Here is an 84,610-nt window from a genome sequence, read left to right on the forward strand (position 1 = left end):
ATCAAGCTTCTGCACAATGCGCAGATCATCAGTGGCGTCAATGGCGACGCCGATGCGCTTGCCTTCCGCGCCATCGCTGCAACGCCCGAGACGCCCGACGTTGCAAAGGCCTTTGCCGCGGTGACGCCCGATACAATCGCGAAATTCCTGTTCACCTCGGGATCGACAGGGACGCCGAAGGCCGTCATCAACACGCAGCGGATGCTGACCTCGAGCCAGCAGGCCAAAGCGCAGACCTGGACCTTTCTCGATCAGGGCGCCGATCTCGTCATCCTCGACTGGCTGCCCTGGAGCCATACGTTCGGCGCCAACCACAATTTCAATCTCGTGCTGCGCAATGGCGGCTCACTCTATATCGACGGTGGCAAGCCCGCGCCCGGCCTCTTTTCAATGTCGCTTGCCAATCTGAAAAGCGTGGTGCCGACCGTCTACTTCAACGTGCCGCGCGGCTTCGACATGCTCATCGCAGCGCTGCGCGGCGACGAAGAGCTGCGTCGGCGTTTCTTCGGCGAGGTGAAGTTTGCCTTCTATGCCGGTGCCGCGTTGCCGCAGAATCTCTGGGATGCGCTCGAACAGCTCTCCGTCGAGACGGTTGGTCGTGCGCTACCGATGGTCTCGGCCTGGGGCTCGACGGAAACCTCGCCGCTGGCGACCGATTGTCATTTCCTCGCGGAGCGTTCCGGCAATATCGGTGTTCCGATTCCCGGCACCGAGTTGAAGCTCGTGACCTCCGGCGACAAGCTGGAGGTGCGGGTGCGTGGTCCTAACGTCACGCCTGGCTACTGGAAGGCGCCTGAACTGACGAAGCAGGCGTTTGACGAAGAGGGCTTCTATCTCATCGGCGACGCCGTGAAGCTCGCCGACGCCGGACGGCCCGAACGCGGCTTGTTCTTTGACGGCCGTGTTGCCGAGGATTTCAAGCTCAACTCGGGCACCTGGGTCAGCGTTGGTACGTTGCGTGTCGCCGGCATCGCGGCCTTGGCGCCGCTGGCGCAGGACATTGTCGTCACCGGCCATGGCGGCGACGAGGTGCGATTCCTGGTGTTCCCGAACATCATTGCCTGTCGCGCTCAAGCCGGTTTGCCAGAGGCGGCTGATGTGGCCGATGTGCTGGCGCACGAGAAGGTCAGGACTGCCATTGCGCAGGGCTTGGCAAGGCTGAAGCGACAGGGCGCGAATTCCTCCGGCCATGCCACACGCGCGCTGCTGCTCGCCGAACCGCCGTCGGTCGATGGCGGCGAAATCACCGACAAGGGCTACATCAATCAGCGCGCGGTGTTGGCGCGGCGCGCGGACGCGGTCGCGAAGCTGAACGTCGACCTGTCGGCAGAGTGGATCGCCTGCGCCGGGTGAGCCGAAAGTCGGCGTGGTCGCGCGCTCCGGCTTAGCGTGGAGCCCAGCGGACGATGCCTCACGTTGCTCGACATGCCACGGCGCGTCCGGGACACGCGCCCCGGCACTTGCCAAAATAAGAAATGGAGGTAATGATTATAGCATATAACTAAATAGGGAGGTCCGCCATGAGGACTGGCTTGATGTCGACGGCTGCGCTGGCCGCGTTTCTGGGATCGACCGCATTGGTTCGCGCCGACGGCGAAGCCTGCTCCCCGGTCACTACCGCTTCGCTCGCCATCTCCAACGTCGAGATAACCGGGTCCAAAACGCAGGACGCGGCTAACGGTCTCCCTAAGCATTGTATTTTGACGGGGCTTGCCGACCGGCGCACCGGAGTCGACGGTAAGCCCTATGCCATCGGGTTCGAACTGCGATTGCCGGCGGAGTGGAACGGCCGTTTCCTGCATCAGGTCAATGGTGGCAATGACGGTGTGGTCGTACCCGCCCTTGGCAGCCTGCCCGACGGCTTGGCTTCCGGTGGCACTGTGCCGCTGGCGCGCGGCTTTGCCGTGCTATCGTCGGACAGCGGCCACTCCGGCTCGGACCCCGCCAACAAGTCGCTGGGCCTGACTGCGGGCGCGGCGTTCGGCCTCGATCCCCGGGCGCGGCGCGACTATGGCTATGCCGCCGACATGACGCTGTCGCCGGTCGCAAAGCAAATCATTGCTCTTCATTATGGACGCAAGCCGGACCGCTCCTATATGGCGGGCTGCTCGAACGGCGGGCGTCACGCCATGGTCGCGGCGTCGCGCATGCCGGAAAATTACGACGGCTTCCTCGTCGGCAATCCTGGCTTCGACCTCCCGCGCGCTGCGATCCAGCACGCCTGGGACGTACAGGCCTTCCTGAAAGTTGATTCCGATCTGCGCAAGTCCATCACCAAGGAGGACGCTCAACTCGTTTCCTCGCGCATTACAGCGGCCTGCGATGCGCTTGATGGAGCCAAGGATGGGCTGACGGCCAATCTCGCCGCCTGTCAGAAGGCGTTCGATCTCAAGAGCCTGGTCTGCACGCCGGGGCAGAACAGCGCTTGTTTGTCCGAAGCCAAGGTCGATGCCCTGAAGATGAGCCTCGCCGGACCGAAGAATTCGAAAGGCGAAGTGCTCTATTCCGACTGGCCCCTCGATGGTGGCATCGGCACGGGCAATTGGCGCACTTGGAAGGTTGAGAGCCCCGTCGCACCCTGGAACAACTATCCGATCATCGCCACCATGGGCGCAGCCTCGCTGAATTACATCTTCTCGACACCGCCAGTCGTGGTCGAAGGTAGCAACGAGAAGCTGGTTGAGGCCCTGAAGACCTTTGACTTCGACAAGGACGCGCCGAAGATTTTCGCCAAGGACGCGACCTTCACGGAGTCGGCCATGGACTTCATGACGCCGCCCGACATCGATGATCCACAGCTCGCATCGCTCCGGAAGTCGGGCGGCAAGATGCTGATCTATCACGGCCAGGCCGATCCGGTGTTCTCAGTGAACGATACCGTCCGCTGGTACGACCGGCTGAACAAGAACCTGCAGGGGCACGCCGACACCGTCACGCGCCTGTTCACGATTCCCGGCGAAACACATTGTGGTGGCGGCGTTACCCTCGACAAGTTCGATGCACTGACCGCGCTGATCGACTGGGTGGAGAAAGGCAAGGCGCCCGAGCACATCATTGCGTCCGCAAATCCTGCCAACAAGGAAGTCCCCGCGTCCTGGAGTCCAGGACGCACACGGCCGCTGTGCCCGTATCCGAGCTACGCCGCGTATTCCGGGCAGGGCGACAGCGAGGATGCCGCGAATTTCGTCTGCAAGATGCCGTAGTTCGTCGCGTCGGCAACCTCGTGCCCCGGCCGTAGCGTCGCTGTGCTCGCAATGAGAGGATAGCCGCGCCCAAATACGCCAACCCTTCTGCCACAATATCCCCCGCGATTATTTTGTTGCCTAAGCAACTAATTTGCGACTACGTTCCGTAGCAGGATGACGGTGGGGAATTGCCGCGTCTGATCGGAGGGAGCCGATGCTCGGCAGGGAGGATGCCGCGGGCGAACGCCGGCGCATATCTGATACCGGATTTCGTCCGGTGCCAGTGCCGTCAGGCCTCGGTGCCGCTGGTCACAGCGCCGAGATTTTCGTGCAGCCGGCGGAGCAGATCGATCAGCACCTCGCGCTCGTCCCTGCTCAGGCAGGACAGCAGCCGCCGCTCGCGTTCGAAGGCGGCGACGATGACCTTGTCATGGGTAGCGCGGCCCTTCGCTGTCAGCGAGATCGAATGGGTTCGGCCGTCATTGGGGTCGGTGCGGATCAGGACATGCCCGCGTTTCTCGAGGCCGGCGAGCGTCCGGCTCACTGGTCCCTTGTCGAAGCCGATGACGTGGCAGATGCGCGAGGCGGGAATGCCGGGCTCGATCGCCAGCAGCGACATGATCCGCCATTCCGTGACGTTGATGCCGAATTTGCGCTGGTAGAGCGTCGTCGCGCTGTTGGAGAGCTTGTTGGCGATGAAGGTGATGAAGGCCGGGACGTAACGATCGAGATCGAGCGTCGGCCCGGCCTCTGCGGCTGCAGGCTTTTGGCGGGATTTGGTCGAAGGCGGCATGGTGGGCATCTGTCTCGCGGCGTGCTCAATGAGCTAAGGGCAAGCGCCACCCTTTCACAAGATCAAAATGAGGGAGGACTCGCATGAGCACAGCAGGCTCTGCCACATCAGGCGTCCCGCATCTCGACGTCGATCCCTTCGATATGAACTTCTTCGCTGACCCCTATCCGACGCATGAGCTGCTGCGCGAGACGGGTCCGGTCGTCTATCTCGACAAGTGGAAGCTCTACGGCGTGGCGCGCTATGCCGAGGTCCATGCCGTGCTGAACGATCCCGCCACCTTCTGCTCCAGTCGCGGCGTCGGCCTGTCCGACTTCAAGAAGGAGGCGCCATGGCGGCCGCCGAGCCTGATCCTCGAGGCCGATCCGCCCGAGCACACCCGCACCCGCGCCGTACTGTCAAAGGTCCTGTCGCCAACTGTGATGAAGGGGCTGCGCGACCGCTTCGCGGCTGCAGCCGAGCAACGCGTAAATACGCTGCTAGAGATGCGCAGTTTTGACGCGATTGCCGACCTCGCCGAAGCCTATCCGCTCTCGATCTTTCCGGATGCACTGGGTCTCAAGCCCGAGGGACGCGAGCATCTCATCCCCTATGCGAGCCTGGTGTTCAACGCCTTCGGTCCGCCGAACCAGCTCCGCCAGAATGCGATCGCCCGCTCGGCGCCGCATCAGGCCTATGTCACCGAGCAATGCCAGCGCGACAATCTGGTGCCCGGCGGCATCGGCGCCTGCATTCACGCCCATGTCGACGAGGGTGCGATCACGGCGACGGAAGCGCCGCTGCTGGTGCGCTCGCTGCTGTCAGCCGGTCTCGACACCACGGTCAACGGCATCGGCGCTGCTGTCTATTGCCTCGCGCGCTTCCCGGATCAATGGCAGCGCCTGCGCGGCGACCTCACGCTCGCGCGCAACGCGTTCGAGGAGGCCGTGCGGTTCGAAAGCCCGGTGCAGACCTTCTTCCGTACCACGACGCGCGAGGTGGAGCTGTCAGGCGCGACCATCGGTGAAGGGGAGAAAGTGCTGATGTTCCTGGCCGCGGCCAATCGCGATCCCAGGCGCTGGGACAAGCCTGACAGCTACGACGTCACCCGCCGGACCTCCGGTCATGTGGGCTACGGCTCAGGCATCCACATGTGCGTCGGGCAGCTCGTGGCGCGCCTCGAAGGCGAGACGATGCTGACGGCGCTGGCCCGCCGTGTCGCCAGCATCGACATCACCGGCGAGCCGAAGCGCCGCTTCAACAACACGCTGCGTGGGCTCGACAGCCTGCCGGTGACGATCACGCCGGCCTGACGCTATCGGCGAGGAGGACAACGGAGGGAGGGCCAAAGAACCTGAAGTGGACGCGCCCGCGCTTGCCGCGAGCGTTGCTCCAATCACGCCTTCGCAGCCATCACTTTGGCTGCATCGGAAATCCCTCGTGCCATCGAGACGAACTCGCTCGGCATCATCACCAGCGTCATGGTGTTCTGCTCGGCGCCGACTTCGGTGATCATCTGCATGCGGCGAAGCTCGAGGCCGGCAGGATTCTGCATGATCACTTCGGCGGCCTGGCGCAGCTGCTCGGCGGCATCGAGCTCGGCCTCCGCCTTGATCAGGCGGGCGCGCTTCTCGCGCAAGGCTTCGGCCTCCTGCGCCAATGCGCGCTGCATGCTCGGCGGAATCTCCACGCTCTTCATCTGCACCAGCTCGACCTTCACTCCCCAAGGCTCGGTGGTGGCGTCGATGGCTTTTTGCATGACATTGGCGATGGTGTCCTGTGCCTTGAGGATCTCATCCAGCGTGTGCTGCCCGAGCACGGTGCGCAGTGTCGTGAGGGAGACCTGTACGACGGCGTTGGAAACGGCCTTCACTTCGATCACGGCGCGTTCAGGATCGACGATGCGATACCAGACCACGGCGTCGACCTTGATCGGCACGTTGTCGCGCGTGATGCCTTCCTGCTGTTCGACATTGGCGGTGATGGTGCGGAGGTCGAGCTTGTCCTGCCATTCGATCAGGGGCCAGAGCAGATAGAGGCCGGGGCCGGCGGTGCGGTTGAACCTGCCCAATCGAAACACGACGCTGCGTTCGTACTGATTGGCGACGCGGAGGCTCATCAGAAGAAGGATGAGCGCCACGAAGCCGGCGATCAGCAGAAACGAAATAGACGCAAGAAAATCGATGACGGACATGGCCGCCTCCAGCATGGATTCAATAAGCCGCGGATTAAATAGCGGTCATCATCAGGTTCAAGCTGGGCAGTCGATGATCTCAGGCAATATATTTTTGGTCGGAGGCCTTGACGTTTAGCCGACCACCTTGCTGCTGCCCTGCGTGATCAGCCGCGCCGCCCGTTGGTCTCGGGCATAAATCCACAGCCAGCTCAGCGCGACGCTGAGGCGATGGCGGAGGCCGATCAGGAAATAGATGTGGGCGATGCCCCAGATCCACCATGCGATGGTGCCGCGCAGCTTGACCTTGCCGAAATCGATCACCGCGAGCCGCTTGCCGATCTGTGCGAGGCTGCCGGCGTGCTTGTAGCGGAACGGGCCGGTCGGCGCGCCTTGCAGCCGTGCCTTGATCGTCGCTGCGACATGCTTGCCCTGCTGCTTCGCCGCCGGTGCGATGCCTGGCACGGGCTTGCCGTGCCAGGCGTTGATGTTGACGGTGTCGCCGATCGCGAAGATTTCGGGATGGCCCGGAATGGTGAGATCGTCCGCGACTTGCACGCGCCCGGCGCGATCGCTTGGTGCGCCCAGCCATTCGGCGGCGGGGGAGGCGCGCACGCCGGCGGCCCAGATTCGTGTCCTGGCCTCGAGCAGCTTGCCGCCGAACACCACACCCTCGCGGTTGATCTCGGTCACGGCCTGCCCGAGCACGACCTCGACGCCGATCTTTTCCAGCGAGGCCTGCGCATAAGCCGAGAGCTCGTCGGGAAAGCCCGCGAGCACGCGCGGGCCGGCCTCGATCAGCACGACGCGCGCCTTGTGGGTGTCGATGTTGCGGAAATCTGCCGGCAGCGTGTGATGCGCCATCTCGGCGATGGTGCCGGCGAGCTCGACGCCGGTCGGGCCGGCGCCGACGATCACGAAGGTCAATCGCGCTGCGCGCTTTGCCGGATCCGTCTCCCGCTCGGCACGTTCGAACGCCACCAGGATGTGACGGCGCAAGGTGGTCGCATCCTCCAGCGTTTTCAGGCCGGGTGCCCATTGCTCCCATTCGTCATGGCCGAAATAAGCGTGACGCGCGCCGGTGGCGAGCACCAGCGTGTCGTAAGGCACCTCACTGCCGTCGTCGATCAGCACACATCGCCTGTCGGCATCGACGCCGCTCACCGTCGCGAACAGTGTCGTCACCTCGCGCCGGTCGCGCATCAGATGACGGATCGGCCAGGCGATCTCGCTGGTCGCGAGCGATGCGGTCGCGACCTGGTAAAGCAGCGGTTGAAACAGATGATGGTTGCGCCGATCGATCAGCGTGATCTTCACCGGCGCCCCGGCAAGCCGGTAGGTCGTCTCCAGCCCGCCGAAGCCGGCGCCCACGATGACGACGCGATGGGGATTTGCGGCCATGATGCACCCTCGAATCTCGCTGCTTCACGCCCCTATTTAAGTGCGGATTGGGCGCCGTGGTCCAATAGCCGTCATCAATGATGGAATAGGCGTGGCGTATCGATATTCCCCGCGAGAAAGCGCCGCGGGCCCCGGACCGGCCTTAGGCCGGCCTCGGACAAAGTAAGTAGAATTATAGTTCTTGCCTTCGCCATTTGAGGCGAAATATGGTGCAGGGCCGGCGCCGACCCATTGGCGGCGCGACAGTTTTTGCGTTCAATAGAAGCAGACCCGAAGGCGGCGATCACCCCGTGTCCGGGCCAATAATAGGGAGGGGAGTGGTTATGAGGACGGCATTCTGGCTGGCGGGCGCAGCGGCGCTGGTGCTGGCAAATCCGGCATTCGCCGGCGACACCATCAAGATCGGTTTCGTCTCGACCTTCAGCGGCCCGACTGCCGTGATCGGCAACGACATGCGCAACTCGTTCGAGCTTGCGCTGGACCATATGGGCCGCAAGATGGGCGGCAAGCCGGTCGAGGTGATCTACGAGGACGATGGCCAGAAGCCTGATGTCGGCAAGCAGAAGACCGAAAAACTGGTGCAGTCCGACAAGGTCGATTTCCTGGCCGGCTACATCTGGTCGAACGTGCTGCTCGCCTCGCTCAAGACCGCGGTGGACTCGCAGACCTTCCTGATCTCGGCCAATGCCGGTCCGTCGCAGCTCGCCGGCGAGCTGTGCAGCCCTTACGTGTTCTCGACCTCCTGGCAGAACGACCAGACGCCGGCCGCCATGGGCCTCTACATGAACGCGAACGGCGTCAAGAGCGTGTTCCTGATCGGCCCGAACTACGCTGCCGGCAAGGATATGCTCGCAGGCCTGAAGAGCACGTTCAAGGGCGAGGTCAAGGGCGAGGAATACACGGTGTGGCCGAGCCAGCTCGACTTCTCGGCCGAGCTGGCGAAGGCTCGCGCCTCCGGCGCCGAATCGATTTTCGTGTTCTATCCCGGAGCGGCCGGCGCGCAGTTCCTCAATCAATATGTCCAGGCCGGCATGAAGACCACGATGCCGCTCTACACCGCTTTCACCGTCGACGAGACGACGTTGCCGTTGCAGAAGGAGAATGCGTTCGGGGTGCCCGGCGCGCAGGAGTGGGTGAACGATCTCCCGAATGAGCAGAACAAGAAGTTCGTGGCCGACTACCGCGCAAAATATCCGAACGCCCGGCCCAGCTATTACGGCGCGCAGGCCTATGATGCGGCGCAGCTGATCAACAGCGCGGTGGTCGCCGTCGGCGGCGACACGACCAAGAAGGACGCGATGAAGGCCGAGATGGAGAAGGCCAACTTCAAGTCACTGCGCGGCGCGTTCAAATACGGCAACAACCACATCCCGATCCAGAACTTCTATCTGCAGGACGTGGTGAAAGGCGCCGGCGGCGAGCTTTCGCTGAAGACCGTCGCCACCATTGTCACGGCTGATCAGGACCGCTTCCACGACAAGTGCCCGATGAAGTGAGGGCTTCTCCCTCTCCCCGCGCCTGTCCGGCCAAAGCTTTAGCGAAGGCAGATGCGGGGAGAGGGGCTCTCAGCTGTCTCCTCCGTCATTGCGAGCGCAGCGAAGCAATCCAGAACATCTCCGTGGAAAGACTCTGGATTGCTTCGCTGCGCTCGCAACGACGGTTAGGCTAGAGCCCTACGCCCTCGGCACGCTCGCGGGCCGCACCTCTCGGGCCTGCGCGGCGAGCCTGATGCCGGCATTGGCGGCGCCAAATCCCTGATAGCTGCGCCGCTCGACGATCTCGAAGAAGAAGCGCTCATCAAAGATGTGGGTATAGACCTGGAAGAATTCGCCATCGCCCTCGCGGTCGTAGAGGATGTGGTTAGCGCGGAGTTTTGCCATGACATCGGGCGCAAGGTCGTATTTGGCTTCGATGTCGTCGTAGTAATTGTCGGGGATATCGAGGAAGCCGGCGCCGCGGGCGCGCATCGCGGCGACGGTGGCAAAGATGTCCTCGCAGGCGAAGGCGACGTGCTGCACGCCTGAGCCAAAAAATTCCGAGATGAAGCGGGCGGGCAACGTGCGGTTGGCGGAGGAGCCGTTGACGACGAAGCGCAGGCTCTGGTCGCCATTGATCAGGGCCTGGCTCTGCACGAGGCCGCGGGGGTCGGCGATCTCCATCTGCGGCAGCCGCTTGAGGTCGAGGATGCCGGTGTAGAACAGCAGCCAGGACAGCATCTCGTCATAGGGCATCGACTGCGCGATGTGGTCGACCGCGCGCAGCGCATCCGCGCTCGCATCGCTCGTAACAGGCTCGAAATCCGTGTCCCAGTTCTTGCCGGCCTGGTCGAGGAAATAAAGCAGGCTGCCGCCGACGCCGTGGATCGCGGGAATCTCCAACTCGCCCGGTCCGACCGGCTGGTAGAAGGTGCGCGCCTTCAGAGTCTCGGCCCGCTGCATGGCAAGGCCGGCATTGTCGACGTCGAGCGCGATGGCGCAGACGCCGGGACCGTGTGTGACGTAGTGCGAATGCGCAAAGCCGTCGGTCTCGGAGTTGATCACGAGCTCGACCTCGCCTTGCGACCAGCGTTCCACCGCCTTGCTGCGATGCTTACCGGTCTTGCGGAAGCCGAGCTGTGAAAACAGATGCGCGAGCTCGCCGGCCTTGGTCTCGTTGACGGCGAATTCGATGAAGCCCGTGCCGCTGCTCCTAGGCTTTGGCGCCAGGGGCTCGCCGACCAGCTTCGGCCAGTCCGGAGCGAGTTGATCCTGCAACAGGATCAGTGAGCGCAGCCCGTCGACCGCGGTCTGCGCCGCCGAGCCGGCGCGGAACTGGTCGTTGAAAATCTCCAGCGACCATGGCCCGGAGTAACCGGTCGCTGCGATCGCCTGCATGAATTCGCCGACCGGCAGATCGCCCTGGCCGGGGAAGGAGCGGAAGTGCCGGCTCCACGACAGGATGTCGAGCTCGAGCTTTGGCGCGTCGGCGAGCTGCACCAGGAAGATCTTGTCGCCGGGGATCGAGGCCATGGCGCGAACAGGAAAGCCCGGCGCCAGCGCGTGAAAGCTGTCGAGAATCACACCGATCGCTTGATGATTGGCACGCCGCACGATCTCCCAGGCGTCGCGATAGTCGTTGACGTGCCGTCCCCAGGCCAGCGCCTCATAGCCGACGCGCAGGCCTCGCTTGGCAGCGCGGTCGCCGAGCTCGCGAAAATCGTCGGCGGCGCGGTCGATGCCGCCGAGTGAGGCGGGCGAAACATTGGAGCAGATCAGCAGCAGATCGGTGCCGAGCTCCTGCATCAGGTCGAACTTGCGCTCGGCGCGGGCAAAATTGCGCGCGCGCTGCGGCTCCGGCATGCCCTCGAAATCGCGGAACGGCTGGAACGCGCAAATCTCGAGATTGAGGTCCTTGCAGAGTTTTGCGATGTCGCGCGGGCCTGAGCCGAACGACAGCAGGTCGTTCTCGAAGATCTCTACCGCCTCGAAGCCGGCCGATGCGATGGCGCGCAGCTTTTCGTCCAGCGCGCCTGAGAGGGAAACGGTTGCGATCGAGCGCTTGTTCATGCTGCGTTATTCTCCATCACGCCCCCAAGGAACAATTGTCCGATGCGCGGATCGTTCAGGATGCGCTCCGCCTTGTCGACCATGCGGGTCTGGCCGAGCTCGAGCACGATGCCGATGTCGGAAATCTCCAGCGCCGAGCGCGCGTTCTGCTCGATCATCAGGATGGTGACGCCGCGGTCGCGCAAGCTCTTCAGGATGTCGAAGGTCTGCTGCACCATCAGCGGCGACAGTCCGATCGAGGGCTCGTCGATCAGCACGAGCTTGGGTTCGAGCAGCAGCGAGCGGGCGATCTCGAGCTGCTTCTGCTCGCCGCCTGATAAGGTCGAGGCCTGCTGGGTTGATTTACGCCGCAGCGCCGGAAACAGGTCGAGCGCAGCCTCGATCCGTGTCGGCAGGTCGATGCCCTTTCCGGCGGCGACGCCGCCGAGCTCGATATTGTGGCGCACCGACAGCTCGGGAAAGATGTTGCGGCCCTGCGGCACGTAGCAAATGCCGGCATTGAGCAGCGCGCGCTGGCTCAGATTGGTGACGTCGCGACCGGCAAAATTGATCTTGCCCTCGCGCAGTTTGAGCAGGCCGAAGATCGCCTTGAACACGGTGGATTTGCCGGCGCCGTTGGGGCCGATGATCGTCGTGATGGTCGCCGGCGGAACGGAAAAATTGGTGCCGTTCAGGATCGTCATCTTGCCGTAGCCGCCGACGAGATTGTGAACCGAGAGGATCGGATCGCTCATGGTCTAATGTCCCAAATAGGCTTCGATCACGGCGGGGTTCTTTCGCACCTCGTCGGGCCGGCCCAATGCCAGCACCTTGCCTTCCGCCATCACCACCACGCGCGAGCACAGCGACATCACGAATTCCATGTTGTGCTCGATCACGACGAAAGTGGCATTCTTCTCGCGGTTGATCGCGACCAGCCGTTCCTTCAGATCCGCCAGCATCGACGGGTTGACGCCGCCGGCAGGCTCGTCGAGCAACACCAGACGCGGGCCGCCCATGAAGGCCATGGCGGCATCGAGCAGCTTTTGCTGGCCGTAGGAGAGGCCGCCGGCAGGTTCAGCCGCGAGATGATCGAGCTTGAAGAAGCCGATCATCTGGTTGGCGGCGTCGGTCAGGCCGGCATCGGAACGGCCGACCAGGCGCGAGGCCATGTTGCCCTGATGTTCCTGCCCTGCGAGAATCAGGTTCTCGCGCACCGAAAGCTTTGGAAAGACCTGCAAGAGCTGGAAGGTGCGGCTGACGCCGAGCTTGTTGAGCTCGGAGGGGCGCAGGCCCGTGACGACCCTGCCGTCGAGCTTGACCTCGCCGCCTGACGGCGTGAGCTGGCCGAGGATGCAGTTGAACAGGGTCGACTTGCCGCAGCCATTGGGGCCGATCAGGCCGAGGATCTCGCCCTCGCGGACGTCGAAGGTGACGCCGTCGACCGCGGTGATGCCGCCAAAGCTCTTCTTGATATTGGTGACCTCGAGCACCGCACTCATTGCGCCGTCTCCAGGCGAGATTTGGCGACGGCGCGCAGCGCGGAGGCCGCCTTGGTGCGCCGTGCGGCCATGTAGCGGTCGAGGATTCCCAGGATGCCTGTCGGCGACCAGATCAGGAGCCCCATCACCGCGATCGCGTAGAGCATCAGATAATAGCCTTCGGTGAAGCGCAGCCATTCCGGCAGTAGCACCGCGATCATCGCCCCAAGGAACGGGCCGAAATAGAAGCCGGCACCGCCGACGATCACCATCATCAGGAGATCGAGCGAGAGCGACAGGTTGAAGGGAACGGGATCGATATATTGGGTCAGGGGCGCATAGAGCGCGCCGGCGACGCCGCCGAGCGCCGAGCCGATCGCAAAGGCCATCAACGTGTAGCGGCGGGTGTCGATGCCGAGCGATTGCGCGCGCAAAGGGTTCTCGCGCAGTGCCATGAAGGCGCGGCCCCAGGGCGAGCGGATCAGCCACCAGACTGCGAGCGAGACGATCGCGAGCGAGGCGAGGCAGACATAGTAGAACGGCAGCGGCTTGTTGGTGGCGATACCGAAGATGTGCGGCCGCGGAATGTTGGAGATGCCGTAGATACCACCGGTGAGCCAGCTCTCGTTGCGAAACACCAGGAAGGCGAGCGTCGAGAAGGCGAGGGTGACGAAGGCGAGGTAATGATGCTGCACGCGCAACGCGGGATAGCCGAGCACCCAGCCGACCGCGAACGCAAGCGCCATCGCCACCACGATCGCGGCCGCCAGCGGCCAGCCATGCGTCGTCATGATCGCGGCCGCATAGGCGCCGATGCCGACGAACGCGCCCTGCGCCAGCGACACCTGGCCGGCATAGCCGAGCGTGAGGTTGAGGCCCATCGCGGCGATGGTCATCACCGCCCACTGGCTCAGGATGAACAGGCCGTAGCGGTTGAAGTTCATGGGGATGACGATCAGCCCGGCAATGACGATGAGGCCGAGCGCGATCTTCAGGGGTTTGGCAAAACCACTCATACCGTGCGCTCCTCGGCGCGGCCCAGCAATCCTTGCGGCCGGAACAGGATGACGGCGATCAGGAAGATCATCGGCACGGCGGCGCGGTACTGCGTCGAGACGTAGGCGGCCGCGAGATTGTCGAGCACGCCGATCAACAGGCCGCCGGCGATCGCGCCGCGCACCTGGTTGAAGCCGCCGACAATCGCCGCGATGAAGGCGGCCTGGCCGAGCACTTCACCGGACGAGAATTTGGCGAGATAGATCGGCGTGATCAGCAGCGAGGCCAGCGCGACCAGGAAGGCGTTGATCAGGAAGGTCAGCAGGATCATGCGCTCGACCGGCACGCCGATGATGCGCGCGACGGTCGGGTTCTGTGCTGCGGCCTGCATCTGGTGGCCGAGCGAGGTGCGGTTGAGCAGTGTGGTCAGGCCGAAGACGGCAAGGATGGCGACGACGAGGACACCGATGCTTTGCAGCGAGACGGCGTGGCCGAGGACGGAGATGTCACCGGTCGGCACGATCGACGGAAACGGCGAGGCCTCGGCGCTGAAGAATTGCTTGACGGCTTCCTTGATGCCGATGGCGAGCGCCATGGTCGCGATCGCCAGTGGCAGCACGCCATGGCGCATCATCGGGTCGACCAGCAGCATCTTGAAGGCAAGGCCCAGCAGGATCATCGAGAGCAGGATGCCGAGGATGATCGCGAGCCAGAACGGCGCGCCGACATGCATAGCCGCCAGCATCAGGAACGCCGGCAGCATCACGAACTCGCCTTGCGCGAAATTGATGGTCTGCGAGGTCTGCCACAGCAGCGTGAAGCCAACCGCGACCAGCGCATAGATCGCGCCGGTGGCCAGTCCCGCGACCAGGAGATCGAATAGATTGGACATGGGTTCTCTTTGATCGTTAGAGCCCGAGTGAAGTCGACGCGAATTCAGGTCTATCACTCCCTCTCCCCGTCCTTACGGGGAGAGGGTGGGGTGAGGGGCTCTTTCCGCGAGCGCATCTCTCACCGTCTATGCAGAAGCACCCCTCACCCCGACCCTCTCCCCGCGAAGAGCGGGGCGAGGGAGAAGGGAGGAAGACACCTCACTTCAACTTCGGCAGCACCTGCTTCACCAACTGCTTGCCGTCGACCACCTCAACCAGGAAGCTCTGCCGATCGATGTCGCCGTTTTGGTCAAAGGTGACATCCATCAGGATGCCGGGCTCCTCGGAGGCTTTGATCGTCAGGCCGTGCAGCGTGTCGGCGAAGGCCTTGGGATCGACCTTGCCCATCTTTTCGGTGGTGGCCTTCACCATGTAGACGGCGAGGTAGCCCTTCAGGCCGTTATGATCGGGCACGTAGTTGTACTTCTTGTTGAAACGGTCACGGAAACCCTTGATCAGGTCGACCGGCGCATCCGTGGTGAGACCGACATGACCGCGCGCACCGTTGGCGGCATCGCCCGCGAGCTCGATCACCTTCTGGCCGATCAGCGTGGTCTCGCCCATCAGCGGCGCGGTGACGCCCTGGCGCTTGATCTCTTTCAGGATGCGCGCGCTCTCTTCCTCGTTGAGATAAATGAATACCGCGTCCGGATTAGCGGCCTTGATCTTGCCGACGTCGGCGGCGAAGTCGGCCTGGCCGGCTTCGGTCGACAGATCGGCGACGACCTTGGTGCCGCGCGCTTCGAGGTCCTTGATGATGACGTCGCGCCCGCCCTTGCCGAAGTCATTGTTGACCCAGACCACCGCGACTGTCTTCGCCTTCATGTCGTCGTGGATGTACTTTGCGACCTTCGGCATCGAGGATTGCTGGCCGAACGAGGTGCGGAACAGGAACTTGTTGCCCGCCTGCGTCAATTCGGCAGCTTCGCCGCCCATGATCTGGGCGATGCCGGCTTCGGCGGCGAGCGGGGCGGTGACCTTCACAGAGCCGGAATAGCCGGGGCCGAGCAGCACATAGGGCTCGGCGTCGAGCGCCTTCTGGACCTGCGCGCGCGCCACGCCCGGGTTCGATTGCGAGTCGGCGTGGGTGACCTCGAGCTTGCGGCCGAGCACGCCGCCCTTGGCGTTGATTTCCTCGATCGCAAGGTCGATGCCGTTCTTCCAGTTGGTGCCGACAGTCGCGCCGCCGCCCGAGAGTTCGGCAACGTCGGCGAGCTTGATCGTCTGCGCGAAGGCGCCCGTCGTCGTGATTGCGGTGAGCAGTGCGCCCACCAGTAGCGTTGACTTCATCGTCCTCTCCTCCCGTTTCATCTTTGCAAGCGGCCTTGTGTCCGGCCGCTTCGCCTCAAGCTGCCTGATAGGCGGCGCTGCGCGCCGCCATCACGGCGTCAAAAGCCTCTCCCATGACTTCTGTCGATGGGGCAAGGCCCGTGAACAATTCGAAGGCGTCGGCGGCCTGGTAGATCGCAAGCTCCCGCCCGGTCATGATCCGCGCGCCCTTCTCGCGCGCTGCGGCAAGCAGCGGCGTGATCAGCGGCGAATAGACGGCGTCGGCGACCCACAGGTTTTCGCGCAGCAGCGAGGCCGGGACCGGCGTGTCCCGGTTCGGCAGCATGCCGACCGGTGTGCCGTTGACGAGACCGGTTGCGCCATCAAGCGCGTCTTCGACGCTTCGGGCGACCCGTGCGCCACCGTGCTTGGCCAGCAGCGCGGCGAGCTTCTCGGCCCGCGCCGGCTCGCTGTCGAAGATGCGGAGGTCAGACACGTTCTGGCTCGCCAGCGCGAACGCGATCGCCTTGCCGACGCCGCCGGTGCCGATCACGGCCACCGCGTTTCCTGATGGCGCCAGCAGCGGCTTGACGGCGCGCGCAAAGCCCGTGGTGTCGGTGTTGTGGCCGATCAGCTTGTTATTCCTGACGACGACCGTGTTGACCGCCGCCATCGTGGCCGCCGTCGATGCCAGCTCGTCGAGCAGCGGAACCACGGCTTCCTTGTAGGGGAACGTGACGTTGACGCCGGCAAAGCCCAGCCGTCGCACGCCCTCCAGCATCATGCTCAGCGCGGTCGCATCGGCGCCGGCGACCTCGATGAGCTGGTAGTGGCCCCGCAGGCCCAGTGCCTCGGCGGCCCGCTCATGCATGGCGGGGGAGGCGGAATGAGCGATCGGCGCGCCGATCAGGCCGGTCAGAAGTTTTTTGGAGGCAGCAGGGCCGCGGCTAGACATGATTCTCTATCGTCTCTTGATGGTCCGTGGACGGTCCCTTAGGCGCGTTGATGTCAGGCCATTAGCGGGGAAATCCGCGCAATTCCAAGAGGGACGATAGTCGTTCCCCTGCCTAACACAATTACCCTTTTATCGGGCAAACCTAACATTATGTTATTTCTTCCGCACGCGCCCGGGCGGGGCTTTGCCGTTGCCGCGTGACGGCTCGACCGCGCGCATCTCGGCGCGCAGGGACTCGATGAAATATTCGACATGGAGCGACAGCGGCGCGCCGCGCTTCACCGCGATATAGGTGTCGAACCGCGTCGGCTCGGTGATCTTGATGAGCTCGATGCCGGGATAGCCGCCATGTGCCACCGTGAACTGGTCGATGATGGCGATGCCGAGTCCCGCCTTCACCAGCGCGCAGACCGTGGTGCCGAAGCGCGCGCGGATAGTGATGTTATAGTCGAGCCGATGGCGCGCGAAGATCTCGGCCATGATCCGTCCATAGGGATCGTTGGGATCGATGCCGATCAGTGGATAGCGGGTGATCTCGGCCGCCGAGACCTGCTTGCGGCCGGCGAGTTCGTGGCCGGGCGGCACGATGCAATAGAGCTCGCCCGAGGCGAGCGGCAGGAAGTCGAGCCCGGAATGCTCCAGCCGGTAGCTCATCGCCACGCACTCGCCGCGGCCGAGCAGCAGATAGTCGATGGCTTCTTCGATCTTGAGGATGTTGATGTCGATGCCGAGATCCGGATAGCGGCGGCGGACGCGCTCGATGGCGCGCGGCACCATCACCTGCGAGATGCTCGGCACCGAGCCGATCCGCAGTTCCGACAAGCCGCCGCGGCCGATCTTGGAGATGATCTCGGAGAGGTCGTCGACCTTCTTGTAGACGCCGTTGATCTGCTCGAAGATGTTCTCGGCTTCCGGGGTCGGGAAGTAGCGGCCGTTCTGGCGCTGGAAGAAGCGGATGCCGAGCGAACGCTCGGTGTATTTGACCAGCCGGCTGATCCCCGGCGCCGACACGTTCAACAGCTTGGCCGCGCCGCCAATGGTGCCCGTCACCATCACGGCACGGATCACTTCAACCTGGCGCAGCGTCATCATGATCATGGCATCCGAAAGACGATCGTGGCGGCGATCATCTCACGAGAGCGGTGATGTCAGCTAGCGGCAAGTGTCCGGCGTGTGGATGGAGGAGCGAAATCAGCGCGATCAGATCGAAGTGCTGCGTCGCGCGACGCGTTGAGCCCGCGTCGTTTGCTGCAACCGCGTTCTACTTCACCGTTCCGTCCGGCGACGGCGACACGCTGCCGGGGTGTTCCGTGCGTTCGCTTTGCAGCACGTCACGCGCGAACTCGATGATCTTCTGCTTGTTTGCCGTATCGCGCACGGCGAAAAACACGCGGTTCAATTCCAGGCCGAGCACGCTGTTGAGGGCGATGTTCTCGTCTTCCATCGTGGCTTTCCCGCTCTAGACGCCTCAGGTGTAACCAGAGGTCACCTCCTCCACAAGTAGATTAAATCTTCGGTGCCAACGCCACTCCGGGGAATTACGGGCGCGGGTGAATTGAGGCAGTCCCCCAAGACGTGTTATACGGAGGCGCGAGGGTCAAGGAACGCATCGATGTCCGCCGTTGACTATGGCCGCGAGGCGCTGGACTTCATCGAGGGGCTGGGAGCCTATGACAGGGTTCCGGATGCCATGGATGCGCTCGAGACGGCGTTTGGTCGCTTCGGCTTCGAGACCATTATCGTGACAGGATTGCCGAATCCCGATCAGCGGTTCTCGCAGATGGTGCTCGCCAAGCGCTGGCCCGCGGGCTGGTTCAGTCTCTACACGCAAAACAATTACGATCGCGTCGACCCTGTCGTGCGCCTGTGCCGGCAATCGCTCAACCCGTTCGAGTGGTCGGAAGCGCCGTATGATGCCGAACGCGAGCCGAACGCGGCAGAGGTGATGAACCGCGCCACCGATTTTCGGATGTCGCGCGGCTTTATCGTGCCCATCCACGGGCTCACCGGCTACGAGGCCGCAGTGTCGCTCGGCGGCGTTCATCTCGATCTGAATCCGCGCAGCAAGCCGGCTCTGCATCTGATGGCGATGTACGGTTTCGATCACATTCGCCGACTGCTCGATCCTGCGCCGAGTCGATCGGCGCGTCTGACCCCGCGTGAGCGCGAGGTGATCGCCTGGGCGTCACAGGGCAAGTCCGCGTGGGAGATCGGCGAGATCCTCAACATCACGCAGCGCACCGCAGAGGAACATCTTGCAACCGCTGCGCGCAAGCTCGGCGCTGTCAACCGTACGCATGCGGTTGCACTCGCAATTCGCCACAAGATCATCAATCCCTAAGCCACGTACTGGGAAATTTCCCAATATCGACTCCGCGCCTTTTCGCGGAGGTTACCTCCATTGAGGCTCGATGGGGGTTTTCATGATTCACGCAATTTCCGCGGTCAATCGCCACTTATACGAAGACGTCCTCGAGCAGCATTTCCGGCTGCGCCACGACATATTCGTCGAGGAACGGCACTGGGAGACACTTCGCAGGCCGGACGGTCGCGAGATCGATTCCTATGACAACGAGGACACCGTCTATCTGCTCGCGCTGGAGGGGCGCCGCGTCGTCGGCGGCCACCGGCTTTATCCGACCACCAAGCCCTCGATGATGAGCGAGGTGTTTCCGCATCTGGCGGCGGTGCGCGGTTGGCCCGAGGATCCGCTAGTCTGGGAGTGGTCGCGCTATTTCGTCGTTCGCGATCGCCGCGATGGCGCGCTCAATCTGCAACTGATGGCGGCGGTACAGGAGTTCTGTCTCAATCAGGGAATCGCGCGCGTCAGCGCGATCATGGAGACCTGGTGGCTGCCGCGTTTCCACGAAGCCGGCTTCGTCGTGACACCGCTCGGTCTGCCCGCGCTGGTGGAGAATGCCTGGACCATGGCGGCGACCATCGATATTCGCCAGGAGACAGTCGATGCCCTGCACGACCGCATCGGCGTGGCCTCGGTCGTCCATCAGGACGGACCACGTCTCGATTGCATCGCCCATGCCAACACTTGCGGCCGCACCGCCGCGCAACGAAAGAGCGCCTGAGATGTCGAACATGATGCGAGATAGCCAAATGATGGCGCAAACCAAGGACGAAAATCTCGGTTACATGTCCGACATGGCGCTCGAGCTCGCGCAGATGGCCGAAGATTCGGGGTTGGCGACACTTGCCTACCTGTTCCGGATGGCCGCGCTGGAGGCCTCGACGGCCAATAGCGAACTCAATGTGCCGGACGATTTCTCCCGCCAGGTCACGTCGCACTAGACCCCCCTTAGTCCGACCTCGTCTCAAACCCTCTCTCCGGAAACGGGGGAGGGTTATCGTTTGGGTGCGGCAGGCTGTCCTATCCTTGGATGCTGGGCCGATCAGCTCGCATGCATCGGCATGCAACAAAGTGCATGTCTGACGCGGAATCACTCTTGCCTCGGAACGATACTGCCATTACCCCTTTTTCCGCCTTGTAAAGGCAGGGGGAGCTCTTTCACTGATGGCGACTGTGTTCGAACATCGGCGCGCGTCCGTATGCGCCTGAAAGAGTTTTGATGCTGCTCGTCGTCGAACAGTTCTTGAACGGATTGCAGTTCGGCCTGCTGCTGTTTCTGCTCGCCGCCGGCCTGACGCTGGTGTTCGGGATCATGGATCTCGTCAACCTCGCGCACGGCTCGCTCTACATGATGGGTGCTTATTTCGCCGCGACCTTCGCGGCGTGGACCGGCAGCTTCCTGCTTGGCGCGCTGTTGGCGCTTGGCGCGACGCTGGTGCTTGGCATCGTGCTCGAGATGAGCGCGCTGCGGCATCTCTACGGGCGCGACCATCTCGACCATGTGCTCGCGACCTTCGGCCTCATCCTGTTCTTCAATGAAGCCGTGCGCCTGATCTGGGGCCCCGCGGGCCTCGCGCTGCCGCTGCCGGCCTGGCTCACCGTGCCGGTGCCGATCCTGCCCGGCATTCACTATCCCGCCTATCGACTCGCCATCATCGTCGTGGCGCTGCTGGTGGCGCTGCTGCTCTATCTCGGCGTGATGCGCACCCGCATCGGCATGCTGATCCGCGCCGGCGCCTCCAACCGCGAGATGATCGGTGCGCTCGGCATCAACATTAAGTTGCTCTACACGTTGGTGTTCGGCCTGGGCGCGACGCTCGCCGGCCTTGCCGGCTTGATGCAGGCGCCGATTCTCACCGTGCAGATCGGAATGGGTGAGAACATCCTGATCCTCGCCTTCGTCATCATCGTGATCGGCGGCATCGGCTCGATCCGCGGCGCCTTCCTCGCCGCAATCTTCGTCGGCATGATCGACACGCTCGGCCGCGCCTTCCTGCCGAATCTGCTGCGGCAGGTGCTGAGCGGGGCCGCTGCGTCCACCGCCGCGCCCGCGCTGTCGTCCATGTTGATCTACCTCTTGATGGCGATCGTGCTGGTGGTGCGGCCAGAGGGGCTGTTTCCGGCCAATCGCAGATGAAGAGCTTGCGTCGATGAAGGGTTTGAGCGTGAGCAAGGCCGTCACGGCTCTGATGCTGGCAGGCCTCGTGCTGCTGCCGCTCTATTCGTATCTGTCCAGCAACATCTTCATCCTGACGCTGTTCACGCGCATCGTCATCCTGGCGCTGGCCGCCGCGAGCCTCAACCTCATCATGGGGTTCGGCGGCATGATGAGCTTTGGCCACGCCGCCTATCTCGGTATCGGCGGCTATGCCGTCGGCATGCTGGCGCAGGAAGGCGTGGGCTCCGGCTGGATCCAGTTCCCGGTCGCGCTGGCGGCGTCCGCGATCTATGCCCTGGTCATCGGCGCGCTCTCGCTTCGCACCCGCGGCGTCTATTTCATCATGATCACGCTGGCCTTCGCGCAGATGGCCTATTACGTCGCCTCGGGCCTTGCGCGCTACGGCGGCGATGACGGCCTCACCGTCTACAAGCGCAGCGATTTCTCCGGCCTGATCAACCTGTCGAACCGCACGCAATTCTATTATCTCTGCCTCGCCTGCCTGTTCGGCGTGATCTTCCTGATCTGGCGCATCGTCAATTCGCGCTTCGGCCTCGTCGTGCAGGGCCTGCGCTCCAACGAGCAGCGCATGCAGGCGATCGGCTTCCCGGCAAAGCGCTATCAGCTGGTGTGCTTCGTCATCTCGGGCACCATGTGCGGCCTCGCCGGCGCGCTGCTCGCCAACAACACCGATTTCGTCAGCCCGGCCGTGATGTACTGGACCCGCTCCGGCGATCTCATGGTGATGGTGATCCTGGGCGGCATGGGCACGCTGTTCGGCCCCGTGATGGGCGCGGTGGTCTATCTGCTGCTGGAAGAATTCCTGTCGCAGATCACCGAATATTGGGCGCTGATCATGGGCCCGCTGCTGCTCTTGATCGTGCTGTTCGGCCGCGGCGGCATCATGGGCATGCTCGGGAGGATCGGCCGTGGCTGAACCGCTGCTCCGCGTCGAAAAGCTGGTGCGCCGTTTCGGCGGCATCATTGCGACGGACAACGTCTCGCTCGACGTTGCGAGCGGCGAACTGCACGCCATCATCGGCCCGAATGGCGCCGGCAAGACCACGCTGATCAGCCAGCTCACCGGGCATCTCGCGCCGCATTCCGGCAGCGTCTCGCTTGCGGGCCGCGACATCACTTACTTGCCGGCCTATCGTCGCTGCGCGCTGGGCCTTGCCCGTTCGTTCCAGATTACCTCGCTGCTGCTCGACTTCACCGCAGCCGACAATGTCGCGCTGGCGGCGCAGGCGCATGCCGGCACCTCGTTCCGCTTCTTCGCCAACGCCCGCAAGGAGAAGGGCCTGCGCGATGCCGCGCATGCCGCGCTCGACCGTGTTGGCCTCGCCCATCGCGCCGATATCGTGGTGTCCAAGCTCAGCCATGGCGAGCGGCGCCAGATCGAGCTTGCGGTTGCGCTCGCGAGCAAGCCGAAATTGCTGCTGCTCGACGAGCCCATGGCCGGTCTCGGCGTCACCGAGTCCCAGGATATGGTCAAGCTGCTCCAGGAGCTGCGCAAGGAGGTCTCGATCGTGCTGGTCGAGCACGACATGCCGGCAGTGTTCGCGCTCGCCGACCGCATCTCGGTGCTGGTCTATGGGCGCGTCATCGCCTCCGGCATCCCCGACGCGATCCGTGCCAACGAAGACGTCAAGCGCGCCTATCTCGGCGACCAGCATGTGGTGACGCATCATGGCTGACACGCTGCTCGACGTCGACGGCATCGAGACCTGCTACGGCCTCAGTCAGGTACTGTTCGGCCTGTCGCTGTCGATCAAGCCGGGCGAAATGGTCTCGCTGATGGGCCGCAACGGCATGGGCAAGACCACTACGATCCGCTCGATCATGGGCCTGACGCCGGCGCGAGCGGGCGCGATCCGCTTTGCGGGCACTGACGTGCGGACGCAGCCGTCCTATCGGATCGCGAAGCTTGGCGTCGGGCTGGTCCCCGAGGGACGCCAGATCTTCCCGAACCTTACCGTCCGCGAAAATCTGGTCGCGGCCGCTGCCGATCGCTTTGGCAGCGCCAATCCCTGGACGCTCGCCGCAATCTACGTGCTGTTCCCGCGCCTGGCCGAGCGTGCCACCAACATGGGCAACCAGCTCTCTGGCGGTGAGCAGCAGATGCTGGCCATCGGCCGTGCGCTGATGACCAACCCGAGGCTCCTGATCCTGGATGAAGCGACCGAGGGCCTCGCGCCGCTGATCCGTGACGAGATCTGGAATTGCCTGTCGATGCTGAAGAGCCGGGGCCAGTCGATTCTGGTCGTCGACAAGAACGTCGACCATCTCGCCCGCATCTGCGACCGCCACTACATCATCGAGCGCGGCAAGACGGTGTGGTCCGGCACGTCGGACCAACTGATGGCCGAGCCGGATTTGCAGCACAAATATTTGGGGATTTAGCCCCACTCTCTCCACGTCCTTGCGAGCGTAGCGAAGCAATCCAGAGCCCTTCTGCGGAAAGATTCTGGATTGCTTCGCTACGCTCGCAATGACGGAGGAGAGAGCTGCAGGCTCTCACCAATAGATCCCGTGCCGATGCAATTCGCGGATCACGCGCGCCTCGGTGGACGGCTCGCGGTGCTTCGGCTTGGCCGTTTCGGCGATCGGCCGCGACGTCATGGCGGCCGGCGCCGTCGCGGTTTGTGCCGGTGTGGCCGCTGGAGTTGACGCGGGCGTGGTGGTCGCCGTCTGCACATTCGCCGGCGGAGTCGCCGTCGCAGCCTGTGCGGCCTGCGGCGGAGCGGTCGTTGCCGGCTGCTCAGTCGTCTGGCTCGCATTGGTTGCCGCGAGGCTCAGGCTACGCGAGCCGCCGGCATAGGCCTGGCTCGCCAACAGCGACAATGTCGCGATCAGGATCAGCTTGCGCATCGAAACCCCCTTCATTTGGTCAATCCCTCTGACCTGATTGTCCGTCAGCGGGCAAGACGGTGCGTGCCGATCTCGATCAGCGTGGCCCGGCAGGACAGGCGATAGATCAGACTGAACAATTGACCCAACATGACCGAACTCCATTGTTGATCACGGGACGAGACGATAACCCCCGAACTTTTCGGGCGATTTTCGTCGTGCCGGGAAAAAGGCTTCGTCGGGGCCGGGAGTGATGTCGTCGGAACAGACGCGATGAAGTCGCCTCACAGGGGCGTGAGGCTGGCCTCCCGTCAGAACATCTCGAAATATTCGCGATGCTCCCAATCGGTTACTTCCGCCAGGAAGCGGTCGATCTCGGCGTTCTTGATGTGGGTGTAATAGTCGACGAATTCCGCGCCGAGCTTTTCGCGGAAGAACGGATCGTCCTTCAGTGCGGAGACTGCATCGCGCAACGACTTCGGCAAGAGCGGCGCCTTGGTCTCGTAGGGCGTGTCGGCCGACGGGCCGGGGTCGAGCCTGCGGTCCACACCGTCGAGGCCCGCCAGGACCTGCGCGGACATATAGAGATAGGGATTGGCGGCTGGCTCGCCGACGCGGTTTTCCAACCGCGTGGCGGCGTCATCAGGGCCGCCGAGCACGCGGATCATCACGCCTCTGTTGTCGCGGCCCCAGATCGCGCGGTCAGGCGCCAGCGAATAGGAGCGATATCGCTTGTAACCGTTGATCGTCGGCGTCGTGAACACGGTGGCGGCGCGGGCGTGATCGAGCAGGCCGGCGAGATAGCAGCGGCCGAACTCGCTGAGCGGCTCACCGGCTTCCCTGGGCATGAACAGGTTCTCGCCGCTCGCGCGCGAGACGATCGATTGATGCAGGTGCCAGCCGCTGGCGAACAGGTTCGGCAGCTTCGGCCGGCACATGAAGGTGGCGTGATAACCGTGGCGACGCGCGATCTGCTTCACGGCAGAACGAAACAGCACCATGTTGTCGGCGGGCTCGAGCCCCTTCTTCGGCGCGAAGGTGAACTCGCACTGGCTCGGCCCGAACTCGACCTCGACGGAGCGCAAGGGCAGCCCGAGTGCCACGATGTCGCGCCGCAGGATCTCCAGCACCGGCTCCATCTGATCGAAGCGCTGCTCGGTGAGGTATTGATAGCCGTGAGAGAGCAAGCTCACCGAGGGCGGCGTGCCGGGCTGGCCGGCATCCTCGGCGCGCATATGCGGATCGTCGAGCTTGAAGATGTGGAATTCCACCTCGAGGCCCGCGACGAAATCGTGCCCGCGGCCAGCGAGCTCGTCGAGCACCTTGCGATAGAGCCCGCGCGTCGCGAACGGGACCGGACGGCCGTCGCCAAAATGGAGATCACACAGCACCCAGCCGGTGGCCGGCGCCCATGGCAGCACGCGGAACGTGGTGGGATCGGCGACCATCAGCACGTCGGCCGCGCCCTCCATCTCCTTCATGCCGAAGCCGCCGCCTGAGGTGAACACCGGAAACACCGTGCGGTGCGAGGTGTCCTTGGCGAGCATCGTCGTGGTGATGGAGCAGCCGCTCTCCAGCGAGGCGATCGCCTCGGAAGCGATAATGGTCTTACCGCGCAAGATGCCGTGCTGGTCCGGGAAGGCGAGGCGGACGACTTCGAGGTTCCTCTCCTCCACGAGCCGGCGCATCCGCGCCGCCGCGTCCTTCTGCTCATCCGACCACAACGCATGACGCGCGACGAAAGTCACTTTGCTGCTCCCTGCTACTCCGTCATTCCGGGGCTCGCGAAGCGAGAAACCGGAATCTCGGGATTCCGGGTCTGGTCCTTCGGACCATCCCGGAATGACCGTGCTTTAAATCACTCCGCCGCCGTCAGCCGGTGCACGTTATCCGCAATATCCTTCGGCACCGGCGCGGTCCACGGCGCGCCGCGGCGGCGCTTGACGTCGACTTCCATCCAATAGGTCTCCCAGCCGCGGGTCGGCCCGATGCCGTCCATCGTGGCCGGCCCTTGAATGCTGCGCGCATTGGCCTCGTCCAGGAACAGCATCGGCTTCTCGCCGCCCGCGACTTTCTCGATCTCCTGCCGCAGCAGGCGGCGATATTGCACGATCGCCTTGTCGCTCGAACCGAGATGCTCCTTGGTGCGGTCCTGGATCGCGCCCATCGATTCCACCGCCCACTGGTCGTGGACGTTGATGTCGTTGCCCATGCCGGTATAGGTCGCGGTCTGCTGCTCGTGCGGATCGAAGCCGTAGTCGTTGCTGCGGTTCTTGCGCGAGATGTAGTCGGGCAGCTCGTAGAGCTCGAGCCGCTGGTCGCGCATCTTCTGCTTGTCGACCGGGTTCGCGTAGCTGGTGAAGATCGCGTACCAATAGCAGTTCTCGTCATCGACAGGCACATGCCACTGCGTGATCGTCATCTCCGTGCTCATGGGAATGACGAAAGCGTGCGGGAACAGCTGATTGGTGACGCGCACATGGGTGCGCTCCTCGTCGATCTCGCGCAGTGCGATCAGCCGCAGGCCGTATTCGGTGTGCTCGACATTGATGATCGGGCGATCGTATTCGCGCAGGATCTTCGTCATCGGCAGGTCGCTGCCGGCGGAGGCGCCACGGAACTGCTTGCCGTAGGCGGTAGATGTGTCCTCATCCTCGAAGAAGCGATGCAGATAGGAGGCGTGCGCGGGATCGATGCCGACCTCGAGCGCCTGCAGCCAGTTGCAGGCCATGTGGCCCTTGAACGCGAAGGTGTGCGTGCCGGGCGCGACGAAGCAGTCGAGCTCCGGAAATGCCGGCGGCTCGCCTTCGCCGAGGTAAGCCCACAGAATGCCGCTCTTCTCCACCACGGGATAAGAGCGCTGGCGGATGTTCTGGCAGAGCTTCGAATCCTTCGGCTCGGCCGGCGTCTCGATGCACTGGCCTGATGCGTCGAACAGCCAGCCATGGAAGGCGCAGCGCAGGCCGCCATGCTCGAGTCGTCCGAAGGCGAGATCGGCGCCGCGATGAGCGCAATGGCGGTCGATCAGGCCGTAGCGCCCGGTCTCGTCGCGAAACAGCACCAGGTTTTCGCCGAGCAGTTTGAGGGGGCGGATCGGCCGCTCGCCTTCGAGCTCATCGACCAGCGCCGCCGGTTGCCAGTAGCTCCGCATCAACTTGCCGCACGGATCCTTCGGCCCGGTGCGGGTGATCAGGTTGTTCTGCTCCTGGCTCATCATGGCGGGCGCATCCTTTTTGCGGGAGGGCGTTATGTTCGCCTATTGAACGAATGTGCGAATTATGACATGCCTTGGAAAGGCAGCAAGCACTATTTTGTAGGATTGACCCGTCGCCATGCCCAAGCTGAAGCGCAGCGAGACTGACGAACGCGCGACGGATTTCGTCGAGGCGCTCGATCGCGGCCTGCGCCTCTTGCAATGCTTCGGTACCAACGCCGGCCCGATGACGCTGAGCGATCTCGCTCGCGCCGCCGAGCTGCCGCGTGCCACTGCGCGGCGCATGCTGTTCACGCTCCAGCGCGGCGGCTACGTCAGCGGCGATGGAAAGCTGTTCTCGCTGACGCCGCATGTGCTGACGCTGGCGGCGTCCTATCTCCGCTCCAACCAATTGGTCACGGTGTTGCAACCGGTGCTGGATCGCGTCGCGACCACGGCGAACGAAATCTCCTCGCTCGCGGTGCTCGACGGTGACGACGTCGTGTTCATCGCTCGCAGCAGTCCGGCACGGATGTTCTCCGGCGGATTGGAGATCGGCTACCGGTTGCCGGCGTTCTGCACCTCGGTTGGCCGCGCGATGCTTGGCCAGCTTGGCGATACCGAACTGCTTGCGCGCCTGAAAACGATGAAGCGCGAGACGCTGACGCCGCAGACGGTGACCGACCCGAAGGCGCTGCTCGCGCGTATCGTCGCTGACCGCGCGCAAAACTATTCGCTGGTCGATCGCGAGGCCGAGCCGCATTTCCGCTCGATCTCGGTGCCCGTGCGCCGTTACGACGATGTGATCGTCGCCGCCATCAACATGGGCGCCCATGTCGACCGCGTCCCGGCGCAGGAATTGATCGACCGCTTCCTGCCGTTGCTGCGCGAGGGGGCGGAGTCGGTGCGGTCGCTGTTGTTATGACTACCGCGCCTCCGCCTCCCGCTCCATGTCGCGGCCCGACATATCCTCGCCCTGCATGTTGGCGTAATCGCGCGCCATCTCGCGCATCAGGAATTTGGCCGGCACGTCGTGATAGGTGCCGCGGTCGTTGACATATTGCATGTAGGCGCGGCCCTCGCCGTCGAACGGATGCAGCAGTGCGTCGGTGTGACCGTCGAAGTCGAGCGGGGCCACGCCGACCTTCGCGCAGAGGGTGTCGTTGAAGGTCGGCGTCGCCTTGCGCCAGGCGCCGTCGACATGCACTTCCGTAAAGCCGTGCCAGGTGAAGATGTCGGTGCCCATGCTCGCGCGCAGCTTTTCAGTCGTGAGATGGTTCTTCACGTCGGCAAAGCCGACGCGGGAAGGAATGCCGTGGACGCGGCAGGCGGCGGCATAGAGCGCGGCCTTGCCGACGCAATAGCCTTGCCCGGCGGCGAGCACGCTCGAGGCGCGAAACGTCTCGGCGATGCGCATGCTGACGTAGGGGTTATAACGGATACCGTCGCGTACCGCCTTGTAGAGCACGCTCGCCTTCTCGCGGGCGCTCGCATCTGAGCGCACGGCGCTTTCCGCGAACTGCTGCACGGCGGGATGATCGCTGTCGATGTACTCACCGGGATCGGTGTAGAGCCGGCGGATGGTGTCGGGGAGAATGTCGGTCATGGCGGGAGCTTAGCAGCCGGCTTTGATCCGGCTCATTCATTCGTTGCAGCCCGCCCATGCTCGCTGCTCGACGCCAATGCCGCTTGCGTCGAGCCGCTATCGCTTTTGCAGGCGGCGATGCTGCGCTAGGCTCTTGGAACCGGGAAGGGGGACGCGGCGTGCTGAAATGGTGTGCCCATTGCCAGCAGTTCATCGGCGGAGTGATCGACCTCGTCGAAGCCAGGATGCGGCTGGCCTGGTCGCAGCCGGCGCGGCCGGGCGGTGGCGGCTGCTATGTCCTGATGAACGCGCCGGGCAACAGCCACGTCCTCGGCATCCGCATTCTCGGCCTTTGGCTGCAAAACCTGGGATGGCGAACGCATTACGTTGACGAACTGACGGTTGTCGATGTGCTGTCCGAGCCTTCGCTCGCGGGCAAGCCTGCGACGCTGCTGGTTTCGATCGCGTTGCCCGAGCAGTGCGATGCCGTCGCGGGGCTCGTCGAACGCGTGCAGGCGCTGCCGCCGCCTCATCGGCCGAACATCGTACTTGGTGGCCACGCGGTGAAGACCGGCCGGGTGCTGCCGATTCCTGGCGTCACGCTCGCACCTGACATCAGCGCGCTGGGGCTCGATTGAATCTTATTGACGATTGCGCATCCAGTCGGCGAGGCCCGATATCGCCTTGTCGAGGTCCTGACGCGCAGCGGGGTCAGCGATCGTCTCCTCCATTGCGCCGCGCATGCAGAGCAGCCAGGTGTCGCGCTCGGCGTCCCCAATGGCAAAGCCGATATGCCGCTGTCGCAGCCGCGGATGGCCCTTCTCGGGCGTGTAGAGCTTTGGGCCGCCGGTCCATTCCGTCAGATAGCGCTTCAGCACGTCCCTGATCAGGCCGAGGTCGTCCGCATGCATCGCGCGGATGATTTTCGCCTCCGGCAGCGTGTCCATGCGGTCGTAGAAACGGTCGACAAGGGCATCGATCGTGGCGCTGCCGCCGATACGGTCGAACATGGAGATGGTGACGTCCGTGATGGTCATCGTGAGTCCGGATGCTGGCTGTTGGGATGGGATATAGTGACATCGTCGCGTACCCACAAACTCCACTGTCGTCCCGGCGAAGGCCGGGACCCACACGCCGCAGCAGTCGTTGTTGTGCGCGCTGGTCATTGCCTGTCGTCGCCACACTTCTGCTGCGGCGTATGGGTCCCGGATCGGCGCTTCGCTTGTCCGGGACGACGACGGAGGGGTGAATGCAGCGAGGTCTAAACGTTCTACAGCGCCACACTGCGCAGCCCGAAGCTGCGCGCTTCGTTCTGCAACACCGGCCGCACCGCATCGATCAGCCTTGCGGCCGCGGCATCGACGCTCAATCCCGCCGTATCCACCACCGCCGTCGCGCGCGCATACAGCGGCTCGCGGCTGAGCAGGATGTTGCGCAGCTCGGCCATGGCGGAGCGGTCGTCAGCCATCGGCCGCAGATCGCCCTGGCGGCGAACGCGGGCCATGTGCTCTTCGGGCTCGGCCTTCAGCCAGATCGTGTAGAACGACGTCAGGATCTGGTCGAAGGTCAAGGGCTCCGACACGATGCCGCCGCCGGTTGCCAGCACCATCAGCTCGTTGCGCGCGAGCAGCTGCTGCAGCGCGGCCTGCTCCATGCGGCGAAAACCCTCTTGGCCGTACAGCGCGATGATCTCGGCGACCGACAGGCCGTTCTGCTGCTCGACCTCCTTGTTGAGCTCTACGAAGCTCCAGCCGATCTTCTTCGCCAGCATCCGACCGAGCGTCGATTTGCCCGCGCCGCGCAGGCCAATCAGCGCGATGCCGCAGAATGACGCGCGTCGTGGCGCAGTTGCGCTGCCGCCGGCGAGCAGGTCTTTGGCTTGCGCGATCTGCGCCGGCGTCGCCTTGCGCAGGAGATCACGAAACATCTGCCAGTCCGGGGTCGGATCGGCTGAGGGCAACAGGTCTTCCAGATGCGCGCCCATCGCATCTGAGACGCGGCGCAACAGCACGATCGAGACATTGCCCTTGCCGCTTTCGAGTTGCGCGATGTAGCGCTCCGAAATTCCTGATACCTTGGCGAGCACTTTGCGCGACATGCCGCGCAGCGCGCGCATGGTGCGCACGCGCTGGCCGAGTTGTTCGAGAAAGTGGGATTCGGCGTCGGGACTGTCGGTCATGAGGGCTCTTTACAGGAGGTCCTGCGGCGCGCTTTAATGAAACATAGTGCCTGCTGGCATTGACAGCAAGCCGTCACAATGTCTTTCTATGAATTATAATTCTAAATTCGGGGGAGACGACCGTGAGCGAGGGATCCTATAACGCGGTGACCTGGCTGCTCGACCGTAACGTCGGGGCGGGCAGGGGAGGCAAGCTTGCCTTCGACGACACTGTCTCGCGGCTCACCTATGGCGAGCTCCAGCAACAGACGCGTCGCGCCGCAAACATGCTGCGCCGGCTCGGCGTCCGCCGCGAAGAGCGCGTGGCGATGATCATGCTCGATACGGTCGATTTCCCGATCGTGTTCCTGGGCGCGATCCGCGCAGGCATCGTGCCGGTGCCGCTCAACACGCTGCTGACCGCGGATCAATATGCCTACATCCTCGCCGATTGCCGCGCGCGCGTGCTGTTCGTCTCCGAAGCGCTCTACCCTGTCATCAAGGACGTCGTCGGCCGCATGCCCGACCTTGAGCATGTCGTCGTCTCCGGCGCCAAGCAGAACGGTCACAAGCAGCTCGCGGAAGAGATCGCAGGCGAGAGCGATCAGTTCACCACCGCTGCGACGCATCCGGACGAGCCCGCATTCTGGCTCTATTCGTCCGGCTCAACCGGCATGCCCAAGGGCGTGCGTCATATCCATTCGAATTTGCAGGCGACCGCGGACACCTATGCGAGCCAAGTGCTTGGCATCCACGAGAGCGACGTGTGCCTGTCCGCGGCAAAACTGTTCTTCGCCTATGGCCTCGGCAATGCGATGACCTTCCCGATGTCGGTCGGCGCCAGCGTCATCCTCAACAGCGAGCGTCCGACGCCGGCGCGCATGTTCGACCTGATGAACCGCTACAATCCCTCGATCTTCTACGGTGTGCCGACGCTGTTCGCGGCGATGCTCAACGACGAGGCGATGAAGAACGAGCGCTGCGGCAAGTCCTTGCGCATCTGCACCTCGGCCGGCGAGGCGCTGCCGGAATCGGTCGGCAATAGCTGGAAGTCGCGCTTCGGCGTCGACATCCTCGACGGCGTCGGCTCGACCGAGCTGTTGCACATCTTCCTGTCGAACGCGCCCGGCGACATCAAATACGGTTCTTCCGGCAAGCCCGTGCCGGGATATGCGGTGCGGCTCGTCAACGAGGCCGGCCAGGACGTCGCCGACGGCGAGGTCGGCGAACTCCTGGTCGATGCGCCCTCCGCCGGCGAAGGCTATTGGAATCAGCGTCACAAGAGTCGGCGCACGTTTGAAGGCCCTTGGACCCGCACCGGCGACAAATATGTCCGCGACAGCGAGGGACGCTACACTTTCTGCGGCCGCGCCGATGACATGTTCAAGGTGTCGGGCATCTGGGTCTCGCCGTTCGAGGTCGAGAGCGCGCTGATCACGCATCCCGCGGTGCTGGAAGCGGCCGTCGTTCCCGAAGCCGATCCGGAAGGCTTGTTGAAGCCAAGAGCCTTCGTCGTGCTGCGTCCGGGCGCCAGGACGACGGGCCTGCAGGAGATGCTGAAGGAGCACGTCAAGCAGAAGATCGGCCCGTGGAAATATCCACGCTGGATCGACGTGGTGGACTCGCTGCCGAAGACGGCGACGGGGAAGATTCAGCGGTTCAAATTGCGCGAGGGCGCGAACTAGCCAGGGCTGTCATGGCCGGGCAAAAGCGCGAAGAGCGCCTTGTGCAAAAGTGTCCCGGCCATCTACGTGCCACCGCGATTGAGGAAAGACGTGGATGCCCGGGTCATGCCTGTCATGCCCGGGCATGACGATCGAGAGAGAAGAGCAAGAGCATGACCAGCCTCGCCCCCGCCGGCTTCCTCAGCATCGGCAATGCCAGCCTCGAGTATAAATGGCTGGCGCCACGATCCGCCGACGCGCCAACCATCGTCATGCTGCACGAAGGCCTCGGCTCCGTCGGCCTCTGGAACGATTTCCCGGAAAAACTTCATCAGGCAACCGGCGCCGGCATCTTCGCCTATTCGCGCGCGGGCTATGGCCAGTCGTCTCAGGTCGCGCTGCCGCGGCCGCTCGACTACATGCAGCGTGAGGCGCTGGACGTGCTGCCGAAGGTGCTGGATGCGATCCCCTTCAAGCGCGGCCTCCTGCTCGGCCATTCCGACGGCGGCTCGATCGCGGCGATCTATGCCGGTTCACATCAGGATCATCGCCTGCAAGGGATCGCGCTGATCGCGCCGCATTTCGTCGTCGAGGACGTCTCGGTGAAATCCATCGCGGCGATCAAAACCACCTATGAGACCACCGATCTCAAGGTGAAGCTCGCGCGCTGGCACAAGGATGTCGACAACGCCTTCTACGGCTGGAATGGCGCCTGGCTCGACCCGAAATTCCGTGACTGGGACATCTCGGAATATCTGGCCTATATCCGCGTTCCTGTTCTGATCGTGCAAGGACGCGACGATCAATATGGGACACTGCGGCAGGTCGAAATCGCGCAGGAAGAGTGCTATTGTCCGGTAGATTTAAAAATTATTTCAGACGCGGGCCATTCCCCGCATCGTGAAGCGCCAGGGGTGACGCTTGACGCGATTGAGCAATTTGCAAGAGCGACCCTGCGCGACGATCAGGGACTTCGGGGGCACGCTGCATGACCGTGCGGGGGCACATCTGTGAATGTGCCTTCACATGCGAGCGGCCCTCTGCCGTGGCCGCGATGGGCCTATGTGCCGGGCGAGCCCGGCGCCAATGATGCGGATTACGAGACGCTTGATTTGGCCAAGGCGCAGGTACCCCCGGCCTTCCGCGGCTACGTCCCGGCGCGCCATCCGGCGCTGCGCTATGGGCTCGCGCTGAACGATCGCGGTTATTTCTGGGAATCCCAGGAAGTGTTGGAAGCCCTCTGGGCCGCGGCCCCGCAAGGCGGCCGCGAGCGCGTCCTGCTTCGGGCCTGCATCCATGTCGCCAACGCCAATTTACGGCTGCGCATGCAAAAGGCGCATTCGGCCGCACGCTTGTTCGGCGATGCGCTCACCGAGCTGCGGGCGCTCAGCGCACGCAAGGTCGCCGCTGCTGGCGACGGATTTGTCGAGAGCTTTCCGGTGCCGGCGCTGACGGCCTTGCTCCAGGCCAAGCTCGGCCGGAGCCAGCTCACCAAGGCCGACTGGATCGCGCTCGGCGCTATCGTGCGGTCCCAGGCGCCTTCATGAAGCAAAGTGCATATGTTTGCCGATGAGGGCTAGACGCGGCCATAAATATGCACTATTGTGCATCTAACATCAGAACCAAGACGAGCTCAAGGGTGGCCCATGGCCGGCGAAGATCGGCGCCTCGCAGGCGGCGCGACATTCATCGATTTCCAGACCGAACCGTCCCGCTACAAGCATTGGAAGCTTGCGGTCGACGGTGACGTGGCGACGCTGACCATGGACGTCGACGAGAACGGTGGCCTGTTCGAGGGCTATCTGCTCAAGCTCAATTCCTACGATCTCGGCGTCGACATCGAGCTCGCGGACGCCGTGCAGCGGCTGCGCTTCGAGCATCCCGAGGTGAAGGTCGTGGTGATGCGTTCGGCCAAGAACCGCGTGTTCTGCGCCGGCGCCAATATCCGCATGCTCGCGGGCTCGACCCATGCCCACAAGGTGAACTTCTGCAAATTCACCAACGAGACCCGCAACGGCATGGAAGACTCGTCCGAGAATTCCGGGCAGCGCTTCATCACCGTGGTGAACGGCTCGGCTGCCGGCGGCGGCTATGAGCTGGCGCTCGCGACCGACCACATCATCCTCGCCGACGACGGCGCCTCTGCCGTCGCGCTGCCTGAAGTGCCGTTGCTTGCGGTGCTGCCGGGCACCGGTGGGCTCACCCGCGTCGTCGACAAGCGCAAGGTGCGCCGCGACCACGCCGATTTCTTCTGCACCATCGAGGAGGGCGTGAAGGGCAAACGCGCCGTGCAGTGGCGCCTGGTCGACGAGATTGTGCCGAACTCGAAGCTCGAAGCCAAGATCGTCGAGCGTGCCAAGGAGTTTGCAGGCAAATCGAAGCGCGCGGGCATCGGCAAGGGCATTGCGCTCACGCCGCTCAAGCGTGTCATTCACGAGACCAGCATCCGCTACGGCTTTGTCACCGTCGATATCGATCGCGCCGCGCGCATCGCCACCATCTCGATCAAGGCGCCGGAAACGGCACCGCCCGCTGACATCGACGGTATGATGGCGCAGGGCGCTTCGTTCTGGCCGCTGCAAGTGGCGCGCGAACTCGACGATGCCATCCTGCATCTGCGCATCAATGAACTCGAGACTGCGATGCTCGTGTTCAAGAGCCATGGTGACCGCGCCCATGTGCTCGCATCCGACGCCTTCCTCGAGGCCAACAAGGCGCATTGGCTGGTCAACGAGATCAGGCATTATTGGAAGCGCGTGCTCAAGCGCATCGATGTCACCTCGCGTACGCTGGTGACGCTGGTCGAGCCCGGCTCGTGCTTTGCCGGCACGCTCGCCGAGCTCGTCTTCGCCGCCGACCGCTCCTACATGCTGATCGGCACGCGCCAGGGCGACAATCAGCCGCCGCCTTCGATCGAGCTGTCGGCGATGAATTTCGGTCCCTATCCGATGAGCCACGGCCTGACACGGCTGGAATCGCGCTTCCAGGCCGATCCAGCGGATGTGGAGCGCGCCGAAGCCACGCTCGGCACGAGCCTCGACGCCGAGCAGGCCGAAGAGCTCGGCCTCGTCACCTTCGCGCTCGACGACATCGATTGGGACGACGAGGTTCGCGTGTTCATGGAGGAGCGCGCCAGCTTCTCGCCCGACAGCCTCACCGGCATGGAAGCGAGCCTGCGCTTCGCCGGCCCCGAAACCATGGAATCAAAGATCTTCGCGCGCCTCACCGCTTGGCAGAACTGGATCTTCCAGCGCCCGAACGCGGTCGGCGAGGAGGGCGCACTGCGCCGCTATGGCAGCGGCCAGAAGCCGAAATTCGATATGACCCGAGTTTAGGGAGAAGCGGCCATGAACATGAACATCATGAACGTCGACTACTCGACCAAGATTCCGAACAACGTCAATCTCGCCGAAGACCGCCAGGTGCTGAAGGCGCTGGAGGGTTGGCATCCCGGCTACATGGATTGGTGGAGCGACATGGGCCCCGAGGGCTTCCAGGAATCGCTGGTGTATTTGCGCACCGCCTATTCCGTCGATCCGCGCGGCTGGGCCAAGTTCGACTATGTCCGCATGCCCGAATATCGCTGGGGCATTCTGCTTGCGCCGCAGGAAGAGAACCGCGTCGTTCCGTTCGGCGAGCATTTTGGCGAGCCGGCATGGCAGGAAGTCCCGGGCGAATACCGCGCCATGCTGCGCCGCCTGATCGTGATCCAGGGCGACACCGAGCCTGCTTCCGTCGAGCAGCAGCGCCATCTCGGCAAGACCGCGCCCTCGCTCTACGACATGCGCAACCTGTTCCAGGTCAATGTCGAGGAAGGCCGTCATCTCTGGGCGATGGTCTATCTGCTGCAGAAATATTTCGGCCGCGACGGCCGCGAGGAAGCCGACGATTTGCTCCGTCGCCGCTCCGGCGATGCCGATGCGCCGCGCATGCTGGGCGCGTTCAACGAGGCGACGCCGGACTGGCTGTCCTTCTTCATGTTCACCTATTTCACCGACCGCGACGGCAAGATGCAGCTGCACTCGCTGGCGCAGTCGGGCTTCGATCCGCTGTCGCGCACCTGCCGCTTCATGCTCACGGAAGAAGCGCACCACATGTTCGTCGGCGAGACCGGCATCACCCGCGTCGTGCAGCGGACCTGCGATGCGATGCGCGAGGCCGGCATCACCGATCCCACCGACATCGCCAGGGTCCGGGCGCTCGGCGTGATCGACCTGCCGACCATCCAGAAGAAGCTGAACCTGCACTACACGCTGTCGCTGGATCTGTTCGGCTCGGAAGTCTCGACCAACGCGGCCAACGCCTTCAACACCGGCATCAAGGGCCGCTATCACGAGACCCAGATCGACGACGATCACCAGCTCAAGAACTCGACCTATCCGGTGCTCAAGCTGATCAACGGCGAGATCAAGCTGGTCGACGAGCCGGCGCTGACCGCGCTCAACATGCGTCTGCGGGACGATTACAGCCAGGATTGCGTCAAGGGCATGCTGCGCTGGAACAAGGTGATCTCGACAGCCGGCTACGATTTCAAGCTGACGCTGCCCAACGTCGCCTTCCACCGCCACATCGGCGAGTTCAAGGACGTGCACGCGACGCCCGACGGCATTTTGATCGACGATGCCACCTGGGCCAAGCGCAGGGACGATTGGCTGCCCTCGAAGAGCGACGGCGACTTCATCACCTCCTTGATGCAGCCCGTCACCGAGCAAGGCAAATACGCCTCCTGGATCTCGCCGCCGAAGGTCGGCATCGACAACAAGCCGGGCGATTTCGAGTACGTGAAGATCGAGTCGTAAGGTTCTTCTTCACCTCTCCCCGCTTGCGGGGAGAGGTCGGATTGCATCGCAGATGCAATCCGGGTGAGGGGGTACCGGTGCGGCGACAATGTCAAGCGTTGAGAGAAGCCCCTCACCCCAACCCTCTCCCCGCAAGAGCGGGGCGAGGGAGCGCACCGTTCGCGTCCCTTACCCCGCGATTTCCAGCCCGGCGTTCGCATACACCACGCCGCCGTCGACCGCGATGGTGTTGCCGACCACGTAGTCGCCCGCGCGCGAGGCGAGATAGATCGCAATGCCCGCCATGTCCTCGTCGGTGCCGATGCGCCGCGACGGAATGCGTTTTGCAACCTCGTCGGAATGGTCGCGCGCGGCGCGGTTCATGTCGGACTTGAACGCACCCGGCGCGATCGCGGTGACGTTGATGTTGTCCTTGATCAGCTTGGTCGCCATCCGCCGCGTCAGATGGATCACGGCAGCCTTGCTGGCGGCGTAGGAATAGGTTTCGCCCGGATTGACGAAGATGCCGTCGACCGAGGCGATGTTGATCACCTTCGCCGGGCGCTGGTGCGAAGCCGCCGCGCGCAACGGCTTTGCCAGCGCCTTGGTCAGGAAGAACAGCGACTTGACGTTGAGGTCCATCACCTTGTCCCAGCCGCTCTCGGGGAATTCGTCGAACTCCGCGCCCCAGGCCGCGCCCGCATTGTTGACGAGGATGTCGAGCTTCGGCTCCAGCTTGATGATCTCGTCGGCGAGCTTGTTGCAGCCTTCGACGGTCGAGATGTCGATCGGGAGCGCGATGCATTCGCCTTCATATTGCGCCGAGAGCTCCTTCGCGGTGGCTTCGCAGGGGCCCGCCTTGCGCGCGGTGATGTAGACCTTCGCCGCACCCGCGTCGAGGAAGCCGGCCGCGATCATCCTGCCGATGCCGCGGGAGCCGCCGGTCACGAGTGCGATGCGGCCTTTGAGCGAGAACAGATCGTTGAACATGGTGCCTCCCTTGAGTTGGCGACGTTTTGAGCGCCGTGGGGAGGGGAGTCAACTCGATGTCGTCCCGGCCGGGGACGACAATCAAGCCGCGGCAAACCGGCGAAAGCCGTTCCACATCGCGGTCGCGGCGCCCGAGGTCAGCACCGGCAGGATGCGCGCATCCTGGTAATTTCCGTTGAGCGAAACGCGCGGCAGCGCCGTCATGTGACCGGCGTTCTCGGCGAACAGCATGCCGGGCCGCGTCGTCACCGCGGTCTTGAAGCCGGCGGATGCGGCAAGCGCGAATTCGCGCGTCCCTGCGGCCTCGCGGTCGCCATAGGGATAGGCAAGGTGCAGCACCTCCCGCTCCAGCGCCTGCTCGATGCGCACGCGGCTCACCGCCATCTCCTCTGCGGCGATCTCCTCGCTTTGCTTGGCGAGATTGCAATGGCTGATAGTGTGCGCGCCGATCGTCACCAGCGGGTCGGCCGCGAGCCGTTTCACCTCATCCCAGGACAGGCACAGGCTGCGGCAGAGCGCCTCCATGTCGACGCCATGGGCGACGCAGAGCGCCTCGATCTCACGCTTCAGATCGTGCTCGCCCGGCAGCGCGCGCAGCCAGTCGTGCAGGCGATCGAACGTCGCCTGCTTAGCGGCCGGCGTGCTCGCATCGAGCCGCAGCGCGGAATGGCCGATTGTGACCTCGACTTGCTCGGCCTTGGCGATGACCGCTTCCAGCGCGGTCCACCACAACCGTCCGATGCCTTCGGCGAAATCGCTGGCGACATAGACGGTGGCGGGCGCGTCAAATTCGCGCAGCACCGGCAGGGCATGGTCACGGTTGTCGCGATAGCCGTCGTCGAGCGTGAAGGCGGCGAAGCGGCGCTCGAACCGGCCTTGAACCAGCCGCTCGTGCAGCTCGTCCATGCTGACGATGTCGATCTCGCTTGAGCGCAGATGGCACAGCGTCGCGCGCAGGAAGTCGGGGGTCACCTCGAGATGCCGGTTCGGCTGGAACGCGTCCTCACGGGCCGGGCGCACATGGTGCAGCATGAAAATGGCGCCGACGCCCGACAGCAGCGGACGCAGCAGGTGATGCGCGCCGCTGAGATAGAGTGCTCCCAGCCCGGCGCGAATGACGTTGTTACGGAGTTGTTTCATGACCGGCTGGCCGACCCCTGGGCATTCCACCCCCAATGTAGGGACTGACCCTTGAAGAAAAAGTTATTCCAATTGTTCACTGGTGGCCCCGGAAAGGGCCCCATTTCCGGTTTGACAGCCTGCCAAGGGTTTGTTTTGTCTCCGGTTCCAGAGTTCGGGTCGTCGAATGCAGATGCTTTTCAGGTGGGCCAGCAAATGGTGGCCGGGGCTGATTCCCCTGGCCATCATGTGGGGATTTGCGGCCTGGAATAACACCTTGCCTGTCGAGACCGACCTGTCGGCCCGCAGTTCGGCCGCGCTCAAGGATACCGTCCTGGACAAGACCCGAATCGCGGTGGACGGCCGGGACGTCAGCCTGGCCGCGGACGCCTTCTCCGAGGAGGGGCGCCGCGACGCCGTGACCACGGTCGAGATGGTTCCAGGCGTGCGGCTGGTCGATGACCAGACCCGCCTTGTTCCTGAAGCCAAGCCCTTCGTCTGGAACGCCGAGCGGGACGTGGTGCGGGTGACCCTGTCGGGCTCCGCGCCGTTGCCGTCGATGAAGGCGCGCCTGACCGAAGCCGCGCGCAAGGAGGTCAATGGCGGCGAGGTGGCCGACCAGATGGGTCTCGCCCGCGGCGCGCCGCCGCGCTTCGAGGCGGCGGCGATGCTGCTGCTCGACCAGATCGGCAAGCTGAAAGACGGCAAGATCACGATCTCGGACAGCAAGGTCAGTCTGTCAGGCATGGCGCGCGACCTCGGCGGCCGCGAGGCGATCGCCGCCGCGCTGAAGAATTTGCCTGAAGGCTTCTCGATCGCAGCGAACGAGATCAAGGCGCCGCCTTACATTTTCCAGGCTTACAAGGACCCGGTTGCGGCGACGGTGACGTTGACGGGCTACGTGCCCGACAACGCCGTGCACGCCACGATCGCAGCCATCGCATCGCGGAAATTCTTCACCGAGAAGGTGGTCGACAATCTCAAGTCCAGTATCGGCGCGCCCAGTTCGTTCAACACCGCGGTCGTCGCGGCGCTCGGCGCGCTGTCGCGATTGTCGACCGGCACGCTCGTGGTCTCGGATCGCGAGGTGAAGCTGTCGGGTGATGCGCTGTACGAAGGCGCGGCCAACGACATTCGTGCCGGTCTCGGCAAGGACTTTCCAAAGACCTGGCAGTACAAGCCCGAAATCACCGTCAAGCCCGCGGCAGGGCCGGTGGATGGCACGGTCTGCCGGCAATTGTTCTCGGAGCTGCTGGCCAAGGGCAAGATTCGATTCGAGTCCAAGCGCGCCGACATTGATCCTGACTCCGCAGGCGTGCTCGATCACCTGATCGAGACCGCATTGCGCTGTCCCACCACCAATATCGAAGTGGCCGGCCACACCGATGCCGATGGCGAGGACTCGTTCAACCAGGCGCTCTCCGAGAAGCGCGCGCAGGCGGTGATCGACTATTTGGTCAAGGCGGGTCTGCCCGCGGACCGTTTCACTGCGGTCGGCTATGGCAGCACGCAGCCTGTCGCCGGCAACGACACCGACGAAGGCAAGGCGCAGAACCGCCGCATCGAATTTCTGGTGAGGTGACGATGCCCTATCTCGTCTCGTTCCATATGGGCTGGCTGATCGGCTCAGTGCTGCTGGGCTTCTGCATGGGCTGGATCTCGGTGGTCCAGCGCGGCAACGGCACCTCGAAGGTGACCGCGGGCTGGCTCGCGCTGCTCGTCGCGGGCCTGGTCGCGGCCTCGTTTGCGCATGTGGTGCCGGGCCGTTTCGGCTACTGGCTCGACCTCGGCCTCGTCATGTTCGCCTGCTATCTCGTTGGCTGCACCATTGGCGCCTGGCTGCGCTATTGGGTGGTCTCGCGCAGCCAGCCCGCTGCCTGAAGATGAGCCCCTTCCGGCGCTCATCTCAAACTCCACGAACCGAGTGATCAGCAAACAGATTGCGCGAAAGCGCAAGGCGGCGCTTGACAACAATACGTACGTACGTATTGTTTGCTCATGCCCAAGCCATCCCTCAAAGACGCCATCCTAGACGCCGGCCTCAAGGTCATGTTCCGGACCGGCTATCACGGCACCAGCGTGCGTGACGTCACCGCTGCGGCGGGTGCGCCTCAGGGGTCCTTCACCAACCATTTCCGCTCCAAGGAGGCGTTCGCCTCCGAGGTGCTCGATCGCTACTTCGACGTCACCCGCGGCCTGGTCGCTGAAGCGCTCGAGGACACCTCGCTGACGCCGCGCGCGCGGCTGCGGCGCTACCTCGACATCATCACCGGAAGGCTCGAGGCCGACGGCTATGGTCGCGGCTGCCTGATCGGCGATCTCAGCCTCGAGGCATCGGGCCGCAGCGAGCTATTGCGCGCACGTCTTGCCGCGATCTTCGCCGAATGGCGTCTCCCGTTCACCGCCTGCATCCGGGATGCCCAGACCAGTGGCGAGATCGCCTCCGATTTCGAGCCCGATGAGCTTGCCGACTTCCTGCTCGCGTCCTGGCAGGGCGCGATCCTGCGCATGAAGGTCGACCGCAATCCCAAAGCGCTCGAACGCTTCAAGACCATCGCATTCAAAACCGTGTTCAGGGAGCCGACATGACCAAGCCGATCGAGATCCGCAAAACGTCCGTCCTCGGAAGCCACATGGCCTATCGCGAGACCGGCGCGGAAGGCGCGCCCGTGGCGCTGTTCCTCCATGGCAATCCGACCTCCTCGCACATCTGGCGCAACATTCTGCCGCTGGTCGCGCCGGTCGCGCATTGCATTGCGCCCGACAACATCGGCTTCGGTCAGTCCGACAAGCCCGACATCGCCTACCGCTTCTTCGATCTTGTCCGTTATCTCGATGCCTTTATCGAACAGCGCGGCATCACATCGGCCTATCTCGTCGCGCAGGACTGGGGCACGGCGCTCGCATTTCATCTCGCGGCGCGCCGGCCGGATCTCGTGCGCGGCCTCGCCTTCATGGAATTCATCCGTCCAATGCCGACCTGGCGGGATTTCCACCACACCGAGGTCGCCGAAGAGCAGGATCATGCCGAAGCGGCGCGCGCGGCTTTCCGCAAGTTCAGGACGCCGGGCGAAGGCGAAGCGATGATCCTCGAGGCCAACGCGTTCGTCGAGCGCGTGCTGCCTGGCGGCATCGTGCGCACGCTGAGCGAGGCGGGAATGGCGCCCTATCGCGCGCCATTCCCGACGCCAGAGAGCCGCCGGCCGGTTCTTGCACTTCCGCGCGAACTGCCGATCGCCGGCGAGCCCGCGGACGTCTATGCCGCGCTCGAATCTGCACACGCGGCCCTGGCCGCGTCTTCCTATCCAAAGCTGCTGTTCGCGGCCGAGCCCGGGGCGCTGGTCGCGCCGGAATTTGCCGAGCGGTTCGCAGCCTCCCTGAAGCACTGTGCGCTCGTTCGTCTCGGCGCCGGATTGCACTTCCTTCAGGAAGATCACCCTGAGGCGATTGGCCGGTCCGTCGCCGGCTGGATCGCCGGCATCGAAGCGATGCGCCCGCAGCTTGCAGCCTAAGGCGAGCGCGAGCTCCGAATGACCTGCTTCTCGCGGCTGCCGGTGGGCGGCCGCGATTGCATTTGTGATGCCGCAGTGCACCCCGATGATCGGAGGCGAGGCGCCGGCCACGCAATTGTGCGCCCCGCGGTCGGCCGGTGCGGCGGTGTCCCCTCTTTCAACAGGCAGAGGCGACCCATAGATTGATTTCGACTTAAGGCGTGACGGAACATTGTCCGGTCGAAATCATCAAAACTTCACGGCGGCTGCGCAGGATTGCCATGGAGATTCGCGTCAGTCTTGCCGCCGAAAGCGCCAAACCGTGCATCCTGAGCTCGCAAGCCTGCCTAAAATATTGAAGGCACGTGATTTTGTTCACATTGGCGAATTCCACTCCGCTCCAAAACGCGCTAGTGGAGGGACGGGGGGCATGCGCGAGACCGGAGCCGACGGCGAGGGTTCGTTGAGTGCCAATGCGTCGTTCGCCTGTTCGCCGGCCACCCTGGCCGCTGAAGCGTTGTTCGAGGTCTAGATGCTGGAAGCCATACGCAGGGCGATGACGTTGCTGCGCCAGAAGCAAATCCTGCACAAGCTGGGAGTTGTGATCAGCGTCGCGGTCATCGGCATCGCTTGCTATGTGCTCTACCACATGCTGCGCGGCATCGACACGAACGAGGTGATCGAGGCGATCAAGAGCACCGAGCCGCGCCAGATTGCGATGGCCGCACTGTTCGTCGCCGCAGGCTATTTCACCCTGACCTTCTACGATCTGTTCGCCGTGCGCGCGATCGGCCGTTCCCACGTGCCCTATCGCATCAATGCGCTCGCGGCCTTCACCAGCTATTCGATCGGCCACAATGTCGGCGCCAGCGTCTTCACCGGCGGCGCCGTGCGCTATCGCATCTATTCGGCCCATGGCCTCAATGCGATCGACGTCGCGAAGATCTGTTTCCTCGCCGGCCTGACCTTCTGGCTCGGCAATGCTGCCGTGCTCGGTCTCGGCATCTCCTATCATCCGGAGGCGGCCGCCGCGATCGACCAGCTGCCGCCCTGGTTGAACCGCACCGTCGCGATGATGATCATCGTGGCGCTGGTCGCTTACGTGGTCTGGGTCTGGACCCAGCCGCGGGTGGTCGGGCGCGGCCCCTGGACCGTGGTGCTGCCGGGCGGCCCGCTGACGCTGCTGCAGATCGCCATCGGCATCATCGATCTCGGTTTTTGCGCGCTTGCGATGTACGTGCTGGTGCCCGACGAGCCCAATCTCGGCTTTGTCGTGGTTGCGGTCATCTTCGTCTCGGCGACGCTGCTCGGCTTCGCCAGCCATTCGCCCGGCGGCTTGGGGGTGTTCGACGCCGCCATGCTGGTCGGGCTGTGGCAGATGGACCGTGAAGAGCTGCTCGGCGGCATGCTGCTGTTCCGGGTGCTGTATTATCTGTCGCCTTTCGTCATCTCTGTAATCTTGCTGACGTTTCGGGAGGTTATCATTGGCGCCCGATCGAAACGTCTGCAGCAGGCGGCGCTCAAGCTCGACCCAGGTCCACCGCCTGAAGCCGCTTATGTGAGAAAGCGCAGCGACAGCAGTGGCGTCTGACCGGCGCAAAGCGAACAAAGGAGAAGCCCGGCCCGATGGCGATCGACGCTCCCTCGTCTCCCACGGTGCAGCCCTGGTCCGACCGGCTACGGCACTCGACCATCATCCTGATCGCCGCGGCCCTGGCGCTGTCGGTCGTGGTTTCGCTTGGCGAGTTGTCGGTGGTGCGGGCGGCGACGGTGTTCCTGTGCATCGCCGCTGCGGCGCTGATCCCATGGCGGCTGCATGATACCGCCGCCTCGCGCGAGGACGTCAGGCGTGTCAATCCGGTTGAAAGCGCTGCGGTGGCTGCAGTCGTTGCCGGCATGCCGGATCCGGCGGTGCTGCTCGACCGCGCCGGCCGGGTCATTCATCTGAACGCCGCCGCCGCCCAGCTCGCGCCGGCGCTGCGCAAGAACGAGCTCGCCCAGTTCGCGCTGCGCTCGCCCGAGATCATCACGGCACTGCGCGAGTCCATTGCCACCACCGAGCCGCGGCGTGCGACCTATCTCGACCATGTTCCTGTTGATCGCTGGATGGAACTGATCATCACCCCGGTGCCGGTGCCGACCAATTTCGGCGGTGCCGACAAATGCATGCTGATGACCTTCCACGACCAGACGCCGCTGCGCCGCGTCGAGGAGATGCGCGCCGACTTCGTTGCCAATGCCAGTCACGAATTGCGTACGCCGCTGGCGGCGCTGTCGGGCTTCATCGACACGCTCCAGGGCCAGGCCAAGGACGATCCCAAGGCGCGCGAGCGCTTCCTCGGCATCATGCACAACCAGGCCACCCGCATGGCCCGCCTGATCGACGACCTCCTGTCGCTGTCGCGGGTCGAGCTGTCGGCGCATGTGCGGCCTGATACCTTGGTCGACCTCCTGCCGATCATCTTCCAGGTCGCCGACGGGCTCGAGCCGCTGGCGCGGGAGCGCCAGGTCGAGGTCGAGACCCATTTGCCTGATGGCCCGGTCATGATCGCCGGCGATCGCGAGGAACTGCTCCGCCTGTTCGAAAACCTGATCGAGAACGCTCTCAAATATGGCGCATCCGGCGGACGTGTCGTCGTGTCGCTGACGCTCCCGGCGCCTGCCGATGCAACTCAGGAAATCCGGGTCATGGTGCGGGATTTCGGCCCTGGCATCGCGCCGGAGCACCTGCCGCGCCTGACCGAGCGGTTCTACCGGGTGGACGTCGGCGACAGTCGCTCGCAGGGCGGGACGGGGCTCGGATTATCGCTGGTGAAACATATTCTTAACCGTCACCGAGGCCGTCTTTTGATCGAAAGCGTGCCCAAACAGGGTGCGACTTTCACCGCCTGTTTCCCCCAGGCTAAGACTTTAGTTTAAGCTATAAAACAAAGCGATTTCAACCGCTTAACACTGTCATCCGACTGTCACGAAACCTTCGTAAAAGCTCAGCCGACCGCTCCTAAAGGGGGCGGCGCGGGGAGCGCGATCGGGCGCGGATGGCGCTTCGCTCCCCTGTATGGAGACCAGCATGAATTTCCTCAAGACGATCGTCGCTGCCGGCTTGGTCGCCGCATCGACGACGACGGCATTTGCCGCCGACATTACCGGTGCCGGCTCGACCTTCATCTTCCCCGTCCTCTCCAAGTGGGCCGACGCCTACAAGAAAGAATCGGGCAACGGCGTGAATTACCAGTCGATCGGTTCCGGTGCCGGCATCAAGCAGATCCAGGCCAAGACCGTGACCTTCGGCGCGACCGACGCTCCGTTGAAGGCTGATCAACTTCAGAAGGACGGCTTTGCCCAGTGGCCGATGGTCATGGGCGGTATCGTCCCGGTCGTGAACGTTGAAGGCGTGAAGGCCGGCGAGCTCGTACTCGACGGCGCCACCCTTGCCGACATCTTCATCGGCAAGATCACCAAGTGGGACGACGCTGCGATCAAGAAGCTGAACCCGAGTGCCAAGCTGCCGTCGGATGCGATCTCGGTCGTTCACCGCGCGGACGGTTCGGGCACCACCTTCAACTTCACCAACTATCTCTCCAAGACCAGCGCCGACTGGAAGAGCAAGGTCGGTGAAGGCACTGCTGTCGAGTGGCCGGTCGGCGTCGGCGCCAAGGGCAATGAAGGCGTTGCCGGCAATATCGCCCAGACCAAGAATTCGATCGGTTATGTCGAATACGCCTATGCCAAGCAGAACAAGCTGACCTACACCAAGATGGTCAACAAGGCCGGCAAGACCGTCGACGCGACCAACGAGGCGTTCCAGGCGGCCGCTTCCAACGCCGACTGGACCAGCGCTCCGGGCTACTACCTGATCCTCACCGACCAGCCCGGCGACAAGTCCTGGCCGATCGTCGCGACGACCTTCGTGTTGATGCACAAGGAAGCCGTCGACAAGGCCGCCTCGCAGGAAGCGCTGAAGTTCTTCAAGTTCGCCTTTGACAAGGGTGCGAAGTCCGCTGAAGAGCTCGACTACATCCCGATGCCCGACAACGTCGTGAAGCTGATCGAGAAGACCTGGTCGGCCGACATCAAGAGCTAAGCTCCTTGCTCTCCGGACGCGATGCGGCCCCTGACGGCCGCATCGTGGACCATATGACTTTTCCGCCCCGGATCAGCCTTGCGCTGCGTCCGGGGCGCGAGATCAAACAAAAGCGTATATCATTGGTACAGGGGATCGGCGTGGCAGATATGGCTGTCGAGAGCAATGTGATTGATGCCGCCGGTCCGTATGATCGCGCCAAGGCTTTGAGCGCGTTCAAGCTCGGCGACGTCACCTTCTACTGGATCACGCGGCTCAGCGCGATTTCGGTGCTTCTCATTCTCGGTGGCATCATCGTTTCGCTGATCATCGGCGCTATCCCGGCGATGAAGGAATACGGCTTCGCGTTCCTGTGGACGCAGCGCTGGGCGCCGTCGGCGGATCCGCCCGTGCTCGGCGCGCTCGGACCGATGTACGGCACGGTCGTCACCTCGTTCATCGCGATGCTGATCGCCATTCCGGTCGGTTTGGGCATTGCGATCTTCCTGACCGAGCTGTGCCCGCAATGGGCTCGCCGCCCGATCGGCATGGCGATCGAGCTGCTCGCGGGCATTCCCTCGATCATCTACGGCATGTGGGGCTTCTTCGTGCTGGGGCCGTTCCTGGCCAACAACTTCCAGCCCTTGATGATCAAGATCTTCGACGGCGTCCCCGTGCTCGGCGCGATCTTCGCGGGTCCCCCGTCCTATCTCAGCCTGTTCAACGCCGCGCTGATCCTCGCGATCATGGTGCTGCCCTTCATCACCTCGATCTCGGTCGACGTGTTCAAGACGGTGCCGCCGGTGTTGAAAGAAGCCGCCTACGGTGTCGGCTGCACCACCTGGGAAGTCGTGCGCAGCGTGGTGATCCCCTACACCCGCGTCGGCATCATCGGCGGCGTCATGCTGGCGCTGGGCCGTGCGCTCGGCGAGACCATGGCGGTGACGTTCATCATCGGCAATTCGTTCCGCATCTCGTCGTCGATCTTCGCGCCGGGCACCACCATCTCGGCGGCGATCGCATCCGAATTCGCCGAGAGCGACGGCCTGCACCAGTCCGGCCTGATCCTGCTCGGCTTGTTGCTGTTCGTGCTGACGTTCTTCGTGCTCGCCGGCGCCCGGCTGATGCTGCTGCGCCTGGAAAAGAAGGCGGGAAAGTAACATGAACCCGATTTACGCACGCCGCCGCCGCAAGGACATCGTGATTCGCGGGCTCTGCGTCGGTGCTGCCGCCTTCGGCGTCACCTGGCTCGCGCTGATCCTGATGACGCTGCTCTACAACGGCCTGTCCGGCCTCAGCCTCGACCTGTTCGTTTCGGACACGCCGCCGCCGGGCTCGACCGAAGGCGGCCTGCGCAACGCCATCGTCGGCTCGGTGATCATGACCGTGATCGGCGTCGGGATCGGCGCGCCGCTCGGCCTGTTCGCCGGGACCTATCTCGCCGAGTACGGCCGCAACGACAAGCTGACCTCGGTGATCCGTTTCATCAACGACATCCTGCTGTCGGCGCCCTCGATCATCATCGGCCTGTTCATCTATGGCGCCGTGGTGGTGCCGATGCGCGGCTTCTCGGCGATCGCAGGCTCGCTCGCGCTGGCCGTCATCGTGATCCCCGTCGTGCTGCGTACGACCGAGGACATGCTGCTGCTGGTGCCGAATGCGCTGCGTGAAGCGGCCTCCGCGCTCGGCCTGCCGCGCTCGCTGGTGATCAAGCGCATCGCCTATCGGGCGGCGCGCTCGGGCCTCATCACCGGCGTCATGCTGGCCACCGCTCGTGTCGCCGGTGAGACCGCGCCGCTGCTCTTCACCGCGCTGTCGAACCAGTTCTTCAGCCTCGGCTTGAACAAGACGATGGCCAACCTGCCGGTGACCATCAACAACTTCGTGCAGAGTCCCTACGCCTACTGGAAGCAGTTGGCCTGGAGTGGCGCTCTGCTGATCACATTGACAGTGCTTGCCCTGAACATTGGCGCGCGCCTTCTGAGCGCCGAGAGGACCGCAAAATGAGCGATATGTCTGTATCCGTCAGTACGCCCGCTGTTCATCCCGGCTCGCACCCGCTGCCCGAAGCCCCGGCCAAGGTGACGGTGCGCAACCTCAACTTCTATTACGGCGAGCACCACGCGCTGAAGAACATCAACCTGGCGCTCGGCACCAACCGCGTCACGGCCTTCATCGGCCCGTCCGGTTGCGGCAAGTCGACCCTGCTGCGCATCTTCAACCGGATGTACGACCTCTATCCGGGCCAGCGCGTCACCGGTCAGCTGATGCTCGACCAGACCAACATCCTCGACCCCAAGCTGGACCTCAATTTGCTGCGCGCCCGCGTCGGCATGGTGTTCCAGAAGCCGACGCCGTTCCCGATGACGATCTACGAGAACATCGCCTTCGGCATCCGCCTCTATGAAAAGATCTCGAAGTCCGAGATGGACGACCGCGTCGAGAAGGCGCTGCGCGGCGGCGCGCTCTGGAACGAGGTCAAGGACAAGCTCAACGCCTCCGGCCTTTCGCTCTCCGGCGGACAGCAGCAGCGCCTCTGCATCGCCCGCACCGTCGCGGTGCGGCCTGAAGTGATTTTGTTCGACGAGCCCTGCTCGGCGCTCGACCCGATCTCGACCGCCAAGGTCGAGGAGCTGATCCAGGAACTGTCCGAGAATTACACGATCGCGATCGTCACCCACAACATGCAGCAGGCGGCGCGCGTCTCGGACAAGACCGCCTTCATGTATCTCGGCGAGCTGATCGAGTTCGACGACACCAGCAAGATCTTCACGTCGCCGTCGGACCGGCGCACGCAGGATTACATTACCGGCCGGTTCGGCTGAGGAGACGGACATGGGTTCTGAACATACCGCAAAGGCCTTCGACACCGACCTCCAGGAACTGACCAGATCAGTTGCGGAAATGGGCGGCCTCGCCGAGCGCATGATCGTCGATTCCGTCGACGCACTGATCCGTCGCGACGTCGCGCTCGGCCAGCGCGTCGTCGCCACCGACGTCGAGATCGACGCGCTGCAGAAGAGGATCGAGGAGCACGCCGTGCTCACCATCGCCCGCCGCCAGCCGATGGCGGTGGACTTGCGCGAAATCGTCGGCGCGATGCGCGTCGCGACCGATCTCGAGCGGATCGGTGATCTCGCCAAGAACATGGGCAAGCGCGTCGCGGCGCTGGAGACGGATTTCCATCCGCTCAAGCTGTTCCGCGGTCTCGAACACATGACCGACCTCGTGCAGCAGCAGGTCAAGTCGGTGCTGGACGCCTATGCCGCGCACGATCTGCCGGCGGCGATGGCGGTGTGGAAGGGCGATGAGGAAGTCGACGCCATCTGCACCTCGCTGTTCCGCGAGCTCCTCACCTACATGATGGAGGATCCGCGCAACATCTCGTTCTGCATCCATCTGATGTTCTGTGCCAAGAACATCGAGCGGATCGGCGACCACGCCACCAACATCGCCGAGACCGTGTTCTACATGATCGAAGGCCAGGCCATCACCGACAAGCGGCCGAAGGGCGACATGACGACCTTCGCCACGACGATCCCCAATACCTGAATCCTCAAGGAGCGACGACCCCATGGGCGCACGCATTATGGTGGTTGAAGACGAGGAAGCTCTCACCGAGCTGCTTCGCTACAACCTCGAAGGCGACGGCTATGACGTCGAGACGGTGATGCGCGGCGACGACGCCGACACCCGCCTCAAGGAGCACATTCCCGACCTGATCGTGCTCGACTGGATGCTGCCGGGTCTGTCCGGTATCGAGCTGTGCCGCCGGCTGCGCGCGCGTTCCGACACCAAGCAGCTGCCGATCATTATGCTCACCGCGCGCGGCGAGGAGAGCGAGCGTGTCAGGGGCCTTGCGACCGGCGCCGACGATTACATCGTCAAGCCGTTCTCCGTGCCCGAGCTCCTGGCGCGCGTAAAAGGCCTGCTGCGGCGCGCCAGCCCGGAGCGGCTCGCGACCGTCCTTGCTTTCGGCGACATCGAGCTCGATCGCGAGAAGCGTCGCGTGGCGCGCTCGGGCCGGCCGATCGATCTCGGCCCGACCGAATATCGCCTGCTGGAGTTCTTCCTGGAACATCCCGGCCGGGTGTTCTCGCGCGAGCAGCTGCTCGACAGCGTCTGGGGTCGCGACATCTATATCGACGAACGCACCGTCGACGTGCATATCGGCCGCCTGCGCAAGCTGCTCAATCTCGGCCGCGAGCAGGACCCGATCCGCACCGTCCGCGGCGCCGGCTACGCGCTCGACGATCGCTTTGCCAAGGCCGAGCAGACATCGGGTTGATTGAGCTGAAAGCCAGGCAAAACAAAAAAAGCGCGCCTAGTGGCGCGCTTTTCTTTTGGTCCCGACTTGTCGCCGGAACGATATCGTCTAAAGCCGCATTCAGCGCGTGCTTGGCTTGGCCGGTGCGCGGCGGCGATCGGCCGCCGGCTGATAGGCGACGCGCGAGTGCTGGGCGCAGTAGGGCAGGCCGGACAGGGCCTTGCCGCCGCAGAAGAAGAAATCCGGGCTCGAGGGATCGCCGACCGGCCAGTGGCAGGTCGCCTCGTTCAGCTCCAGCAGCGACAGCCGCTGGCTCATCGGCACAACGTTGTCGTACGTGACCGGTTCAGCCTCGACCTCGACCTCGAAGGCCTGCGCCAGCGCGGTGTTGCCGCGCGCGATGGGGCGGCTCACCCGCATCATGTGCTGCGCGGGACGCGCCTTGCGCGGCCGGGGAGCGGCTGATGAGGGGCTCTTGGCGCGGCCCGACAGGCCGAGCCTGTGCACCTTGCCGATCACGGCGTTGCGGGTCACGTTACCAAGCTCAGCCGCGATCTGGCTGGCCGAAAGTCCGGCCTCCCAGAGCTTTTTCAGCTGCTCGACGCGATCATCTGACCAGGTCAAAACCGTCATTGCACCCTTTCCTTCGCCGGCGCCTGCCATCCTGGGGCCTCACGACGAATGCCTAAGCCTCGAAAAACCCGTGCCGCCAGAATCCCTTAAGGCTCGCCGGGCGCGCGTAGTGCGCCCGAACGTTTACGCCGGTACATGAGGACTCTTGGAATCAGAACCGCTGCACGAGATGTCGTATCTGACAAGCCAAACGCTACAATATGGCGTGACTCGCGCGCAAGAGTCCGCCGACTCGCTTCCACATGTTCCGTGGCGAAAATCCCGCAAAATCGCCACCGCAAGACTACGGATTCAGCATTTCGCGAGGCTTTCCGGGCGGCATTGACACCCGTATTGCCAGGCATAAGATAGTTGTGCGTGCCGCCCTTAAAAGGCGGCACGTTTCGTTTTCCGGACCAAATGACGCGCTGCGCCATGCGTGTTCAGGCCGTCCGAAACATCTTGATGACCATCAAAGAGACCGTCATGACCAACAGCGCAGCGCCGCATTTGCTCCCCGTTTTCGCCAGGGCCGACATCGGTTTTGAGCGCGGTGAAGGCGTCTGGTTGATCGCAACCAATGGCGATCGCTATCTCGATTTCACCTCGGGCGTGGCGGTGAATGCGCTCGGCCATGCCCATCCGGCGCTGGTCAAGGCGCTGCAGGAGCAGGCCACCAAGCTCTGGCACATGTCGAACCTGTTCCAGAGCCCTGATGGCGAGAAGCTCGCTGCGCGCCTCTGCAGCGAGAGCTTTGCCGACTTCGTGTTCTTCTGCAATTCCGGCGCCGAAGCGCTCGAGGGCGTGATCAAGCTGGTCCGCCATCATCACTTCTCCAAGGGGCATCCGGAGCGCTACCGCATCATCACCTTCGAAGGCGCCTTCCACGGCCGCACGCTGGCGACGCTGGCGGCGACCGGATCGGCAAAATACCTCGAAGGCTATGGTCCGCCGATGGAAGGCTTCGACCAGATCCCACATGGCGACATCGAGGCCGTGAAGAAGGCGATCGGCCCGCACACCGCCGGCATCTTGATCGAGCCGATCCAGGGCGAGGGTGGCGTGCGTTCGGCGCCTCCAGGCTTCCTCAAGGCGCTTCGCCAGCTCTGCGACGAGAAGGGTCTGCTGCTTGCGTTCGACGAGGTCCAGACCGGCATGGGCCGCACCGGCGATCTGTTTGCCCACCGCCGCACCGGCGTCACACCCGATGTGATGTCGCTGGCGAAGGCGCTCGGCGGCGGTTTCCCGATCGGCGCGATCCTGGCGACTGCGGATGCGGCCGCCGGCATGGGGCCCGGCTCGCATGGCTCGACCTTCGGCGGCAACCCGCTGGCGATCGCGGCGGCGAACGCCGTGCTCGACGTCATGCTCAAGCCCGGCTTCTTCGACCACGTGCAGAAGATGTCGCTGCTGCTCAAGCAGAAGCTCGCCTCCGTGATCGACCGTCACCCCGATATCGTCAGCGAAATTCGCGGCGAGGGGCTTCTGATCGGTATCAAGGCCGTGGTGCCATCAGGTGACCTGGTCGCAGCCTTGCGCAACGAGAAGCTGCTCACGGTCGGCGCTGGCGACAATGTCGTGCGTTTCCTGCCGCCCTTGATCGTCACCGAAGCAGAAATCGAAGACAGCATCGGGCGGCTCGAACGCGCCTGCACCACGCTGTCGGGCAACAAGCGGGCGGCAAGCTAATGAGCAAGACGCCAAAACACTTCCTCGATATCAACGAGCTGCCGCTGTCGGAGCTCAAGAGCATGCTCGCGGCCTCCTCCGCCATGAAGGCGAAGCAGAAAGCGCATCAGCCGGTGAAGCCGCTCGAAGGCAAGACGCTGGCGATGATCTTCGAGCGCCCATCGACCCGCACGCGCGTCTCGTTCGATGTTGCCATGCGGCAGCTCGGCGGTGAGCCCATCATGCTCACCGGTGCCGAAATGCAGCTCGGCCGCGGCGAGACCATCGCCGACACGGCGCGCGTGCTGTCGCGCTATGTCGACGCCATCATGATCCGCATCCTCAACCACGAGGCGCTGCTGGAGCTCGCGCAGTATGCGACGGTGCCCGTGATCAACGGCCTGACGCGGCGCTCGCATCCGTGCCAGGTCATGGCCGACCTGATGACCTATGAAGAGCATCGCGGCCCGATCGAGGGGCGGACCGTGGCCTGGACCGGCGACGACAACAACGTGCTGGCGTCCTGGGCGCATGCCGCCGAGCGCTTCAAGTTCAAGCTCAACGTCGCAACGCCGCCGGAGCTCGCCCCGAAGAAGGTGATGCGCGACTGGATCAAGGCGACCAATGCGCCGATCGTGCTCGGCACCGATCCCGAAGCCGCCGTGAAGGGCGCCGATTGCGTCGTCACCGACACCTGGGTGTCGATGGGCGACAAGGAAGGCGAGCACCGTCACAACGTGCTCAAGCCCTACCAGGTCAATGCCAAGCTGATGTCGCTGGCCAAGCCCGACGCGTTGTTCATGCACTGCCTGCCCGCCCATCGCGGCGAGGAGGTCACCGACGAGGTGATCGACGGTCCGCAATCGGTCGTGTTCGACGAGGCCGAAAACCGCCTGCACGCGCAGAAGGGCATTCTGGCCTGGTGCTTCGACGCGGTGAAATAATTGGGTGATGGAGCGGTAGCTGCGCCACCCTCCACCGTCATCCCGGACAAGCGGCGCGCCGATCCGGGATCCATAACCACAGGACGTTCTGTGGCGAGGACTCGGAGTTGTCATCTCGCGCGCTGACGTAGTCCTGTGGTTATGGATCCCGGGCTCGCGCTTCGCGCGCCCCGGGACGACACCGAGTTTGTGGTGCGTTCGAGCGATCATCACTGCGTCCCGGATTGCCGGCCGCCCCCTTCCATTCCGCCCCCTCCGACCCCAGATAAAGCGCCATGGTTTCCCAATCCCCTGACATGAAAACCGGGTCTGAAGGCCCGGTTCGCGCGCCATCCGCGGTTCCGATCGATGACGCTGTGCTGCCTTACGAGGTCGACGCGCTCGATGTGCGTGGCCGCCTGGTGCGGCTTGGCCCGGCGCTCGACGAGATCCTGACCAAGCACGATTATCCCGCTGCCGTGGGCAAGCTGCTCGGCGAGGCCATCGTGCTGACGACGCTGCTCGGCTCGGCGCTGAAATTCGAGGGACGCTTCATCCTGCAGGCCCAGACCGACGGCCCGGTGTCGTTCCTGGTGGTGGACTATCAGGCGCCGGATCGCCTGCGCGCCTATGCGCGCTTCGATGCCGCGCGCCTCGGCGGCGCCAGGGATTCGGGCACGCTGCTCGGCAGCGGCCATCTCGCCATGACCATCGACCAGGGGCCCGACATGAGCCGCTACCAGGGCCTGGTCGCGCTCGATGGCGGCAGCCTGGAAGACGCCGCCCACGAATATTTCCTGCGCTCCGAGCAGATCCCGACGCGCGTGCGCCTCGCGGTCGGCGAGGAGTGGCGATCGAGCGACGGTGGCAAGCACCGCTGGCGCGCCGGCGGCATGCTGATGCAATTCCTGCCGAAGGCGCCTGAGCGCGCGCGGCAGGCCGACCTGCATCCCGGCGATGCGCCCGAGGGCCTCGAGGTTCACAGCGTCGCCGAAGACGACGCCTGGGTCGAGGCACGCTCGCTGATCGAGACGGTCGAGGACGTCGAGCTGATCGATCCCGATCTCTCCGGCGAGCGCCTGCTCTATCGCCTCTTCCACGAGCGCGGCGTGCGCGTGTTCAATCCGCTGGTCCTGAAAGCGCAATGCTCCTGCTCGCGCAACGCAGTTGCCTCCATGCTGAAGAGCTTCTCGCCCGACGACCGCAACGCCATGGTCAAGGACGACAAGGTTGTCGTGACCTGCGAGTTCTGCTCGTCGGTGTACGAGTTCACGCCGGATGAAGCGGGCGTCGAGGACGCGTAACGAGCTATCGTAGGGTGGGCAAAGGCGCACTTGCGCCGTGCCCACGATCTCTGGACGATGGCGGAAAGACGTGGGCACGCTTCGCTTTGCCCACCCTACGGCACCTGCGCCCACCCCTAATTCAACACCCGCTTATTATCAGGGCTATCCAGCGAGAACGTCGGCACGTCGATCTCGAAGCGCTCGCCGGTTTCGCTGACCATCAGATAGCGGCCCGTCATGAAGCCGGAGGCGGTGGAGAGTGGCACGCCCGAGGTGTATTCGAAGCGCTCGCCCGGGGCGAGGGTCGGCTGCTCGCCGACGACGCCTTCGCCCTTGACCTCCTGCTGGCGGCCCGAGGCATCGGTGATGATCCAGTGCCGCGTCTTGAGCTGCACGGTCTCGTCGCCCGAATTGGTGATCACGATGGTATAGGACCAGAAATACCGCGAGCGGTCGGCCGAGGACTGTTCCGGAACAAAGTTCGGCTCGACGGTCACTTCGATCTGGCGGGTCACGGCGCGGTACATGGTTGCCATCATAAACGAAAACCCTGCCAGGAACCAAACGCCGCAGCCGGCCCTGGCGACATCCTCCCGCCCGAATTCACGGAGAAGTAGACCCCGATGTGATCCGGCCGCTTTGCGAGGCGGCGATCGGACCGGTACACTCCTGAAACGTCGCGATTTGCGGAAGGGTTTTTGGGCCCCCATGACCATTGCCGATCAAGTCACGGGATCGACGATCGCGGGAACCGCAGGTGCCAAGCCTGCGGAGGCCAAGCCGCGCGTTGCTGCGCCGGCCATCACGCTGCCGGCCATCGGCGAGCGCGAGCTCAGGCTCGATCTGTTCCGCGGCCTCGCGCTGTGGCTGATCTTCATCGACCATCTGCCGCCCAATCTCCTGACCTGGTTCACCATCCGCAATTACGGCTTCAGCGACGCCACCGAGATCTTCATCTTCATTTCCGGCTACACCGCAGCTTTCGTCTACGGCCGCGCGATGCTGGAGAACGGTTTCGTCATCGCCACCGCACGGGTGCTGCGGCGGGTCTGGCAGATCTATGTCGCCCACGTTTTCCTGTTCACGATCTTCCTCGCCGAAATCTCCTACGTCGCGACCAGCTTCGAGAACCCGCTCTATACCGAAGAGATGGGCATCATGGATTTTCTCAAGCAGCCCGATGTCACCATCGTGCAGGCCCTGCTGCTGCGCTTCCGTCCCGTCAACATGGATGTGCTGCCGCTCTATATTGTCCTGATGCTCGCGCTGCCGCTGATCCTGTGGTCGATGAAGTGGCGGCCCGATGTCACGCTCGCGCTCTCGGCGCTGCTTTATGCTGCGACCTGGGAGTTCGACCTCTACTTCTCCGCCTATCCGAACGGCTTCTGGGCATTCAATCCCTTTGCCTGGCAGTTGCTGTTCGTGTTCGGCGCATGGTGCGCGCTCGGAGGTGCGCGACGCATGTCGCGCATTCTGGCCTCGCCCGTGACGATGTGGATCTCGATCGCCTATCTCGTCGCGGCGTTCTACGTGACGCTGACCTGGTACGTCCCGCAGCTCTCGCACTTCATGCCGAAGTGGATCGAGCAGTGGATGTATCCGATCGACAAGACGGACCTCGACGTGCTGCGCTTCACGCACTTCCTGGCGCTGGCCGCGCTCACCGTGCGTTTCCTGCCGCGGGAATGGCCGGGCCTGAAATCGCCGTGGTTGCGGCCGCTGATCGTGTGCGGCCAGCACTCGCTGGAGATCTTCTGTCTCGGCGTCTTCCTGGCCTTTGCCGGCCATTTCATCCTGGCCGAAGTCGCGAGCGGCCCGGCCATGCATGCGCTGATTAGTCTCTCGGGAATTCTGATCATGTGGGCGATGGCCTGGGTGATTTCGTGGTACAAGCGCGTAGCCGACAAGAGCGGTACGAAAATCAAAAACGCCGTCGGCAACGCCGATCTGGCGGGAGGGGGCTGATGAAGGCGAAGGTTCTCCTGAGCCTGATCCTGCTATGCGGGTACCTCACCGCGCCTTCAGCGCGCGCGGAAGACGCTGCGCCTGCCGCGCCCGCGGTCCCTGCAGCCTGCGAATTGCCGCCTTATCTGCTTGCCACCGAGAGCCAGCTCCACAAGGTCGCCGACGCCGTCAAGGCGGGCAAGCCGCTCGAGATCCTGGTGATCGGAAGCCGGTCGACGACGATCCCGTCCTCGGAAAGCAGCTCCTATCCGGCTCGGATGGAGGCGATCCTCAAAGAGAAGCTGCCCCCTGCGGAGGTCGTGCACGTATCCGTAGAAATACAGAGCAAGAAGACCGCGGAGGAAGCCGCCGGAACCTTCGTTAAGCTGATGGAAGCAAAATCACCTACTCTGGTCATCTGGCAGACCGGGACGGTCGATGCTATCCGATCGATCGATCCCGACGATTTTCGCGGTGCCGTGACCGATGGGGTCGCTGCACTGCAAGATGCAGGGGCTGACGTCGTCTTGATGAATTTGCAGTACAGCCCGCGTACCGAATCCATGATCTCGGCGCCGCCCTATCTCGACAATATGCGGGTGGTGGCGCAGGAGCACGATATCCCGCTGTTCGACCGTTTCGCGATCATGCGGCAGTGGAATGATCAAGGACAGTTCGACCTGTTCAGCCCCTCGCGCGGCCCTGAGCTGGCGAAGCAGGTCCATGATTGCATCGGCCGGGCGTTGGCGCAGTTTGTGATCGACGCTGCCCATCTTGGGCCGGCCCAGCAGCAGAATTGAGGTTGAGCGTTAATGAGTTCTCTCCGCCCTTTTGGCCCGTCGACATGGCTGGCTGCGCCCGCAGCAGCGGTGTTGCTGATGCTGACGCCTGCGGCGCAAGTACCCGCTCACGCACAAGCGGCCCAGGCAACACCCGCGCCTCAGCAGGCTGCTACTCCCGAACCGGCCTCACCCTCCCAGACCACCGTCGCTACGACCAGCCAGCCGGCCGCCGAGCAGCGTGGCCTCGCCTCCCGCGCCATCGACACGGTCAAGCAGGTGGCGAAATCCGCCGGCGATATTTTCAGCCGCGTGCCGTGCCTGCCACCGAAGGGCGGCGCGAAGACGATGGGCTCGCTGCCGCATGTCGCGGGTAAGCTCGTCGCGGGCAAGCCTGTCGTGATCGTCGCGTTCGGTTCGTCGTCGACGGCGGGCTATGGTGCGAGCTCGCCCGATTTCAATTATCCAAACCGTCTCGCCGCGCAGCTGCGCCGGCAATATCCGACGGCTGACATCACCGTCGTCAATGCCGGCGTCGGCGGCGAGGATGCGCCCGAGATGATGAAGCGCCTCCAGAAGGAAGTGATCGACGTGCATCCGGATCTCGTGATCTGGCAGGTCGGCACCAACGCCGTGCTGCGCAATCTCGATCCCGGCGACACCGCCAAAATGGTCGAGGACGGCATCACCCGGATCCAGGCGGCGGGCGATGCCGATGTCGTGCTGGTCGACCCGCAATATTCGCCGCGTGTCACCGAGCGTCCAGAAAGCGCGAGCAAGATGGTGAGGCTGCTCGGCAAGGTCGCCGAGCTTCGTCACGTCGGCATCTTCCCGCGCTTCGAGGTGATGCGCGATTGGCACGAGAAGCAGGCGCTTCCGGTCGAGAGCTTCGTGATCGCCGATGGCCTGCACATGAACGATTGGGGCTATGCCTGCTTCGCCCAGCTGCTCGGCGACGACATCATTCACTCGGTCGGCCAGATCAAGCTCGGTGTCAACGTGCCGGCGGACGTGCGGACCTACCGGCCGATGTAGGTGCCGTAGTGCCGTAGGGTGGGCAAAGGCGCGCTTTTTGCGCGCCGTGCCCGCCATCTCTCTCGGTCGCAAAAAATGCGTGGGCTACAATTCAACCTCACGCCTTCTCCAGCGCCGCCGTGAGATCCTCGATCAGATCATCCACATGCTCGAGCCCGGCCGAGAAGCGGATGAATCCCTCGCTGATGCCGAGCGCAGCACGGTCCTCAGGCTTCAGCCGCTGATGCGTCGTCGTCGCCGGATGCGTGACGAGGCTCTTGGCATCGCCGAGATTGTTCGAGATCTTTGCGAGCTTCAGCTCGTTGAGCACGCGGAAAGCCGCCTGCTTGCCGCCCTTGACCTCGAAGCCCACCAGCGTCGAGCCGCCGCGCATCTGCTTCTTCACCAAGGCCGCCTGCGGATGATCCTCGCGGCCGGGATAAACCAGCCGTGAAATCTTGGGATGGCTCGCCAGCACGTCGGCGATACGCGCCGCAGTGTCGGTCTGCGCGCGCACGCGCACGCCCAACGTCTCCAGGCCCTTGAGCAGGACCCAGGCGTTGAACGGCGAGATCGAAGGGCCGGTCTGGCGCATGAAATTGTGGATGTGCTCGGCGATGAAGGCTTCGGAGGACAGGATGATGCCGCCCAGGCACCGGCCCTGGCCGTCGATATGCTTGGTCGCGGAGTAGACCACGACGTCGGCGCCCAGTGCGAGCGGGCTCTGCCAGATCGGCGTCGCGAACACGTTGTCGACGACGAGCCGCGCGCCGCCCTTGTGCGCGATCTCGGCAATGCCGGGAATGTCGAGCACGTCGAGCGTCGGGTTGGTCGGGCTCTCCAGGAAGAACGTCTTGGTGCTTGGCTTCACCGCGCGCTGCCATTCGTCGAGATTGGCTCCGTCGACCAGCGTGGTCTCGATGCCGTAGCGCGGCAACAAATCCTGGATGACGTAGAGACACGAGCCGAACAGCGCGCGCGACGCCACCACGTGATCGCCGGCTTTGAGCGGCGCGAGGATCGCCGTCGTCACCGCAGCCATGCCTGTTGCCGCCGAGCGCGCCGCTTCGGCGCCTTCGAGCTCGATCATGCGGCGCTCGAACATCGCGATCGTCGGGTTCGAATAGCGCGAATAGATGAAGCCGGGGTCCTCGCCCTTGAACCGCGCCTCGCACTCCTCGGCGCTGTTGTAGACATAGCCCTGGGTCAGGAACAGCGCCTCCGACGTCTCGCCATATTGCGAGCGCAGGGTGCCGGAATGGACCAGGCGGGTTTCGGGACGGTAAGAGGCAGGCGACTTCGACATAGGACCCTCCGATATGACCATTGAAGCAAAAACGGTCATAAAAAAACCGGCCTGGATATCTCCACGGGCCGGGATCACAGAGGTCCCCGGCCTGTTTAGCGACTTATTTAACGTGGCTGCAAGCCGGCCGGCTCAAATCACCACGGGATAAGTGATGCTCATATTCCGCAATGCCCTTTCCGTCAAGGCGTCCATCGGATAGCCGTAAAAGGCTCGTATTTCCCGCAAGTCCGGATGTATTTGAGCCCCGATGAGGACCCCCGGTTGACGTTCACGGTTGCCCCCGATGCCAACGGTATCCTGCCCGACCGCATGATCGCGGCGATGGCGGAAGAGGGTCTCATCCTGCCCGCCTATGATTTCGTTGAAAGCCAGATCCAGCCGGCGAGCCTCGATCTGCGCCTCGGCGACATCGCCTATCGCGTGCGTGCGAGCTTCCTGCCGGGTCCCGGCGCCACCGTTGCCGAGCGTATCGACCAGTTGAAGCTGCACGAGTTCAGCCTCGCCGATGGCGCGGTGCTGGAGACCAATTGCGTCTACATCGTGCCGCTGCTGGAGAGCCTGGCGCTCCCGCCGGAGATCGTCGCGGCCGCCAATCCGAAAAGCTCGACCGGCCGGCTCGATGTGTTCACCCGCGTCATCGCCGATGGCACGCGTCGTTTCGACATGATCGGCGCCGGCTATCATGGCCCGCTCTATGCCGAGATCAGCCCGAAGACGTTTCCGGTGCTGGTGCGCGAGGGCTCGCGCCTCAGCCAAGTGCGCTTCCGCACCGGCGATGCCATTCTCAATGCCGACGAACTCGACGCGCTCCATGCCACTGAACGTCTCGTCGATATCGACGATGCCGATCTCACCGGCGGCGTCGCCGTCTCGGTCGATCTCTCCGGCGCGAAGGGCACGGGCTTCGTCGGCTATCGCGCCAAGCGCCACACCGGCGTGGTCGATGTCGATCGTCGCTCCGGTTACGCGGTGGAAGATTTCTGGGAGCCGATCTCGGCGCGTCCCGACGGCAGCCTGATCCTCGATCCCGGCGAGTTCTACATCCTGGCGTCGAAAGAGGCGGTGCAGGTCCCGCCCGATTACGCCGCGGAGATGGTGCCGTTCGATCCGCTGGTCGGCGAATTCCGCGTGCATTACGCCGGATTCTTCGATCCCGGCTTCGGCTATGCCGGTGCGGGCGGGCAAGGCGCGCGCGCCGTTCTGGAGGTGCGCTCGCGCGAAGTGCCGTTCATTCTCGAGCACGGCCAGATCGTTGGCCGTTTGGTCTACGAAAAGATGCTGGCGCGCCCCGACGCCATGTACGGCCAGCGCATCGGCTCCAACTACCAGGCCCAGGGCCTGAAACTATCGAAGCATTTTCGGGTGTAGTGCCAGCTCCACTCTCCGCCGTCATGCCCCGCGAAGGCGGGGCATCCAGTACGCCGCAGCCTGTCGGCTGTTTATCAGCCGTCTCGGAGTACTGGATCGCCCGATCAAGTCGGGCGATGACAGCGAACGTGTGGCAGGATGCATCGCAAATTCCGGGCTACGAGGTCTCGCCATGACCGACCAATCCCAACTCGACGCAAACATCCTCAACGACGTCGCCGACGCATTGATCTATTCGGATCGCAACGGCACGATCACGCGCTGGAATCGCGCATCCACCGCGCTGTTCGGCTTCACCGCCGAGGACGCGCTCGGCCAGAATCTCGATCTGATCATCCCCGAGCATCTGCGCGCCGCGCACTGGAAAGGTTTCGAGGCCGCGCTCGCCAGCGGCGCGATGAAGCTTGCGGGACGGCCGACGCTGACCCGCGCGCTGCACAAGAGCGGACGCAAGCTCTATATCGAAATGACTTTCGCGCTGGTGCGTGACGCCGGCGGCAGCGTGCAGGGATCGGTCGCGATGGCGCGCGATGTCACCGAGCGCGTCGAGCGCGAGCGCGCGGCCAAGGCTTCACAAGACAAGGCATCGCATAATTCGTGATGCGGAATTGACGCGCCGTCGTGCAGGGCGTCCTGCGCGCGCATCATGTTGCCTGTCATCCGGCGCAGTGACACACTCGATCAAAACAGCGATCGGGAGCGAACATGACCGCAACAGCTGACGCCGCGCAAGAAGCGCAATGGAAATGCTGGCGCGCGGTCGCCGGACTCTACCACGCTTACTTCACCGGCCTGATCCTCACCGTGGTCACCCGGCGCGGCACGGCGGATGCCGCCGAATTCGTCTTCCGCGTGTTTCGCCGCCAGCAGCAGGAGCGTTTCCTGCCGGGGCTTAGGAAACTCGGGATCGATCATCTGCCGCCGGCCGTGGCGGCGGCGCAATATCACTACCTCTCCAACTGGATCGGCGGCGTGCATGTCGAATACATGTACGAGAGCGACACCAAGGCCTGGATCCGCTATCCGCCGCCGCGCTGGATCTGGAAAGGCCCGGCGATCTGCGGCGTGCCCGGCGAAGTCAGTCGCGCGATGCTGCGCGGCTGGCACGCCAACAACGGCGTCGCGCTCGGTGATCTCAGGCTCGGCTTCGTCTGCACCAAGCAGAGCGTCGACGGCCAGGACGGCCTCGAGGGCTACTATCATCAATACGATCACCCGCTCGAGCTCGACCAGCGCCTCGTTTACGCGCGGCACCTGGAGGCGCCGTTGTTCGATGCTAAGACCGCGCCGGCATTGCCCGTCGCAAGCTGGCCGAAGCCGCGATTGGAAAAGGCCTATCGCAACTACGCCATGGAATATGTCCGCACCGCCGCGCCGGTGATGGTGCAGCTATTCGGGCCTGAAGATGCGGGCTATCTCCTGCACATCACCGGCAAGCTGATCGGCATGCAGTTTTTCGATGAGATTGCGGAGCCGCTGGCGATGCGCCGCGGCGGTGCGCGCGAGTTCGCGTCCTTCCTCACCGCGCTGTTCGCCGCGCAGGATGACGCGGCTGAGACCACGCAATCCGAAGGCAGCTTCGAAATCCGCCAGCAGAGCTGGAAGCTGATGGACGACGTCGCTGATTACCATCGCACCTGCGCCAAGGTGCTTGAGGGGCTGTTCGAGGGGTTGGCCGCAGGATGCGGCCGCCACATCGGCGTGCAGCTGCGCTCGGCTGCAGCCGGCCGCCCGCCGCTGGTCTGGACCGTCGGTTAATTTCGCTGATCGAAATGCGCTGCCGCAGGGCACGCTTGCACCTGACGCAGGCGGAAACGGCAGCCGCCGTGCTAACAAGTGCCCACCGCGCCTTTCGCGCGAGCAAATTGATTGACACACCTAAGCATTGCCGCGCCGCAAATTGCAGATGTGCCCGGGAGAGGAAATGACTGACGTCGCCGAGATCCCGGTCGATGAGGAAGAGCGCCCGCTGCCGCCGCCCGCGCGGCCCGTGCGGAGCGCGCTGGTGGACGGGCCGATCCTGCGCACGTTGCTTGGGCTCGCCTGGCCGAACGTGGTCGCGCTCTCGGCCGGCACCTGCGTGGTGATCGCGGAGACCTCCTATATCGGACGTCTCGGCGTCGAAGCGCTGGCCGCGATGGCGCTGGTGTTTCCGACAGTGATCCTGACCATGACCATGTCGGGCGGTGCCATGGGTGGCGCAGTGGCCTCCGCCATCGCACGCGCGCTCGGCGCCGGCGATCGCGAACGCGCCGGGACGCTCGCCGCGCATGCACTGCTGATCGGCATCACGTTCGGCCTTGTCTTCATGCTGGGTATGCTGATCTACGGATCTCAGGTGCTCATGATGCTCGGCGGCCGCGGTCAAGTGCTGGCGCATGCGGTTGCCTACACCCAGGTGTTTTTCGGCGGCGCGGTGCTGCCCTGGACGCTCAACACCATGGCCGGCGTGCTGCGCGGCACCGGCAATATGCGGCTGCCCTCGCTTCTCATCCTCAACTCCGCGGTCTGGCAAATCGTGCTCGGTGGCACGCTGGGCCTTGGGCTCGGACCTTTCCCGCAGCTCGGCATGCGCGGCGTCGCCGCCGGCGCGCTGATCGCCTACTCCATGAACATCTGCGTGATGGGCTGGTACCTGTTCTCCGGCCGCGCGCGGGTCGTCCCAAAGCTGCGCGGGCTTCGCATCCAATGGGCGATGTTCTTCGACATCCTCAGGGTCGGTGCCATCGCCTGCTTCTCGCCGCTGCAATCGGTGCTGACGATCTCGATCTTCACTCACATGCTGGCCAGGTTCGGCACCGCGATCCTTGCCGGCTACGGCATCGGTGCGCGGCTCGAATTCCTGCTGACCTCGATCGCATTCTCGTTCGGTATTGCTTCGGTGCCGATGATCGGCATGGCGGTCGGCGCCGGGCGGATCGCCCGCGCGCGGGGCATCGCCTGGACCGCAGGCGCGAGCGCTTTCATTGCCGTCGGCACGCCGGCCTGCCTCATCGCGCTGTTCCCCGACCTGTGGGTCAACATCTTTACGGACAGCGCCCCGGTGCACCAGACCAGCCATCAATATCTGTCGACGGTTGCGCCGTTCTACGCCTTCATCGGCCTCGCCTCGACGATGTATTTCTCGTCGCAAGGCGCAGCCAAGGTGATCGGCCCGGTGCTGGCGCAGACGGCGCGGCTGATCTACATCTCAGCCTGCGGCTGGTGGCTTTCGACGCACGATGCCACCGCGCAAAGCTTCTTCTGGCTCGCCGCGAGCTCGATGGTCGTGCTCGGCGTGCTCTCATGCTCCAGCGTGGTGCTGACGCGCTGGGGTCCGCGCGAGGCGAAACCTGCCGTCCGGCCTGTGCTGTCGGTTGTCGACTAGCGATGTTTGTGGCGACGATGGCCGCCGCCACCGCCCAGATTGGCGAGCCGCATGATCTGCGGGATCATCGCCATCATGTCGCCGCCGCCGGCGCCGCCGAGCATGCCCATGATATCGCTGCCGCCCATGCCGCCCATTCCCATCGGCATGCCGCCGCCCGTCGGCGCGTAGCCGGCGCCGTAATTGGGCGCGCCGAGATTGCCGCCGCCTAAACCGCCCATGCCGCCGCTCATGATGCCACCGAACCCGCCGCCGCCGTTCTCCATCATGCGGCTCATCATCGGGCCCATGGTCTGCATCAGCATGGCGAAGCGGCGCTTGCCCATCTTGGCTTTCATCATCTCCAGCATCGGCGCCATCTGGGTCATCATGTCCCCGCCGCCGGCACCTCCGCCAAGGAACTGCGCTTTGGCCGGCGCGCTCGAAACTGAAAGCAGCAGCAGCACGGCAGCTGCCTGGCAGATCACCTTGTCCGCACCTCTCATGGCATGCTCCTCGCGTGCGTGGCGCCGCCGGGACAGCGAGGCCGTCAGGACGCACGCGGCCATGTTTACGGCCGATGAGGAGATGGCTCTGTGAGAAAGATCACGCTGCAGGAGCGGGGAAAGCCTTGTGCATGGCGATCATTGCGGCCTTGGTCTGCTCCTGCACGTAAGGCGCAAGCTCGTTCGGCAGCATGTCGATGATCCAGACCAGGCGGCAGCTTGCTTCGCCGTCGGCGATCACCTGCACCGAGGCGCTGTAATGCGTCAGCCGCTCATTGTTGATCGCATAAACCAGCCGCTGCCTGTTGTCGTCGCAATCGACCAGCACCTCGCGCGCGACCGCGCCATTGGCGAAGGTGACGATGCGCGCATCGCCATCGAGCGAGCACGCCGTGACGAATCCCGGCACCAGCCGCTGCGGCAGCGCGCCGAAATCGCGCACCGCGTCCCAGACGTCGCGGGCCGGCGCGGGGAGGGAAACGTCATTGTGGATGGAGGCCATGGAATTCCCATTATGTTGGAGTCATTCCGGGGCGCGCGTAGCGCGAACCCGGAATCTCGAGATTCCGGGTCTGGTGCTACGCACCATCCCGGAATGACGGCACATCTGGCGCGTCTCGTCGCAGCTCACGTACAAACCGCCTCGACATTGTTGCCATCGGGATCGATCAGGAACGCCGCGTAATAGGTCGGGCTGTAATCCTTGCGCGGGCCGGCGCCGCCGTTGTCATGGCCGCCGCTCTTCAGGCCCTCGCGGTGAAACGCCTTCACCGCATTATGATCCCCGGCGCGAAACGCGATATGCGCGCCGTCGGCCTTGCGGCCCTTGTTCAGATGCAGCCAGAGCGCCGGCTCGCCCTTCGGACCGAAGCCGGCATAGCCGTCGCCGCTCGAGCACAGCACGTAACCGAGTGGCGCCAATGCCGCGGTGTAGAAGCGCGTGGCGACGTCGAGGTCGGCAACGCGCAGTCCGATATGGTCGTACATGATCATCTCCATTGCAAAGCGCGCCGCTCGCTGGCGCGTGTCGGAGAGGACCCTAGTCAGTTGAGGGTGAGCTGCTCTTGGAGAATCTTGCGCTTCCCCTTCGAGGCCTGCCGGAATTTTGTCGGCGACAGGCCCGCGGCGCGGTGGAAGGTGCGGACGAAGTTGGAGAGGTCGCCGAAGCCGACGTCATAGGCGATGTCGGTGACCGCGATGTCGTCGTCCGCGAGCAGGCGCGCCGCGTGTCGCAGCCGCGAGCGCACCAGATATTGATGCGGGGTGACACCGAGCACGCCCGAGAACAGCCGCAGGAAGTGGAACGGGCTCAGGCCTGCCAGCTGTGCGACCTGTTCGAGATCGATCTCGGCATGCGAATTGTCGTCGATCCACAGCGCGGCTTCCACCGCGCGGCGCCGATCGCGCGCCGTCGGCGAGGCCTTCTTGCGCGGCTTGCCCGAGACGATCTCGACGAAGCGGCCGGCGAGGATCTGGCCGACTTCGTCGAGGCCGAGATCGCTGTTGCCATCTGCCGCCGCCTGCGCGAGTTCGCCCAGCACCATCAGCTCGGGCAACGGCGGCGTCGCGCCGACCTGCCAGGTCTCGCGTCGTCCGCCCAGCGCATCGACCAGATCCTCGCTGAAGAAGAACGACAGGCAGACGTCGCCGCAGACATGCTCATGCGTGCAGGTGTATTCGTCGCCGGGCGCGCCGACCAGCAGCGAGCCCGCCACCAGCTCGAAGAAGCCGGCGCGGCAATGGCAGCCGAAGCTTCCTGAACGGACATAGGCGATGGAATGACCGCTGCGGCACTCGGCAAAGGGCTGATCGCCCGGCCCCGCGTCGCAGCGAAACTCGGAGACCGTCATCGCCTGTGACGTCAGCAGCGTGGTCGCATCCATTCCAGATATTTAGGAAGGCGAGCGCGGCGGGGCAACGGGCAGCAGCACCTCGAACAGCGTCTTGCTGGCGATCGGGTGGGCGCCTTCGAGCGCCAGCAGCCGCCGCTTGGAGATCACTCCGCCATAAGGCGAGATCCGGTCGGCATAGCCGCCGGCTTCCAGCACCCGGTGGCAGGGCACGATGATCATGTAGGGATTTCGCGCAATCGCCTGCGCCACCGAATGCGCGGCACCCGAGGCGCCCAGCGCCTTCGCGATCTCGTGATAGGTGCGGGTTTCCCCGCGGGGGATGGTGCAGGTGTATTCGTAGACCCGCCGGTTGAAAGCCGGTACCTCGCCGGCGTCCAGGCTGACGTCGGAAAAATCGGGATCGCTGCCCTGCAGCAAGCCGACGATGCCCTCGATGGCGAGCTCGGTGTTAACAGGCACCGCCTGCTCGCGCGCTTCAGGATGGACCTGGAAAATCCGGCGGCGGGTGTCGATCTCCCGCGCCTCGGGCAATTGCACGGCCACGACACCGGTGCTGCTCCAGATGATGCCGCAGCGCCCTATCGCCGTGTCGAATATCGTGTAGCCACGCCCCACCATGCACACGCCCCACTCAGTGCACGTTGCTCCCCCGACAGGGTAATCATAACACTGCCACAATTCGGCGCACCTGGAATCTTGCCAGGACGCTAACATCCGTCCGGCCTGACGCGCCAAACCGCTTGGCGGGAGACACCGTCTCGGCTAATCAGGATGGGCGCAGGACACGCGCTTTGCGGGCGTAGTTCAATGGTAGAACGGCAGCTTCCCAAGCTGCATACGAGGGTTCGATTCCCTTCGCCCGCTCCAACTCCCCGGGACAGCAAATGGCCGACAAGGACGACGGCGCGAGCTTGATCGCGATTGCCTGTGATCACGGGGGCTTTGCCCTCAAGGAAGCTCTGAAGGTCGCGTTGCCCGATGTGGCCTGGCTGGACCTCGGCACCGACAGCGCCGCGTCCGTCGACTATCCCGACTTCGCCCACAAGCTGGCCGATGCCATCAGGGACGGCAAGGCGGATCGCGGCATCCTGATCTGCGGATCGGGCATCGGCATTTCCATCGCCGCCAACCGCCATGCCCATATCCGTTGCGCGCTCGTGCACGACGTGACGGGCGCACGGCTGTGCCGCCAGCACAACGATGCGAATGTTCTGGCGCTGGGCGGACGCACGACCGGTGACGTGGTCGCAAAGGAATGCGTCGAAGCCTTCCTGAGCACCGCGTTCGAGGGCGGCCGCCACCAAAAGCGCATCGACAAGCTCGCATCCCGCTAGGACGCACTCCTCGCTGCCAGCCCGCTCTTGCCTCCTCGGGACGGCGCTCGCTTGCGCACAAAGATTCCAATATATTAGCCTCTCGCTCCCGGCACGCGACGCTCCGCCGCTCTAATCTCATCCCGTCCGGCGGATGCGGTCCATGTACCGGGCGATGTTCGGAATGAGGCCAGGACCTCCAAGCATGGACCAGCAAAAACTCGATCGCGCGATCGGTCGCCGCTTGAAGATTCTGAGGACGCAGGCCGGCATGACCTTGAACGAACTCGCCAGCCGCTCCGGTGTCAGCCGGGCCATGATCGGTCGCGTCGAGCGGGCGCAGAGCAGCGCCACGGCGGCGCTGCTGAACAAGCTCTGTGCGGCGCTCGATGTCTCGCTCAGCGACGTCGTCGCGCTCTCGGAAAAGCCGCCGGAGCGGCTGACGCGGCTCGCCGACCAGCCGCAATGGCGCGACCCCGACAGCGGCTATCGCCGGCGCCATGCCTCGCCGGTGGATGCAGCGAGCGGCATCGAGATCATCGTCGTCGACATGCCGGCCGGCGCGCGCGTGCCCTACAGCCCCTGGGGCCGCAACGCCTTCACCCAACAACTCCTGATGCTGGAGGGTGCGGTCTGCGTGCATATCGACGCCAAGACGGTACGCTTGCGCGAAGGCGATTGTCTCGACTTCGACGTGATGCGCGCGGTCACCTTCGAGAACGAAACCAAACAGGATGCCCGCTACGTCATCATCACCAGGCGCGGCACATCTTATGGGAAAATCTGATGCCGCTGATCGTACGGGACGCCACGCTCGAGGATGCCGGGGATATCCTCGCCATCTACAATTTCGCTGCGATCAATACCACGGCGGTGTGGACCGACGGCCCGGCTGATCTCGACTCGCGGCGCGAATGGATCCGCGCGCGGCAGCAGGCCGGCTATCCCGTGCTGGTCGCGATGAAGGGCAGGGATGTCGTCGGCTTCGCTTCGTTCGGCGATTTCCGTCCCTTCCCCGGCTATCGCCACACCGTGGAGAATTCGGTCTATGTCGACGAGCGGCATCATCGCGCAGGCGTCGGCCGCAGCCTGCTGGCTGCGCTGATCGAGCGTGCCACCACGCTGCAGAAGCACGCCATGATCGCCGGGATCGAGGCCCTCAATGCCGGCTCGATCGGACTGCACGCCTCGCTCGGCTTTGTTGAGGTCGCCCGCATGCCGGAGGTCGGCTGCAAGTTCGGCCGCTGGCTCGATCTCGTCTTCATGCAGAAGACGCTCGCAAGCCAAGTAAACCCTTGAGGTGATGTGAGGCCATGACGATGCAGATCCGCACCGGCGATACGTTCGATCCGCGCGTGGTCGCCTTGCTCGACCATCACGTCACGGCGGCGCGGGCGCAGACCGCTCCGGGCAGCGCCCATGCGCTCGATCTTGCCGGGCTTCGGGCCAGCGACGTCGCGTTCTGGACCGGCTGGGACGGCGAGACGCTGGTCGCAACCGGCGCGCTGAAGACGCTCTCTGCCGGCCATGGCGAGGTGAAGTCGATGCACACGCTGCAGACCACGCGCCGGCGCGGCTTTGGTGGCCAGATGCTCCGCCACATCATCACTGAAGCGCGCAAGCGTGAGATGACGCGGCTCAGCCTCGAGACCGGCTCGTGGGACTATTTCAAGCCGGCGCACGCGCTCTACCAGGCCAACGGCTTCGTGCCTTGCGCCCCATTCGAGGGCTATGTCGAGGATTCTAACAGTCTATTCCTGACGCTCGACCTCTGCGCCTAAAGCATATTCGACAGAAGTGGATATCGATCCGAGCGCAAATAAACGCGTCGAAACAAAGAGCTAGGCCAGGCGCCGGCGCAACCGGCGCACGAAAATGCCGTCCTGTCCCTCAAAATGAGTTGCGCACCTCAAAACGCCTCTGCTAGCCTTCAGCCATGGTTGAAGAGACTGCCTCCGCCGCGCTGACGCTGAAGGACATCGCCCGCGAGGCCGGTGTCAGCCTGGCTACGGTCGATCGCGTCTTGCACAATCGTCCCGGCGTGCGGCCGGACACGGTCCGGCGCGTCCAGGAGACCATCGCGCGCAACGCCTTTCAGCCGCATGTGGCCGCGGCCGAGCTCGCCCGCGGCCGTGCCCGCCGATTTGCCTTCGTGATGCCGACCGGGGCCAACCCGTTCATGCTGCAGATCCAGGCCTATCTCGGCGAGATGTCGGCGTGGCTCTCCGCCCGCCGTCTCGCCGTCGAGATGGTCATCACCGACGTGTTCGATCCGTCGGTGCTGGCGGCCTCGCTGGAGGAGCTCGCCGGGAGCGAATATGACGGCGTTGCCGTCGTTGCGCTCGACCATCCGAGCGTGCGCGCCGCCATCAACGATATCGTCGACCGTGGCATTAAGGTCGTGACGCTGGTGTCCGACGTGCCGTCCTCGCGCCGTCACCATTATGTCGGCATCGACAATATCGCCGCGGGCCGTACAGCGGGTGCGCTGGTCGGACGGCTGGTCGGCCAAAGGTCCGGCAAGATCGCCATCATCGCGGGGTCGCAAGGCCTGCGCGACCATGCCGAGCGCATTTTTGGCTTCAATCAGGTGATGGCGTCGGAGTTTTCGCACCTCGACATCCTGCCGCTGCTCGAAGGGCGCGACGAGGACGACCGCTCCCAGCAGCTGATCTCGCGTCTGCTCGGCAAACATCCTGACATCATCGGCCTATATAATGTCGGCGCCGGCACGCAGGGCGTGGCCACGGCCCTGACCGAGGCGGGCCGCGACAAGCAGATCGTATTCATCGCCCACGATCTCACGGCGATGACGCGAAGATTGTTGCTGCAGGGCACGCTGGATGTCGCGATCTCGCAGAATCCGGGGCACGAGGCGCGCGCGGCCGTGCGCGTGCTGCTGTCGCTTGCGCGTAACGAGCCGATCTTGAGTGAACAGGAGAAAATTCGCATCGACATTCTGATGCGGGATAATCTGCCGTAGCCGAAGGGCGCGGTGCGGTGTGTGTTGAGCTAAGTGATTGCGGAAAGCGCGACGTCAGATCGTGCACCGTGGCAGCGTGATCCGGAAGAGCATGTCTTCCGAACCGAGCACGCTCAAAACGAAGTGGGAGGGATGCGTTTGTTTATCGGGTTGGACATCGGCACGTCCGGTGTGAAAGCGGTGCTCGTGAGTGAGGCTGGCGCGGTAGTCGCGACGGCCGCGCGCGAGCTTGCGCTGTCGCATCCGCAGCCGCTGTGGTCCGAGCAGGATCCGGATGCCTGGGTCGAGGCCGCCATCGGCGCCGTCGACGATCTTGCCGCTGCTCATCCGCGCGAAGTTGCCGGCGTGCGCGGCATCGGCTTGTCGGGCCAGATGCATGGCGCGACGCTGCTTGGCGATGATGGACGCCCGCTGCGCCCCGCCATCCTGTGGAACGACGGCCGTTCGCATGCTGAATGCGTCGAGCTCGAGCGCCGCTGCCCCTCGCTGCACGCCATTGCCGGAAATCTGGCGATGCCGGGCTTCACTGCGCCAAAGCTGCTGTGGGTCGCGCGGCACGAGCCGCAAATTTTCGAGCGCGTCGCCAAGGTGCTGCTGCCGAAGGCCTATGTCCGCTACCGCCTGACCGGCGAGATGGTCGAGGACATGTCGGATGCTGCCGGCACGCTTTGGCTCGACGTCGGACAGCGCCGCTGGTCGGCGCTGCTGCTGCAGGCCACCGGGCTCGATCTGCATCACATGCCGCGCCTGGTCGAGGGCAGCGAGGTGAGCGCAACGCTCGCGGGCGAGTTCGCGCAGCGCTGGGGCATGTCGAACAACGTCGTCGTTGCCGGCGGCGCCGGCGATAACGCGGCGAGCGCGATCGGGCTCGGGGCGATTGCGCCTGGCGATGCCTTCCTGTCGCTCGGCACCTCGGGCGTCATCTTCCGCGTTACCGACAAATTTGCGCCGGCGCCGGCCTTCGCCGTGCACGCCTTCTGTCATGCGCTGCCCGGCCTCTGGCATCAGATGGGCGTGATGCTCTCGGCCGCCGCTTCGCTCGCGTGGCTCTCCAGCGTGATGGCGACACCGACGGCGTCGCTGCTGGCGCCGCTCGGCGACACCGTGGCCGGACCCGGCCCGGTGAAGTTTCTGCCTTACCTCGATGGCGAGCGCACCCCGCACAATGATGCCGCAGCGGCCGGCGCCTTCATCGGTTTGCGCGGCGCCACCGGGCGCGACGCAATCGTGCAGGCCGTGCTCGAAGGCGTTGCCTTTGCCGCGCGCGACAATCTTGCCGCGCTCGCCAGCGCCAGCTCGGCCATCTCGGAGGTCGATCTCGTCGGCGGCGGCTCGCGCTCGGCGCTGTGGGCGCAGATCTGCGCCGACGTGCTCGGCATTCCCGTGCATCGCGTCGAGGAAGGCGAGGTCGGCGCCTCGCTCGGCGCTGCCCGGCTCGGCCGGCTCGCCGCCACGGCTGAAGATCCCGCGCAGGTCTGCACGCGTCCGCGGCGCCTCGCGACATTCACACCCAACCCGTCGCGCACTGCGGCCTATGACGAGGCCTATCAGCAGTGGCGCAAGCTCTACCCCGCGCTGAAGGAGTTTTCACTGTGAACGCGTTACCAAAATTCTTCGGCGCAGCCGACCCGGTCGCCTATGGCGGCAAGGACAGCAAAAACCCGCTCGCCTTCCGCTGGTATGACAAGGACCGCGTTGTGCGCGGCAAGCGGCTCGAGGATCATCTGCGTTTTGCAGTCTGCTACTGGCATTCGTTCTGCTGGCCCGGCGGCGACCCCTTCGGTGGCGAGACGTTCCTGCGTCCATGGCATCACGGCTCCGACGCCATGGCGATGGCGCGCGCCAAGGCCGACATCGCCTTCGAGATGTTCCGTCTGCTTGACGTGCCCTTTTTCACGTTCCACGACGTCGATGCCGCGCCGGAAGGCGCGACGCTTGCCGAATCCGTCGCCAACCTCAATGCGATCGGCGATATCTTCGAGAAGAAGATGGCGTCGGCAAAAGTTCGGCTGCTGTGGGGCACCGCGAACCTGTTCACGCATCGTCGCTACATGGCGGGAGCGGCGACCAATCCCGATCCTGATATCTTCACCTATGCCGCCGGCCAGGTCCGCGCTGCGCTGGAGGTGACGCATCGGCTCGGCGGGCAGAACTACGTGCTGTGGGGCGGCCGCGAAGGCTACGAGACCCTGCTCAACACCGATCTCAAGCGCGAGCTCGACCAGCTCGGCCGCTTCGTCTCGCTCGTCGTCGAGCACAAGCACAAGATCGGCTTCAAGGGCCCGCTGCTGATCGAGCCGAAGCCGAAGGAGCCGACCAAGCATCAGTACGATTTCGACGTCGCCACCTGCTACGGCTTCCTGCAGCGCTATGACCTGCTCGAGGACGTCAAGCTCAACATCGAGCAGAACCACGCCATCCTCGCCGGCCATTCCTTCCAGCACGAGGTGGCCCTGGCCCAGGCGCTCGGCGTGTTCGGCTCGCTCGACATCAACAGAGGCGACGATCTGCTCGGCTGGGACACCGACCAGTTCGCCATGAACGTGCCGGAACTGGCACTGGTGTTCCATGATATGATCAAGGGAGGCGGCTTCACGTCAGGCGGTCTCAATTTCGACGCCAAGATCAGGCGTCAATCGATCGACCCTGACGATCTCATCCACGCCCATGTCGGCTCGATGGATGCCTGCGCGCGGGCGCTGCTCGCCGCGGCAGACATGCTCGACACCGAGGCGCTGACCGGGCCGCTCGCCGAGCGCTATGCCGGATGGACCGATGGCGAAGGGCAGGCGATCATGGCGGGCAAGCGATCGCTCGCCGAGCTCTCCGATCGCGCGCTTGTCTCCGGCTTCGATCCGCAACCGCGGTCGGGCCGTCAGGAATATCTCGAATCTCTCGTGAACCGGTACGTCTGAGCGAGGCCGAGCATGACAACCTCTTCCACAAACGGCCAGCCGGTGCTGGAATTGACCGGGATCGGCAAGGAGTTCGGCGCGATCCGCGCGCTGCATGGCGTCGACATGCACGTCCATCCGGGCGAGGTGGTCGGCCTGATGGGCGACAACGGCGCCGGCAAGTCGACACTGGTCAAGATCATCGCCGGGAATTTCCGCCCCACCCATGGCGAGATCCGCTTCGACGGCAATCCCGTCCACTTCAGTCGCCCGATCGATGCCCGCGCTGTCGGGATCGAGGTCGTCTATCAGGACCTCGCGCTCGCCGACAATCTGACGGCCGCGGCGAACGTCTTTCTTGGCCGCGAGCTCAAGCGCAAATTCGGACCGATCGCGCTGCTCGACCACAAGGCGATGGCGTCGCGCGCGCTGGACCTGTTCGGCGAGCTGCGCTCGGAAACCCGGCCGCATGACCTGGTCAAGCAGATGTCCGGCGGCCAGCGCCAGGCGGTGGCGATCGCCCGCACGCGGCTGTCCAACGCCAAGCTCGTGATGATGGACGAGCCGACGGCCGCGATTTCCGTGCGCCAGGTCGAACAGGTGTTGAGCCTGATCCACCGTCTGAAGGAGCAGGGCGTCGCCGTCATGCTGATCTCCCATCGTATGCCCGACGTGTTCGCGGTTTGCGACCGCGTCATCGTCATGCGCCGCGGCGAGAAGCGGGCCGACAAGCCGATCCACGACACATCCCCTGAGGAAGTTACCGCTCTCATCACCGGCGCGAAGGAGGCGGCGTGATGTCCGTACCCATGGAAAACCCGATCTCCTTCACCAATGTCGGCCGCAGCAAATGGTGGCACCGCGGCATCTTTGCCTCGCAGACCGGTTACGTCCTGCTGGCGCTCATCGTGCTGATGATCGTGATGCGTTTTGCCAGTCCCTATTTCTTCACCGAAGGCAATATGCAGAACGTGGCGAAGAACTTTTCCTTCATCGCCATCGCCACGCTCGGGATCACCTTCGTCATCATCACCGGCGGCATAGATCTCTCGGTCGGTTCGATGATGTGTTTTTCCGCCATGATCACATCCATGGTGATGGTGGAGCTGTCGGCGCCGGGGTCGTACTTCGTGCATATGGCCGCCGACGGCAAGACCGTCGTCGCCAACATGCCCGGCTTGATCCTGCTGATCTCGGTGCTTGCGGGGCTGTTCGTCGCGTTCCTCGTCGGGATCATCAACGGCTTCTGCATTGCGATACTCGGGCTTTCGCCCTTCGTCACCACGCTCGGCATGCTCTCGATCGTGCGCGGGCTTGCCTATGTCGTCTCGAACGGCCGTGGCAGCTTTCCGGGCGGACCCGATGCCGATCTTTTCTACGCGCTGACTTCGGGTGACGTGTACGGCCTGCCCGCGCCCTTCATCTACCTCATGATCCTCGCCGTGATCATGGCGGTCGTGCTGCATCACACGAGTTTCGGCCGCCACGTCTTCGCGCTCGGCGGCAACGAGAAGGCTGCGGAATTGACCGGCATCCCGGTCGTACGCGTGAAGATCGAGGTCTATGTGATCTGCGCGCTCGCCGCGGGCCTGCAAGGCATCATCATCTCGGGCTGGCTGGGATCCGCGCCGGCGAACATGGCAACGTCCTACGAGCTCAACGTCATCGCCGCCGCGGTCATCGGCGGCGCCAACCTCGCCGGCGGCCTCGGCGGGCCGCTCGGCGCCATCGTCGGCTGCGTGCTGCTGGAGGTGATCCGCAACGGCCTCGTGCTCGCGCAGGTCAACTCCTACTGGCAGCAGACGCTGGTCGGCGTGATCATCATCCTTGCCGTGCTGGTCGACCGCATCCGCTCGCGCATGACTTAGAGCATGATCCGGAAAAGTGTGAAGCGGTTTTCCGGAAAGATCATGCTCAAACAAAGACCTGGAGCGAAATGATAATCTCATCGCGCTTCAGAGAGTTACTCCGGCAGGATAACGAAAGATCGTCTATCCGCCTGCCGGAGCATCACATCACAAATGGATAGGCATCAAAGTGTGGAGGGAAAGCATGAAGAAGCTTCTGTTGGCCGGCGTGACCATCGCGATGATGGCGACCCCGGCATTTGCCCAGACCTACAAGTTCGCCGTCGTCCCCAAGGCGATGAACAATCCGTTCTTCGACGTGGCGCGCGACGGTTGCTTGAAGCGCGCCAAGGAACTCGGCAACGTCGAGTGCATCTACAAGGGGCCGATCGAGCATGAGCCGGCGACGCAGGCGCAGATCATCCAGGACTTCATCACCCAGAAGGTGGATGGGCTCGCGATCTCGGTTGCCGACGTCGCATCCATGACCAAGTCGATTGAGGCTGCGACTGCGGCCGGCATTCCCGTCATCACCTTCGATGCGGACGCGCCGGGCTCCAAGCGGATCGCCTATATCGGTACCAACAACAAGGACTTCGGCCTCGCGCTCGGCAAGCAATTGCTGCAGCTCCGGCCGGATGGCGGCAAGTACGCCATGGTCTCCGGTGGTCCGGGTGCGAAGAACCTCGCCGAACGCGTCGATGGCGTCCGCGAAGCGCTCAAGGGCTCGAAGTGGGTTGAAGTCCAGGGTTCGCCGACCTTCTGCAACGACGATTCCACGCTTGCTATCCAGCAGATGACGGACCTGCGGACCGCAACGCCGGATCTCGCTGCGATCGTTCCGGTCGGTGGCTGGCCGATGTTCGCGCCCGAGGGCTTCAAGGCCTTCGTCAACAAGAACAAGAAGGAGATCGACAGCGGCAAGCTGACGCTCGTCGTCGCCGATACGCTGAAGATGCAGCTCGAATTGCTGCGCGACGGCTACTCCAACGCGCTCACCGGCCAGCGCCCGTTCGAAATGGGCGAGAAGTCGATGGACACGTTGCTCGCGATCAAGAAGGGCCAGAAGGTTCCGGAAGTGATCTACACCGGCCTCGACCTCGTGACGAAAGATAACGTCGCCAAACTGTTGAAGTAGGAACGTTACCAGCCCAACGTTCCTGCGCCGACCACCCTCTCCCCTTGTGGGAGAGGGTGGCTTCGCGCAGCGAAACCGGGTGAGGGGTTCTCTCCGCGAATTCAGCTTCGTATGATCTGCGCGAAGAGAACCCCCTCATCCGCCTTGCCTTCGGCAAGGCACCTTCTCCACAAGGGGAGAAGGAAAGAGAGCCCGCAAGGTGAACAAGATGAAAAAAACGCGGCTAGCTCATAATCTCGACGTCACTTCAATCGGCCTCGGCTCGGCGCCGCTCGGCGGCCTGTTCTCGCCGGTCAGCGATGCGGACGCGGAAGCGACACTCGCGGCCGGCTGGTCGGCCGGCATCCGCCTCTACGATACCGCGCCGCTCTACGGCTTTGGCCTCGCGGAACAGCGGCTGGGTGCTTTCCTGCGGCAACAGAAGCGCGAGTCCTATGCGATCTCGACCAAGGTCGGCCGCCTGCTGCGCGCGCCTGATGCTACGACGGTCGAGGACGATCATTTCAAGGGCGTGCCCGCGCTGCGGCCGCGATTCGACTTCAGCTATGACGGCGTGATGCGCTCGGTGGAGGAAAGCCTCGACCGCCTCGGGCTCGATCGCGTCGACGTTCTGCTCGTGCATGACCCTGACGATCACTATGACGACGCCGTCAGCGGTGCCTTCCGCGCGCTGATACGGCTGCGCGACGACGGCACGGTCAAGGCCATCGGTTCCGGCATGAACCAGTGCGAGATGCTCACGCGTTTCGCGGAAGCCGTCCCGGTCGATTGCTTCCTGCTCGCCGGCCGCTACACGCTGCTCGACCAGGGCGCGCTGGACGCGCTGTTCCCGATCTGCGCGGCGAAAAACATCGGCATCCTGCTCGGCGGCATCTACAACAGCGGCATTCTGGCCAATCCGCACACGGGCGCGAAGTTCAACTATGAGGACGCCGGCGCGGCGCTGGTGGCGCGTGCGATCGAGCTCGATGCGCTCTGCCGCAAGCACGGCACCGAGCTGAAAGCCGCAGCGCTCCAGTTCTGCATCGCGCATCCGGCCGTGACCGTGGCCGTGATGGGTGCGCGTAATGCGGCGGAAGTCGCCGACAACATTGCGATGTCGGAGCGCGCGGTCCCGCAAGCCTTCTGGCAGGAGCTGCGCGCCAAGAACCTCGTCGACGCGCGGGCGCCGCTGCCGGGCGGGACGTGAGCCATGGCCATCGACGCCCACCAGCATTTCTGGGATCCCGCACGCGCCGACTATCCCTGGATGATGGCACCCGAGCTCGCGCCGATCCGCCGCGCCTTCGGCCCTGCCGATCTTGCGCCGCTGATGAAGGCGAACCGCATCGATGCAAGCATCGTGGTGCAGTGCCGTTCTTCGCTCGCGGAAACCGAGGAATTCCTTGAGGTTGCGCATGCCACGCCCTCCGTCATCGGCGTCGTCGGCTGGGTCGACCTGACGGATAGCGCGCTCGGCGACACCCTCGACCGCCTGCGCACCTTGCCGGGCGGCGCAAAGCTGGTCGGCATCCGCCACCAGGTTCACGACGAGGCTGATCCCGACTGGCTTCTGCGCACCGACGTCCAGCGCGGGCTGGCCGCGCTGTTTGCCCGTGATCTCACCTACGATTTCCTCGTCCGCACCCGCGAGCTGCCCGCCGCGATCGCGACCGCAAAGGCCTTTCCGCAAGCCCGCTTCGTGCTCGATCACGCCGCAAAGCCACCGATCACTGAGGGCGGCAGCGCCGATTGGTCCGAGCGCATCGCGTCGCTCGCTGCTTGCGACAATGTCTGGTGCAAGGTTTCGGGTCTCGCGACGGAAGCGAAGTGGAACGATTGGGACGCCGAGCGGCTGTTTCCGTTCGTCCAGCACGTCGCAAAGTGCTTTGGCGAAGACCGCCTGATCTTCGGCTCCGACTGGCCGGTGTGCCTGCTCGCCGGCAGCTATAGCGAAATTAAGACCGCGCTGGAGGCGTGCCTGGCGAAGCTGGGGCCGCGCGTGCGCGAGAAGGCGTTCGAGGTGAACGCGAAGAAAGCGTATCGGTTGGGTTGATCGCAGTTGAGGTGCGCTCTTCCCTCTCCCACAAGGGGAGAAGGAAGAATGCAACGTCCAGCTCCCTCACGCGCCCGCGGGCACCTGATCCAGAAAGCCCGTGATGCTCTTGATCCGCCCGTCCTTCAGCACGGCAAAGTCGGTCCCCTTGACCGGACTGTCGACCCCGTCAGGGCCGAGACCCCAGGAAAAGCGGAGATGGTCGCCGTAGCCGTTGGGCTCGCCGATCAGGCTGAACTTGAAGTCCGGAAAGCGCTGCTGCACGCCTGATATCAGCGCGTCGATGCCATCGAGGCCGTCGCCTTTCATCAGCGGATCGACATAGCTCGCATCCGCGGTCCAGAACTCGCTGAGCAATGCGTGGCGACGATTTTGTGCGCGCTCGTTCCAGAGATCGATGTAGCGACGGGCGATGGTGACGTGATCGGTCATGGTGCTCTCCTTCGATGGCGCCGTCTTGTTCGGCTGTCCCGACTATCGAAGGTTCACATGCGCCAATCGATTACCTCGGAGATCATGTGGTCGCAAAAAAAGAGCGCGATGAGGGTCTCATCGCGCTCCGGTCGCATGTCGGCTTGCGCGAATTACTTCGCTGCGGTCACCATGATCTCGACGGTGTACTGCGGCGCGGCCAGCTTGGCTTCGACGGTGGCGCGGGCCGGGGTGTTGCCGGGCGAGACCCAGCCGTCCCACACCGCGTTCATTTCCTGGAATGTCTTCATGTCGGTGATGTAGATCGTGGCCGACAGCAGCTTCGACTTGTCGGTGCCCGCCTTGGCGAGGTGACCGTCGATGGTCTTCAGGATGTCCTGGGTCTGCTTGGTCACGCTTTCGCCGGCCGCATTGCTGGCGACGACGCCGGCGAGATAGACGGTGTCGCCGTGCACGACGACCTGGCTCATGCGCGGGCCGGTTTCAAAACGCTGAATGCTCATTTGCGGGATCTCCTTCAGGGAATGGCGGCCCTGTCTAGCGCAGCACCCCAGGCTGTGCCACCCTTGGCACGCATAGCGTTGCCTGGCATGCATGAATGCCCGGCCATGCATGCGCCCGTTCAATGAAACCGGCTGAAGAAAGCCCAAATCGTCTCGGCGCCGTCGATATCGCCGTTCTGCGGCCCGAGCAGGCCGGTCGCAACCCTCGGGAAGCGGGCATCCGGCGCAAACCCGGGCATGCGGTGTCCGCCACCGTTGACACGATAGAGCACGACGTCGTGCCCGTCGGGGCAGCGCGAGGTGATCCGCGTCACCGTGGATCGGTCGTCGGGCGACTTGTCCGGCAGATCGGTCGCATCGGCATCGCCGGCCTCGCAGCCATTGAGCTTGCGCCAGAAAGCCAGCGTCTCCTCCGTCGACCAGAATCCGTCTGTGGCAAAATAGCTCGATCCGCGTCCGCCCTCGTAGGGGATCAGCGGATCCGCCGTGCCGTTCATGATCAGTATCGGCAGCGGTCGCGAGGGATGGCAGGTGACGGCGGTCTCTTCGGTGAGGTTCATGATCACGCTGGCGCCGGCGATAAACAGGTCGGCGCGCGCGCAGACCAGCGTCATCGCCATGGCGCCGCCGTTGGAAATGCCGGCGACATAGACGCGTTTGGCATCGGCCGTGCCGTCGGCCACAAGCTTGTCGACCAGCTTTGCGATGAAGGCGACGTCATCGGTGCCCGGAGGCGGACCGCGCAGCTCGGGTCCGGCCCTGGTCCGCGCATCGGCCCAGGCGTGGTTGAGGCCGTCGGGAAAAGCCACGGCAAAACCCTCGCGCTTGGCGACCTGTGGCCACGCCGTTCGCGTGATCATGTCGGCGCCGCGCTGGGTCTTGCCATGCAGCACGACCACCAGCGGCGCCGGCCGCTTCGCCGGCAATTGCACCGTGTAGGAGCGCATCGTGCCGCCCACGTCGATCGTGTCGGCGGATGCGGCCTGTGCTGCGGCGAGCGCCGCGATCAGCACGCCGATGCGCATCCGCCACCGCATGGTTCAGCCCACCGCTTTCGCTGCCGCCCGGCCGGCATTGCGGCCGGAGAACAGGCAGCCGCCGAGGAAGGTGCCCTCCAGCGAGCGATATCCGTGCACGCCGCCGCCGCCAAAGCCCGCGGCCTCGCCGACCGCATACAATCCGGGAATGACGCTGCCCTCCGCGCCGAACACGCGCGAGTCGAGATCGGTCTCGAAGCCGCCCAGGGTCTTGCGGGTGAGGATGTTGAGCTTGACCGCGATCAGCGGGCCCTTCTCCGGATCGAGAATTCTGTGCGGGGGCGCCGTGCGGATCAGTTTGTCGCCGATATAGCGCCTGGCATTGTGGATGTTCATCACCTGCGCATCCTTGACATAGGGGTTGGCGATCTCGCGGTCGCGCGCCTCGATCTGCATCTTGATCTCGTCGAGCCTCAGCAGGTCGTTGCCGGCGAGCTTGTTCATGGCCGCGACGAGATCCTCGATCTTGTCGCGCACGATGAAGTCGACACCATGGCTCTTGAACGCCTCCACCGGCGCGGGCGCGCCCTTGTTGGTGGCGCGCTTGATCGTCATGCGCCAGCTTTTTCCGGTGAGGTCGGGATTCTGCTCCGAGCCCGACAGCGCAAATTCCTTCTTGATGATGGCCTGCGTCAGGATGAACCAGGAATAATCGTAGCCTGTCGACATGATGTATTTGAGCTGGCCGAGCGTGTCGGAGCCCGGGAACAGCGGTGCCGGCAGCCGCGTGCCTGTTGCGTCGAACCACATCGAGGAGGGGCCCGGCAGGATGCGGATGCCGTGACGCGGCCAGATCGGATTCCAGTTCTGGATGCCCTCGACATAGTGCCACATGCGGTCGCGGTTGATCAGCCGCGCGCCAGATGTCTCGGTGATGCCGATCATGCGGCCGTCGACATGCTCGGGCACGCCTGAAATCATGAACTTCGGGGGATCACCGAGCCGCTTCGGCCAGTTCGCGCGCACCAGATCGTGGTTGCCGCCGATACCGCCCGACGCCACGATCACCGCCTGCGCCTTCAGCGCGAACTCGCCGACCACCTTGCGCGACGAGCTCTTGCCGCGCTCGACATTGTCGGGGGCAAGGATCGCGCCGCTCACGCCATCAACCGTGCCGTTTATTATCGACAGCGCGTCGACGCGGTGGCGAAACTTGAAGATCAGGCGCCCGCTCTTTGCGGCCTCGCGCGCGCGGCGCTCGAACGGCTCGACGATACCGGGGCCGGTGCCCCAGGTGACGTGAAAGCGCGGCACCGAATTGCCGTGGCCCATCGCATCATAGCCGCCGCGCTCGGCCCAGCCGACCACCGGGAAGATGCGATGGCCCATCGCACGCAGCCAGTCGCGCTTCTCGCCGGCGGCGAACGCGACATAGGCCTCGGCCCATTTGCGCGGCCAGAAATCCTCGTCGCGATCGAAGCCGGCGGTGCCGAGCCAGTCCTGCATCGCGAGGTCGAAGGAGTCCTTGATGCCTAGCCGGCGCTGCTCCGGCGAATCAACCAGGAACAATCCGCCGAACGACCAGAACGCCTGGCCGCCGAGCGACTGCTCGCCTTCCTGGTCGACCACGATCACGCGCTTGCCGGCGTCGGCAATCTCGGTCGCGGCGACGAGTCCCGATAGTCCTCCGCCGACGACAATCACGTCGGCCTGCTCGGTCGAATGCCCGGCCATGAGTTCCCCCCTGTAGTTGCCCGGAATTGAAGCCCGTTGCCGTAACTGAGATCAAGGGCGTGTCGCGTAAGACCTCGTTAACTTGTTCCACTTTGGGATTGAGGCAGGCCGGGTGCAGCGCGGACGCAACACTGGATTTGAATTTGTTTTGAGCGAGCCGGCCCGCCTAGACAAAAACACGGTTACGACGGACGCTAGGGGCGCATCACCACCTGACACGCAGATTCGAAAACGACTGGGGCGGGGGCCAATGAAGTTTCTGACGGGGTTGCTTGCGGCGGTTTGCCTGATCGCCTGCATGGGGGCGTCTCACGCGGTGGTTCGGATCGCGGATGACCGCGGTGGCCGGATCGGAACCTACGTCGACAAATACCAGGACCTCCGGCAGTCAGGTGACACTGTCATCATCGATGGTCTCTGCGCCTCTGCCTGCACCATCGTCCTCGGCGCCATCCCGCACGACCGCATCTGCGTCACCTCGCACGCGACGCTCGGCTTCCACGCCGCCTGGGACTTCGGCAGCAACGGCCGCGCCGTCACCAATCCCGAAGCGACCCAGATGCTCTATGCGATGTACCCCTCGCAGGTGAAGCGCTGGATCACGCAGCGGGGCGGCCTCACGCCGCACATGCTGTTCCTCAAGGGCAGGCAGCTCCAGGCGATGTACAAGCCCTGCTACCTCGACGCGCAGGCCTCGGCGCTCAAGCCGCCGGCGAGGTAGGCTGCCGCCTTTCACGCCGACCTCTCCGTATCGTCATGGCCGGGCTTGTCCCGGCCATC

Annotated in this window: 85 protein-coding genes, 1 tRNA gene and 1 riboswitch (1 of these 87 only partly in view); of the genes, 54 read left to right on the top strand and 32 right to left on the bottom strand. The window is 64.2% G+C overall.

Going from position 1 to position 84,610, the window contains the following annotated elements:
- Positions 1 to 1,353 carry the 3' portion of a feruloyl-CoA synthase gene (locus tag Q0687_RS33930; protein WP_298886740.1) on the top strand. The gene continues 501 nt to the left of window position 1, outside the view, so 1,353 of the gene's 1,854 nt are visible here — the last part of the coding sequence; its start codon lies off the left edge, out of view; its stop codon occupies positions 1,351 to 1,353.
- Positions 1,354 to 1,520: 167 nt separating this feature from the next.
- A complete protein-coding gene (locus tag Q0687_RS33935; protein WP_298886743.1) occupies positions 1,521 to 3,203 on the top strand; it encodes a tannase/feruloyl esterase family alpha/beta hydrolase in 1,683 nt (560 codons plus the stop codon).
- A 271-nt stretch (positions 3,204 to 3,474) separates the two neighbouring features.
- Here Q0687_RS33935 and Q0687_RS33940 read toward each other — a convergent pair whose 3' ends face one another.
- Positions 3,475 to 3,978 (bottom strand): MarR family transcriptional regulator, encoded by a 504-nt coding sequence (locus Q0687_RS33940; protein ID WP_298886746.1) that lies wholly within the window; start codon positions 3,976 to 3,978, stop codon positions 3,475 to 3,477.
- Positions 3,979 to 4,061: 83 nt separating this feature from the next.
- Here Q0687_RS33940 and Q0687_RS33945 point away from each other — a divergent pair, with 83 nt between their 5' ends.
- Positions 4,062 to 5,270: a cytochrome P450 gene (locus Q0687_RS33945; RefSeq protein ID WP_298886749.1), complete on the top strand. Its 1,209-nt coding sequence runs from the start codon at positions 4,062 to 4,064 to the stop codon at positions 5,268 to 5,270.
- 83 nt (positions 5,271 to 5,353) lie between these two features.
- On the opposite strand, the gene Q0687_RS33950 is transcribed toward Q0687_RS33945, so the two are convergent.
- The gene (locus tag Q0687_RS33950) at positions 5,354 to 6,151 is read right to left on the bottom strand and encodes a slipin family protein (protein ID WP_298886752.1); all 798 of its coding nucleotides are present in this window, start codon (positions 6,149 to 6,151) and stop codon (positions 5,354 to 5,356) included.
- Positions 6,152 to 6,265: 114 nt separating this feature from the next.
- Positions 6,266 to 7,531: an NAD(P)/FAD-dependent oxidoreductase gene (locus tag Q0687_RS33955; protein WP_298886756.1), complete on the bottom strand. Its 1,266-nt coding sequence runs from the start codon at positions 7,529 to 7,531 to the stop codon at positions 6,266 to 6,268.
- A gap of 323 nt (positions 7,532 to 7,854) precedes the next feature.
- On the opposite strand from Q0687_RS33955, the gene Q0687_RS33960 reads away from it, so the two are divergent.
- A complete protein-coding gene (locus tag Q0687_RS33960; protein WP_298886758.1) occupies positions 7,855 to 9,027 on the top strand; it encodes an ABC transporter substrate-binding protein in 1,173 nt (390 codons plus the stop codon).
- Positions 9,028 to 9,204: 177 nt separating this feature from the next.
- Here the strand turns inward: Q0687_RS33960 and Q0687_RS33965 are convergent, their stop codons facing one another.
- The 9 genes from Q0687_RS33965 to Q0687_RS34005 all read right to left on the bottom strand — a co-directional run bounded on the left by Q0687_RS33965 (position 9,205) and on the right by Q0687_RS34005 (position 18,132).
- Positions 9,205 to 11,076, bottom strand: coding sequence for a sugar phosphate isomerase/epimerase and 4-hydroxyphenylpyruvate domain-containing protein (locus Q0687_RS33965; RefSeq protein WP_298886761.1), 1,872 nt, complete (start codon positions 11,074 to 11,076; stop codon positions 9,205 to 9,207).
- Positions 11,073 to 11,810, bottom strand: a complete 738-nt coding sequence (locus Q0687_RS33970) for an ABC transporter ATP-binding protein (protein WP_298886764.1) — start codon at positions 11,808 to 11,810, stop codon at positions 11,073 to 11,075. Before Q0687_RS33970 ends, Q0687_RS33965 begins: the two co-directional genes overlap by 4 nt.
- 3 nt (positions 11,811 to 11,813) lie before the next feature.
- Positions 11,814 to 12,557 carry an ABC transporter ATP-binding protein gene (locus Q0687_RS33975; protein WP_298886766.1) on the bottom strand — a complete coding sequence of 248 codons (744 nt, stop codon included), beginning with the start codon at positions 12,555 to 12,557 and terminating at the stop codon, positions 11,814 to 11,816.
- Positions 12,554 to 13,552 (bottom strand): branched-chain amino acid ABC transporter permease, encoded by a 999-nt coding sequence (locus tag Q0687_RS33980; RefSeq protein WP_298886769.1) that lies wholly within the window; start codon positions 13,550 to 13,552, stop codon positions 12,554 to 12,556. The genes Q0687_RS33975 and Q0687_RS33980 overlap by 4 nt, the downstream gene beginning before the upstream one ends.
- Positions 13,549 to 14,424 (bottom strand): branched-chain amino acid ABC transporter permease, encoded by an 876-nt coding sequence (locus tag Q0687_RS33985; RefSeq protein ID WP_194464941.1) that lies wholly within the window; start codon positions 14,422 to 14,424, stop codon positions 13,549 to 13,551. Before Q0687_RS33985 ends, Q0687_RS33980 begins: the two co-directional genes overlap by 4 nt.
- A 199-nt stretch (positions 14,425 to 14,623) precedes the next feature.
- Positions 14,624 to 15,754 carry an ABC transporter substrate-binding protein gene (locus Q0687_RS33990; RefSeq protein ID WP_298886783.1) on the bottom strand — a complete coding sequence of 377 codons (1,131 nt, stop codon included), beginning with the start codon at positions 15,752 to 15,754 and terminating at the stop codon, positions 14,624 to 14,626.
- A gap of 55 nt (positions 15,755 to 15,809) precedes the next feature.
- The gene (locus Q0687_RS33995; RefSeq protein ID WP_298886786.1) at positions 15,810 to 16,688 is read right to left on the bottom strand and encodes a shikimate dehydrogenase; all 879 of its coding nucleotides are present in this window, start codon (positions 16,686 to 16,688) and stop codon (positions 15,810 to 15,812) included.
- A gap of 153 nt (positions 16,689 to 16,841) precedes the next feature.
- The gene (locus Q0687_RS34000) at positions 16,842 to 17,780 is read right to left on the bottom strand and encodes a LysR family transcriptional regulator (RefSeq protein WP_298886789.1); all 939 of its coding nucleotides are present in this window, start codon (positions 17,778 to 17,780) and stop codon (positions 16,842 to 16,844) included.
- Positions 17,781 to 17,949: 169 nt separating this feature from the next.
- Entirely contained in the window at positions 17,950 to 18,132 is a 183-nt protein-coding gene (locus Q0687_RS34005; RefSeq protein ID WP_298886792.1) for a hypothetical protein, read from the bottom strand.
- Positions 18,133 to 18,300: 168 nt separating this feature from the next.
- On the opposite strand from Q0687_RS34005, the gene Q0687_RS34010 reads away from it, so the two are divergent.
- The 7 genes from Q0687_RS34010 (at position 18,301) to Q0687_RS34040 (ending at position 23,611) form a co-directional block, all read left to right on the top strand.
- A complete protein-coding gene (locus Q0687_RS34010; protein WP_298886795.1) occupies positions 18,301 to 19,029 on the top strand; it encodes a LuxR family transcriptional regulator in 729 nt (242 codons plus the stop codon).
- Positions 19,030 to 19,111: 82 nt separating this feature from the next.
- Complete coding sequence (locus tag Q0687_RS34015) at positions 19,112 to 19,771, top strand: acyl-homoserine-lactone synthase (protein ID WP_298886798.1); 660 nt, start codon at positions 19,112 to 19,114, stop codon at positions 19,769 to 19,771.
- 1 nt (position 19,772) lies between these two features.
- Positions 19,773 to 19,991, top strand: a complete 219-nt coding sequence (locus tag Q0687_RS34020; RefSeq protein ID WP_298886801.1) for a hypothetical protein — start codon at positions 19,773 to 19,775, stop codon at positions 19,989 to 19,991.
- 278 nt (positions 19,992 to 20,269) lie between these two features.
- Positions 20,270 to 21,187: a branched-chain amino acid ABC transporter permease gene (locus tag Q0687_RS34025; RefSeq protein WP_298886804.1), complete on the top strand. Its 918-nt coding sequence runs from the start codon at positions 20,270 to 20,272 to the stop codon at positions 21,185 to 21,187.
- Between the two features lie 13 nt (positions 21,188 to 21,200).
- On the top strand, positions 21,201 to 22,145 hold the full coding sequence (locus Q0687_RS34030; protein WP_298886807.1) for a branched-chain amino acid ABC transporter permease: 945 nt from the start codon (positions 21,201 to 21,203) through the stop codon (positions 22,143 to 22,145).
- On the top strand, positions 22,138 to 22,905 hold the full coding sequence (locus Q0687_RS34035) for an ABC transporter ATP-binding protein (RefSeq protein WP_298886810.1): 768 nt from the start codon (positions 22,138 to 22,140) through the stop codon (positions 22,903 to 22,905). Before Q0687_RS34030 ends, Q0687_RS34035 begins: the two co-directional genes overlap by 8 nt.
- Complete coding sequence (locus Q0687_RS34040; protein ID WP_298886813.1) at positions 22,898 to 23,611, top strand: ABC transporter ATP-binding protein; 714 nt, start codon at positions 22,898 to 22,900, stop codon at positions 23,609 to 23,611. Before Q0687_RS34035 ends, Q0687_RS34040 begins: the two co-directional genes overlap by 8 nt.
- Before the next feature lie 114 nt (positions 23,612 to 23,725).
- Here the strand turns inward: Q0687_RS34040 and Q0687_RS34045 are convergent, their stop codons facing one another.
- The 3 genes from Q0687_RS34045 to Q0687_RS34055 all read right to left on the bottom strand — a co-directional run bounded on the left by Q0687_RS34045 (position 23,726) and on the right by Q0687_RS34055 (position 27,275).
- Complete coding sequence (locus tag Q0687_RS34045) at positions 23,726 to 24,079, bottom strand: hypothetical protein (RefSeq protein WP_298886989.1); 354 nt, start codon at positions 24,077 to 24,079, stop codon at positions 23,726 to 23,728.
- Between the two features lie 290 nt (positions 24,080 to 24,369).
- Positions 24,370 to 25,806: a glutamine synthetase family protein gene (locus Q0687_RS34050; RefSeq protein ID WP_298886815.1), complete on the bottom strand. Its 1,437-nt coding sequence runs from the start codon at positions 25,804 to 25,806 to the stop codon at positions 24,370 to 24,372.
- Between the two features lie 110 nt (positions 25,807 to 25,916).
- Positions 25,917 to 27,275: an aromatic ring-hydroxylating dioxygenase subunit alpha gene (locus tag Q0687_RS34055; protein ID WP_298886818.1), complete on the bottom strand. Its 1,359-nt coding sequence runs from the start codon at positions 27,273 to 27,275 to the stop codon at positions 25,917 to 25,919.
- Positions 27,276 to 27,390: 115 nt separating this feature from the next.
- Here Q0687_RS34055 and Q0687_RS34060 point away from each other — a divergent pair, with 115 nt between their 5' ends.
- Positions 27,391 to 28,176 (top strand): IclR family transcriptional regulator C-terminal domain-containing protein, encoded by a 786-nt coding sequence (locus Q0687_RS34060; RefSeq protein WP_298886821.1) that lies wholly within the window; start codon positions 27,391 to 27,393, stop codon positions 28,174 to 28,176.
- Here Q0687_RS34060 and Q0687_RS34065 read toward each other — a convergent pair whose 3' ends face one another.
- Positions 28,177 to 28,857, bottom strand: a complete 681-nt coding sequence (locus Q0687_RS34065; protein WP_298886824.1) for a transglutaminase family protein — start codon at positions 28,855 to 28,857, stop codon at positions 28,177 to 28,179.
- Between the two features lie 158 nt (positions 28,858 to 29,015).
- Here Q0687_RS34065 and Q0687_RS34070 point away from each other — a divergent pair, with 158 nt between their 5' ends.
- Positions 29,016 to 29,474 carry a hypothetical protein gene (locus Q0687_RS34070; protein WP_298886827.1) on the top strand — a complete coding sequence of 153 codons (459 nt, stop codon included), beginning with the start codon at positions 29,016 to 29,018 and terminating at the stop codon, positions 29,472 to 29,474.
- A gap of 3 nt (positions 29,475 to 29,477) precedes the next feature.
- Here the strand turns inward: Q0687_RS34070 and Q0687_RS34075 are convergent, their stop codons facing one another.
- Positions 29,478 to 29,873: a group II truncated hemoglobin gene (locus Q0687_RS34075; protein ID WP_298886829.1), complete on the bottom strand. Its 396-nt coding sequence runs from the start codon at positions 29,871 to 29,873 to the stop codon at positions 29,478 to 29,480.
- Positions 29,874 to 30,106: 233 nt separating this feature from the next.
- Positions 30,107 to 31,015, bottom strand: a complete 909-nt coding sequence (locus Q0687_RS34080; RefSeq protein ID WP_298886832.1) for a helix-turn-helix transcriptional regulator — start codon at positions 31,013 to 31,015, stop codon at positions 30,107 to 30,109.
- A 122-nt stretch (positions 31,016 to 31,137) separates the two neighbouring features.
- Between Q0687_RS34080 and Q0687_RS34085 the strand changes: the two genes are divergently transcribed.
- The 5 genes from Q0687_RS34085 (at position 31,138) to boxB (ending at position 37,457) form a co-directional block, all read left to right on the top strand.
- Positions 31,138 to 32,679, top strand: a complete 1,542-nt coding sequence (locus Q0687_RS34085; RefSeq protein ID WP_298886835.1) for a benzoate-CoA ligase family protein — start codon at positions 31,138 to 31,140, stop codon at positions 32,677 to 32,679.
- 152 nt (positions 32,680 to 32,831) lie between these two features.
- On the top strand, positions 32,832 to 33,650 hold the full coding sequence (locus Q0687_RS34090) for an alpha/beta hydrolase (protein ID WP_298886837.1): 819 nt from the start codon (positions 32,832 to 32,834) through the stop codon (positions 33,648 to 33,650).
- A gap of 18 nt (positions 33,651 to 33,668) precedes the next feature.
- On the top strand, positions 33,669 to 34,205 hold the full coding sequence (locus tag Q0687_RS34095; protein ID WP_298886840.1) for a DUF309 domain-containing protein: 537 nt from the start codon (positions 33,669 to 33,671) through the stop codon (positions 34,203 to 34,205).
- Positions 34,206 to 34,304: 99 nt separating this feature from the next.
- Entirely contained in the window at positions 34,305 to 35,993 is a 1,689-nt protein-coding gene (gene boxC / locus Q0687_RS34100; protein WP_298886843.1) for a 2,3-epoxybenzoyl-CoA dihydrolase, read from the top strand.
- 12 nt (positions 35,994 to 36,005) lie between these two features.
- Positions 36,006 to 37,457, top strand: coding sequence for a benzoyl-CoA 2,3-epoxidase subunit BoxB (boxB, locus tag Q0687_RS34105; protein ID WP_298886846.1), 1,452 nt, complete (start codon positions 36,006 to 36,008; stop codon positions 37,455 to 37,457).
- A 168-nt stretch (positions 37,458 to 37,625) separates the two neighbouring features.
- On the opposite strand, the gene Q0687_RS34110 is transcribed toward boxB, so the two are convergent.
- Positions 37,626 to 38,426, bottom strand: coding sequence for an SDR family oxidoreductase (locus Q0687_RS34110; protein WP_298886849.1), 801 nt, complete (start codon positions 38,424 to 38,426; stop codon positions 37,626 to 37,628).
- An 81-nt stretch (positions 38,427 to 38,507) separates the two neighbouring features.
- Positions 38,508 to 39,566 carry a polysaccharide deacetylase family protein gene (locus Q0687_RS34115; RefSeq protein WP_298886853.1) on the bottom strand — a complete coding sequence of 353 codons (1,059 nt, stop codon included), beginning with the start codon at positions 39,564 to 39,566 and terminating at the stop codon, positions 38,508 to 38,510.
- A gap of 166 nt (positions 39,567 to 39,732) precedes the next feature.
- On the opposite strand from Q0687_RS34115, the gene Q0687_RS34120 reads away from it, so the two are divergent.
- The 12 genes from Q0687_RS34120 to phoB all read left to right on the top strand — a co-directional run bounded on the left by Q0687_RS34120 (position 39,733) and on the right by phoB (position 51,387).
- Positions 39,733 to 41,127 (top strand): OmpA family protein, encoded by a 1,395-nt coding sequence (locus Q0687_RS34120; RefSeq protein ID WP_298886855.1) that lies wholly within the window; start codon positions 39,733 to 39,735, stop codon positions 41,125 to 41,127.
- Between the two features lie 2 nt (positions 41,128 to 41,129).
- Complete coding sequence (locus Q0687_RS34125) at positions 41,130 to 41,426, top strand: hypothetical protein (RefSeq protein WP_298886857.1); 297 nt, start codon at positions 41,130 to 41,132, stop codon at positions 41,424 to 41,426.
- 117 nt (positions 41,427 to 41,543) lie between these two features.
- Positions 41,544 to 42,134 carry a TetR/AcrR family transcriptional regulator gene (locus Q0687_RS34130; protein ID WP_298886859.1) on the top strand — a complete coding sequence of 197 codons (591 nt, stop codon included), beginning with the start codon at positions 41,544 to 41,546 and terminating at the stop codon, positions 42,132 to 42,134.
- Entirely contained in the window at positions 42,131 to 43,057 is a 927-nt protein-coding gene (locus Q0687_RS34135; protein WP_298886862.1) for a haloalkane dehalogenase, read from the top strand. The genes Q0687_RS34130 and Q0687_RS34135 overlap by 4 nt, the downstream gene beginning before the upstream one ends.
- Positions 43,058 to 43,568: 511 nt before the next feature.
- Positions 43,569 to 44,627: a lysylphosphatidylglycerol synthase domain-containing protein gene (locus Q0687_RS34140; RefSeq protein WP_298886865.1), complete on the top strand. Its 1,059-nt coding sequence runs from the start codon at positions 43,569 to 43,571 to the stop codon at positions 44,625 to 44,627.
- 35 nt (positions 44,628 to 44,662) lie between these two features.
- Positions 44,663 to 45,955, top strand: coding sequence for an ATP-binding protein (locus Q0687_RS34145; protein WP_298886868.1), 1,293 nt, complete (start codon positions 44,663 to 44,665; stop codon positions 45,953 to 45,955).
- A gap of 151 nt (positions 45,956 to 46,106) precedes the next feature.
- Entirely contained in the window at positions 46,107 to 47,120 is a 1,014-nt protein-coding gene (pstS, locus tag Q0687_RS34150; RefSeq protein WP_298886871.1) for a phosphate ABC transporter substrate-binding protein PstS, read from the top strand.
- 149 nt (positions 47,121 to 47,269) lie between these two features.
- Positions 47,270 to 48,259 (top strand): phosphate ABC transporter permease subunit PstC, encoded by a 990-nt coding sequence (gene pstC, locus Q0687_RS34155; RefSeq protein WP_298886992.1) that lies wholly within the window; start codon positions 47,270 to 47,272, stop codon positions 48,257 to 48,259.
- A gap of 1 nt (position 48,260) precedes the next feature.
- Entirely contained in the window at positions 48,261 to 49,106 is an 846-nt protein-coding gene (gene pstA / locus Q0687_RS34160; RefSeq protein ID WP_298886874.1) for a phosphate ABC transporter permease PstA, read from the top strand.
- Positions 49,103 to 49,924 carry a phosphate ABC transporter ATP-binding protein PstB gene (pstB, locus tag Q0687_RS34165; protein WP_298886877.1) on the top strand — a complete coding sequence of 274 codons (822 nt, stop codon included), beginning with the start codon at positions 49,103 to 49,105 and terminating at the stop codon, positions 49,922 to 49,924. The genes pstA and pstB overlap by 4 nt, the downstream gene beginning before the upstream one ends.
- A 10-nt stretch (positions 49,925 to 49,934) precedes the next feature.
- Positions 49,935 to 50,651, top strand: coding sequence for a phosphate signaling complex protein PhoU (gene phoU, locus Q0687_RS34170; RefSeq protein ID WP_298886880.1), 717 nt, complete (start codon positions 49,935 to 49,937; stop codon positions 50,649 to 50,651).
- A gap of 22 nt (positions 50,652 to 50,673) precedes the next feature.
- Positions 50,674 to 51,387: a phosphate regulon transcriptional regulator PhoB gene (phoB, locus tag Q0687_RS34175; RefSeq protein ID WP_298886883.1), complete on the top strand. Its 714-nt coding sequence runs from the start codon at positions 50,674 to 50,676 to the stop codon at positions 51,385 to 51,387.
- Between the two features lie 99 nt (positions 51,388 to 51,486).
- Here the strand turns inward: phoB and Q0687_RS34180 are convergent, their stop codons facing one another.
- Entirely contained in the window at positions 51,487 to 51,999 is a 513-nt protein-coding gene (locus Q0687_RS34180) for a GcrA family cell cycle regulator (RefSeq protein WP_237864169.1), read from the bottom strand.
- A gap of 465 nt (positions 52,000 to 52,464) precedes the next feature.
- On the opposite strand from Q0687_RS34180, the gene Q0687_RS34185 reads away from it, so the two are divergent.
- The 3 genes from Q0687_RS34185 (at position 52,465) to Q0687_RS34195 (ending at position 55,873) form a co-directional block, all read left to right on the top strand.
- On the top strand, positions 52,465 to 53,667 hold the full coding sequence (locus Q0687_RS34185) for an aspartate aminotransferase family protein (protein ID WP_298886889.1): 1,203 nt from the start codon (positions 52,465 to 52,467) through the stop codon (positions 53,665 to 53,667).
- The gene (argF, locus tag Q0687_RS34190; RefSeq protein WP_298886892.1) at positions 53,667 to 54,590 is read left to right on the top strand and encodes an ornithine carbamoyltransferase; all 924 of its coding nucleotides are present in this window, start codon (positions 53,667 to 53,669) and stop codon (positions 54,588 to 54,590) included. Before Q0687_RS34185 ends, argF begins: the two co-directional genes overlap by 1 nt.
- 275 nt (positions 54,591 to 54,865) lie before the next feature.
- Positions 54,866 to 55,873, top strand: coding sequence for an Hsp33 family molecular chaperone (locus Q0687_RS34195; protein ID WP_298886894.1), 1,008 nt, complete (start codon positions 54,866 to 54,868; stop codon positions 55,871 to 55,873).
- A gap of 116 nt (positions 55,874 to 55,989) precedes the next feature.
- Here Q0687_RS34195 and apaG read toward each other — a convergent pair whose 3' ends face one another.
- Positions 55,990 to 56,382, bottom strand: a complete 393-nt coding sequence (gene apaG, locus Q0687_RS34200; RefSeq protein ID WP_298886897.1) for a Co2+/Mg2+ efflux protein ApaG — start codon at positions 56,380 to 56,382, stop codon at positions 55,990 to 55,992.
- A gap of 181 nt (positions 56,383 to 56,563) precedes the next feature.
- On the opposite strand from apaG, the gene Q0687_RS34205 reads away from it, so the two are divergent.
- From Q0687_RS34205 to Q0687_RS34215, 3 genes are read left to right on the top strand one after another with little or no spacing between them, the layout of a single operon-like run.
- Complete coding sequence (locus Q0687_RS34205) at positions 56,564 to 57,820, top strand: OpgC domain-containing protein (RefSeq protein WP_298886900.1); 1,257 nt, start codon at positions 56,564 to 56,566, stop codon at positions 57,818 to 57,820.
- Positions 57,820 to 58,599, top strand: a complete 780-nt coding sequence (locus Q0687_RS34210; protein WP_298886903.1) for an SGNH/GDSL hydrolase family protein — start codon at positions 57,820 to 57,822, stop codon at positions 58,597 to 58,599. Before Q0687_RS34205 ends, Q0687_RS34210 begins: the two co-directional genes overlap by 1 nt.
- Before the next feature lie 12 nt (positions 58,600 to 58,611).
- Positions 58,612 to 59,613, top strand: coding sequence for an SGNH/GDSL hydrolase family protein (locus Q0687_RS34215; protein WP_298886906.1), 1,002 nt, complete (start codon positions 58,612 to 58,614; stop codon positions 59,611 to 59,613).
- A gap of 97 nt (positions 59,614 to 59,710) precedes the next feature.
- Here the strand turns inward: Q0687_RS34215 and Q0687_RS34220 are convergent, their stop codons facing one another.
- Entirely contained in the window at positions 59,711 to 60,898 is a 1,188-nt protein-coding gene (locus Q0687_RS34220; protein ID WP_298886909.1) for an O-succinylhomoserine sulfhydrylase, read from the bottom strand.
- A 74-nt stretch (positions 60,899 to 60,972) separates the two neighbouring features.
- Positions 60,973 to 61,052, bottom strand: a riboswitch (SAM riboswitch).
- Between the two features lie 110 nt (positions 61,053 to 61,162).
- Here Q0687_RS34220 and Q0687_RS34225 point away from each other — a divergent pair.
- The 4 genes from Q0687_RS34225 to Q0687_RS34240 all read left to right on the top strand — a co-directional run bounded on the left by Q0687_RS34225 (position 61,163) and on the right by Q0687_RS34240 (position 65,636).
- Positions 61,163 to 62,269: a 2'-deoxycytidine 5'-triphosphate deaminase gene (locus Q0687_RS34225; protein WP_298886912.1), complete on the top strand. Its 1,107-nt coding sequence runs from the start codon at positions 61,163 to 61,165 to the stop codon at positions 62,267 to 62,269.
- Positions 62,270 to 62,441: 172 nt separating this feature from the next.
- Positions 62,442 to 62,870: a PAS domain S-box protein gene (locus tag Q0687_RS34230; RefSeq protein WP_298886915.1), complete on the top strand. Its 429-nt coding sequence runs from the start codon at positions 62,442 to 62,444 to the stop codon at positions 62,868 to 62,870.
- Positions 62,871 to 62,974: 104 nt separating this feature from the next.
- Positions 62,975 to 64,027, top strand: coding sequence for a hypothetical protein (locus Q0687_RS34235; RefSeq protein WP_298886918.1), 1,053 nt, complete (start codon positions 62,975 to 62,977; stop codon positions 64,025 to 64,027).
- A gap of 166 nt (positions 64,028 to 64,193) precedes the next feature.
- Positions 64,194 to 65,636 (top strand): MATE family efflux transporter, encoded by a 1,443-nt coding sequence (locus Q0687_RS34240; protein WP_298886921.1) that lies wholly within the window; start codon positions 64,194 to 64,196, stop codon positions 65,634 to 65,636.
- On the opposite strand, the gene Q0687_RS34245 is transcribed toward Q0687_RS34240, so the two are convergent.
- The 5 genes from Q0687_RS34245 to Q0687_RS34265 form a co-directional block, all read right to left on the bottom strand.
- Complete coding sequence (locus Q0687_RS34245) at positions 65,633 to 66,121, bottom strand: hypothetical protein (protein ID WP_298886924.1); 489 nt, start codon at positions 66,119 to 66,121, stop codon at positions 65,633 to 65,635. The genes Q0687_RS34240 and Q0687_RS34245 overlap by 4 nt on opposite strands.
- Before the next feature lie 100 nt (positions 66,122 to 66,221).
- Positions 66,222 to 66,623 (bottom strand): SRPBCC family protein, encoded by a 402-nt coding sequence (locus tag Q0687_RS34250; protein WP_298886928.1) that lies wholly within the window; start codon positions 66,621 to 66,623, stop codon positions 66,222 to 66,224.
- A 125-nt stretch (positions 66,624 to 66,748) separates the two neighbouring features.
- Complete coding sequence (locus tag Q0687_RS34255) at positions 66,749 to 67,108, bottom strand: VOC family protein (RefSeq protein WP_298886931.1); 360 nt, start codon at positions 67,106 to 67,108, stop codon at positions 66,749 to 66,751.
- A gap of 56 nt (positions 67,109 to 67,164) precedes the next feature.
- Positions 67,165 to 68,004: an AraC family transcriptional regulator gene (locus tag Q0687_RS34260; protein WP_298886934.1), complete on the bottom strand. Its 840-nt coding sequence runs from the start codon at positions 68,002 to 68,004 to the stop codon at positions 67,165 to 67,167.
- A gap of 9 nt (positions 68,005 to 68,013) precedes the next feature.
- The gene (locus tag Q0687_RS34265; protein WP_298886936.1) at positions 68,014 to 68,592 is read right to left on the bottom strand and encodes a methylated-DNA--[protein]-cysteine S-methyltransferase; all 579 of its coding nucleotides are present in this window, start codon (positions 68,590 to 68,592) and stop codon (positions 68,014 to 68,016) included.
- Between the two features lie 175 nt (positions 68,593 to 68,767).
- On the opposite strand from Q0687_RS34265, the gene Q0687_RS34270 reads away from it, so the two are divergent.
- The 13 genes from Q0687_RS34270 to Q0687_RS34330 all read left to right on the top strand — a co-directional run bounded on the left by Q0687_RS34270 (position 68,768) and on the right by Q0687_RS34330 (position 80,184).
- Positions 68,768 to 68,841 (top strand) — tRNA-Gly (locus Q0687_RS34270).
- Positions 68,842 to 68,858: 17 nt separating this feature from the next.
- Entirely contained in the window at positions 68,859 to 69,308 is a 450-nt protein-coding gene (rpiB, locus tag Q0687_RS34275; RefSeq protein ID WP_298886939.1) for a ribose 5-phosphate isomerase B, read from the top strand.
- Between the two features lie 184 nt (positions 69,309 to 69,492).
- Complete coding sequence (locus Q0687_RS34280; RefSeq protein ID WP_298886942.1) at positions 69,493 to 70,074, top strand: XRE family transcriptional regulator; 582 nt, start codon at positions 69,493 to 69,495, stop codon at positions 70,072 to 70,074.
- Positions 70,074 to 70,586: a GNAT family N-acetyltransferase gene (locus Q0687_RS34285; RefSeq protein WP_298886945.1), complete on the top strand. Its 513-nt coding sequence runs from the start codon at positions 70,074 to 70,076 to the stop codon at positions 70,584 to 70,586. The genes Q0687_RS34280 and Q0687_RS34285 overlap by 1 nt, the downstream gene beginning before the upstream one ends.
- Before the next feature lie 20 nt (positions 70,587 to 70,606).
- Positions 70,607 to 71,068, top strand: coding sequence for a GNAT family N-acetyltransferase (locus tag Q0687_RS34290; RefSeq protein ID WP_298886994.1), 462 nt, complete (start codon positions 70,607 to 70,609; stop codon positions 71,066 to 71,068).
- A gap of 155 nt (positions 71,069 to 71,223) precedes the next feature.
- Positions 71,224 to 72,270, top strand: a complete 1,047-nt coding sequence (locus Q0687_RS34295) for a LacI family DNA-binding transcriptional regulator (RefSeq protein WP_298886947.1) — start codon at positions 71,224 to 71,226, stop codon at positions 72,268 to 72,270.
- 138 nt (positions 72,271 to 72,408) lie between these two features.
- Positions 72,409 to 73,866 (top strand): xylulokinase, encoded by a 1,458-nt coding sequence (gene xylB / locus Q0687_RS34300; RefSeq protein ID WP_298886950.1) that lies wholly within the window; start codon positions 72,409 to 72,411, stop codon positions 73,864 to 73,866.
- Positions 73,863 to 75,185 (top strand): xylose isomerase, encoded by a 1,323-nt coding sequence (gene xylA, locus Q0687_RS34305; RefSeq protein WP_298886952.1) that lies wholly within the window; start codon positions 73,863 to 73,865, stop codon positions 75,183 to 75,185. Before xylB ends, xylA begins: the two co-directional genes overlap by 4 nt.
- 12 nt (positions 75,186 to 75,197) lie before the next feature.
- Positions 75,198 to 75,962: an ATP-binding cassette domain-containing protein gene (locus tag Q0687_RS34310; protein ID WP_298886955.1), complete on the top strand. Its 765-nt coding sequence runs from the start codon at positions 75,198 to 75,200 to the stop codon at positions 75,960 to 75,962.
- The gene (locus Q0687_RS34315; RefSeq protein WP_298886958.1) at positions 75,962 to 77,032 is read left to right on the top strand and encodes an ABC transporter permease; all 1,071 of its coding nucleotides are present in this window, start codon (positions 75,962 to 75,964) and stop codon (positions 77,030 to 77,032) included. Before Q0687_RS34310 ends, Q0687_RS34315 begins: the two co-directional genes overlap by 1 nt.
- A 184-nt stretch (positions 77,033 to 77,216) precedes the next feature.
- Entirely contained in the window at positions 77,217 to 78,149 is a 933-nt protein-coding gene (locus tag Q0687_RS34320) for a sugar-binding protein (RefSeq protein ID WP_298886961.1), read from the top strand.
- Positions 78,150 to 78,357: 208 nt separating this feature from the next.
- Entirely contained in the window at positions 78,358 to 79,338 is a 981-nt protein-coding gene (locus Q0687_RS34325; RefSeq protein WP_298886997.1) for an aldo/keto reductase, read from the top strand.
- 3 nt (positions 79,339 to 79,341) lie between these two features.
- A complete protein-coding gene (locus Q0687_RS34330; RefSeq protein ID WP_298886964.1) occupies positions 79,342 to 80,184 on the top strand; it encodes an amidohydrolase family protein in 843 nt (280 codons plus the stop codon).
- 66 nt (positions 80,185 to 80,250) lie between these two features.
- Here the strand turns inward: Q0687_RS34330 and Q0687_RS34335 are convergent, their stop codons facing one another.
- From Q0687_RS34335 to Q0687_RS34350, 4 genes are all read right to left on the bottom strand, one after another.
- Entirely contained in the window at positions 80,251 to 80,616 is a 366-nt protein-coding gene (locus Q0687_RS34335) for a nuclear transport factor 2 family protein (protein ID WP_298886966.1), read from the bottom strand.
- Positions 80,617 to 80,768: 152 nt separating this feature from the next.
- Positions 80,769 to 81,119 carry a RidA family protein gene (locus Q0687_RS34340; protein ID WP_057742620.1) on the bottom strand — a complete coding sequence of 117 codons (351 nt, stop codon included), beginning with the start codon at positions 81,117 to 81,119 and terminating at the stop codon, positions 80,769 to 80,771.
- A gap of 119 nt (positions 81,120 to 81,238) precedes the next feature.
- The gene (locus Q0687_RS34345) at positions 81,239 to 82,156 is read right to left on the bottom strand and encodes a PHB depolymerase family esterase (protein ID WP_298886976.1); all 918 of its coding nucleotides are present in this window, start codon (positions 82,154 to 82,156) and stop codon (positions 81,239 to 81,241) included.
- Positions 82,157 to 82,159: 3 nt separating this feature from the next.
- Complete coding sequence (locus Q0687_RS34350) at positions 82,160 to 83,830, bottom strand: FAD-binding dehydrogenase (RefSeq protein ID WP_298886979.1); 1,671 nt, start codon at positions 83,828 to 83,830, stop codon at positions 82,160 to 82,162.
- Between the two features lie 250 nt (positions 83,831 to 84,080).
- On the opposite strand from Q0687_RS34350, the gene Q0687_RS34355 reads away from it, so the two are divergent.
- A complete protein-coding gene (locus Q0687_RS34355; protein ID WP_298886981.1) occupies positions 84,081 to 84,551 on the top strand; it encodes a hypothetical protein in 471 nt (156 codons plus the stop codon).
- Positions 84,552 to 84,610 lie beyond the last annotated feature (59 nt).

The organism is uncultured Bradyrhizobium sp. (assembly GCF_936928535.1).
In the GTDB taxonomy this organism is placed as follows: domain Bacteria; phylum Pseudomonadota; class Alphaproteobacteria; order Rhizobiales; family Xanthobacteraceae; genus Bradyrhizobium.

Coding starts and splice junctions, on each gene's coding strand:
- pstB (WP_298886877.1), top strand. CDS start 49,103: ATGAGCGATATGTCTGTATCCGTCAGTACGCCCGCTGTTCATCCCGGC.
- Q0687_RS34215 (WP_298886906.1), top strand. CDS start 58,612: ATGAGTTCTCTCCGCCCTTTTGGCCCGTCGACATGGCTGGCTGCGCCC.
- argF (WP_298886892.1), top strand. CDS start 53,667: ATGAGCAAGACGCCAAAACACTTCCTCGATATCAACGAGCTGCCGCTG.
- Q0687_RS34260 (WP_298886934.1), bottom strand. CDS start 68,004: ATGGATGCGACCACGCTGCTGACGTCACAGGCGATGACGGTCTCCGAG.
- Q0687_RS34350 (WP_298886979.1), bottom strand. CDS start 83,830: ATGGCCGGGCATTCGACCGAGCAGGCCGACGTGATTGTCGTCGGCGGA.
- Q0687_RS34255 (WP_298886931.1), bottom strand. CDS start 67,108: ATGTACGACCATATCGGACTGCGCGTTGCCGACCTCGACGTCGCCACG.
- Q0687_RS33960 (WP_298886758.1), top strand. CDS start 7,855: ATGAGGACGGCATTCTGGCTGGCGGGCGCAGCGGCGCTGGTGCTGGCA.
- Q0687_RS34295 (WP_298886947.1), top strand. CDS start 71,224: ATGGTTGAAGAGACTGCCTCCGCCGCGCTGACGCTGAAGGACATCGCC.
- Q0687_RS34130 (WP_298886859.1), top strand. CDS start 41,544: ATGCCCAAGCCATCCCTCAAAGACGCCATCCTAGACGCCGGCCTCAAG.
- Q0687_RS33935 (WP_298886743.1), top strand. CDS start 1,521: ATGAGGACTGGCTTGATGTCGACGGCTGCGCTGGCCGCGTTTCTGGGA.
- Q0687_RS34290 (WP_298886994.1), top strand. CDS start 70,607: ATGCAGATCCGCACCGGCGATACGTTCGATCCGCGCGTGGTCGCCTTG.
- Q0687_RS33980 (WP_298886769.1), bottom strand. CDS start 13,552: ATGAGTGGTTTTGCCAAACCCCTGAAGATCGCGCTCGGCCTCATCGTC.
- Q0687_RS34245 (WP_298886924.1), bottom strand. CDS start 66,121: ATGAGAGGTGCGGACAAGGTGATCTGCCAGGCAGCTGCCGTGCTGCTG.
- Q0687_RS34145 (WP_298886868.1), top strand. CDS start 44,663: ATGGCGATCGACGCTCCCTCGTCTCCCACGGTGCAGCCCTGGTCCGAC.
- Q0687_RS33970 (WP_298886764.1), bottom strand. CDS start 11,810: ATGAGCGATCCGATCCTCTCGGTTCACAATCTCGTCGGCGGCTACGGC.
- phoB (WP_298886883.1), top strand. CDS start 50,674: ATGGGCGCACGCATTATGGTGGTTGAAGACGAGGAAGCTCTCACCGAG.
- pstC (WP_298886992.1), top strand. CDS start 47,270: ATGGCTGTCGAGAGCAATGTGATTGATGCCGCCGGTCCGTATGATCGC.
- Q0687_RS34335 (WP_298886966.1), bottom strand. CDS start 80,616: ATGACCGATCACGTCACCATCGCCCGTCGCTACATCGATCTCTGGAAC.
- Q0687_RS33995 (WP_298886786.1), bottom strand. CDS start 16,688: ATGTCTAGCCGCGGCCCTGCTGCCTCCAAAAAACTTCTGACCGGCCTG.
- Q0687_RS33950 (WP_298886752.1), bottom strand. CDS start 6,151: ATGTCCGTCATCGATTTTCTTGCGTCTATTTCGTTTCTGCTGATCGCC.
- Q0687_RS34065 (WP_298886824.1), bottom strand. CDS start 28,857: ATGACCGACATTCTCCCCGACACCATCCGCCGGCTCTACACCGATCCC.
- Q0687_RS34210 (WP_298886903.1), top strand. CDS start 57,820: ATGAAGGCGAAGGTTCTCCTGAGCCTGATCCTGCTATGCGGGTACCTC.
- Q0687_RS34090 (WP_298886837.1), top strand. CDS start 32,832: ATGACCAGCCTCGCCCCCGCCGGCTTCCTCAGCATCGGCAATGCCAGC.
- Q0687_RS34220 (WP_298886909.1), bottom strand. CDS start 60,898: ATGTCGAAGTCGCCTGCCTCTTACCGTCCCGAAACCCGCCTGGTCCAT.
- Q0687_RS34135 (WP_298886862.1), top strand. CDS start 42,131: ATGACCAAGCCGATCGAGATCCGCAAAACGTCCGTCCTCGGAAGCCAC.
- Q0687_RS34180 (WP_237864169.1), bottom strand. CDS start 51,999: ATGACGGTTTTGACCTGGTCAGATGATCGCGTCGAGCAGCTGAAAAAG.
- Q0687_RS33985 (WP_194464941.1), bottom strand. CDS start 14,424: ATGTCCAATCTATTCGATCTCCTGGTCGCGGGACTGGCCACCGGCGCG.
- Q0687_RS34345 (WP_298886976.1), bottom strand. CDS start 82,156: ATGCGGTGGCGGATGCGCATCGGCGTGCTGATCGCGGCGCTCGCCGCA.
- Q0687_RS34060 (WP_298886821.1), top strand. CDS start 27,391: ATGCCCAAGCTGAAGCGCAGCGAGACTGACGAACGCGCGACGGATTTC.
- Q0687_RS34340 (WP_057742620.1), bottom strand. CDS start 81,119: ATGAGCATTCAGCGTTTTGAAACCGGCCCGCGCATGAGCCAGGTCGTC.
- phoU (WP_298886880.1), top strand. CDS start 49,935: ATGGGTTCTGAACATACCGCAAAGGCCTTCGACACCGACCTCCAGGAA.
- apaG (WP_298886897.1), bottom strand. CDS start 56,382: ATGTACCGCGCCGTGACCCGCCAGATCGAAGTGACCGTCGAGCCGAAC.
- Q0687_RS34265 (WP_298886936.1), bottom strand. CDS start 68,592: ATGGTGGGGCGTGGCTACACGATATTCGACACGGCGATAGGGCGCTGC.
- Q0687_RS34120 (WP_298886855.1), top strand. CDS start 39,733: ATGCAGATGCTTTTCAGGTGGGCCAGCAAATGGTGGCCGGGGCTGATT.
- Q0687_RS33990 (WP_298886783.1), bottom strand. CDS start 15,754: ATGAAGTCAACGCTACTGGTGGGCGCACTGCTCACCGCAATCACGACG.
- Q0687_RS34075 (WP_298886829.1), bottom strand. CDS start 29,873: ATGACCATCACGGACGTCACCATCTCCATGTTCGACCGTATCGGCGGC.
- Q0687_RS34125 (WP_298886857.1), top strand. CDS start 41,130: ATGCCCTATCTCGTCTCGTTCCATATGGGCTGGCTGATCGGCTCAGTG.
- Q0687_RS34010 (WP_298886795.1), top strand. CDS start 18,301: ATGTCCGCCGTTGACTATGGCCGCGAGGCGCTGGACTTCATCGAGGGG.
- Q0687_RS34310 (WP_298886955.1), top strand. CDS start 75,198: ATGACAACCTCTTCCACAAACGGCCAGCCGGTGCTGGAATTGACCGGG.
- Q0687_RS34205 (WP_298886900.1), top strand. CDS start 56,564: ATGACCATTGCCGATCAAGTCACGGGATCGACGATCGCGGGAACCGCA.
- Q0687_RS34015 (WP_298886798.1), top strand. CDS start 19,112: ATGATTCACGCAATTTCCGCGGTCAATCGCCACTTATACGAAGACGTC.
- Q0687_RS34315 (WP_298886958.1), top strand. CDS start 75,962: ATGTCCGTACCCATGGAAAACCCGATCTCCTTCACCAATGTCGGCCGC.
- Q0687_RS34195 (WP_298886894.1), top strand. CDS start 54,866: ATGGTTTCCCAATCCCCTGACATGAAAACCGGGTCTGAAGGCCCGGTT.
- Q0687_RS34280 (WP_298886942.1), top strand. CDS start 69,493: ATGGACCAGCAAAAACTCGATCGCGCGATCGGTCGCCGCTTGAAGATT.
- Q0687_RS34020 (WP_298886801.1), top strand. CDS start 19,773: ATGTCGAACATGATGCGAGATAGCCAAATGATGGCGCAAACCAAGGAC.
- Q0687_RS33975 (WP_298886766.1), bottom strand. CDS start 12,557: ATGAGTGCGGTGCTCGAGGTCACCAATATCAAGAAGAGCTTTGGCGGC.
- Q0687_RS34030 (WP_298886807.1), top strand. CDS start 21,201: ATGAAGGGTTTGAGCGTGAGCAAGGCCGTCACGGCTCTGATGCTGGCA.
- Q0687_RS34040 (WP_298886813.1), top strand. CDS start 22,898: ATGGCTGACACGCTGCTCGACGTCGACGGCATCGAGACCTGCTACGGC.
- Q0687_RS33965 (WP_298886761.1), bottom strand. CDS start 11,076: ATGAACAAGCGCTCGATCGCAACCGTTTCCCTCTCAGGCGCGCTGGAC.
- Q0687_RS34080 (WP_298886832.1), bottom strand. CDS start 31,015: ATGACCGACAGTCCCGACGCCGAATCCCACTTTCTCGAACAACTCGGC.
- Q0687_RS34230 (WP_298886915.1), top strand. CDS start 62,442: ATGACCGACCAATCCCAACTCGACGCAAACATCCTCAACGACGTCGCC.
- Q0687_RS34025 (WP_298886804.1), top strand. CDS start 20,270: ATGCTGCTCGTCGTCGAACAGTTCTTGAACGGATTGCAGTTCGGCCTG.
- Q0687_RS34045 (WP_298886989.1), bottom strand. CDS start 24,079: ATGCGCAAGCTGATCCTGATCGCGACATTGTCGCTGTTGGCGAGCCAG.
- Q0687_RS34325 (WP_298886997.1), top strand. CDS start 78,358: ATGAAAAAAACGCGGCTAGCTCATAATCTCGACGTCACTTCAATCGGC.
- Q0687_RS33955 (WP_298886756.1), bottom strand. CDS start 7,531: ATGGCCGCAAATCCCCATCGCGTCGTCATCGTGGGCGCCGGCTTCGGC.
- Q0687_RS34240 (WP_298886921.1), top strand. CDS start 64,194: ATGACTGACGTCGCCGAGATCCCGGTCGATGAGGAAGAGCGCCCGCTG.
- Q0687_RS34250 (WP_298886928.1), bottom strand. CDS start 66,623: ATGGCCTCCATCCACAATGACGTTTCCCTCCCCGCGCCGGCCCGCGAC.
- Q0687_RS34000 (WP_298886789.1), bottom strand. CDS start 17,780: ATGATGACGCTGCGCCAGGTTGAAGTGATCCGTGCCGTGATGGTGACG.
- Q0687_RS34005 (WP_298886792.1), bottom strand. CDS start 18,132: ATGGAAGACGAGAACATCGCCCTCAACAGCGTGCTCGGCCTGGAATTG.
- Q0687_RS34140 (WP_298886865.1), top strand. CDS start 43,569: ATGCTGGAAGCCATACGCAGGGCGATGACGTTGCTGCGCCAGAAGCAA.
- Q0687_RS33940 (WP_298886746.1), bottom strand. CDS start 3,978: ATGCCGCCTTCGACCAAATCCCGCCAAAAGCCTGCAGCCGCAGAGGCC.
- Q0687_RS33945 (WP_298886749.1), top strand. CDS start 4,062: ATGAGCACAGCAGGCTCTGCCACATCAGGCGTCCCGCATCTCGACGTC.
- rpiB (WP_298886939.1), top strand. CDS start 68,859: ATGGCCGACAAGGACGACGGCGCGAGCTTGATCGCGATTGCCTGTGAT.
- Q0687_RS34285 (WP_298886945.1), top strand. CDS start 70,074: ATGCCGCTGATCGTACGGGACGCCACGCTCGAGGATGCCGGGGATATC.
- pstA (WP_298886874.1), top strand. CDS start 48,261: ATGAACCCGATTTACGCACGCCGCCGCCGCAAGGACATCGTGATTCGC.
- Q0687_RS34235 (WP_298886918.1), top strand. CDS start 62,975: ATGACCGCAACAGCTGACGCCGCGCAAGAAGCGCAATGGAAATGCTGG.
- Q0687_RS34330 (WP_298886964.1), top strand. CDS start 79,342: ATGGCCATCGACGCCCACCAGCATTTCTGGGATCCCGCACGCGCCGAC.
- Q0687_RS34355 (WP_298886981.1), top strand. CDS start 84,081: ATGAAGTTTCTGACGGGGTTGCTTGCGGCGGTTTGCCTGATCGCCTGC.
- boxC (WP_298886843.1), top strand. CDS start 34,305: ATGGCCGGCGAAGATCGGCGCCTCGCAGGCGGCGCGACATTCATCGAT.
- Q0687_RS34055 (WP_298886818.1), bottom strand. CDS start 27,275: ATGATGAGCCAGGAGCAGAACAACCTGATCACCCGCACCGGGCCGAAG.
- Q0687_RS34110 (WP_298886849.1), bottom strand. CDS start 38,426: ATGTTCAACGATCTGTTCTCGCTCAAAGGCCGCATCGCACTCGTGACC.
- Q0687_RS34115 (WP_298886853.1), bottom strand. CDS start 39,566: ATGAAACAACTCCGTAACAACGTCATTCGCGCCGGGCTGGGAGCACTC.
- pstS (WP_298886871.1), top strand. CDS start 46,107: ATGAATTTCCTCAAGACGATCGTCGCTGCCGGCTTGGTCGCCGCATCG.
- Q0687_RS34320 (WP_298886961.1), top strand. CDS start 77,217: ATGAAGAAGCTTCTGTTGGCCGGCGTGACCATCGCGATGATGGCGACC.
- boxB (WP_298886846.1), top strand. CDS start 36,006: ATGAACATGAACATCATGAACGTCGACTACTCGACCAAGATTCCGAAC.
- Q0687_RS34185 (WP_298886889.1), top strand. CDS start 52,465: ATGACCAACAGCGCAGCGCCGCATTTGCTCCCCGTTTTCGCCAGGGCC.